Annotated in this window: 99 protein-coding genes, 4 pseudogenes and 1 riboswitch (2 of these 104 running past the window's edge); of the genes and pseudogenes, 20 read left to right on the top strand and 83 right to left on the bottom strand. The window is 43.7% G+C overall.

Annotated features, from left to right (window positions below; all coding sequences use genetic code 11):
• Both DYH48_RS05705 and DYH48_RS05700 read left to right on the top strand, forming a co-directional pair.
• Nucleotides 1-1,155, top strand: partial view of a multiheme c-type cytochrome gene (locus DYH48_RS05705; protein ID WP_115334262.1) — the 3' portion only. The gene continues 951 nt to the left of window position 1, outside the view; only the last 1,155 of its 2,106 coding nucleotides appear in the window; its start codon lies beyond the left edge, outside the window; its stop codon occupies nucleotides 1,153-1,155.
• 204 nt (nucleotides 1,156-1,359) lie between these two features.
• Nucleotides 1,360-3,510 (top strand): M3 family metallopeptidase, encoded by a 2,151-nt coding sequence (locus DYH48_RS05700; RefSeq protein WP_115334261.1) that lies wholly within the window; start codon nucleotides 1,360-1,362, stop codon nucleotides 3,508-3,510.
• Nucleotides 3,511-3,670: 160 nt separating this feature from the next.
• On the opposite strand, the gene DYH48_RS05695 is transcribed toward DYH48_RS05700, so the two are convergent.
• From DYH48_RS05695 to DYH48_RS05685, 3 genes are all read right to left on the bottom strand, one after another.
• Complete coding sequence (locus DYH48_RS05695; RefSeq protein WP_063884897.1) at nucleotides 3,671-5,239, bottom strand: Na+/H+ antiporter NhaC family protein; 1,569 nt, start codon at nucleotides 5,237-5,239, stop codon at nucleotides 3,671-3,673.
• A 79-nt stretch (nucleotides 5,240-5,318) separates the two neighbouring features.
• Nucleotides 5,319-5,515: riboswitch (Lysine riboswitch) on the bottom strand.
• Between the two features lie 95 nt (nucleotides 5,516-5,610).
• Nucleotides 5,611-6,537 (bottom strand): electron transfer flavoprotein subunit alpha/FixB family protein, encoded by a 927-nt coding sequence (locus DYH48_RS05690; protein WP_115334260.1) that lies wholly within the window; start codon nucleotides 6,535-6,537, stop codon nucleotides 5,611-5,613.
• The gene (locus DYH48_RS05685) at nucleotides 6,538-7,287 is read right to left on the bottom strand and encodes an electron transfer flavoprotein subunit beta/FixA family protein (RefSeq protein ID WP_115334259.1); all 750 of its coding nucleotides are present in this window, start codon (nucleotides 7,285-7,287) and stop codon (nucleotides 6,538-6,540) included.
• 310 nt (nucleotides 7,288-7,597) lie between these two features.
• Between DYH48_RS05685 and DYH48_RS05680 the strand changes: the two genes are divergently transcribed.
• The 7 genes from DYH48_RS05680 (at nucleotide 7,598) to DYH48_RS05650 (ending at nucleotide 16,531) form a co-directional block, all read left to right on the top strand.
• Entirely contained in the window at nucleotides 7,598-7,990 is a 393-nt protein-coding gene (locus tag DYH48_RS05680; RefSeq protein WP_006082339.1) for an H-NS histone family protein, read from the top strand.
• Between the two features lie 215 nt (nucleotides 7,991-8,205).
• Nucleotides 8,206-11,295, top strand: a complete 3,090-nt coding sequence (locus DYH48_RS05675) for an amidohydrolase family protein (protein ID WP_115334258.1) — start codon at nucleotides 8,206-8,208, stop codon at nucleotides 11,293-11,295.
• The gene (locus DYH48_RS05670; RefSeq protein WP_115334257.1) at nucleotides 11,295-12,641 is read left to right on the top strand and encodes an amidohydrolase family protein; all 1,347 of its coding nucleotides are present in this window, start codon (nucleotides 11,295-11,297) and stop codon (nucleotides 12,639-12,641) included. The genes DYH48_RS05675 and DYH48_RS05670 overlap by 1 nt, the downstream gene beginning before the upstream one ends.
• Nucleotides 12,642-12,719: 78 nt before the next feature.
• Nucleotides 12,720-13,100, top strand: coding sequence for an Rcs stress response system protein RcsF (gene rcsF / locus DYH48_RS05665; protein ID WP_006082342.1), 381 nt, complete (start codon nucleotides 12,720-12,722; stop codon nucleotides 13,098-13,100).
• Between the two features lie 169 nt (nucleotides 13,101-13,269).
• Nucleotides 13,270-14,004 (top strand): tRNA (N6-threonylcarbamoyladenosine(37)-N6)-methyltransferase TrmO, encoded by a 735-nt coding sequence (gene tsaA, locus DYH48_RS05660; protein ID WP_115334256.1) that lies wholly within the window; start codon nucleotides 13,270-13,272, stop codon nucleotides 14,002-14,004.
• On the top strand, nucleotides 14,005-14,649 hold the full coding sequence (locus DYH48_RS05655; protein WP_115334255.1) for an acyltransferase: 645 nt from the start codon (nucleotides 14,005-14,007) through the stop codon (nucleotides 14,647-14,649).
• A 166-nt stretch (nucleotides 14,650-14,815) separates the two neighbouring features.
• Nucleotides 14,816-16,531 (top strand): proline--tRNA ligase, encoded by a 1,716-nt coding sequence (locus tag DYH48_RS05650; RefSeq protein WP_115334254.1) that lies wholly within the window; start codon nucleotides 14,816-14,818, stop codon nucleotides 16,529-16,531.
• A gap of 148 nt (nucleotides 16,532-16,679) precedes the next feature.
• On the opposite strand, the gene DYH48_RS05645 is transcribed toward DYH48_RS05650, so the two are convergent.
• Nucleotides 16,680-17,567: an AraC family transcriptional regulator gene (locus DYH48_RS05645; protein WP_115334253.1), complete on the bottom strand. Its 888-nt coding sequence runs from the start codon at nucleotides 17,565-17,567 to the stop codon at nucleotides 16,680-16,682.
• Nucleotides 17,568-17,754: 187 nt separating this feature from the next.
• Between DYH48_RS05645 and panB the strand changes: the two genes are divergently transcribed.
• From panB to DYH48_RS05615, 6 genes are all read left to right on the top strand, one after another.
• A complete protein-coding gene (gene panB / locus DYH48_RS05640; RefSeq protein ID WP_115336101.1) occupies nucleotides 17,755-18,597 on the top strand; it encodes a 3-methyl-2-oxobutanoate hydroxymethyltransferase in 843 nt (280 codons plus the stop codon).
• 136 nt (nucleotides 18,598-18,733) lie between these two features.
• Nucleotides 18,734-19,858, top strand: a complete 1,125-nt coding sequence (locus DYH48_RS05635; protein WP_006082348.1) for a patatin-like phospholipase family protein — start codon at nucleotides 18,734-18,736, stop codon at nucleotides 19,856-19,858.
• Between the two features lie 128 nt (nucleotides 19,859-19,986).
• The gene (locus DYH48_RS05630; RefSeq protein ID WP_370452670.1) at nucleotides 19,987-20,325 is read left to right on the top strand and encodes a hypothetical protein; all 339 of its coding nucleotides are present in this window, start codon (nucleotides 19,987-19,989) and stop codon (nucleotides 20,323-20,325) included.
• 131 nt (nucleotides 20,326-20,456) lie between these two features.
• Entirely contained in the window at nucleotides 20,457-21,164 is a 708-nt protein-coding gene (locus DYH48_RS05625; RefSeq protein ID WP_012089663.1) for a YjbF family lipoprotein, read from the top strand.
• 10 nt (nucleotides 21,165-21,174) lie between these two features.
• The gene (locus tag DYH48_RS05620; protein WP_115334251.1) at nucleotides 21,175-21,960 is read left to right on the top strand and encodes a capsule biosynthesis GfcC family protein; all 786 of its coding nucleotides are present in this window, start codon (nucleotides 21,175-21,177) and stop codon (nucleotides 21,958-21,960) included.
• A complete protein-coding gene (locus DYH48_RS05615) occupies nucleotides 21,960-24,338 on the top strand; it encodes a YjbH domain-containing protein (protein WP_115334250.1) in 2,379 nt (792 codons plus the stop codon). Before DYH48_RS05620 ends, DYH48_RS05615 begins: the two co-directional genes overlap by 1 nt.
• Before the next feature lie 108 nt (nucleotides 24,339-24,446).
• Here DYH48_RS05615 and DYH48_RS05610 read toward each other — a convergent pair whose 3' ends face one another.
• The 5 genes from DYH48_RS05610 to DYH48_RS05590 all read right to left on the bottom strand — a co-directional run bounded on the left by DYH48_RS05610 (nucleotide 24,447) and on the right by DYH48_RS05590 (nucleotide 30,128).
• Nucleotides 24,447-25,541: an NADH:flavin oxidoreductase/NADH oxidase gene (locus DYH48_RS05610; RefSeq protein ID WP_115334249.1), complete on the bottom strand. Its 1,095-nt coding sequence runs from the start codon at nucleotides 25,539-25,541 to the stop codon at nucleotides 24,447-24,449.
• A gap of 33 nt (nucleotides 25,542-25,574) precedes the next feature.
• Nucleotides 25,575-26,114 carry a dTDP-4-dehydrorhamnose 3,5-epimerase gene (gene rfbC / locus DYH48_RS05605; RefSeq protein ID WP_115334248.1) on the bottom strand — a complete coding sequence of 180 codons (540 nt, stop codon included), beginning with the start codon at nucleotides 26,112-26,114 and terminating at the stop codon, nucleotides 25,575-25,577.
• Complete coding sequence (rfbA, locus tag DYH48_RS05600; protein WP_115334247.1) at nucleotides 26,104-26,991, bottom strand: glucose-1-phosphate thymidylyltransferase RfbA; 888 nt, start codon at nucleotides 26,989-26,991, stop codon at nucleotides 26,104-26,106. Before rfbA ends, rfbC begins: the two co-directional genes overlap by 11 nt.
• Nucleotides 26,992-27,228: 237 nt before the next feature.
• Nucleotides 27,229-28,590, bottom strand: coding sequence for a GAF domain-containing sensor histidine kinase (locus DYH48_RS05595; protein WP_115334246.1), 1,362 nt, complete (start codon nucleotides 28,588-28,590; stop codon nucleotides 27,229-27,231).
• A complete protein-coding gene (locus DYH48_RS05590) occupies nucleotides 28,587-30,128 on the bottom strand; it encodes a DUF3369 domain-containing protein (protein ID WP_006085562.1) in 1,542 nt (513 codons plus the stop codon). Before DYH48_RS05590 ends, DYH48_RS05595 begins: the two co-directional genes overlap by 4 nt.
• A 259-nt stretch (nucleotides 30,129-30,387) precedes the next feature.
• Here DYH48_RS05590 and DYH48_RS05585 point away from each other — a divergent pair, with 259 nt between their 5' ends.
• Both DYH48_RS05585 and DYH48_RS05580 read left to right on the top strand, forming a co-directional pair.
• Nucleotides 30,388-30,837: a copper resistance protein NlpE gene (locus tag DYH48_RS05585; RefSeq protein ID WP_115334245.1), complete on the top strand. Its 450-nt coding sequence runs from the start codon at nucleotides 30,388-30,390 to the stop codon at nucleotides 30,835-30,837.
• A gap of 164 nt (nucleotides 30,838-31,001) precedes the next feature.
• The gene (locus tag DYH48_RS05580) at nucleotides 31,002-31,706 is read left to right on the top strand and encodes a HutD/Ves family protein (RefSeq protein ID WP_115334244.1); all 705 of its coding nucleotides are present in this window, start codon (nucleotides 31,002-31,004) and stop codon (nucleotides 31,704-31,706) included.
• A gap of 102 nt (nucleotides 31,707-31,808) precedes the next feature.
• Here DYH48_RS05580 and rfbB read toward each other — a convergent pair whose 3' ends face one another.
• The 19 genes and pseudogenes from rfbB to rfaH form a co-directional block, all read right to left on the bottom strand.
• Nucleotides 31,809-32,831 carry a dTDP-glucose 4,6-dehydratase gene (rfbB, locus tag DYH48_RS05575; RefSeq protein ID WP_115334243.1) on the bottom strand — a complete coding sequence of 341 codons (1,023 nt, stop codon included), beginning with the start codon at nucleotides 32,829-32,831 and terminating at the stop codon, nucleotides 31,809-31,811.
• 130 nt (nucleotides 32,832-32,961) lie between these two features.
• Nucleotides 32,962-34,314, bottom strand: coding sequence for a phosphoglucosamine mutase (gene glmM, locus DYH48_RS05570; RefSeq protein WP_115334242.1), 1,353 nt, complete (start codon nucleotides 34,312-34,314; stop codon nucleotides 32,962-32,964).
• A gap of 73 nt (nucleotides 34,315-34,387) precedes the next feature.
• A pseudogene (locus DYH48_RS05565) lies at nucleotides 34,388-36,328 on the bottom strand (polysaccharide biosynthesis protein).
• Between the two features lie 599 nt (nucleotides 36,329-36,927).
• Complete coding sequence (locus DYH48_RS05560; RefSeq protein WP_115334241.1) at nucleotides 36,928-37,524, bottom strand: sugar transferase; 597 nt, start codon at nucleotides 37,522-37,524, stop codon at nucleotides 36,928-36,930.
• Nucleotides 37,517-38,680 carry a DegT/DnrJ/EryC1/StrS family aminotransferase gene (locus DYH48_RS05555; protein ID WP_115334240.1) on the bottom strand — a complete coding sequence of 388 codons (1,164 nt, stop codon included), beginning with the start codon at nucleotides 38,678-38,680 and terminating at the stop codon, nucleotides 37,517-37,519. The genes DYH48_RS05560 and DYH48_RS05555 overlap by 8 nt, the downstream gene beginning before the upstream one ends.
• Nucleotides 38,681-38,689: 9 nt before the next feature.
• The gene (locus tag DYH48_RS05550; RefSeq protein ID WP_172481155.1) at nucleotides 38,690-39,217 is read right to left on the bottom strand and encodes a GNAT family N-acetyltransferase; all 528 of its coding nucleotides are present in this window, start codon (nucleotides 39,215-39,217) and stop codon (nucleotides 38,690-38,692) included.
• Nucleotides 39,218-39,289: 72 nt separating this feature from the next.
• Nucleotides 39,290-40,504 carry a glycosyltransferase family 4 protein gene (locus DYH48_RS05545; RefSeq protein ID WP_115334238.1) on the bottom strand — a complete coding sequence of 405 codons (1,215 nt, stop codon included), beginning with the start codon at nucleotides 40,502-40,504 and terminating at the stop codon, nucleotides 39,290-39,292.
• The gene (gene wecB, locus DYH48_RS05540; RefSeq protein ID WP_115334237.1) at nucleotides 40,504-41,634 is read right to left on the bottom strand and encodes a non-hydrolyzing UDP-N-acetylglucosamine 2-epimerase; all 1,131 of its coding nucleotides are present in this window, start codon (nucleotides 41,632-41,634) and stop codon (nucleotides 40,504-40,506) included. The genes DYH48_RS05545 and wecB overlap by 1 nt, the downstream gene beginning before the upstream one ends.
• Before the next feature lie 19 nt (nucleotides 41,635-41,653).
• Nucleotides 41,654-42,757 carry a UDP-2-acetamido-2,6-beta-L-arabino-hexul-4-ose reductase gene (gene wbjC, locus DYH48_RS05535; RefSeq protein WP_115334236.1) on the bottom strand — a complete coding sequence of 368 codons (1,104 nt, stop codon included), beginning with the start codon at nucleotides 42,755-42,757 and terminating at the stop codon, nucleotides 41,654-41,656.
• Nucleotides 42,758-43,795 (bottom strand): polysaccharide biosynthesis protein, encoded by a 1,038-nt coding sequence (locus DYH48_RS05530; RefSeq protein ID WP_115334235.1) that lies wholly within the window; start codon nucleotides 43,793-43,795, stop codon nucleotides 42,758-42,760. It abuts the gene before it with no gap.
• An 11-nt stretch (nucleotides 43,796-43,806) separates the two neighbouring features.
• Nucleotides 43,807-44,973: a glycosyltransferase family 4 protein gene (locus DYH48_RS05525; RefSeq protein WP_115334234.1), complete on the bottom strand. Its 1,167-nt coding sequence runs from the start codon at nucleotides 44,971-44,973 to the stop codon at nucleotides 43,807-43,809.
• Complete coding sequence (locus DYH48_RS23590) at nucleotides 44,960-45,526, bottom strand: hypothetical protein (RefSeq protein WP_147287762.1); 567 nt, start codon at nucleotides 45,524-45,526, stop codon at nucleotides 44,960-44,962. Before DYH48_RS23590 ends, DYH48_RS05525 begins: the two co-directional genes overlap by 14 nt.
• Nucleotides 45,527-46,205: 679 nt before the next feature.
• Complete coding sequence (locus DYH48_RS05515) at nucleotides 46,206-47,333, bottom strand: polysaccharide pyruvyl transferase family protein (RefSeq protein ID WP_147287761.1); 1,128 nt, start codon at nucleotides 47,331-47,333, stop codon at nucleotides 46,206-46,208.
• A 7-nt stretch (nucleotides 47,334-47,340) separates the two neighbouring features.
• Nucleotides 47,341-48,282, bottom strand: a complete 942-nt coding sequence (locus tag DYH48_RS05510; RefSeq protein ID WP_115334231.1) for a nitroreductase family protein — start codon at nucleotides 48,280-48,282, stop codon at nucleotides 47,341-47,343.
• Nucleotides 48,279-49,580 (bottom strand): oligosaccharide flippase family protein, encoded by a 1,302-nt coding sequence (locus DYH48_RS05505; protein ID WP_115334230.1) that lies wholly within the window; start codon nucleotides 49,578-49,580, stop codon nucleotides 48,279-48,281. The genes DYH48_RS05510 and DYH48_RS05505 overlap by 4 nt, the downstream gene beginning before the upstream one ends.
• A 187-nt stretch (nucleotides 49,581-49,767) precedes the next feature.
• Complete coding sequence (locus DYH48_RS05500; protein WP_115334229.1) at nucleotides 49,768-50,733, bottom strand: Wzz/FepE/Etk N-terminal domain-containing protein; 966 nt, start codon at nucleotides 50,731-50,733, stop codon at nucleotides 49,768-49,770.
• A 276-nt stretch (nucleotides 50,734-51,009) separates the two neighbouring features.
• Nucleotides 51,010-51,369: a four helix bundle protein gene (locus tag DYH48_RS05495; protein WP_115334228.1), complete on the bottom strand. Its 360-nt coding sequence runs from the start codon at nucleotides 51,367-51,369 to the stop codon at nucleotides 51,010-51,012.
• Nucleotides 51,370-51,570: 201 nt separating this feature from the next.
• Complete coding sequence (locus DYH48_RS05490) at nucleotides 51,571-54,057, bottom strand: SLBB domain-containing protein (protein WP_115334227.1); 2,487 nt, start codon at nucleotides 54,055-54,057, stop codon at nucleotides 51,571-51,573.
• Nucleotides 54,058-54,818: 761 nt separating this feature from the next.
• Nucleotides 54,819-55,325 (bottom strand): transcription/translation regulatory transformer protein RfaH, encoded by a 507-nt coding sequence (gene rfaH / locus DYH48_RS05485; protein ID WP_115334226.1) that lies wholly within the window; start codon nucleotides 55,323-55,325, stop codon nucleotides 54,819-54,821.
• Between the two features lie 476 nt (nucleotides 55,326-55,801).
• Here rfaH and DYH48_RS05480 point away from each other — a divergent pair, with 476 nt between their 5' ends.
• Entirely contained in the window at nucleotides 55,802-57,307 is a 1,506-nt protein-coding gene (locus DYH48_RS05480) for a peptide MFS transporter (protein ID WP_071939665.1), read from the top strand.
• A gap of 109 nt (nucleotides 57,308-57,416) precedes the next feature.
• Here the strand turns inward: DYH48_RS05480 and DYH48_RS05475 are convergent, their stop codons facing one another.
• On the bottom strand, nucleotides 57,417-58,520 hold the full coding sequence (locus DYH48_RS05475) for a response regulator (RefSeq protein WP_115334225.1): 1,104 nt from the start codon (nucleotides 58,518-58,520) through the stop codon (nucleotides 57,417-57,419).
• Between the two features lie 121 nt (nucleotides 58,521-58,641).
• A complete protein-coding gene (locus tag DYH48_RS05470) occupies nucleotides 58,642-59,427 on the bottom strand; it encodes an MlaA family lipoprotein (protein ID WP_115334224.1) in 786 nt (261 codons plus the stop codon).
• A gap of 219 nt (nucleotides 59,428-59,646) precedes the next feature.
• Here DYH48_RS05470 and DYH48_RS23805 point away from each other — a divergent pair, with 219 nt between their 5' ends.
• Both DYH48_RS23805 and DYH48_RS05450 read left to right on the top strand, forming a co-directional pair.
• Nucleotides 59,647-62,154 (top strand): flagellar hook-length control protein FliK, encoded by a 2,508-nt coding sequence (locus DYH48_RS23805; RefSeq protein ID WP_177607842.1) that lies wholly within the window; start codon nucleotides 59,647-59,649, stop codon nucleotides 62,152-62,154.
• Between the two features lie 58 nt (nucleotides 62,155-62,212).
• On the top strand, nucleotides 62,213-62,521 hold the full coding sequence (locus tag DYH48_RS05450) for an EscU/YscU/HrcU family type III secretion system export apparatus switch protein (protein WP_006082378.1): 309 nt from the start codon (nucleotides 62,213-62,215) through the stop codon (nucleotides 62,519-62,521).
• Between the two features lie 69 nt (nucleotides 62,522-62,590).
• On the opposite strand, the gene DYH48_RS05445 is transcribed toward DYH48_RS05450, so the two are convergent.
• The 53 genes and pseudogenes from DYH48_RS05445 to flgB all read right to left on the bottom strand — a co-directional run.
• Nucleotides 62,591-62,989, bottom strand: a complete 399-nt coding sequence (locus tag DYH48_RS05445; RefSeq protein ID WP_006082379.1) for a DUF2802 domain-containing protein — start codon at nucleotides 62,987-62,989, stop codon at nucleotides 62,591-62,593.
• 228 nt (nucleotides 62,990-63,217) lie between these two features.
• Nucleotides 63,218-63,712 carry a chemotaxis protein CheW gene (locus DYH48_RS05440; protein WP_006082380.1) on the bottom strand — a complete coding sequence of 165 codons (495 nt, stop codon included), beginning with the start codon at nucleotides 63,710-63,712 and terminating at the stop codon, nucleotides 63,218-63,220.
• A gap of 7 nt (nucleotides 63,713-63,719) precedes the next feature.
• The gene (locus DYH48_RS05435) at nucleotides 63,720-64,730 is read right to left on the bottom strand and encodes a chemotaxis protein CheW (protein WP_115334223.1); all 1,011 of its coding nucleotides are present in this window, start codon (nucleotides 64,728-64,730) and stop codon (nucleotides 63,720-63,722) included.
• The gene (locus DYH48_RS05430) at nucleotides 64,714-65,505 is read right to left on the bottom strand and encodes a ParA family protein (protein WP_006082382.1); all 792 of its coding nucleotides are present in this window, start codon (nucleotides 65,503-65,505) and stop codon (nucleotides 64,714-64,716) included. Before DYH48_RS05430 ends, DYH48_RS05435 begins: the two co-directional genes overlap by 17 nt.
• A gap of 68 nt (nucleotides 65,506-65,573) precedes the next feature.
• Nucleotides 65,574-66,095 carry a membrane anchored protein in chemotaxis locus gene (locus DYH48_RS05425; RefSeq protein ID WP_115336100.1) on the bottom strand — a complete coding sequence of 174 codons (522 nt, stop codon included), beginning with the start codon at nucleotides 66,093-66,095 and terminating at the stop codon, nucleotides 65,574-65,576.
• 13 nt (nucleotides 66,096-66,108) lie between these two features.
• On the bottom strand, nucleotides 66,109-67,236 hold the full coding sequence (locus tag DYH48_RS05420; protein ID WP_115334222.1) for a protein-glutamate methylesterase/protein-glutamine glutaminase: 1,128 nt from the start codon (nucleotides 67,234-67,236) through the stop codon (nucleotides 66,109-66,111).
• Nucleotides 67,237-67,256: 20 nt separating this feature from the next.
• Complete coding sequence (locus DYH48_RS05415) at nucleotides 67,257-69,500, bottom strand: chemotaxis protein CheA (RefSeq protein ID WP_115334221.1); 2,244 nt, start codon at nucleotides 69,498-69,500, stop codon at nucleotides 67,257-67,259.
• A 15-nt stretch (nucleotides 69,501-69,515) separates the two neighbouring features.
• A complete protein-coding gene (locus tag DYH48_RS05410; RefSeq protein ID WP_012089697.1) occupies nucleotides 69,516-70,253 on the bottom strand; it encodes a protein phosphatase CheZ in 738 nt (245 codons plus the stop codon).
• A 13-nt stretch (nucleotides 70,254-70,266) separates the two neighbouring features.
• The gene (cheY, locus tag DYH48_RS05405) at nucleotides 70,267-70,650 is read right to left on the bottom strand and encodes a chemotaxis response regulator CheY (RefSeq protein WP_007649667.1); all 384 of its coding nucleotides are present in this window, start codon (nucleotides 70,648-70,650) and stop codon (nucleotides 70,267-70,269) included.
• A 47-nt stretch (nucleotides 70,651-70,697) separates the two neighbouring features.
• Complete coding sequence (locus DYH48_RS05400) at nucleotides 70,698-71,411, bottom strand: RNA polymerase sigma factor FliA (protein WP_006082388.1); 714 nt, start codon at nucleotides 71,409-71,411, stop codon at nucleotides 70,698-70,700.
• Nucleotides 71,404-72,285 carry a MinD/ParA family protein gene (locus tag DYH48_RS05395; RefSeq protein WP_006082389.1) on the bottom strand — a complete coding sequence of 294 codons (882 nt, stop codon included), beginning with the start codon at nucleotides 72,283-72,285 and terminating at the stop codon, nucleotides 71,404-71,406. The genes DYH48_RS05400 and DYH48_RS05395 overlap by 8 nt, the downstream gene beginning before the upstream one ends.
• A gap of 4 nt (nucleotides 72,286-72,289) precedes the next feature.
• Entirely contained in the window at nucleotides 72,290-73,672 is a 1,383-nt protein-coding gene (gene flhF, locus DYH48_RS05390; RefSeq protein ID WP_006085604.1) for a flagellar biosynthesis GTPase FlhF, read from the bottom strand.
• Nucleotides 73,673-73,683: 11 nt separating this feature from the next.
• Nucleotides 73,684-75,783, bottom strand: a complete 2,100-nt coding sequence (flhA, locus tag DYH48_RS05385) for a flagellar biosynthesis protein FlhA (protein ID WP_006085606.1) — start codon at nucleotides 75,781-75,783, stop codon at nucleotides 73,684-73,686.
• 183 nt (nucleotides 75,784-75,966) lie between these two features.
• Nucleotides 75,967-77,097, bottom strand: a complete 1,131-nt coding sequence (gene flhB, locus DYH48_RS05380; RefSeq protein ID WP_115334220.1) for a flagellar biosynthesis protein FlhB — start codon at nucleotides 77,095-77,097, stop codon at nucleotides 75,967-75,969.
• Between the two features lie 18 nt (nucleotides 77,098-77,115).
• A complete protein-coding gene (gene fliR / locus DYH48_RS05375) occupies nucleotides 77,116-77,913 on the bottom strand; it encodes a flagellar biosynthetic protein FliR (RefSeq protein WP_115334219.1) in 798 nt (265 codons plus the stop codon).
• 4 nt (nucleotides 77,914-77,917) lie between these two features.
• On the bottom strand, nucleotides 77,918-78,187 hold the full coding sequence (gene fliQ, locus DYH48_RS05370) for a flagellar biosynthesis protein FliQ (protein ID WP_012587225.1): 270 nt from the start codon (nucleotides 78,185-78,187) through the stop codon (nucleotides 77,918-77,920).
• An 18-nt stretch (nucleotides 78,188-78,205) separates the two neighbouring features.
• A complete protein-coding gene (gene fliP / locus DYH48_RS05365; protein WP_006085608.1) occupies nucleotides 78,206-78,952 on the bottom strand; it encodes a flagellar type III secretion system pore protein FliP in 747 nt (248 codons plus the stop codon).
• Nucleotides 78,949-79,377 (bottom strand): flagellar biosynthetic protein FliO, encoded by a 429-nt coding sequence (gene fliO, locus DYH48_RS05360; protein WP_071939675.1) that lies wholly within the window; start codon nucleotides 79,375-79,377, stop codon nucleotides 78,949-78,951. Before fliO ends, fliP begins: the two co-directional genes overlap by 4 nt.
• Nucleotides 79,378-79,406: 29 nt before the next feature.
• Nucleotides 79,407-79,787 carry a flagellar motor switch protein FliN gene (gene fliN / locus DYH48_RS05355; protein WP_006082397.1) on the bottom strand — a complete coding sequence of 127 codons (381 nt, stop codon included), beginning with the start codon at nucleotides 79,785-79,787 and terminating at the stop codon, nucleotides 79,407-79,409.
• A gap of 11 nt (nucleotides 79,788-79,798) precedes the next feature.
• On the bottom strand, nucleotides 79,799-80,827 hold the full coding sequence (gene fliM / locus DYH48_RS05350) for a flagellar motor switch protein FliM (protein ID WP_012587223.1): 1,029 nt from the start codon (nucleotides 80,825-80,827) through the stop codon (nucleotides 79,799-79,801).
• Between the two features lie 39 nt (nucleotides 80,828-80,866).
• A complete protein-coding gene (fliL, locus tag DYH48_RS05345) occupies nucleotides 80,867-81,391 on the bottom strand; it encodes a flagellar basal body-associated protein FliL (protein WP_006085611.1) in 525 nt (174 codons plus the stop codon).
• Nucleotides 81,392-81,479: 88 nt separating this feature from the next.
• Nucleotides 81,480-83,636 carry a flagellar hook-length control protein FliK gene (locus DYH48_RS05340; RefSeq protein WP_115334218.1) on the bottom strand — a complete coding sequence of 719 codons (2,157 nt, stop codon included), beginning with the start codon at nucleotides 83,634-83,636 and terminating at the stop codon, nucleotides 81,480-81,482.
• A 258-nt stretch (nucleotides 83,637-83,894) separates the two neighbouring features.
• Nucleotides 83,895-84,341 (bottom strand): flagellar export protein FliJ, encoded by a 447-nt coding sequence (fliJ, locus tag DYH48_RS05335; protein WP_006082402.1) that lies wholly within the window; start codon nucleotides 84,339-84,341, stop codon nucleotides 83,895-83,897.
• Nucleotides 84,342-84,370: 29 nt separating this feature from the next.
• Nucleotides 84,371-85,708, bottom strand: coding sequence for a flagellar protein export ATPase FliI (gene fliI, locus DYH48_RS05330; RefSeq protein WP_006082403.1), 1,338 nt, complete (start codon nucleotides 85,706-85,708; stop codon nucleotides 84,371-84,373).
• The gene (gene fliH / locus DYH48_RS05325; protein ID WP_115336099.1) at nucleotides 85,677-86,693 is read right to left on the bottom strand and encodes a flagellar assembly protein FliH; all 1,017 of its coding nucleotides are present in this window, start codon (nucleotides 86,691-86,693) and stop codon (nucleotides 85,677-85,679) included. Before fliH ends, fliI begins: the two co-directional genes overlap by 32 nt.
• Nucleotides 86,680-87,732 carry a flagellar motor switch protein FliG gene (gene fliG / locus DYH48_RS05320; RefSeq protein WP_006082405.1) on the bottom strand — a complete coding sequence of 351 codons (1,053 nt, stop codon included), beginning with the start codon at nucleotides 87,730-87,732 and terminating at the stop codon, nucleotides 86,680-86,682. The genes fliH and fliG overlap by 14 nt, the downstream gene beginning before the upstream one ends.
• Entirely contained in the window at nucleotides 87,725-89,407 is a 1,683-nt protein-coding gene (fliF, locus tag DYH48_RS05315) for a flagellar basal-body MS-ring/collar protein FliF (RefSeq protein WP_006085615.1), read from the bottom strand. Before fliF ends, fliG begins: the two co-directional genes overlap by 8 nt.
• A gap of 45 nt (nucleotides 89,408-89,452) precedes the next feature.
• On the bottom strand, nucleotides 89,453-89,788 hold the full coding sequence (gene fliE / locus DYH48_RS05310) for a flagellar hook-basal body complex protein FliE (RefSeq protein WP_006082407.1): 336 nt from the start codon (nucleotides 89,786-89,788) through the stop codon (nucleotides 89,453-89,455).
• Nucleotides 89,789-90,016: 228 nt separating this feature from the next.
• A complete protein-coding gene (locus DYH48_RS05305) occupies nucleotides 90,017-91,360 on the bottom strand; it encodes a sigma-54-dependent transcriptional regulator (protein WP_006085616.1) in 1,344 nt (447 codons plus the stop codon).
• The gene (locus DYH48_RS05300) at nucleotides 91,353-92,435 is read right to left on the bottom strand and encodes a sensor histidine kinase (protein ID WP_115334217.1); all 1,083 of its coding nucleotides are present in this window, start codon (nucleotides 92,433-92,435) and stop codon (nucleotides 91,353-91,355) included. The genes DYH48_RS05305 and DYH48_RS05300 overlap by 8 nt, the downstream gene beginning before the upstream one ends.
• A gap of 109 nt (nucleotides 92,436-92,544) precedes the next feature.
• Nucleotides 92,545-93,978 (bottom strand): sigma-54 dependent transcriptional regulator, encoded by a 1,434-nt coding sequence (locus DYH48_RS05295; protein ID WP_011847309.1) that lies wholly within the window; start codon nucleotides 93,976-93,978, stop codon nucleotides 92,545-92,547.
• Between the two features lie 286 nt (nucleotides 93,979-94,264).
• A complete protein-coding gene (fliS, locus tag DYH48_RS05290) occupies nucleotides 94,265-94,675 on the bottom strand; it encodes a flagellar export chaperone FliS (RefSeq protein WP_006085618.1) in 411 nt (136 codons plus the stop codon).
• A gap of 6 nt (nucleotides 94,676-94,681) precedes the next feature.
• Nucleotides 94,682-95,005, bottom strand: a complete 324-nt coding sequence (locus DYH48_RS05285) for a hypothetical protein (RefSeq protein WP_006085619.1) — start codon at nucleotides 95,003-95,005, stop codon at nucleotides 94,682-94,684.
• Between the two features lie 29 nt (nucleotides 95,006-95,034).
• A complete protein-coding gene (gene fliD / locus DYH48_RS05280; RefSeq protein WP_006085621.1) occupies nucleotides 95,035-96,399 on the bottom strand; it encodes a flagellar filament capping protein FliD in 1,365 nt (454 codons plus the stop codon).
• 42 nt (nucleotides 96,400-96,441) lie between these two features.
• On the bottom strand, nucleotides 96,442-96,828 hold the full coding sequence (locus DYH48_RS05275; protein ID WP_115334216.1) for a flagellar protein FlaG: 387 nt from the start codon (nucleotides 96,826-96,828) through the stop codon (nucleotides 96,442-96,444).
• Between the two features lie 134 nt (nucleotides 96,829-96,962).
• Nucleotides 96,963-97,778, bottom strand: coding sequence for a flagellin N-terminal helical domain-containing protein (locus DYH48_RS05270; RefSeq protein WP_006085624.1), 816 nt, complete (start codon nucleotides 97,776-97,778; stop codon nucleotides 96,963-96,965).
• A 263-nt stretch (nucleotides 97,779-98,041) separates the two neighbouring features.
• Nucleotides 98,042-99,162 (bottom strand): annotated as a pseudogene (locus tag DYH48_RS05265) (ISAs1 family transposase).
• A 180-nt stretch (nucleotides 99,163-99,342) separates the two neighbouring features.
• Nucleotides 99,343-100,391: pseudogene (locus DYH48_RS05260) on the bottom strand (IS3 family transposase); the annotation flags it as partial.
• A gap of 133 nt (nucleotides 100,392-100,524) precedes the next feature.
• Nucleotides 100,525-101,340: a flagellin N-terminal helical domain-containing protein gene (locus tag DYH48_RS05255; RefSeq protein WP_006085633.1), complete on the bottom strand. Its 816-nt coding sequence runs from the start codon at nucleotides 101,338-101,340 to the stop codon at nucleotides 100,525-100,527.
• Nucleotides 101,341-101,475: 135 nt separating this feature from the next.
• Nucleotides 101,476-102,365 (bottom strand): annotated as a pseudogene (locus DYH48_RS05250) (IS982 family transposase).
• A gap of 262 nt (nucleotides 102,366-102,627) precedes the next feature.
• Nucleotides 102,628-103,443 carry a flagellin N-terminal helical domain-containing protein gene (locus DYH48_RS05245; RefSeq protein ID WP_006085635.1) on the bottom strand — a complete coding sequence of 272 codons (816 nt, stop codon included), beginning with the start codon at nucleotides 103,441-103,443 and terminating at the stop codon, nucleotides 102,628-102,630.
• 476 nt (nucleotides 103,444-103,919) lie between these two features.
• The gene (locus DYH48_RS05240) at nucleotides 103,920-104,738 is read right to left on the bottom strand and encodes a flagellin N-terminal helical domain-containing protein (RefSeq protein ID WP_006085637.1); all 819 of its coding nucleotides are present in this window, start codon (nucleotides 104,736-104,738) and stop codon (nucleotides 103,920-103,922) included.
• A 94-nt stretch (nucleotides 104,739-104,832) separates the two neighbouring features.
• Nucleotides 104,833-106,044: a flagellar hook-associated protein FlgL gene (gene flgL / locus DYH48_RS05235; RefSeq protein WP_012089708.1), complete on the bottom strand. Its 1,212-nt coding sequence runs from the start codon at nucleotides 106,042-106,044 to the stop codon at nucleotides 104,833-104,835.
• An 11-nt stretch (nucleotides 106,045-106,055) separates the two neighbouring features.
• Nucleotides 106,056-107,981: a flagellar hook-associated protein FlgK gene (flgK, locus tag DYH48_RS05230; protein WP_115334215.1), complete on the bottom strand. Its 1,926-nt coding sequence runs from the start codon at nucleotides 107,979-107,981 to the stop codon at nucleotides 106,056-106,058.
• Nucleotides 107,982-108,021: 40 nt separating this feature from the next.
• A complete protein-coding gene (gene flgJ, locus DYH48_RS05225) occupies nucleotides 108,022-109,164 on the bottom strand; it encodes a flagellar assembly peptidoglycan hydrolase FlgJ (protein WP_115334214.1) in 1,143 nt (380 codons plus the stop codon).
• Between the two features lie 17 nt (nucleotides 109,165-109,181).
• Nucleotides 109,182-110,273, bottom strand: a complete 1,092-nt coding sequence (locus tag DYH48_RS05220; RefSeq protein WP_115334213.1) for a flagellar basal body P-ring protein FlgI — start codon at nucleotides 110,271-110,273, stop codon at nucleotides 109,182-109,184.
• Between the two features lie 11 nt (nucleotides 110,274-110,284).
• Nucleotides 110,285-110,959, bottom strand: coding sequence for a flagellar basal body L-ring protein FlgH (gene flgH, locus DYH48_RS05215; protein WP_106651088.1), 675 nt, complete (start codon nucleotides 110,957-110,959; stop codon nucleotides 110,285-110,287).
• Between the two features lie 11 nt (nucleotides 110,960-110,970).
• A complete protein-coding gene (gene flgG / locus DYH48_RS05210; protein WP_006085642.1) occupies nucleotides 110,971-111,759 on the bottom strand; it encodes a flagellar basal-body rod protein FlgG in 789 nt (262 codons plus the stop codon).
• A 10-nt stretch (nucleotides 111,760-111,769) separates the two neighbouring features.
• Complete coding sequence (flgF, locus tag DYH48_RS05205) at nucleotides 111,770-112,513, bottom strand: flagellar basal-body rod protein FlgF (RefSeq protein WP_115334212.1); 744 nt, start codon at nucleotides 112,511-112,513, stop codon at nucleotides 111,770-111,772.
• Nucleotides 112,514-112,685: 172 nt separating this feature from the next.
• The gene (gene flgE, locus DYH48_RS05200; protein WP_006085644.1) at nucleotides 112,686-114,047 is read right to left on the bottom strand and encodes a flagellar hook protein FlgE; all 1,362 of its coding nucleotides are present in this window, start codon (nucleotides 114,045-114,047) and stop codon (nucleotides 112,686-112,688) included.
• 81 nt (nucleotides 114,048-114,128) lie between these two features.
• The gene (gene flgD, locus DYH48_RS05195; protein WP_115334211.1) at nucleotides 114,129-114,899 is read right to left on the bottom strand and encodes a flagellar hook assembly protein FlgD; all 771 of its coding nucleotides are present in this window, start codon (nucleotides 114,897-114,899) and stop codon (nucleotides 114,129-114,131) included.
• 24 nt (nucleotides 114,900-114,923) lie between these two features.
• A complete protein-coding gene (flgC, locus tag DYH48_RS05190; protein WP_006085646.1) occupies nucleotides 114,924-115,340 on the bottom strand; it encodes a flagellar basal body rod protein FlgC in 417 nt (138 codons plus the stop codon).
• Nucleotides 115,341-115,342: 2 nt separating this feature from the next.
• Nucleotide 115,343, bottom strand: partial view of a flagellar basal body rod protein FlgB gene (flgB, locus tag DYH48_RS05185; protein ID WP_006082429.1) — a 1-nt sliver only. Its footprint extends 404 nt past the window's final position; only 1 of the gene's 405 nt is visible here; its start codon lies off the right edge, out of view — the gene reads right to left on this strand; only part of the stop codon is in view: it crosses the right edge, with 1 base visible at nucleotide 115,343.

The raw sequence follows: 115,343 nt of genomic DNA, 5'->3' as shown, positions 1-115,343 counted from the left end.
GCCGATGTCCGTACTATGCATGAAGGTAAGTCAGGTATTACTGAACGCCAAGCCATTCGCGCTAAGTACAAAGTGACATTAGCGGCCCCAGTTAAAGTCGATGATATATCAACGAAAACAGATCACTATGCGCCAACAGGTGCTGCAGCCGCAGTCGCCGCCCCAGGCTGGTGTACAACACTTACTGTAAAGGATGTTGATGGCAATATCTTTAGTATCAAAGATAACTTCAACTACTCAGATCCGCTGGTGTTTGATGCCAAGAAACCGCTGGTCTATGCCAGTGCCTATCTGCACGCCTATGACAATGGCAGTTTAGTGGGCCGCCCAGGTAACCGTACTAACTATTACTATGGTTACAACACCGACGGCACTAAGAATATCTGTCACTTACTGACGGATATCAGCGCAGTGAATGCTAACTATGTTTACTCTGCCCGCGTGACATTCAGTACCGCAGGTTGGATGGAATATGATGGCAATCAACGTTATCAAAGTAATGGCAGCCTAAGAGCGACAGGTTATGACGGCTCTATGGGCGTATCCTTTACCGCCTACTCAGACGTCGTTAACCCAGTCACGACTCAAAAAGTCTCTGGCTTCGAACGTCGTGAGATAGTGAGCGCTAACAGCTGTACTACTTGTCATAACGATGCCACCGCGTTCCACAAAAATGGGGCCTTCGATGACGGCGGTAATGGCTGTATTGCTTGCCATGACAACGGCATGGCACGGACATCAGCCGCCTTAGGCGCAGGTTTTGGTCCAATGGTTCACAGCTGGCACTGGGGTAATGGCGCTAAAGTCGGTGAAATGAAAGCGGATGGAACTCAAGCGAATGCGGCTAACGGTGCAGGGGCGATCAATCCTGTCACCAGTTGTGTTGCCTGCCATGATAAAGCGATTGATTTAGATAAAATTCCAAATCAATACATTTTAGAACCCGGCAGCAAGATGACTAGCCCTGTTTCTGCAAACTGCTATGCCTGCCATACGATTGATTCTGCGAAAGCGCACATGGTGAGCAACGGTGGTGAGATCAGCGTTCCTAGCGTGGTAGATTGGTTTAAACAACCAACGACTGAATCCTGTGCAGTATGTCATAACACAGGTAGAAGCTCTGGTATTGATAAATACCACAAGTTTACTCGCTAATTAATCATTTCATCATCGCATGATTAAATAGTCAGTAATAAAGCGGTACCGATTTTCCCTGCAAGGAAATCGCCAAAGGAGTCTCATCAACACGGGACTCCTTTTTATTTAGATACAGCCCCATAACAAGCCATTTTCAGTCCCATTTAAGTTACTAACGTTACAGTCCTAAAAAAACAACAATTCAAAGGAAGTCACTCAATTATGCGTAAACGTTTTATTGCCATCGCCATCGGCGCCACGCTCACCGCCGGATTTATGGCAAGTTGTAGCAACACAGAAAGCAAAGCTCCTAACGCCATGTCGGTACAAGTCCAAAACCCCTTGTTTCAAGTCAGTAGCCTGCAATATCAAGCGCCCGACTTTAGCCTCATCAAGAATGAGCATTTTACGCCTGCCCTAGAGCAAGGCATGGCCGAGCACTATCAAGAAATCCTCGCGATTGCGAATAATCCCGCAGCGGCCAGTTTTGATAACACCATTGTGGCTATGGAAAAAAGCGGTGCCCTGCTCAGCCGCGCATCGAGTGTGTTTTATAATCTAGCGGGTTCGAACAGCAATCCAGAGCTGCGAAAAATTCAAGGTGAAATGGCGCCAAAAATGGCGGCGCACTCGGACAACATCAACTTAAACCCAGCGCTATTTGCCCGTATCGAAGCCATTTATAACGACCGCGCTAATCTAGGTTTAACCCCAGAAGCCGTGCGTTTGGTTGAGGTCTATCACCAACGCTTTATCATGGCTGGCGCTAAGCTGACCGATGAGCAGAAAGTGAAGATCCGTGCTCTTAACGAAGAACAATCGACACTGACTAACGAATTTTCCCAGCGTTTACTGCGCCTAACTAAAGAAATCGCCGTTATCGTGGAATCAAAGAATGAGCTTGCGGGATTAACTGACAGCGAAATCACTTCAGCCGCAAACGATGCTAAAGCTGCAGGTCACGATGGCAAGTATCTGATCAATATCACCAACACCACTCGTCAGCCCGTATTGGCGTCACTGGAAAACCGTGAACTGCGCCAACGGATTTGGGAAGCCTCGGCTAACCGTGGCTTAAGTGGTGAAAACGAAACGGCGTCGCTGGTATCTCGTTTAGCACAACTGCGCGCTGAGCGCGCCACGCTATTAGGTTATGAAAACTGGGCGAGTTATCGCCTAGCGCCGCAAATGGCCAAAACGCCAGAAGCGGTTTACAGCATGTTTGGCTCTATGGTGCCAGCCGTAGTCGCAAATACAGAGAAAGAAGCGGCCGATATTCAAGCCATGATCGACAAGACTGGCGGCAAATTTGAACTGGCGCCATGGGACTGGGAATTCTACGCCGAGAAAGTCCGCCAAGAAAAATACGCCCTTGATGGTAATAGCATTCGCCCATACTTTGAGTTTAACCGCGTCCTCGAAGATGGCGTGTTCTACACACTCAAAGAACTCTATGGCGTCACCCTAAAACCTCGCCCAGATTTACCGGTTTATCATCCCGATGTGAAAGCCTACGAAATGTTTGATGCCGATGGCTCAAGCATGGCCATTTTCTACGCCGACTATTTTGCCCGTGAAGGTAAACGTGGCGGCGCTTGGATGAGTTCGTTTGTAGGCCAATCCTTCCTTGAAGGTACTAAACCTGTGGTCGTCAACGTAATGAACATTAAGAAGGCGCCAGAGGGACAACCGACCTTCGTCAGCTATAACGAAGTCACCACCATGTTCCATGAAATGGGCCACGGCACCCACGGCATGTTCTCCAAAGTGACATATCCAAGTCTGGCGGGCACTTCGGTTTCCCGCGACTTTGTCGAATTCCCATCAACCTTCGAAGAGGATTGGGCGGCCCATCCAAAAGTGTTGGCCAACTACGCGAAACACTATGAAACCGGCAAACCCATTCCCGACGAATTGCTGCAAAAACTGCTGAAATCTGGCAGCTTTAACCAAGGATTCGACACACTGGAATACATGGCCGCCGCATTAGTGGATATGGAGTGGCATTCATTAAGCCCAGATGCACCACTGCAAGATGTGGCCACCTTTGAAGCCAATGCCCTGAAAAAGCACGGCTTAAACATCAGCGCCGTGCCGCCACGCTATAAATCGACCTACTTTGCCCACGCCTTCCCCGGTGGTTACTCGGCAAGTTATTACGCTTATATGTGGAGTGAGATTTTAGCGGCGGATGCCTTTGCCTATGTGCAAACCCAAGGCGGCCTCAATCGTGAAATCGGCATGAAGTACCGCAAAACAATCAGAGAAGTGGGTAATAGCATAGCGCCAATGGAAGCCTACAAAAACTTCCGTGGACAAGAGCCAACGACACAAGGATTGCTTAAACGCCGCGGGCTAGACCAAACACTTTAAGCTACAAAAAACCTAAGCAACAGGCACTTTAAATTCAATGTTGATAGCCTTAATGCGATTAGGTTAAAGATAGAGATAGAGATAGAGCGTTAACCAAAAAAATCAGCCAGCATAATGCTGGCTGATTTATTTGTAGCAGTGGAAAGGCTTCAATTAAGGTTTAGCTAATTGCGCCTTTAGATTTGATTTTTAGCACTATGATGCTAACCACAAACACCACACTACAGGCCACTAAACCTGCGACGACTGACTCAGTAAATCCAAGTACGACATAACCCGTTAAGCTAATAAACGCCGCAATCAATGCATACGGTAGCTGAGTGACCACATGGTCGATATGGTGACAACTCGCGCCCGTAGACGACAAAATCGTGGTATCGGAAATCGGTGAACAGTGATCGCCAAATACCGCGCCCGCCAGCACAGAAGCAAGCATAGGTAACATCATGCCAGTGTGACTTCCCATCGCCATATCCGCAGCAATCGGCAACATGATACCGAACGTGCCCCAGCTAGTACCGGTTGAGAACGCAGTAATACCCGCTAAAACAAACATGAGCGCTGGCAAAAAGGCGAACGGAATATTGCCCGTCGCGAGACTCGCCATAAACTTGCCGGTTTCGAGCTGGCCAATCACGCCTGCGATAGTCCAAGCAAATAACAGGATATAAATCGCTGGCAGCATAGAGCGAGCGCCCTGCACTATGCCTTTGACTATCATTGATTTCTCAACGCCTTGGACTAAATTCAATATCAGCGAAATCGCTAAACCGATTAATGCACCAAAGAAAAGGGATGAACTGACATCGGTTTTCTCAAACGCTGAAATAATATTAAATTCAATCCCTTCAGCGGCAAGTACTTGAGCGCCACTATTGATCATAAAATACAGGGTCGCAAATACCAACACAGTAATCGGCAGGAATAAACCTAAGATCTTACCGGTTTCGGCTTCAGGTAAATCCGCATTGGCTCCAGGCGGTAATCCCTTTGACTCATCGTATAAATTACCACGTTGGGCATTGAGTTCATGCTCGCGCATTGGCCCAACATCTAATCCCATAAAGACAACGAAAAGTAATAATAACAAGGAGAAGATTGCGTAGAAGTTCATTGGGATCATTTGAATAAAAATACTCAAATGGCCCGTATCAGCAAAACCATGGGCCGTTAATATTCCACCAATAAGTGCAATAATATACGCGCCCCAACTTGATACTGGAGAAATAACGCACACAGGTGCCGCAGTCGAATCTAATAAATAAGCTAACTTAGCACGGGAAATATAATAACGGTCGGTAACAGGTCTAGCGACCGAACCTACGACTAAGCTATTGAAATAGTCGTCAATAAAAACCACACACCCTAAAAACATGGTTAATAATTTAGCGTCACGTTTATTACGTATATGTAAACGAGCCCAATCGGCAAAAGCCCGCGCGCTGCCACTGACAGTAATTAACGCTGTGATCATTCCCAGTACAATTAAGAAACCGAGAATATATAAGTTCCACGAATTAAGGCCTTCGCCCGTCCAAAAAAGTCCTTTAACACCATTAAATACAAATTCACCCGTCGCTACAGGTGAAAATTGATTGAGCAATAAAGCACCAATTAAAATACCTAACCCCAAAGAAAGCAGTACACGGCGAGTTAAGATCGCCAACACAATAGCCACCGCAGGCGGCAGCAAGGAAAGTGCCGAATCGGCATAATTCATAACAGTCATTGATTATTATCTTCGTTAAATACGAATGGAGGGCGACTGAACTGGTGGGGAAAGGCAATAGATACCCAAGGTCACCTGTCCTATCAGTAGCGCTCCATAGTAACTATTTCCGATATCCGTATCGGAAAATACTATGGCAGTGTTGCACCTATTAGGTACAACCCCAGCAGTTGATCGTGATAAATCGAACCACTTCGGCACCAAATCCTTTCGCAATCGATCAACGGAATCACCCTACTGATCACTACTAATATTTGGCGCGCCTCTACTTCTAAGAACGCCCGTACGCGGGCGTGAGGCACATAAAAACATAAGCGGCTTAGCAGATGCCACCGCAAAGCCACTTAATGTGACCTAGATCACAGTTTAAATCAATCGAGACTTGTGATCAGCTCAGGAACCGCCTCAAATAAGTCCGCAACTAAGCCATAATCGGCAACTTGGAAAATAGGCGCTTCAGGATCTTTGTTAATAGCAACGATTACTTTCGCGTCTTTCATGCCCGCTAAATGTTGAATCGCGCCAGAAATTCCCACAGCAATATATAAGTTAGGCGCAACGATTTTACCGGTTTGACCCACTTGTAAATCGTTAGGCACGAAGCCAGCATCAACTGCCGCGCGTGATGCGCCAACCGCAGCACCGAGCTTGTCAGCAAGCTGCTCTAACATGCCGAAGTTTTCACCACTGCCCATACCACGGCCGCCAGAAACAATAATGCCAGCATTACCTAACTCTGGACGGGCTGATACCGTCAAAGATTGAGAAACAAACTGAGTTCTCGCTTCAAACACTTTATCGAGTGTCGTCACAGCCGCGCTGTTACCTTCTGGCGCAGCATCAAACGCACTGGCGCGTACTGTCATCACTTTGATGGCATCATGGCTTTGCACTGTCGCTAAGGCGTTACCCGCATACACAGGGCGCACAAAAGTGTCCGCACTGACGACGGTAATGACTTCAGAGATTTGCGCAACATCTAATAATGCTGCCACACGCGGAAGCGTGTCCTTACCTAAGCTCGAAGCAGAAGCCAGAATGTGGCCATAGTTTGGCGCTAAGTCCACCAGCAATTTGGCAAAATTTTCCGCTAAATGCGCTTCATACACGCTGGCATCGGCAACGAGCACTTGGCTAACGCCTTGTAGTGCTTGCGCAGCTTGGACAACCGCGCCACATTGGTGACCCGCAACCAGTACATGCACTTCATCGCCAATGGCGCGGGCGGCAGTGACGATTTTTGCCGTATCGAGTTTCAGTGCGGCATTATCATGTTCAGCTAATACTAAAATGGCCATTTAGATCACCTTCGCTTCATTTTTTAACTTTTCAACTAGCTCAACAACCGACGCTACCATGATGCCTGCTTTACGCTCTGCTGGCGGAGTGACCTTCACAACCGTTTGGTGACTCTTTAACGTCACGCCCAAGTCAGCCACTGTAAAGACTTCTAATGGCTTACGCTTAGCTTTCATAATGTTAGGCAGTGAAGCATAACGAGGTTCGTTCAAACGTAGATCGGCAGTCACGACTGCAGGTAGCGCCATAAGTAAGGTTTGCATACCACCGTCAACTTCGCGAGCGACTTGCACAGATTGACCTTCCAATTTGATTTCAGAAGCAAAGGTCGCCTGTGGCATATCCATCAGCGCTGCGAACATTTGGCCGGTTTGATTGTTATCGCCATCGATAGATTGCTTACCAAAAATCACCAGTTCAGCTTGTTCTTTGTCTTGTACCGCTTTGAGCAATTTGGCGATAGATACTGGCACCAGTTCTTCTTCAGTATCGATATGAATCGCACGGTCTGCGCCTAATGCGAGCGCGGTACGTAATTGTTCTTGCACGGCTTTATTACCAATACTGACAACAACCACTTCAGTAGCGCTACCCGCTTCTTTTAAACGAACCGCTTCTTCTACTGCGATTTCACAAAAAGGGTTCAACGCCATTTTTAGGTTTGCAGTGTCAACACTTGTATTGTCAGCTTTGACCCTGACCTTCACATTGGCATCAACAACGCGCTTAACGGGCACCAATACTTTCATAGGGTTTCCTTCCTACACTTTCATGTACATGGACAAAACATTGGTTAATACCAATGCAGGATAGAGCAACTTTACGTCCTGTTAACGTTAACGTCAACCAAAGTCAAACGCCTGTTTGCATTTTTTAATCCGCGCAACGGCTACTTTTTTGGACACTTATTTGAGTAAATAAGAAAAGTTCAAAATATAAATAATATTTAATTTACTTAAAACGCATAATTTTATTTGATTCGAGCTATATTAGTTTCTATCATTTAGGTGTTGTTCACCATTATCCTGTATTAAAAATTAGAGTGGGACGAAAATAGATATGAGCGAATTTTTAGAGATATTAACTCACGGCCGTCGTTTTAAAGCAGCAGTTAAAGAACTTAGCGTTGAAGAGTTACGTGATTTAGCCGACAAATTAGATAAAATTTTAGTAGAACGCGAGTCTATGGCTGAGGAAGAAGAACAAGCCATGGCAGCTCGTAATGCTAAGATTGAAGAAATCCGTCAACAAATGGAAGCCGTTGGTTTATCAATTGATGACTTAGGTGGCGTAGCTGTTAAAGCAACCGCGAAAAAACGCGCTCCTCGTCCAGCTAAATACCAAATCGAAGTTGACGGTGAAATGGTTCAGTGGACTGGCCAAGGCCGTATGCCAACCGTATTTAAGAACGAGATCAACAAAGGTCGTTCTATGGAAGATTTCTTAATCTAATCCAATTCGGTGTGGCGGTTCGAGTAACCAACACCCATTTGCATAAAAGCTCGCATTCATTGCGGGCTTTTTTATATCCATTATTGGCTGCAATCTAAAACGACAAGCGTAAATCCCACACCTCATCCCTGCTCAAATTGCGTTACAATTCAACCTTAGTATTTACATCTGCTTTCAGTTACTCTTTATTCACCCTCACTCGATTGAATAAAATAATGCAGATAAACAATAAGATAATTATAAGCTGCAGCATAATCGCTAGCTTAGTCTCACAGACCACATATGCCCAAATCAATACAGGGACAACCTCCAATAAACTCACGGCTTTTACCCATGCTGAATTAATCATTGCGCCGGGTAAGCGTTTAAGTGATGCCACTTTATTGGTTGAAAATAATCGAATTAAAGCCATTATTGAGCACGGTGACATTCCCGCTGGCGCATTTAAAATCGATTTGAGTGGTTATACTATTTACCCTGGATTTATCGATCCTTTCACCGATTATGGGATTGAGTTCGAATATCCAAAACTTGGGCTCACTCGCCCTGTCTATGATATTAAACGTATCGGCGGCAATGCAGACAATGGCGCAATTCATTCTGAAAAAGAATGGTTTAATTACGTTTATCCCAATAAAGAACGCGCGAAAGAGTGGATCAATAATGGTTTTACGAGTGTGCAAAGTAGCAAACTCGACGGAATCTTCCGAGGGACGGGTGTTAGCCTGTCATTAGCAGACAAAACCGCCAACGAAGTGATTTATCGTGCCCGCAGTCAACCTTTTATGGCATTTGATAAAGGCTCATCTGAACAAGATTATCCGTCATCATTAATGGGCAGTATTGCGCTTATTAGACAAACCTTTGCCGACGCCAATTGGTATAACCAAAATAAAAACAAACAAGGCAATGGCGCAATAAACAATCAAGTCGAATTTAATATCGCATTTGAACGCTTAGATAATTTAGCCGATAAGCAAATTATCTTTGAAACCAGAAATCTCAACGATCAATTGCGCGCCGCCCATTTACTCAAAGAACATAAACTGTCAGCCAATCTACTCGGTAATGGTCAAGAATACTCGCGCATCAATGAGTTAAAGGCGCTGAACTACCCGTTAATCTTGCCTTTAAACTATCCGCAGGCGCCTGATGTCGGGACAGATGATGCCGATCGCGAAGTGTCACTGGCGGATTTAAGACAGTGGGAACGTGCGCCAACCAATCCAGCAGAAGTTGCCAAAGCGGGTATTCCCTTCGCGCTAACGCAGTTTGGTATTAAGACCGATGCTTTTTGGCCGCGCCTGCGCCAAGCCATTACTCAAGGTTTAACTGAAGAGCAAGCCTTAGCCGCACTGACCACCCAAGCCGCCGAGATGACGGGCACCGCCGATTTTACCGGCAAACTAGCACCCGGTTACATGGCAGACTTTGTAGTCACTAAGGGCAATATTTTTAAAGAGGGCCAGATCTACAGTGTTTGGTTGCAAGGTCAGCAGCAAAGTCTTCGCTCACTGCCCCAAGCAAGATTACTGGGCGATTATCAATTAAGCCTCAATAACCTCACGCTGGATTTATCGCTGCAAGATGTGAGTAAAGGGGATAAACCCAAAATCCAAGGCAGCTTAAGCAGTGGCGAACAAAGCATCGCGCTCACTCAACTTAAGTTAGATGACGACGGTCGATTAAGCTTTACTGCCGATTTGAGCGCCGCAGGTATTAATGGCCTTAGCCGCTTTACGCTGTGGATGGCCGATGACGGTATTCAGGGCCGCATGGTCGACGCTAAGAGTCGCACCACAAATGTTGCCGGTATTGCGATAGCGCAAACTGCAGCGGTTAATAGTGCTGACCAAGAAAGCAATCAAGCGACCAAGGAGGAAGCCAACACGAGTCTAGTGAGTCACCTCACCTTCCCTAACGTCGCTTATGGACTGAGCGAAGCGCCTAAGGTCGAGAAGCTGCACATCAAAAATGCCACCCTGTGGACCTCGGATAAGCAAGGCATTCTCGAACATGCAGATCTCTTGATGGCCAATGGCCGCATCGAAAAAATTGGCCAGCAACTCAGTACGCCTTCTGGTTATCAAGTCCTAGATGCAACAGGTAAACATCTTACTGCGGGCATTATTGATGAACACTCGCATATCGCCATTAATGGTGGCACCAACGAAGGCACGGATGCCGTAACCTCTGAGGTGCGGATTGGTGATGTGATTAATCCCGACGATATTTCACTGTATCGCGCCTTAGCGGGCGGCGTCACCAGCGCACAAATTCTGCACGGCAGCGCCAATCCTATTGGCGGCCAATCGCAACTGATCAAAATGAAATGGGGCGAAACGGCCGAGCAACTTAAATTTGCTAACGCGCCCGCCAGTATCAAGTTCGCGCTTGGTGAAAACGTTAAGCAGAGCAACTGGGGAGAGAAATTTGTACAACGCTTCCCGCAAACGCGTATGGGAGTCAAAGCGTTATTTGAAGAAACCTTCGATGCCGCCATCGCCTATGAGAATGCGTTAAAAGCCTATGATGACCTGCGCTCCAGCGATAAGAAAAAAACCGTCGCACCGCGCCCAAGTTATCGCCTGCAGGCGGTGGCCGAAGTATTAAATCAGCAACGTGATGTGCACATTCATTCTTACGTGCAGTCAGAAATTCTGATGTTTATCCGTCTTGCCGAGGCCTATCACTTTAAAGTGCAAACCTTTACCCATGTGCTCGAAGGTTACAAAGTGGCGAGTGAACTGGCCGCCCATGGCGCTGGCGCATCGACCTTTGCCGATTGGTGGGCCTATAAGTTTGAGGTGTACGACGCAATTCCACAAAACGCGTGTTTGATGCAAAACAAAGGCGTGACCACCAGCATAAACTCAGACGACTATGAAATGCAGCGCAGACTCAACCAAGAAGCGGCTAAATCTATGATGTATTGCAATATGTCGAAGGAAGATGCTTGGAACATGGTCACCATCAATCCAGCCAAGCAATTAAGAGTCGATGAATTTGTTGGTTCACTCACCCCAGGCAAAATGGCCGATATCGTGCTGTGGAACGCAGAGCCATTGTCGATTTACGCCAAAGTGACGCAGGCATGGGTTGAAGGAAAACGCTATTTTGACCGCGATCAAGACCAAGTCGCCCAGCAAGCAGTAGTCAACGAGCGCGCCGCACTTATCCAAAAAATTCTCAGCAGTGATGATCAAGCCAAAGCGGGTGAAAAAGTCACGCCACTTAACGAGCCACAGTGGCACTGCGACACCCACTATCAGGCATGGGGCCACACTCATGGGGGAGCCAAATAATGCAACATTCATCTAAACACGTTTTGTTTGCGGCGCTACTGGGCGCGATTTGCACCACGCTGACCCCAGCGATAGCAAGCGATATCGTGCCAACACCTAAACAAAGCCGCAGCGTACTGATAAAAAACGCCACAGTGCACACAGTCAGTCAAGGCGTGCTCAGCAACACTGATGTCTTGATTGAAAATGGCAAGATCACGGCCGTTGGGCCTCAACTGACCAGCCAAATCAACAGTGCAACCGCAAAAACCAATGACACTCAAGTCGTCGATGCCAGCGGTAAACATTTGTATCCGGGCTTAATCGCCCTAGACACCAGCTTAGGTTTGGTCGAAATTGAAATGAGCCGCCCCACGGTTGATAACGCCGAGGTGGGTTATATCAACCCGCAGATCAGCACAGCCACGGCTTACAATCCAGATTCTGAGCTCATCCCGACCATACGTTTCAACGGTATTACCCACGCGCAAATCGTCCCGAGCGGCGATGGTATTGCTGGGCAATCGGTACTGGTGAATCTTGATGCGTGGACGATTGAGGATGCGCTGACCCTCAGTGCTGGGCAGTTCCATGTCTATTGGCCGCAAATCAAACGCATGCCTGAAGATGAAAAAGAGAAAGCCAAGGCTATCGAGAAAAATCAGCAGGCGATCGACCAGCTCAATATCGCCTTTGAAGATGGCTATCGCTATTTCTTAAGTGATAAAGCCAAGGGCAAAGATAACAACAAGGATGAAGATCCACAGTCCGCGACCAACAACCTTCGCTGGCAGGCCATGTTGCCGCTATACCAAGGTAAAGCGACACTGTTTGCCCATGCCGACAGTGTTGGTCAAATTGAGCAAGTGATTGCCTTGACGAAAAAATACCAATTCAAATTGGTGATTGTCGGCGGATACGATGCATGGCGATTGGCCTCAAGCCTGAGGGAAGTTAAGGCGGGGGTCATTTACCCACATACTTTGAGTCTGCCCAAGCGTAAAGATGAACCGGTGGATTTGCCCTTTAAAATCCCCTCCTTGCTCGCTAATGCAGGAATTCCCTTTGCCCTTGGGTTCTCATCGGACTGGAACAGCCGTAACTTACCCTATGCAGCAGGTTATAGCGCCGCCTATGGTTTAACGCCTGAGCAAGCGCTTAAGTCCATCACCTTAGATGCAGCAAAACTGTTAGGTGTCGAGGATTTAGGGGCGATTGCCGTGGGATACCAAGGCAGTGTTGTACTGTCCGAGGGGGACATTCTCGACCCTATGACCAATAAGATAGAGGCTATCTGGATTGAAGGACGGCAGATAGATCTGAATAATCGCCATCAGCAGCTTTATCAAAAGTACCTTAAGCGGTAGAATTTACTCAGATAATAATATCGCATCGGCGCAGCCTACCAAGGCTGCGCAGTTTTCCCCTCAATCTCAGGTCAAACCATGAAAATTATCCTCTCAAGTGCATTAGTGCTACTGCTCAGTGCCTGTGCAAGCGACTACAGTTTTAACAGTAATTTGGACGGTGAGGCGATCAATGACTATTTCAAGGCATCCGATGTCACCCTCTATGAAGGCGATACCTTGCCAAAAGGTCATTACGAATTAAAAGGTTTGGTCCAAGGGGAATCCTGTCAGGCCGATGTCAACAGCGTACCTGCGTCATTAGCCGATGCAAGAACCGAAGCCCGCCGTAATGCTGCGGATAAAGGCGCTAACGGTATTATCATCAAACAATGTGTGATGTTAGATGAAGCCGCCCAAGGTTGTATCAGCCGCGCCCTGTGTGTCGGCCAAGCAGTTAAAACGGCTACCGCAGAGTAAATCCCACGCTGAGCAAACAAACTGCTCGCGATTCGATGATCTGAGATTGCCCGTATCAACCGCTTAATGGCTAACGCTGCATAATTAGCGCTCAAAGATGGGCCTTATGATGAGCTTAGAATGATGAGCTTAGGCGGTTGTTATATTTATCTTTTTAGGTAATTTTTGCATGACATTTACCAACCAAATTGTCGCAGTAGCGACATGCCGCACGCCGTATAAACAAAAGTTTGGTATTCCAAGACAACCCGGACTCGTTGAGGCACGCGGCTATGTCGAACTTGAACCCCATGTAAATCATATCGATGCGGTGCGTGGCATAGAGCAATATTCCCATCTCTGGTTGCTATTTTGCTTCCATGAAAATCTTGCCCAAGGTTGGAAAACCACAGTCAGGCCGCCGCGATTAGGCGGCAATGAAAAACTCGGCGTATTCGCCACTCGCTCCACTTTTCGCCCTAATGGCATAGGTCAGTCAGTGGTGAAACTGCACGGCGTTGTACAACGCAAAGGCAAAGTGTGTCTCGAGATTTCCGGTATGGATCTGGTCGATGGCACGCCGATTATTGATATTAAGCCTTACATTCCTTTCTCGGATTCGATTACCGATGCTGTGGGCGGCATTGCTCAAGACGCCCCTAAACTGATTTCAGTGGTGTATTCCGATAATGCCGAGGCACAAATTGAGCGTTATGCCCAGCAGGAAACCAACACAGATTTAGCCGTACTTATCCGCGGAGTCTTGGGGCAAGATCCGCGCCCCGCCTATAAAAAAGCCAAGGACGATCCTAAGCTTTATCAAGTCGCCCTCTATGATTTAGATGTGTTCTGGCAAATGGCGGTCGATAATAATGACCAAGAATACATCTTGGTACTGGAACTCAAACCGGGGAAATGTGGCTAAATGCCTACGCCAACGCCTAGATCAGAGCCGGCATCTTTGCCTGATTATCAAAGCCAGCATAAAAAGCGTCTCTCTTGGATGCCGTGGCTGTATTTTTCTTTAAAAGAGAAACATTTAGTCTGGGCAAAACCTTGGCAGGATGAGATCCAAGCAAAGCTTTGTGCCCTCGAAACAGTCAACATCGGCGAGCACTGTTTTATTGCACCCGAAGCGCAGTTATTCGCCGAACCCAATCGTGATATCCGCATGGGTAATCGCTGCATGATCGCCGCCGACTGTTTTTTACACGGGCCCATCACGCTAGGGGATGAAGTGGCGATTAATCATGGTTGCTCCTTCGATGGTGGCAGGGTCGGTATTCAGATTGGCAGCCAGACCCGCATCGCTAATAATGTCACTATTTATGCCTTCAACCATGGCATGGCGCCAGATACGCCCATCTATCAACAAGCTGCCAACTCCAAAGGCATTGTTATAGGTAAAGATGTGTGGATTGGCGCTCAGGCCGGCATAGTCGATGGTGTGACAATTGGCGATCACGCTGTGGTGGGTATGGGTAGCATAGTAACTAAAGATGTGCCCGACTGGGCGATAGTGGCTGGCAACCCTGCCAAAGTGATTGGCGATAGGCGGGATAAAAGCTAAATCGGCTGGTACAAATCGCCGATAAAATCGCTTTCCTTTGCCTCAGTAATCTTCTCAAAAATGCTATTTGTCTCCCAGCTAGTTGAATTTAACCTAAATACGTAGGTGACATCATCAAAGCAGGTGATAAAATGGCGACCATTCAACTCAAATTTGGACATCGGTAATGCGCGTCAGCAAGTACCTGCTATCAACACAGAAAGAAACTCCTGCCAACGCAGAAGTCATTAGTCATCAATTAATGTTACGTGCGGGCATGATCCGTCGTAATGCGTCGGGCCTTTATAGCTATCTCCCCACGGGCTTACGCGTACTGCGTAAAGTCGAAGCCATTGTTCGTGAAGAAATGAACAAAGCCGGTGCAATTGAAATTCTAATGCCTATGGTGCAACCGGCAGACTTGTGGGTAGAAACAGGTCGTTGGGAAAAGTTTGGTCCCGAGCTGCTGCGCTTTAAAGATCGCCACAATCGCGACTTCGTACTGGGCCCAACCCACGAAGAAGTGATCACCGACCTGATCCGTAAAGAAGTCAGCTCATACAAGCAATTACCGCTGAACCTTTACCAAATCCAAACCAAATTCCGTGACGAAGTTCGCCCACGTTTTGGCATGATGCGCTCACGCGAATTCTTGATGAAAGACGCCTACTCTTTCCACCTTGACGTCGATACCATGAATGAAACCTATGAGGCCATGTACAACGCCTATAGCAACATTCTAACGCGCATGGGCTTAGCCTTCCGTCCAGTATTAGCTGATACCGGTTCTATCGGTGGCAGCATGTCACACGAGTTCCACGTTCTGGCCCAAAGCGGTGAAGATTTAATTGCTTACTCAACGGGCAGCGATTACGCGGCTAACATTGAGAAAGCTGAATCACCAGTACCCACTGAGCCTCGCGGCGCAGCCACTGAAGAATTGCGTTTAGTCGATACCCCAAATGCAAAGACCATTGCTGAATTGGTTGAGCAGTTTGATCTGGATATCACTAAAACCGTCAAAACCTTGATCGTCGTCGGTGCATCAGAAGCGACGCCGTTAGTGGCACTGATTGTTCGCGGTGACCATGAACTCAACGAAGTCAAAGCTGACAAGTTAGACTTAGTGGCATCACCAGTAGAAATGGCGCCAGAAGCCCTGATCCGTGACGCCATCGGCGCAGGTCCTGGCTCACTTGGCCCTATCGGTCTTAACATCCCTATCGTTATCGATCACAGCGTGAGCGTCATGAGCGATTTTGCTGCTGGTGCGAATGTGGATGACAAACATTATTTTGGTATCAACTGGGAACGCGATCTGCCATTAGCGCAAGTTGCCGATATCCGTAACGTAGTCGAAGGCGAGCCAACACCAGATGGTTTAGGCACGTATGCGATGGCACGCGGTATCGAAGTGGGTCATATTTTCCAACTGGGTACTAACTACTCTAAATCGATGAACGCGACTGTACTTGACGAAAACGGCAAGTCACAGGTGCTATTGATGGGTTGTTACGGTGTCGGCGTAAGCCGTATTGTGGCCGCAGCCATCGAGCAAAACTTCGATGACCGTGGCATCATTTGGCCAGAAGCGATTGCACCATTTAGCGTGGGCATTCTGCCAATGAACATGCACAAGTCGCACCGCGTAACCGATATCGCCGAGCAGTTATACAAAGACTTAAACGAAGCGGGTATTGACGTATTACTGGACGATCGTAAAGAGCGTCCAGGCGTTATGTTTGCCGATATGGAACTGATTGGTATCCCACACACAGTGGTGATTGGCGATCGCAATATCGATGCTGGCGTATTTGAATACAAAAACCGCCGCACTGGTGAAAAGCAAGATATTCCATTTGATCAACTGCTCGACTTCCTAAAAAACGCAGTGAAAGGCTAAGCCTCCACGCGCAATATAGAAAAGCTTAACGATCAAAAACGAAACGCACTTAAGCCCAGCTTAAGTGCTTTTTTTATTGGCTTTTTATTGACCTTCTTCGATCACATTGACTCGCGACAATACTTTTTATCTGTGGCTGTTTATCTTTTTATTTTTGGCACTGTACTTTTGGCAAGGTACTTTGCGCTAACAGGTACTGACTCGGAGCGACGCCCATCAACTGTCTGAACATATATCCAAAGGCTGAACCCGAGGCATAACCTAAAGATAACGCTGTAGTGAGCACAGATTCACCTCGACTAAGCATTTGAATCGCCACCTGCAACCTAAGCCTTTGCAGCCATTGGCTATAACTCAGCCCTGTTTGCTGTTTAAATAATCTCGCTAACGTGCGGGCCGAGGCACCGACCTCCCGCTGCCAATCCACCAAAGTACGTTGCTCGCTCGGATCCGCAAGCAAAGCCTCGGTAATGCGCAGTAATTTTTTATCCTTAGGATAAGGTAAATCCAAGGCGACCTTAGGGGCGAGCACCATAAAGTCACGGATCACCATCAAGAGCCGCATGACGCTATCCTTAAAATCGGGATCAATCAGCCCAGCCTCACTCTTCATCAAGGCATTAGCCTCTTGCAGTAGCAACTGCAAAACAGGCTTCACACTCAAACAAGTGCAGTCGGATGGAAAACCGCCTATCTGGGTTTCATCCAAATACAGACTGCTCAATTGCACCTGACTTAGCGCGATAACCTCATGATCGACAAAGGGAGGCACCCATACCGCTTGTTCAGGCGGCACTATGTAACGCCCCGCAGGCGTGATCACACTCAACACACCTTGGCTGGCATAAATGACCTGTCCCCAAGAATGACGATGGCGCTGCACATGTTCAAACGGCTTGAGTGTTCGCTTAAGCAACATGATGGACGCGCTTAGCCCTGCGGCGGCTAAACGTGAAGGTGCGACCTGAGTGTGCTGAGTGATTTGCTGCTGAGATAAAGGAGTGTCAGTGACTTGATTCAAGGTGTTATCGCCCAAGGTGATTTTTATATCGAAGCTTCTTTTCGTATTATCGAGCCTCTTCCGTACTGAAGCGCCTCTTTGTATAAAAGCACTTTTATGTATAGAAGTGTCTTTTTATCTAGACATTAAGTCAACCTATCGAGCTAACGCCAAAGCGGCAAGCGCTAACATGCCCTCTCAGATTGAACAAATTGGAGATGACATGAGCATCCACATGAATAAAAACCGCGTAACACCCGTTACCTTACAGAAAATGAAAGGTAAAACGCCCATAGTTGCCCTCACCGCCTATGAAAAACCGATGGCGGAACTTATCGATCCCCATGTGGATATGATTATCGTCGGCGACTCCGTCGGTATGGTGGTTTATGGGCAAGACTCTACACTAGGGGTTACCTTAGAAATGATGATTAACCATGGTCTTGCTGTCACTCGCGGCGCAGCACATGCCTGCGTGATTATCGATATGCCCTTTGGGAGTTATCAAGAATCGCCTCAGCAAGCCTTTAGACATGCCAGCCTAGTATTAATACGTACAGGCGCGCAGGCGGTAAAACTTGAGGGTGGCGCAGAAATGCTCGACACCACTCGTTTTTTAACCCAGCGAGGGATCCCTGTGATGCCACACATAGGATTGATGCCGCAACACGTCAATCAATTGGGTGGATTTAAAACCCAAGCTAGGGATGCTGCCGCCATCGAAGCCCTCGTTCGTTTAGCGAAAGACTTTGAGCAAGCAGGCGCTTTTAGCATACTGATTGAAGGCACGTCCGAACTCGCGGCGCGCACAGTAACGGCAGAAGTCTCAATCCCCGTAATCGGCATTGGCGCCTCACCCGCCTGCGATGGTCAAGTGCTCGTGACTGAAGACATTTTAGGCTTATTTTCTGACTACACGCCTAAATTTGCCAAACGCTATATCGACTTAGGCCCCTTAATCACTCACGCCTGCGCCGAATACGCCAGAGAAGTGAGAACCGCTGAGTTTCCAACAACGGAGCACTGCTTTGGCCTCAGCCAAACAACCAAGATTACAGCGGATTAATTGTTTAAAGCGAAATATTGCAGCAATCGAATAGACTATAAATCGAAATTTGCAACTAATTGAGTCTATCGACTTGCTTTTTATAGGGGGGCGTTGCTTTAATAAAACTATTAAAACAATAAATTGAGTCTGAAGATTGCCTACATCAACTGCATTAGTATTAGGTGGCGGCGGCGCAAGAGCCGCCTATCAAGTCGGCGTGCTAAAAGCACTGGTTCAGCTTTATCCGCGTAATCATGGCATTCCCTTTAAAATCATTTGTGGCACCTCGGCAGGCGCCATCAATGGCACCTCCATAGCCACCCATGCTTCCTGTTTTCATCTTGGCGTCAAAAAGCTCGAATGGGTGTGGCGCCATTTTGAGACTCGCAAAGTGTATCGCGCATCCATCACTGGCGTGCTTGGCCACCTTGGTAAAATGGCTCTCAAAGGCATGCAGGACGATAAGGTTAATACCGACGCCGGCAGTCTGCTTGATAACGATCCTCTTCGAAAACTGCTCAATGAATTAATCGATTTTAAACGCATCGATCGTAATATTCGCAGCGGCGCCCTCACCGCCCTCAGCGTCGATGCCTCTTGCTACAACAACTCACGCTCAGTAAGTTTTTTCCAAGCTTCACGGGATATCGAAAACTGGACCCGCGCCAGGCGCAGTGGCGAACGTATGATGCTCAACACTGAGCACCTACTCGCCAGTTCGGCTATCCCTATGGTGTTCCCCTCGATTAAACTCAATCAAGCCTATTATGGCGATGGCTCGGTCCACCAGTTGGCACCGCTCTCAAGTCCTATCCATTTAGGCGCCGAAAAACTCTTAGTCATTAACTTAGAGAGTCCACACAAACACTTCCCAATGGAACTGGAATATCACCCGAAAACGGCATCCATAGCGGGCCACCTGCTCGATACGATCTTTTCCGACACTTTAAACAGCGACCTTGAGCGGCTCGAAAGGATCAATAACACCTTAAGCCTGATCCCCGAGTCAAGCCGCAACAAGCTGGCCTTGCATCCAATTAAAACCTTAGTCATCAAGCCCAGCGAAGACCTCAGCAAAATTGCCGCCCGCTTCTACGATGACATGCCATGGGCAGTAAAAACCTTACTCGGTTTTATTGGTATAGATAGACAATCAGATTCTAGTATCGTGTCCTACCTATTATTTGAAAAAACCTACACCAGCGCGTTGATCGACCTAGGCTACAAAGATGCCATGGAGCAAATCGACGAACTTAAAGCTTTCTTTTGCTTAAAATAAACTATCAACTTAATCAAGTTTCTTTACTAAAATTTCATGTAAAATAAGAAGATATAGCATGTATATTAGAGACAAAAATTTAATCTTTAGTATGGACAATATAATATATTTAACATTGATAATTTTGTTTGAATCACTTAATATGTTTTAATAGATTAGCTAAAGAATTACGTAACTTTTTCAACAAGGGAATCAAAATGAAAAAAACTTCACTAGCACTTATCATTGCAATGACAGCTTTTAGCTCTATGGCAGCAGACCCGACTACAACTGGTGGTGCTGGTACAACTGGTGGTGCTGCTGCTGGTGGTGTTGGTACTGCTGCTGGTGCTTCTGTTGGCGTTATGTCTGCAGTTGCAGTTGGCGTAGCCGCAGCAGTAGCTGGCGCAGTAGCCGTTTCTAACAGTTCTGATAGCAATCCAATTACTTCAACTGGTACTGGTACAACAACTGGTACTGGTAACTAATCAGTCCATGCTTGTTAAAACAACCGCCTTATGGCGGTTTTTTTTTGACTATAGTCTAGATATAGAAATGACTTAAAGTCGGAAATCACTTAAAATTCAATATTTACTACTATTGAGAATAAGCAACTCGGATGCATATACACAAAAAATTAGTATCACTAATCACCCTCTCGCTTGTGTTATTGAACACAACAGCTTGTAGCCAAAGAATCGGTGCGCTTAACGACACATTGAAACTCGCCTTTATTGGTGATAAAGACGTTAAGTTGTCTACGCAACAAGTCAACGATATTCCCTACGCCAGTATTTACGCTCAAATTGGCGATATGTCACAGGTGTTTATTGTACTTGTATTTGCAGAACCCAAAGTTAGTTTAACGCAAGTACCGACAACACTTAGTACAGAATTGAAATGGCTCTCTGCGGATAAGGGCATGATAGTTACGGTGAATGGCCGTTTAGTGCGGACTCATAATAATCCAACCGGGGATTTAGTTGCAGTAGAGAGCACAGAACCGGATCCGATTATGTTAGGTTTGCAATTAGCTTCTACCCCCAAAACTTGGACTCGAATAATTGACTGGCAACCCGGCTATCATTTTGGCTACAGAGCCACCTCCTATTTTAATTTGGTCGGTCAAGAAAAAATTCTTATCAATGATATTCCTACTCAAGCGCTGCATTACAGTGAAATTGTCTTAGTCGATGATCTTAATATTCAGTACCAAAATGAATTTTGGCTAACACCTGAGACAGGAAATGTAATTAAGAGTCGCCAGAAGATTGCACCGAATCTGCCTTTTATCGACATTTCATTACTCAAGCCGTTTGCGTCTTAGTGGAGGCATTATGAGATCTTATTTCACACCTTTAGCATTGCTATTCGGTTCTGTGCTGACAAACATTGCTCAGGCTGATACCCAGCTTTTAGTCACGACATCCGCAAACCAGGGTGCGCAGGTTCAACTCACTTATCCAACTGCTGTGCGCCTCGAACAAGCCGTACAAGACGGGTTAGTGCAACTTCCTAAATATAATAAAACCACTAGCAACGAAACTGTGCCGATTTATTGGTTAGGCGCGGCACTACTCGACATCCAAAATACTGCAGTTTTAGAAACCAAACGCAAAGAAGCCCTGTCCGAACTCGCTAAAGTGGGTGAAGCCTCAAATGACAGCATCTACATCGCTAAGCTTGCAAAATTGGCGCAGTTTTTACGGCAAATAAAACTTGGCAAACGCGTAATGCAGCCATTAGATCTTGATCTCATTCGAATAACTGACGCATACAACCCTCTCCTTGATGGTCGCTTTGAACTCGTTTTACCTCCTCGTCCTACCACAATAGTTGTAGCGGGCGCCGTCGCTCGAACGGGCAGTTACGAATGGAAACTCAATACCAGTAGTAAAGACTACCTAGCCAAAGCACAACCACTGGAGAATTCAGATGGTGACTTTGTATGGGTAATTCAACCCGATGGAAACGCCATAAAACAGCCAATAGCCTATTGGAACGCTCAAGCACAAGATATTGCTCCAGGTGCAGTGATTTACCTTGAGTTTTCAGACTTATTAGAAGACTACAACACATTAAACGCCAATATTATTGAATTACTAAGGAATCGGGCTCTGTAATGAATAACACTACCCATTCTAATCTGACCATATGCAAACTTTCCGCAATTGCGTTAGCTCTTTTGCCTTTATTTCATGTCCAAGCGGATGAATTTAGTTATCCAATACTAAAAGCCTCACAGACTGACTTCGGCGGTGTCGGCTTAATTCAAATGCCGACGGGCCGAATGGCACCAGAGGGAGAGTTTAATTTAGCAACAATGTACAACTCTGAATACCAACATTTTTCAGCGTCAGTGCAATTATTTTCGTGGTTAGAAACAACTGCACGATATACCGAAGTACAAGATTTACTCTACAGTGATGATCCAACTTTCAGTGGTAACACAAAATATACAGATAAAGGCCTTGATTTTAAAGCCCGTTTACTTGAAGAAAGTGCATGGCTTCCAGAAACCTCAGTTGGGATTAGAGACATAGGCGGTACAGGTTTATTTGATGGAGAATTTATTGCCGCAACTAAACGTGTAGGCCCACTTGATTTCACCTTAGGTATTGGCTGGGGCTATATCGGTAATAGCGGCAACCTGACATCGGATAAAAAAAACCTTAATTACAACTGTGATCGGGATACTTCATTTGGTGGCAAAGGTGGCAAAGGTGGCACAGTCGATTATAAACGCTGGTTTAAGGGCTGCGCCGCATTATTCGGTGGGGTGGAATATCAAACGCCTTGGGAGCCTTTAAGAGTAAAAGTAGAATATGACGGCAACGATTATCAAGCAGACTTCCCCGTAACTAGGGGAGCAATTAACATGCCTCAGGATAGTAAGTTTAACTACGGGTTACTCTATCGCGCAACAAGCTGGAGTGATTTTCACTTAAGCTATGAGCGCGGTAACACGTTAACCTTCGGTGTGAGTCTGCAAACCAATTTCAACGACTTACGACAAATAAAACGCGATACTCCAGCCGAAGAATATAAACCTTTAGCTGCTGCGCCTATGTCCAATAAAGACATAACGCGTGAAAATGCTAATCAAAAACTACCATCTCAAGCATCTGAGTTGGCCGTTACCTCTGTACAAAAACAACCTATCGCATCTATTGCAGAAAAAGAGTCGTTGAAACTGGCGACGAATACTATCAACGCACACATACTAGACCAAACTGATTGGAAAAAAGTGGCTAAAGAGCTAGGGAAAATTGCAGGCTACAATAATCCTAAAATCTATCTTGATAGCCACAGCGTGACTGTTGTTGCGGATCAAATAAAGTATATGGATCGTAAACAGGCTCACAAAAGAGCAGCGACTATACTGGCAAATAACACCAATAAAGATGTTATTACCGAGTATCGTCTGATAGAAACCCATTATAACCAGCCTATTACAGAAACCCGTATCGACGCTGGTAAATTTGCGCAAGTCGCTACCTACGGGTATATCAATGCAGATATAACTGATAGCACTGAAGTCAGTGTACCTATGTATCCAAGAGGAACATTAATCACTCGAACCGATGAAGATTGGTTAGATAAGTTAAGTTTCGATGTCTCGCCAACTATGGTGCAATCTTTTGGGGGTTCTGAAGGCTTCTATATGTTCAACGTTGGTGTCACAGGAAATTCTGCGTATCGATTTAGTGATAATTTAGAACTATCGGGCTCGCTATATCTTAATCTCTATGATAACTATGATAAATTCTTATATGACGTACCACCAGACGGTACCGACTTGAAACGAGTAAGAACGTTAATACGCCAATACGTTCATGATAACCCGGTGAGGGTTAATAACCTCCAATTGACATGGATGGATAATCTTAGTGATAACATTTCCTACCAAGCCTATGGTGGTTATTTGGAGATGATGTATGGCGGTGTGGGGACTGAGTTTCTCTATCGTCCACTCAATAGCCAATGGGCATTTGGTTTTGATATTAACTATGCGAAACAGCGAGATCCCGACAGTATGTTCGGTTTCTTTAGTGACGAAAACCAATTTGATCCTCTAACCAATCGGGCTTACCGAGTGCAAACCGGTGTAGTGACAGGCCATGCAACGGCTTATTACCAACCTGAGTGGTTTCCTAATACCTTACTCAGAGTGAGTGCAGGGCAGTATCTCACCGAAGATAAAGGCGTGACGGTTGACTTCTCTAAACAGTTTGATAGTGGTGTTATCGTCGGCGCATTTGCGACTAAAACTAATCTATCGGCAGATGAATACGGTGAGGGAAGCTTTACCAAGGGATTCTATATTTCCATCCCATTCGATCTAATGACGGTTAAGTCTACCCATAGTCGTGCTTTCCTATCGTGGATGCCGTTAACCCGTGACGGCGGTCAAATGCTTGGCCGTAAGTACAACTTGTTCGATGTGACTGATGCACGTGCGCCTTGGTATACCAAACCCAGTGTTGACCCCATTAAATAATTAGTACGCAGTAAAACCTCAAAACGGGCAAGATAATTCTTGCCCGTTTTGTTTTCTGCCATTAGGACTAACTTACAATAGTAAAATCTGCACTGCCAAATTAGCTCACTACTCTATTGGCGACTTAATCCCATGTGGCGATGAGCGTAAATACTGTGGCGGCGCTTTCACAGTTGCACCGAGTGTTGCGGCTGCATGCCAAGGCCAATGTGGGTCATAGAGCATAGTGCGAGCAAGCGCGATAGCATCGGCCTGCCCTTGCACCAAAATCGTTTCCGCTTTATTAGCATCTGTGATTAATCCCACGGCAATCACAGGTATGTTTACCTCAGCTTTAATGGCTTCGGCAAAAGGTACTTGAAAGTGCTCAGCGACAGGGATTTGTTGCAGCGGACTTAACCCACCAGTACTCACATGAATAAAATCGCAACCTCTGCTCTCTAATGCTTTTGCCAACACTAGGCTTTGGGCTAAATCCCAACCACCCTCGACCCAATCGGTTGCCGAAATCCGCACACCGAGTGCCATTTTAGGCGATATCACAGCCTTAATGGCATCAAACACACCCAACAACAAGCTCAGTCGATTCTCTAAACTGCCACCATATTTATCGGTACGTTGATTCGATAACGGGGATAAAAATTGGTGTAATAAATAACCGTGGGCAGCATGAATTTCAATCGCATCAAGCCCTAATCGTTCGGCTCTTTGCGCCGAACTAACAAATGCCAAGATAAGCTCATCAATTTCATCAAAGGTCATCGCACTCGGTAATGCAGTGCCTTCATTAAAGGCCTGCGCGGAAGGCGCTATCGTCTGCCAACCGTTATGTTCGTCGGGTGCAATAGCGCCGCCACCTTCCCAAGGTTTTCGAGTTGATGCTTTACGCCCCGCATGGGCAAGCTGTATCGCCATCGGCATATTTGAGTATTTACGGATAGATTTGAGGGTTTTATCTAGGGCGGCTTCCGTTTTGTCATCCCATAGGCCTAAATCTGCATAGGAAATTCGGCCATTGGGCAAAACGGCGGTGGCCTCAAGAATGAGCATTCCCGCCCCCGATAACGCCATGCTCCCTAAATGAATCGTATGCCAATCGGTTGCTTGGCCGTTTTCAGCCGAATACTGACACATGGGCGCGATAATAATGCGGTTCGCTAACTCAAGTTGACCTAAGGTTAAAGGCGAAAATAATAAACTCATTGTCATTCCTTTTAATACAAACCGTGATTGGCTTTATGATGATGCACTGGCGAGGCTATCTCGCGCGGATAAAATCGGTGCGGCAATTAATGGCCAATCAATGGCAAATTCTGCACTATTCCAAGCGACAACGCCTTCATCTTCAGGATCATAATATTGGGTACATTGATAAATAACCTCAGCATAATCGCTGAGAACATAAAAACCGTGAGCAAAGCCCGGTGGGGTCCACATTTGCAGATGATTCTCAGCTGATAGCACTCGCCCAACCCATTTTCCATAGGTGGCCGACTCGGACCGTATATCGACGGCCACATCAAAAATACTCCCTGCACAGACCCGCACTAACTTCCCCTGCGGTTTACGCCGTTGAAAATGTAAGCCTCGCAGGACATTACGTTGCGAGCGACTGTGATTCTCCTGCACGAATACAAATGACTCGAATCCCCGCTGTGCAAAGCAGGCATCAAAATAGGATTGCCTAAAAGTCTCCATAAAGAAACCGCGTTCATCCCCAAAGACTTGCGGTTCAAACACCAGCACTTCGGCTAACTCAGTTGCGCTACATTTCATCAAAAACCTGCTTATCGAGTAAGCCGAGCAAATACTCACCATAACCACTTTTGAGTAAAGGCTGAGCTAATTCAGTTAATTGCTGCGCATTGATCCAACCGCTGCGAAATGCAGTCTCTTCTGGGCAATTAATTTTTAAACCTTGTCGTTTCTCAATGGCAGCAACAAATTGTGTCGCCTCGGCCATCGCATCCGGCGTGCCAGTATCTAACCAAGCTGTCCCCCGCCCAAGAATATCGACTCGCAATTCTCCCAAAGCTAAGTAACGAGTGATAACATCGACAATCTCTAACTCGCCCCTTGCCGAAGGTAAAACCGTTTTTGCAAATGCGGCCGCGCGGCCGTCAAAAAAGTACAACCCAGGCATAGCGTAACGAGAGCGTGGATGTTGAGGTTTTTCTTCAATAGAAAGCACCTTACCTGCACCATCAAACTCAACGACACCGTAAGCATTAGGATTCGCCACATGGTAACCAAAAACGGTCGCCCCAGCTTGGGCTTGCCAAGCATGTTGCAAATTTGCCGCTAAATGCTGACCATAGAATAGATTATCCCCAAGAATAAGCGCACAGGCTTCACCCGCTAAAAATGGCTCAGCAATGATGAGCGCTTGCGCCAATCCCTTCGGAGAGGCTTGCTCGGCATATTGCAGCTTAAGTCCCCAATGACTGCCATCGCCGAGTAATGCATGGAATAGCGGCAAATCGTGGGAAGTGCAAATAATCAATATATCCCGAATATCAGCCTGCATTAGGGTGACAAGTGGATAATAAATCATAGGTTTATCGTAAATGGGCAGTAATTGCTTACAGACAACCTGCGTCATAGGATAAAGACGCGAGCCAGTACCGCCCGCCAGTAAAATGCCTTTTCTCATTGAAATATTTAAGATTGATAAGCTAGGTGAAGTGTCCAGATTGTAGCATATAAAAGACGACGAGCCGGAAGAACGGATGACAGCAGATGAGTCAGTCGATTAACGAAATTAATGGCGCAATAGCCGTTTGCATTCCAAGCACTAAAAGCCATTCAGCTTCAGTAAGATGAATCAATCCTCTATTCAATAAAGACAAGCGCATTTGCTGAACCTAGCGCTCACCAATCTTCGCCCTTGCTACTGCTCGGGGATCAGCATCTCAATACGTAAACCCTGATTCGGCGCTGAGAAGAGTGACACATTACCATTGAGCTTTTGGGTGACCAGATTATAAATAATCGACATCCCTAAACCTGTGCCACCACTTTGGCGCGCAGTGGTGAAAAATGGCTCGAATGCTTTGGCTTTCACCTCATCGGACATGCCGATGCCGTTGTCTTGATAAGTCATCTTGATCTGTGCCCCCTCCTTTTCAACCACAATGACAATCTGTTTATCTCCGACAAAATCATCAGGGAAAGCGTGGCGAAAACTGTTAGCAACTAAGTTGGTAAAAATCTGAGCGATGGCGCCGGGGTAAGAATCAATAAAAATATTGTCATCGAGTTCGACTTTTAAGGTGATGTTTTTCTTACGCATTAAGGGCTTTAACGAACTAAATATTTGGAAAATATAATTCTTTAAATTAAAGCGCTCACGTTCCAATATCGATTGATCTGCGGCAGTGCGTTTAAAGTTATGAACCAGTTCTGCGGCGCGGGAAAGATTACGCTCAATTAAACATAAACCGTCCTGCATTGTATTGATAAAACTGACAAACTTATCTTCATCGAGATCGTTTTTCTCGAATGACCCTTTTAGTAGCGATAACTCATCCAAACAATGGGTCACGGATGTTACCGCGATACCCAGTGGCGTATTCACCTCGTGAGCAACACCGGCGACTAAGCTACCTAAGGCGGCCATTTTTTCATTTTCAATTAAGTGCTTTTGGGTCGATTTTAAGGTCGATAGGGCCGTCTCAAGTTCGGTTGTTCGTAGTTCAACTTGATGCTCCAAATCGGTATTAATGAGTTTGAGCTGTTGTTGGTATTCGAGGATCTCTTTAGCACTCATGGCTCGGCCAAAGAGATCGGCCAGTGCCGAAGCAAACGCCTTTTCATCCCGCGTCCATTCCCTCGCCTCACCTTGATGCTCAGAACAAATAATCCCCACCATTTTGCCGTGGTGACGAATGGGGCTATCCAGCATAGAGGTGATCTGATTCGGTTTCAGGTAGCTGTCGACAAACTCTTTGGTGGCAGGATCCGTTTGCGCCTTATTAGCGACAATGGTGCGCTCATTGTCGAGTAAGCTGAAGTAATGAGGAAACTGCGCGCGAGTGAGCACTAACGCTTCTTGCGGCTGTTGGTGGTCGAGTAAATAATAACAAGCAATAGTCTGATTATCCTGACCAAACAACCAAATGCCCGCCCGCGTGATCTGTAATCCCTTACAGATTGAACTCACAATAAGTTGTGATGCTTGAATGAGATCGCCCTCATCAATAACCTGAGACTTACTGACATCAAATAGGATTCGATCAAGCATTCGGGTCATAGCGGTTCGTCCGGAATATGGATATGTAGGGAGGCAAACGCATCTAACAGTTTTAAACTCGCTTCACACAGTACGGGGTCAAACTGCTTACCCGATTGCGCCAAAATATACTCTCGCACCGCATCGACTGACCACGCCTCTTTATAACTGCGCTTGGAAAGCAACGCATCAATCACATCGACAATCGCCATGAGTCGGCCTTCAATGGGGATTTCTTCCTTAGCAATTCCACGGGGATACCCTTGCCCATCCCAACGCTCATGGTGGGTATAAGCAATTCGGGCACCCATTTTGGCAATAATACGATTTGATCCCGCGAGCAAGTTATAGCCTTTCTCCGCATGGGTTTGCATGATCGCCCATTCCTCGGCATCAAGTTTGCCTGGCTTATGTAAGATACTCTCAGGGATACCTATTTTACCGACATCGTGCAAAGGCGCAGCGTAACGAATCGTTTCGATAAAGTCCGCGTGCATGCCGATAGCAATCGCGAGCATTTCAGTCATGCGCGCAACCCGACGTACATGGGCTCCGGTCTCTTTACTCCGCTGCTCAATGGCGTCACCTATGATTAAAATCAGCTCCCTTTGCGTCTGCTGCACATTTTCACGGCCCGACAAATTCTCGAAAGTTAAGCTCACATTGGCCGCAAATAGCTCAAGAATACTGACTTGAAAATCCGTTAACTTAGTATTGTGCTGCAAATATAAAATACTGGTGACATGACCACTTAGCTCATAAAACCCAACGTAAATATTGTCACGAACGAGCGAGGTTTTTAGCGCGATAGCCTCGATAATATACTCACGTACATCCCCTGGTAGCGTCTCAACGCTGCCACCTTCGCAGTAACTGATCATCTCACCCGTGGCGGCCAGAAGATTCATTTGGGTATCGAGGTAAAGGTCTTGATGATAGCTTGTGAGATACAGGGCTGAGCTTTCAAGATTGAGTAACTGCAAAGTCTGTTCGAGCACAGCACTGCCAAAATTATGTAATGTATGACTTTTAAGTACCGAGGTGGAGGCAGCAATAACTTTCTCCATCCCCTTCTGGCTTTGCTCGATGATTTTAATATCGCGATAGGAACGCAGTGAAGTGTAGACACAAGACTTAAGCCGAGCCGCGGTAAGCTCTGTTTTGGCCTTGTAATCATTGATATCAAAGTCCCGAATCACTTGATCTTCAGGCGCCTGTCCCGGCTGGCCTGTGCGTAAAATGATGCGGGTGCTGTGATTATTTAATTCAGTACGGATTTTTTGAACGAGCTCTAATCCGGCATGGTCGGTTTCCATTACCACATCAATAAAAGCCAATGCAATATCCGTTTCGGTTTGAAGTAATGCTAAACCTTCAGCGGCGCTGTAACAGGAATAGAACTGTAATACCCGATTATCTAAGGTCAGATTTTTTAGAGCAAATCGAGTCACCTCATGGATCCCAGGCTCATCATCAATAATGGCAACTTTCCAAATGCCTTGTTTAGGCTTATGGGATTTATCCTCGATAACATCAGCACTTTTCTTAAATAACGCCACAGAACCACCGTCTACGATGAATAGTTAAGCTTTAGTATAGATTCAATCTCGAAAGTGACTAGTTTCAAAGGATAAATTATCATCTTATTGGTCACAGACTTTAGGCTAATAACTAACACTCACGCCACTTAGAACAAACACAAGTACAACTTAAGCTATTGTTATAAAATAGAAATAGCCAAAGTTAGGCTAAGCCAGCCTTGACGGGTATGATGAGTGCACTTAACCCGTAACACCCCGAAATTCTATTGGAGCCACTATGAACAAATCACTATGTTGCATCGCACTTCTGGCCTTATTTACCACGGCTTGCTCTGAAGCCCCAAAAGAAGAAACAGCAGTCGATACAACCCAAGTTCAAACAGAAGCCGCTAAAACCGTCCCTGTCGGCGATACCAGCCAAAATTCACTCGATTGGGCAGGCAGCTATGAAGGTGTGTTGCCATGCGCCAGTTGCGAAGGTATTCAAACCCTGATCACATTACAATCTGATAATAGCTTTGTTCAAGAAACGGTCTATTTGGGTAAAGATGAGAAGATTTTAAAACTGATGGGCAAAGCAGCGTGGGATGAGAAAGGCCAAAAAATCACTTTGGAAGATGGCACACAGTATCTGGTCGGTGAAAATCAGCTGATCATGTTAGATACTGAAGGCCAAAGAATTACCGGCGATCTGGCCGCTAATTATGTACTGAAAAAGAAACAATAGCAGAGTGTTTGTTTGAAGAGAGGCATCGCTATGCGATTATAAAATCGTGCAGTAACCCTCTAAAGATCAAATGTACTCAGCTCAATCACGGAAGCAATATAAGGCTCAAGGATGAGCAAACGACATTGTTATTAAGCCACTGCGGAAAATACAAAGACGAAGAAATGACTTTAGATAAACAAGCGCAACTGATCCGCTATCAAGATTGCCCATCAACGCCATGGAAAAATGGCGGTGGGAGCACAAAACAGCTACTTATTTCCCCCATCAATGCAGAACTTACTGAATTCGATTATCGGATCAGCATAGCAAGCATTAGCAGTAACGGACCCTTTTCATTATTTAATGGCATAGACAGACAACTGATCATCCTAGAAGGCGATGGTGTTGAACTCAGCATCGATAGCCATGAAGGGAAAAAACAGATAAATGACCTTGGGGGAGATGAAAGGATACAGGGAGACACAGATACAACTGAGTATAAACAACTCACGCCTATAGACAGTGCATTCTGCTTTGCAGGCGAAACCTCAATAACAAGCAAATTATTAGGCAGTAATGTTATTGATTTCAATGTTATGACCAAACGCGATGCATTTAAAGCACATACTCAAAGGCTTAGCTTTGATAGTATATTTATAGAAAAACATGCGGCCATATCGAACACCGCCATCGATGCACACCATAACAAGACAGAAGCGCCTATCGTTCAACTACTCTGCTGTTTAGATACAATGACATGGGCGCACAATGGGGAGAGCATCAAGATCATGCCATACGACATACTTATCATTAAACCAGAGCAAGATATAAAATTAGTCACGACAGCGCCAAGTCAATTACTTAGCGTCACCATTACGGCCTGTTAACCATAAAAAGCAGTTCTTGCTTCTACGACAACCCAAAATCAACCTCAAATTTACCTACGCTCGTTACGGTACTGACGCTTAAATTCAGCAATATTAATCAATTTACGCTTTATAATAGCGAGCCACTATCCACTCAATCGTTTTTCTCAGGCCTGAATCAAAGGATGCAAGTGGTTGCCAACCAAGCTCCCGCTGGATCTTACTCGCATCAATGGCATAACGCATATCATGCCCGGGTCTGTCAGTCACGTATTGTATTAAGCCACGAAAACCAACACCATTGACCCCATAAGCTTGCCCGTGAGTGGGCACTAACTCTTCGAGTAAATCGCAAATTTGGTACACAACAGCTAGATTGCTACGCTCATTAGCCCCACCAATGTTATAGGTCTCACCGACTCTGCCCTGTGTCACAACAAGAAACAAGGCACGCACATGATCATCTACATATAACCAATCGCGTACTTGTTGACCATTACCATAGACAGGTAACGGTTTTCCGGCCAATGCATTATTGACCATCAAAGGGATCAGTTTCTCAGGATATTGAAAAGGCCCATAATTGTTAGAGCAGTTAGTGATAACTATCGGTAAACCATAGGTGCGATGCCAAGCTCGAACTAAATGGTCCGCCGATGCCTTACTCGCCGAATAAGGTGAACTGGGATCATAAGCTGTCGTCTCAGAAAAGAGTCCAGTATCACCGAGTGAACCGTAGACCTCATCAGTGGAAATGTGATGGAATCGAAACACTTTTTGCTTATCGGCAGTCAAGCCTTGAAAGTAACTACGGCACGCCTCAAGCAATGTATAAGTACCCACTATATTGGTTTGGATAAATTCAGCCGGCCCATCAATTGAGCGATCAACATGACTTTCGGCCGCTAAATGCATCACCACATCTGGCCGATAATCATGAAATACGGCATCTAATTTCACTCTATCGCAAATATCAGCCTGAATAAAATGATAGCGCTCACTATTGGCAATAGAGGCTAAGGACTCAAGATCACTGGCATAGGTCAACTTATCAAAATTGATCACAACACACGTCGTTTGCTCAATCAGCATACGGACCAAAGCAGAACCGATAAAGCCTGCACCACCGGTAACGAGCACTCGCATATCGCCTACCCCAAAAAGAAAAAGGTTAAAAATAAAAAAGCCAGAAAGTATACAACTTTCTGGCTTAAAAATTCAGCATATAAATACCTGAATGAACACGTATAACCGTTAGCTTTAATAGCCCTAAGGTTTAAGCTGCTCGGACCGCATCCGCAATATATTCTGCTTGAGTCTGCGTCATAAGATTATCGGTAGATTCGACCATTACCCGAATAAGCGGCTCTGTACCCGATTTACGCAACAGCACTCGCCCTTGGTCGCCTAAGATTCCCTCAGCTTTAATCACAGCTTGCTGAACGCTACTTGTCACCAAAATGCTATCGGCGTCAGCCGTGGCTAAACGCACATTAATTAACACTTGAGGAAGTTTAGTCATGCCAGCTTTTATCTCAGACAAACTCTTCTGGGACTCTAAAACAGCTTTAAGTACCTGTAAGGACGCAACAATGCCGTCACCTGTTGAAGCATGTTGCAAGCTCAATATATGCCCAGAACCCTCACCGCCCAATTGCCAGCCAGTCGCTTTAAGCTGTTCAACTACGTAGCGGTCGCCTACTTTGGCACGAACAAAAGGAATTTCCATCTGGTTAAGCGCAAGCTCTAAGCCAAGATTTGACATTAAGGTACCAACCACGCCACCTGTCATTTCACCTTTGCTGTGGGCTGCCTGGGCAAGAATAAATAAAATCTCATCACCATCAACCACATGGCCATTATGATCGACAAACATAACACGGTCAGCATCACCATCGAGCGCAATCCCTAAATCAGCTTCATGCACCATAACCGCAGTTTGCAAACTATCTAAATGTGTCGCGCCGCAGTGATCATTAATATTCACGCCGTTAGGCTTATCATTGATGCTAATCACTTCAGCACCAAGTTCACGGAAAACATTAGGCGCGATATGGTATGCAGCACCATGGGCACTATCGACAACAATCTTCAATCCCGCTAGAGACAAATGATTTGGAAAAGTGCCTTTGCAGAACTCAATATAACGACCAGCAGCATCATCGATACGGCGCACTTTACCCAGCTTTTCCGAGGCAACACACTGCATAGCATTCTGGTTAAGCGCCTTTTCTAACAAGGCTTCGATTTCAAGTTCTTGGGTATCATTTAACTTAGTGCCGGAATTAGAAAAGAACTTAATGCCATTATCATAAAATGGATTGTGCGATGCGCTGATCACTACCCCTGCGTCAGCACGAAATGTAGAGGCTAAATAAGCCACCGCGGGTGTCGGCATAGGGCCAATGAGCGCAACATTCACGCCCGCAGCAGAAAACCCCGCTTCCATAGCCGACTCAAGCATATAACCACTACTACGGGTATCTTTACCAATAAGCACTTCTTTAGTGCCCGTGGACGCAAGCACAGTGCCAGCAGCCCAACCTAACTTCATCGCGAAATCCGGGGTAATAGGGAAAGTACCAACTTTGCCACGCACACCGTCAGTTCCAAAATACTTCCTAGACATACTTCATCCTTAAAAATAGCAATAAACGAAAAAAGCCAAATCAGAACTGATTTGGCTTTTTAAAAAACTTAAACTAAGAAACCAAAGTGACTACTTTAGCTTTAACATCAGTAATTTTTGATGATTTCTTTTGCTGCCACACTAGATCACAAATACCATCTGTTGGTGCAAACCCCGTAGGTGCAGTGAGCAAAATCTCACGAATTGCCTCGTGGTTAAACTCATGACAAGCTTTATCCAAGCGATTAAGAATTTGCTCTAATTGGACCCAAGGCAGGAATATCTCATTAGCAGTCATAATACGCTCATGATCTGTCCCTGTTACATCATCACCAATAAGTAATTCTTCGTAGAGTTTTTCACCAGGGCGCAGACCACTAAACTCGATTGCTATGTCACCATTTGGATGAACTTCATCTTTCACATCAAAACCACTGAGACGAATCATTTTTTCAGCTAAATCGACAATTTTGACAGACTTGCCCATATCCAGCACAAATACATCACCACCTTTACCCATAGCCCCCGCTTGAATAACCAGTTGGGATGCTTCTGGAATAGTCATAAAAAAACGGGTGATTTCTGGGTGAGTAACAGTAACCGGACCGCCATTGGCAATCTGTTTGCGAAATAATGGTACAACAGAGCCAGAAGAACCCAGTACATTACCAAAACGCACCATACAAAAACGCGTTTGGTGTTCTTCTTTGGATAATGCTTGCAAAGCCAGTTCAGCCATACGTTTAGTGGTACCCATCACATTTGTGGGCCGCACGGCTTTATCGGTAGATACCAACACAAAGGTTTCAACTTTTGCGGCAATTGCAGCTCTAGCAGTATACAAGGTTCCAAAAACGTTATTGCGGACACCTTCAACCACATTGTGCTCAACTAAAGGCACATGTTTGTATGCCGCAGCGTGATAAACAGTTTGCACATTAAAGGCTTGCATTACCGCTTGTACACGATTTTCACGCTGTACAGACCCCATAATAGGTAGAATTTCTACATTTAAATTAATTTCTTGGGCTGTAGCGATAAGTTCTCTTTCAATTGAGTAAAGTGCAAATTCTGATAACTCAAATAGCACTAGCTTTTTAGGTGACTGCTTTAAAATCTGCCGGCATAATTCAGAGCCAATTGACCCCCCTGCTCCAGTCACCATCACCACTTTATTTTTAATATTGGCAGTCAACAGATTTTGCCTCGGAGTTACCGAATCACGCCCCAGCAAATCTTCAATCTCAACTTCTTTTACGTCACTAAATAACTTATCCCCACTAACAAGATCTGCCATAGCGGGTAAGGTCATCACTTTTACCGTAAGTGGTTCAAGCAGATTGATAATCTCTTGTCTACGTGAACGCGAAGCACTAGGCATAGCTAGCAAAACACGTGCAGTGGCTTTTTGCTTAATTTACTTACGTAGTTCCTGCGGTGCATGTACATGCAAGCCTTGTATAGCAGTACCTTGTAAGGTTTCATCATCATCAACAAAGGCAATAGGATGATACTCATGGCTTTGCGCAAGGGCAATTGCCGTTTGGCGGCCGCTAACGCCTGCACCATAAATCACCACGGGCTCACCGCGACGATTCATTCCCGCCCCAACTAAAGACCGCATAAGCGAGCGCGCCCCGCCAACAAACACTAACGCAAAAGCAGCATAAATAAAGGGAACTGTACGAGGTAAATCAACACCGCCATAATAGGCAAGTAAAACAAGAGCTACAGTTGAAATACCAACACCCGCAACAATTGCAGTAAACGCTTGCGAGCCAATATAACGAAGTACAGCGCGATACAACCCTAACCATACAAACGCCGCAATACTCACTGGAATTGTTAAAGCAATAAGCCCCCAGTATTGGATATTGACTAGTACTGCCAAGTGATCAACACGAACCACCAAGGCAAACCAAAAGGCAAACAGCAGAAAAACAGAGTCAATTGCTACACTGACAACACGCTTTTGCGACCGTTTTAACGAAAATAAAAACTGCAAAAATTCCATCTTTTGCTCCAATGACATGTTATTCATAATTTAACCAACTACAATGTCGTTGACTCGACACTACCCGATATATCAGGACCCCATTATAGCACCCAGTATGGATTTAAAATGCAAAACAGCACGTAATCTAGAAGGGATACAACATTTCACGGCATTAACTTTAAAAAAATTCAAACTTAGCGTTAACAAGTGGGATAAAACATAGCTATCTAGAAGCACCGTTCCCCACCGGCAGAGTAAAACACGCGATTAGACCAAGCAAAATCAAACAATCCTGCGATAGCATTAACCTCATGCGCCCAATGCAATTCGATACTGCTGCGAGAACTCTGCAATCTACAAGACTAGTAAGTAGGCTCTTTCATCAACTGAGATCATCTGCGGGGGAAAATGTCTTTGAATACTCATGTTTCACTTGCCTAAATAAAATCCCCCTGAGGCAGTTATCCAAATCAGATAAAGGAGCGAGGAAACGGTAAATATCTAGCGTTAGTTTCAGAATAAAGAGGCCATATAGGCCTACTTTAATCTCCAAAAACATGCAAAATTACTATAACTTCTAGCTTGCATCAACTCAAATTGAGTTTGAGCGCTTGCACTCACTTCCGATGAACAATTTTGAAAATTGTTTTGAAGATAATCTTGATGTCTTTTAATACGCTATTATTTCTCACATAATTAACATAATACTGTTGTTTAATAGGAAGAATTTGTTCAATGTAAGCCTTTCTAGAATCACTATATTTCGCTAAAATTTCATTTTCATCAACCATTTCGATTGAAGCAAGATCTGTAATTCCAGGCCTCACCGATAGAACTTCACGTTTAAGCTCACTTGGGTAACAGTCAATAAACTCTTGTACTTCCGGTCTAGGGCCTACCAAACTCATATTCCCCACAAAGACATCAATAAGTTGTGGCAATTCATCTATTTTAGACTTACGTAAAAATTGACCCGAGCGGGTCACTCTTGGATCGCTACCGACGGTTAATCGCCCGACAGACTCTGAATTTAGCCCCATAGTACGAAACTTATGAATACGGAACGGGACGCCATTTAGGCCAACTCTAACTTGACGAAAAAAAACGGGCCCATTAGAGTCCAGTTTTATCCATACTGCAATAATCAAAAATAACGGGATAAGTACAAATATCCCAAGTGATGCACATACAACGTCAAACAATCTTTTAGCCATTTGAAAGCACCAATTTAACAGCAGAAACAACGCGTACTAGATCGTCATCAGTCATCTTTGTGTACAATGGTAAACTAACCTCAGATTCAAAAATACCTTGTGCTACAGGGAACATTTCAGGAGTTAAGTTATAAGTATCACGCCAATACGGATGTAAATGTAAGGGTATAAAATGTACTGAACAGCCTATTCCATTCTCAGACATTTTTTCAATAAAAAGATCCCGTGAAATATTCGCTTCAGCTTTCAATCTAATGGGATATAAATGCCATGCATGTGAACATCTTTCAGAAGGCAACGCCGGCAATTCAATTGGTAAATCTTTAAGTGCATCATTATAGAAATCAGCCATTTCTTGACGCTTAATTTGAAAAGCTGGCAATTTCTTAAGTTGATGAATGCCAATAGACGCTGCAATATCCGGCATATTATACTTATAACCAGGCGCAACAATTTCGTAAGACCATGCTGGCTTCGTTGAAGTATAGCGATCGAATGCATCACGACTAATACCATGTAATCGCATTATCTTGCATCGCTTAGCAATTGCTGGATCTGCAGTTACAACCATACCACCTTCACCAGTTGTCATGGTTTTATTAGCATAGAAGCTAAAGACTGTAACATCACTGCTTAAGGTGCCTATCAATTTACCGTTATAGAGTGTCGGTAATGCATGAGCAGCATCCTCAATAACCTTAATACCGTATTCTTTCGCGACGGATATAATTGGATCCATATCACAGGCTAAGCCAGCAAAATGCACAGGAATAACAGCTTTTGTGCGTTCAGTGATTGCTTGTTCAAAACTTTTACTTGTCATGTTAAAGGTCGTAGGGTCTACATCAACCATGATAGGTGTCGCCCCTAAATAACGCACAATTTCTGCAGTCGCAGTAAAAGTATAAGTAGGAACAATTACTTCATCACCAGTGCCAACACCGACAGCTTCGAGAGCAAGATGAAGTCCAGATGTAGCAGAGTTTACAGCTATTGATTCAAGCCCTTTTAACCCCAAAAAATCAGTAAACTCTTCTTCGAAACGCTTGGCCTTTGGACCAGTAGTCACCCAACCAGAACGAAGTGAATCAATAACTTCATTAATTTCTTCTTCACCTATTTCAGGCAGCGCAAAGGGTAAAAAATTTCTAGACATTACAGCCTCTTAAATTATTTTCTTAATAAAACGGAGCATAACTCTATTGCCTGACTGGCAGAATTCAGAGTCTTGGATATATTGTAACTTCTTATAAAAATTAACGACTCTCTCATTGCCAAACTTATCAGTTATTAAGTAAACATATTCAAGCTTACTTCTTTGGCTAACTTGGAGTTCGTAATCTTCTAGTAAAACTTTACCTATCGATTTTCCAGTACAACTCGGATCAACAGCAATACTGCTTAACAATGCAGCAGATTCCAGCGACTCGATAGGATCCCCTTTATAAAAAAGCGCATGATAAAGTTTCTTTATAACTACAGCAGGATTGAGCATAAGCCCAGGTATCGCAGCTCTCAAAAAACTGAGCCATTTATCACGCCGAAGCTCAGCAAAAAAAGTTTCTGGAGTTGTAGTACCAGCAGAAAAACCAATAACTTCTCCATCAGCAATTGCAACCCTCAATATCCCATCATTTTTAAATAGAAAACCTTCATATAGCCTTGTTAAAAATCCACGGCCTAGAGTTGTCAAGAAAAAACCTTGGAAGGCATATATGAACTTCCACTATTTTTGATATATCTTCTTGCGTTGCATCTCTTATGATCATTTTTTTTCTACAGCCATATTTAACACACTATCGAGCTTCGCGTAATTAATTGACATCGACATATTCTTTAAATAGAAATCACGCGCATTATTCCCCATATCACCCCACTGCTCACGTTTTAATAACAGCTTTTTGATCGCTAATATGATAGAGTTAACATCGCCTGGTTCAGCAGTCACCCCAGCATTTGCAGACTCTAATAATGCGTTAGTTTCACCACCAACTGCCATTAATATAGGTTTTCCCATCGCTAAGGATGATTGAGTTTTAGACGGTATCGTTATTTTGAATAATGGTGCATCACGTAAATGAACTACTAAAACATCTGCTTCTGACAGTACTGCAAAAATCTTGTTAGGAGGTACATAATCTTTAATATCAACATTGGCAATGTTAAGCTCAAGAATATATTTTTGAAGATCATGCTTTTCAACGCCACCACCAATCAAAGTCAACTGAACGTCATCTCGATTAAAAGTAGAAACAGCATCTATCAATGTCTTTAATGACTGAGCGGCTCCCATATTTCCGGCATACAATATATGGGCAGGCTTTGTCGTCAAGTGATTAATTTGGCATTGTTGCACTAATACTTTGTCAATTAACTTCTCTTCAGGGCACCAGTTATAAACGACAGTCACCTTATCAGGTCTAACGCCCCTATCTATTAAGGCAGCTTTATAACCTTGAGATAAAACAATCACCTGCGATGCACTCCGGTAAATAACATCGCACCACTTACCAATTAATTTTACAATAAAGCTTTTCTTATTCATCCCTGTTGCAATCAATGCATCAGGCCATAAGTCTTGCACATCAGTAATATAAGGTGTCCCACGTATTACCCGCATCGCAATACCAATTAAACCTGTCGTAGACTGTGGGTGATAGGTATAAACTAGATCTGCTTTTTTACCAAGCAAAGCAGCGAATAACGCCATAAAAGTAAAGCTTAAATAACTTGTCGCTCTGGACAGTTTTGATTTTGAGTGAGAAATATGCGACCAAAGACGAGTAATCTTAACGCCACCGGACAGTTCAGTACTTTTAAACTTAACACTATAACCATCAAATACTCTGCCAGTAGGGTAATTAGGGAAAGTTGTTAATACTTCGACTTCATGCCCCTGATTAACCCAATGTTTCATCAGTTCCAAACCTTTAATTGAGTACTCAGGGTCAAACAACTGGCTGATAAACAGAATCCGCATTAATACATCTTCCAAACAACACGGTTAATATAATCGGTATAAGAATGAATTATTCGCACAACTTTGTCTGAAACATTTGGCATGCTGTAATCTTGAACTCTTCTTAGCAATCTTTCATCACCACTAGGTTGAGACTCTAAAATATTCAAAGCTTGCATAACACGCTCAACCGCAAGACCGACCATCATAACCGATGCTTCTTCCATACCCTCTGGTCGCTCATGCGCCTCGCGTAAATTTAACGCAGGGAAATTCATGATTGAAGATTCTTCGTTAATAGTGCCGCTATCAGAAAGCACAGCTTTTGCATTTTTTTGCAGGTGATTGTAATCATGGAAACCAAGTGGTTTCAATAATTGAATGTTTGGGTGAAACTCTAACCCTTGTACCTCAATTCGATTACGAGTACGTGGGTGTGTTGAGACAATGACAGGCAGATTGTAATGCTCAGCAACCCGATTTAACGTTTCTGCTAACTTAATTAGTTGTTTAGGAGAATCGACGTTCTCTTCACGATGCGCGCTAACAACAAAGAATTGACCTTTCTGTAAACCTAAACGAGCAAGAACATCAGATCCATCTATTTGAGTCATATAGTGATTTAACACCTCAAACATAGGACTACCGGTTTTAATGACACGATCTGCAGGTAAACCTTCAGCTAACAAATAGTCACGGGCAATAGTGCTGTACGTAAGATTAATATCGGACGTGTGGTCGACAATACGACGATTGGTCTCTTCAGGTACTCGTTGGTCAAAGCATCGATTACCTGCTTCCATATGGAAAATCGGCACCTTACGACGTTTTGCAGGAATAGCAGAGAGACAAGAGTTAGTATCACCAAGCACAAGCATCGCTTCTGGTTGCACCTCTTCAAGAACTTGATCAACTTTAATTATCACTTGCCCGATGGTTTCTGCAGCATTCTTACCTGCCGCATTCAAGAAATAATCCGGTTTTCGTACGCCTAAATCGTCAAAAAACACTTGATTGAGCTCAAAATCGTAGTTTTGCCCCGTATGAACCAAAATGTGTTCACAGTGCTCATCCAATTTTGCTAATACACGGGACAAACGGATAATTTCAGGGCGCGTACCAACGACAGACATGACTTTTAATTTTTTCATTTTGCTTTCTCTAGAATAATTATAATGGCTTGGCAAACGTATCGGGAGCCTCACGATCAAAGATCTCATTAGCCCACAGCATTACGATCATTTCTTCATCACCAATATTAGTTATGTCATGTGACCAACCAGGAACCGTTTCAACTATTCGAGGAGAGCGACTCTCAGTTTGCAACTCATAACGCTCACCAGTCACAATATGTTCAAATTTGAATAGTGCTTTTCCCTTAACTACAAGAAACTTCTCGTTTTTTGTATGATGGTAATGACCGCCACGAGTAATACCTGGGTGAGCAGTAAAGAACGAAAATTGTCCAGCATCTTTAGTTTTTAGCATTTCACTAAAAACACCACGCTCATCACCATAGCTAGGAATGGCATAACTAAATTGTGCTGGTGACATATAGCTAAGGTAAGTGGAATAAAGTGCTCTACACAAACCAGAACCCACATTTTCAGTGATCAAACTATCACGACTATCTTTAAACGCACCTAATAGATCGGCAACCTCACCCACTGTGGTTAGATACTCCGGCAATACACGCTTAAAACCGCTACCTGAGGAACCGTCGAGAAGCGAAATTAAACTATGACAAACATCGTCAATGTAAACCAAAGTTACTGGAGCCGAGGGATCATCAATACTGATATCTAAATCATTAAGCGTGTTGTAACAAAAAGTGGCCACGAAAGAATTGTAGTTTGGACGACACCATTTACCAAAAACATTCGGAAATCGGTAAATATAATAAGAGGCGTCTGTATTTATACCATATTGTTCAACCGCTTGCTCTGCTAAACGCTTACTTTGCCCATAAGCGTTATCACGTTCGGCTTGTGTAGAAGAGCTAATAACCAAGGGCACTGGTTTAGCAAACTGTTTCAGTTGCTCCGTAATAAAGCATGTTAAGTCTGCATTCCCTTGTTGAAACTCTGTTTCGTCTTTTGGGCGATTGATACCAGCTAAATGATAAACAAAGTCAGCCTCACTGAGAAACTGTGCAAGCTCTTCTCGAGATGTTTCACGATCGACTTCCACAATGCCTTGATGGCCATGCTCACGCAGCATGACACAGAGGTTTTTACCAATAAAACCTTTTGCACCAGTGACAACAATTTTCATTTACACGCCCTCGGGAACGACTAGGCTACCGGCCTCAATATCTGCGATGAAATCTAGCTTATGAAGCAGCTTGACCATGCGATCCACATCTAAACGCTCAGTATTGTGTGAATTGTAATCTTCAATAACAGACAAATCTTTTTCGCCTTCCTCATTGTACTTAGAGTAATTTAGGTCACGATTGTCAGACGGAATACGGTAATAACCGCCTTGATCTTCAGCGACAAACATTTCTTCACGGCTACATAAAGCTTCATAGAGCTTCTCACCATGACGGGTACCAATGATATTAACTTGATGATTAGGTTTATCAGTGATTTTTAGCAATGCTTTTACAAGAACATCAATCGTAGCAGCGGGGGCTTTTTGCACAAAAATATCACCATTCGAACCATGTTCAAAGGCATGTAAAACGAGATCAACGGCATCATTCAACGTCATCATAAAGCGAGTCATATTGGGATCCGTGACTGTGATAGCTTGATCATTAATGATTTGACGTAAGAACAACGGAATAACAGAACCACGTGATGCCATGACGTTACCGTAACGCGTTGCACTGATCACTGTTTTTGCAGGATCAACATTACGCGATTTAGCCACTATCACCTTTTCCATCATAGCCTTAGAAATACCCATGGCATTAATTGGATAAACCGCTTTATCGGTACTTAAACACACCACTCGCTTAACTTGGTTAGCAATAGCGGCCTCTAAGACATTTTCGGTGCCAAGCACATTGGTTTTAACCGCTTCCATTGGGTAAAACTCACAACTCGGCACCTGCTTTAACGCCGCAGCATGATAAATAAAATCCACACCACGAGTAGCATTTAATATACTGTTATAATCGCGCACATCACCGATATAGAACTTAAGCTTAGGATGATTATATTTTTTGCGCATATCATCTTGCTTTTTTTCATCCCGACTGAAAATACGAATTTCAGCAATATCAGTATCGAGGAAACGATTTAGTACTGCGTTACCGAATGAACCGGTACCGCCAGTAATTAATAGTATTTTTTGCTTAAACATAATAAAATTACCTACCAAGAAAAAAGGTTCATATTTTGATTGACACTAGAATTACTATATATTTTATATGCATACTTTAATGCAGAATTTTTCATCTCATTACGAATGTTATGTTCAAGAACTGAATATGCATCGATATAATATGCAAACTTATCGGGTTGGCCTAAAGAAACATCCCATCCAATATTTAATTTTTCAAGATTGACCCAAGGAGTTTTATCACTGATCAAAACAGGGACTCCTAATGATAAGGCTTCGTAAATTACATGCCCAAAATTCTCCCCTTTTGATGGATGGAGCAGCAAATCAAAACTGGAAAGCCGAGTATATAAATCATCAGGAGAAAGAGCCCCCTCATAAATAACTGTAACGTTTTTAGGTAAGGTTTTTACAATTCGAAGGCATACTTCCCAGTATTCATAGTCCTCTATCGGGCCAAAAATACTCAAAGCCACTTCTGACTTCACTAATTTCAATATTTTCAGTGCAAAATCAATATTTTTTACAGCTGAAATGCGCCCTATAAGAGCTATAGTCAAAACATTATTAAGTTCATTTTTAGAAGAGTGAATCTTACTAATCGTTGTCAAGGGCATGGACACAGGATCTTGCACTAAATAAATATCTTTAAAAACTGTTGAGATATTGCTTATAAAGTCACTCCGCTCAGATTCTGACGTTGCTTGAAATATTATATTTTTATATAATCCAAATGCATTAATGAATTTTAAAAAAATATATTTTTTAAAATTTGATTTAGCCAGAGCAGAATCAGATGACTCACCACGAATAGCACAAACAATTTTTGTTGATGGCAAAAGAAATTTAAAAACCACCAAGGGGATGATAGAATATTTTAATGAAAAAAGACCATTCAAATAAATATAGTCATATTTACTTCTTTTAAATAAAATAATTTTACATATAAAATAAAAATACCAAAAAAAACCATTACTATAAGCCACGGAAAAAGCATCTTTACTTATCAACCGATTTACTTTCACCTCCTTAAAACTCGATGTATCACCAATATCTCTATCTGATGAAATAATAGTAAAAGATATGTCGTGCTTAAGCATATCGATAAATCTGATTAGTGTTTTAACCACTCCACCTGCCTTAAATGCTGGTGAAAAGTGAGGAGCGAAGACCAAAACTGATGTTTTATTTCCTTGCATAATTGATACAACCTATTGAAAAATTATTTGACTTTGAAAATGTAGATATCATAGCAAAAAGAAGTAAGAATACATTTGGTGAAAAATAACCATAGCCCCTGACAAACATTTCAACAAAAAAAGTAACAATGATAGAATTTGAAAAAACAACCTTAATGCAACTATCGAAATTTAGATCGAAATAAGTTTTATGCTTTGAATATTTAATCAAAGTTAATAGTGACCTGAAAAAAAAGAAGATATATATAATAACTAGTGACAAACCAAGTAAACCAAACTCTACGATCAATTTTGAAGCAAGAAATGCCCCATCTTTATTTACAAATCTCCCTGTGATTTCATAAATTCTTAATCCAATATCCCCAGATTCTACAAGTTTCGCATTCTGCAAACCTAATCCAAATGGATGATTAATAATAGTATTCCATGAATCCTCCCATCCTTGTAAAAAGACAAGAGCTGTCGAGTTTGTAGAATCAGATGAGAATGTCATGCGAGAGATAAAATAGTTTAAATTTGTACTTTCTATTGAAAAAATAAAAAGAATCATCACAAAAAAAATCAATATCACTACTAATGAATACCAGAACCTCAATCTCACCGTCAAAAAAAATAAAATGAAGGATAAATATATCAAGCCTAAACTACTTGGTTTGAACAAGCTAAATACTAACAAATAAATTAATATTACTATGGGTAATAAAGATTTTTTTGCTATAAGAAAGCAAAACACAAACAAGAAACCGAGTGTTGTTACATAATGGCTAGGCTCACTATATGGAAAAATAGATTTTGAATAAATAGAATATCCAAGAGAATTTAATCTAAATAAAAAAGATAATATCCCAAGAAATATTATAAATAATAATAACCTATATATATATTTCAGAAGCTGTTGTTCATTTACATAAAGAAACAAATTCGAATAAAATATAGATGTCAAGAACAAAAATAAAATCAAAAAAAGTGTGGTTAAATTTTTAAATTCGAAATCTAACCCAAGCAAAATTGACAATAAAAAATGAATATACAAAAATGAAAATAAAATAGAAATATAGAGAAGTTTTTTTACATAAAAAATATCTAATCTATGTAAAAAAACAATATAATATGGAAATATAATTGAAAAACAAAAAATTACACCGAGCGCCATTGATGAAGCATTCAATGCTACTTTAAGAAAAGAGGGTAAAAAAAGTAGCATTAAAAGACTTACTAAAAAAAATTTAGAGTTATTTAGTTGCATTTGAGTTCATCAACGCATTTTCTAAAAATTGAAGTGATTCAATTCTTTTTCCCTCTAATAACTTTACTGCCTCAAGTGAATAAACATCATAATCAAATGTATCAATATCATTTTGGGTTCCAACAGATCTGTTCTCTAAATTTGTCAATTTCAACAAACTATCAATTCTATTACTATAAATACCTGGACTAACTGCCATAAAATTTTTATTAAAATTAATTGAAAAACAAACGCCATGAAATGAATCAGTAATAACAAAACTTGCTCGTTCGAAGATACTAATAAATTCATTTGGAGTTGCATCTCGAATTTGCATATCTACACTCGATGAAGTATACAACCCTTGATCAATAGAAATGACTTTGTAGCCTAATTTCTTTTTAACACGAATAATAGCATCTTTTAATAAATTTGTTTTTGGAACCGTATACACTAATATATACTTTTCAGGAAGACATCTTGAAGTCATTGCAGCATTACATAAATGCTCCTTCCATTCAGCAGCGGTCAATAGTAATGTAGGGTCCAAAACATGAGCAACTTCTTTGTTTAACATTTCAGTCAATCTTATTGAAAGCTCACTTTCTCGAACACTTATATGTTCAAAACGTGACAATAATTTTTTAACCTGATGAGATTCTAATTTATTATATTTGTGTGCTCCTGCACTTGATGCATACGAAACAAGCTTATGCTTATCCTTTGAAAAAGATAAAAAATAAACTTCATCAATTTTCCCATCAGGAGATATGCATTGTGGGTTCCATATCTGATCACTCCCGCAAATAAAAATATCAAAGCGATCAAGATCAATTTCATCAATAGAACTAGAATCAACACTTACGGTTAAATTGAAATTATCATTAATGAATGAATTAACAGCATTAATGGCTCTTATTCTAGGAAAAACTCTTAGAATATCTTTAAAAAAAGACTTAACACCACTAAAGCTAGGTGAAAAACGTATATAACTCAAACTATCTTCAGTCAAACAATTTCTATAATCAATAATTTCCACATTTCCGAATTTTTTTAATGCATGCTGCGTTGCAAAGGCTTGCATTAGTGCACCATAATTATTTGTTCTATGTATCGTAATTAAACCAATGTTCATTATCACCTCAAATTATACTAAGCATTGACTCAATTGGTTTCCTAGGTGAAACACAAACTTTATTTGTATCATCAGGCCAACCATAACTAATCATCATCATAATCGAATGCTCATTTTTAATACCAAGCGTTTTTCTAAGCAACTTGTCTCGTCTTGGATCTTCACTCCAGTTCAAGCAACAACTAGCAACTCCAAGTGAATGAAGGGCATAAACAACTGACATTGAGTACATTCCACCATCAATCCAATGCTGATATCTTTCACTCGAAGAAATAAATGCTGTCTGATCGACGGTTATTATAAGCAAGCCTTTAATCTTATCTCCAAAACCACGATTACCAGACTGTATATCAATAGCTGCTTTTAATTTCTCTTGATTATTAATTAGATATGTATGCCATGGTTGCATATTACAAGATGAAGGTGTTTTATTGGCAAGTTTAAGTGCTCTTTCAATAATATCAAATTCGACAACATCATCAGAGTATTCTCTTAGGCTAGAGCGCCCAAAGAAAAATAATTCAGGTTCAGCTAGCCTAGATTTATTCCAACTTTCAAGACTAACAGTTTTCGCACCGCAGTCACCATAAAAATCTGGTAGCTCTGGTATTCTTACTAACAAATCTGTAAATTCTTGATTTTTATTCGAACAAAAGTCTTTAAGAACTTTGGCTGCAACAATGTCGTGGAATGTTGCATTATCTGTCGTTGCAAACGACAGATTCGATAACAGCAACTTGGAATTATCTAAACCTGAGTTTATTTTTTGTTCTTTATAACTCAAGCTTTTTTCCAGTGTATGGTATAATTTTGCATTGTAATAATCTCTAAAACTACTCGATTTTAATTTTTTCCGCCAACCATTATATTTTACAAACCTAATCCAATCGTATAGAAAACCATTAAAAGCAAGCAGCAATCTACCAAACATTTTAACAACGTTATTCATTTAATCTGACCTCGAAATTTGAACCATCCCAACCAAACTGCAACACCATAAATTTTTAATTGTGCAATAAACATAAAAGCCAAAAACATGGCAATCTCTGATATAACAAATAAATATGCAACACCTTTTGCACCAAAAAATTGAGCGACATAAATATTAAGGATGATACAAGCAACTACAATCAATGTCATAGCAAATATTTTGTATTTCACATTTTGCCCAGTAGATAATAGTGCTCCTAAATTCGAGATCATGAAACGAAAAGGTAAAGCAAAAGCTAATATATGTAGAATATGGATAGCTTCTAAATACTTATCACCAAAAAACAAGTCTACAAATACATTAGAAAAAAGGAGTGTTGCCAAGCAAAAAAATACTCCCAAGAGAAGCATTGCTCCATTACCTAATTGCAACATTTTTAAAAGTACTGGTTTATTATAATTTGACCACTGATGAAATTTTGGCAAAATTATTTTTTGATAAATAACACCAGGAACAACATAAATAGCAAAAATAAATGATAATGCGATCCCATATGCAGCACTCTCATGTGAACCGACATATTTATTAACTGAATAAAGCCCATTTTGAGCATAAATTGCAAACGAAACTGCTGCAATAGAGTAAGGTAAGGAATCTATAAAAACCGTTCGAAAATTAACATAATGAGAAATAATTTCCTCATTATCAAAAATACTTCCAGAAATTAAATTGTAAAAACTTTTAGCACAAAATAATATTAAAATTAATGCAGCAATGTTGTATGCCCAATATGAAGCAATCACATACCCAAAATCAAGATAATCATATGAATAAAATATTAAAGTTATTACTGAAAGTCGAAGCAAAGCTGGTAAAACTTGGTATACAGCAAGGACGGAATAACGGTGCTGAACCTGATACACGACATTTACAACACTCCAAATCGCAAAAGCAATTATACATGGTAATAACATCAGTTTATATTGTAAATTTGAACTCGACGTAAAGTAAAAAAAAATACTCATTAATAAACATGATATGCCTGATGTCATTAGAGTGTATTTTGCAACTGAAACACCATATTCACGACCTACTTTATTTGATATACCAAATTTTTTTAATAGTGAAAGATCTGAGCCTAAAGTACTGAATGTTGAGAAAATAGTCAAAATAGCGACACATGATATAAAATCCCCAAACTCCTGGGGTTCTAAAAATCTAGATAATACAACTTGAGTAGCAAAAATTAGTGCTACACTTAATAAAGATGCGAATGAAACAGATGAAGCCCCTTTGAAAAATCTTAAGAATGACATTAAAATCTTAAGTCCTTACATTACTATAAATTTAAAAACCGCTTTAATTAGGCACATTTAATTTAGAAAAATACAATCATCTATTATTTAAATTGATATTAAACATATTTAATATCAATTTAAAACGTGCACACCTTCATCTAACAACTAAGTATCGAGCTTATTTTGACATTACATATGTATTAAATTATTTTTCTGTAAAATATCTAAAAAAAACAATAAATATACTAAAAAGACTACCAAGCATTGTTCCTAAAAGAAAAATAAGAGCACGTTTTGGTTTATCCTTATTTTCAGCCACCAATGCAGGGTCAATAGTTTTAAATACATATTCATCTCGTACTTCGGCGAACATGATGGTTTTAGCTTGCTCTTCAACCAACTTATAAAGGATCGATTTAATATCGGCGACATTGGTGAGGGAAATTTGCTTATTTAAAAACTCACTGCTTCGATTGGCTTCTGCAACATCACGGTCCTTCATCACTTTGTTAATATCTTCAATTAACCAAGTAACCCATTGCTGAGCGACTGTGGGCGATAGATGCTCTACTGATATAGTGACCATTCCCGTTTCTTTATCCGAATTGACAAAAAATAACTTACTGAACACTTTATAGGCTTCTTGCATCGAAGGTTCTGGCTTAAAGGGCAGTTTGACATCACGTACCCAAGTATGGGTTGAAGCAATATAATCCTCTTCATCGTATATAATAATATCCGCATCACGATCCCATTTTTTAGCCGCCATTAAGTCAGGTAAAATATTGTGCTTCTGAATAAAATCACTGGCAAATTTACGAGATTTTAATACCTCTATCGCTAATTGAGTTTTATCAGTACCCGCCGCTTTACCACGGAGATTAACCCCAGCAAGGCTAGCTAAGCCACCGAACTGAGAAGCTAATGCACCTAGGCCTCCTGTTTGCTCTTCAGCTGCAGGCGCCAATAACGCCTCAGATTTATAGATATTGGGTAAATAAAGTGCGAGTGCCACTGAACCAATAGCAAATACTGCTGTAATCGCGATGATAAGCCATTTGCCTTGCCAGATGACGGAGAATAACTCGCGAAGATCAATTTCGTCGTCTGCGGGTCGCTGGATAGTTGAAAACTGTGCATCTTGCCTATACTTGTTTATTTCATTGGACATTTAAAACTTATCTCGTTGTGTGAGTTCTCGAATACGGTTGACGGGTTACCGTTGACGGTTGACAGAACGCTTCGCTTACAGATAACGGTAAAAGCAAAGCTAAGAACGTTGACGGAACGCTCCGCTCACAGATAACGGTAAAAGCAACAAATAATTTGTTTTCCGTAAAGGGCGAAGCCCGTTCCGTTATCCGTAAGTCACGTAGTGACTTTCCGTTATCTTAGTAACATCCGTGAGTCACGTAGTGACGTTCTGTAGCCGCAAAGCGGCGTGCGCTTATTTATGTTCTGAATTTCGATCTTTAATCGATTTGATTAGCCCAGCTAACATTGCAGATAATCTTTCAGTTTTTATTAGTAATTCATCAACATAATTTGGCTCTAAATAACCAATATCTTTACCAATCATTGCTTGGGTAATCAATTCAGCTAGCGAAGCTTTTGCAATATATAAAAAATGTATTTGCTCTTTTGCACCATACCGCTCCATCCCCTCCGCAATATTTGACGGAACTGAAAGTCCTGACCGAGTAATTTGATCTCTGAAGCCCCAATCTCGGAGGTCTTTTGTTGCTATATAAATAGAAGATGATAATTCGTAACTAAGTTGCCAGACTTCTAGCTTTTGAAACTTCATATCCAATCCTTGGAAAATAACTTAGAACCGCTCACTGTTGACGGAACCGGAAACGTTGACTGTTGACAGAACGCTTCGCTTACAGATAACGGTATAAGCAACAAGAAATTCGCTTACCGTAAGGGCGCAGCCCATTCCGTTATCCGTGAGTCACGTAGTGACGTTCTGTAGTCGCAACGCGGCGTTCCTAGTTCCTTAGTTCTACAGCCCTGAGATTACCGATACTGCAATTGCAGTATTATAAATAATGCCGGTTATCTGTGACCATAAGGTTAGGTTATCTTTATATTCAGTATCTAGTGGTACAACTATGGTATCCCCTGGTTCCATGGCACTACCACCACTAAACCACATCGAAGATTCAGGCATTTGAACTGAGCCATCAGCTTTCAGTACATAAGAGCGTGATTCATCGGCACGTTTACGCGCTCCGCCGGATAAAGCCAGATATTGATCGAAAGTCATACCTTGCTTGTATCTGTGTGTACTTGGGTGTTGCACTTGGCCCATGACAGAAATCGTTTGATTGGTCGGTGGAATGTACAAGGCATCGGCATCCTCAAGCATAAGGTTTGCGCTATCAATCCCTAATTCAATGGCATTAATATCAACAACTAATCGACCCACAGTTTTGACATTCTCGAGCTCATTGAGCATCTGCTGTGCATCGTTATAACCAATAGTTGGGGTATCTTTGGTTAGCGCTTTCGCAGCTATCTCTCGGCGCAATTCATCTGCGAGTTTTGATAACTCAAGTTGCTCTTTATCTTTTACTGATTTACGAAGAAATACCGCACTGCGAGGAGCTGCATCGCTCGTTAAGCCGCCAGCACGAGCAAGAACATCCTTTAAACTTTCACCGCGTTGAATGCTATAGGTACCGGGGAACTTGACTTCCCCTTTAATGGTTACCCAACGAGTATCTTGCCAATCTGGAAGGGTGCGTACGGTTAGAATATCGCGGCTTTGTAGCTTAATATTTGCAGATGGATCATTTTGCATTACGCGGTCTAAGCTCAGCTGCACATGCTCAACTGACACCCCATTTTGCTCTGATACTTGTTGCCGAGTTAATTCCGCTGCAAGGGTATAAGCGCCTTCCTCTAAACCACCGGCAGCGATAAGTAGCTCTTTAACATCAGCATTAATCGTGATGGGATATTGGCCAGGAAAACGTACATTTCCATTAATACTGACCAACTTAGCAGCGTCGCCAAAACGGCTTTGTTCTCTCAGCTTTTGAATTATTGGCTTTAGTAACGCTTCGCGGTCTGCATAATCAAACACTATGATTGAATCACGCGGATTCAATTGAGGATTATAGTGTGATTTAGGCTCACCTATTGCGCGTCCGAGGGCAATACGCTCAACTTGAATATCACCGCGCTGATTTATCTCACGTACTAGTAAGGCATAATCTAAATCAGCAGAAATGGTTAGATCACCCCAAATTGAAGGGAGTAAATCAGCAACCGTCAAACCTTTAGTCCACTGATATTTACCAGGACGAACGACAGCACCAGCGACAGTAATCGCATTATCGATACGACTTGAGGCCGATCTTACATTTAAAAGGTCACCATTTTTAACTAGGGTGTTTAAACCAGCATTTTCGGTTAAATCTACACTGATTACGGTTTTAACTGATTCGTTACTGAAACGTTCAACCGTACTTGCTTTAGGATAAGCGCCTGGGTTTAGACCACTCGCCATGCGAATAACATCGGCCATTGTTTCATTATTTTTGAGTTCATAAATAGCAGGACGACGAACCTCCCCCATCACACTCACTGAACCACCTGAAGATGGAATGAACACGACATCACCAGATTGTAAACGAATATCCCCAGAGGCATCCCCGCGAAGCAGAAGATCATATAAGTCTAAGTGGCCTACTGTTTTACCAGCACGCTTAATTTGAATGTTGCGTAAACTACCAATTTGATTAACGCCACCAGAGATAAATAGTGCTTGAGTAATAGTCGATAAACTTGAAACTGTGTAAGAGCCTGGTTGGAAAGCATCACCAGCAACGAAAATGCGGATTGAGCGTAATTCGCCCATAGTAATATTTGATTCAATGCCGATCATGCTTTGGCTAATCTTTTGCTGTAATAATTCGCGCACCTCAGCAAAACTCAAACCAACCAGCGATATAGGCCCTAAATTAGGGAACTGAATGGCACCATCACGGCCCACTGTTAATGTGTATTGGTTATTTTCTTTACCGAACAACTGAACATTCAGACTATCACCAGGACCGATCATATACTCAGCAGGTACGGGCACATCGCTAACTGGCGCAAATGTACTTGGTGAACCCGCAAAGAGGTCGTAGCCAAAACGTTTGAGTTGATTTTCTTTCTTGTCTTCAATTGCTTCAACTGTAGATTCTGACTTAGTCGCTTGATTTAACTGGTCGCTCTCCGATTGATCAACCACATTATTTTTCGCCGCGCGCGGAGTCACTACTGTAGGATTTTCAACAACTGTCGCTGTAGCACCAGCCCCAGTTATGATTGAAGGGTCAACACCATATTGGCGTGCTAATCTTTCTTGTTCAGACTTAGGTAATGCTTTGAACTGCTCGATCATCTGCGGAGATGGCGTAATGGCATTAGCCTGCGCGCCCATCAAAATCGCGGCACTTATGCCTAGTATGATGAATTTTTTGACTTGTCGTAGCACCAGATATCTCCGTTTATAAAAATGGGGGCAAAACTTATTTTTTAGAATTTAGATGTAGCACAATTTGTTCTACGTTTGAGCAGTAAACAGCTTGATGTCTTTACAAAACCTGAGCCTTTTCAGGCACGCTACCGATCCGCGTGGCGGCCAGAGGCCTTCGGCGTTAGCTTAACGAATGAAACTATTCATTCGATGCCCTTCAGGCACGCTACCGCCCATAGATTGCGGCTTCTATATTGCCCTTCGCGACGCGAAAATTCATATTTTTCAAGCAATAAAGCTATAACATTCTTTGATACAAAGAATGGCAAGGCTCTAATCCTTTAGTATTCCTAGCGAGTCACATCATCAAACTTGTGAGAAAACACGCCGAGCAATTTCTACTTTAGGTAAGCAAAAACAAATAGCTTAACTAGGCTAATTGTCGTCTTTGCATCAATATCCACTTTTAACACTTAGCTAGCCTCCACTATGGGCGACCAGATTATTAAAACATTATCACAACATTGAGTTTTACAAGTTTACTGTAAACTTTCAGTTTTAGCTGGTTAATTAACAAGCAAACACAAGGCGTTTGTTCGAATTTTAAACAACAGTTTATTGCCAAACCAACCAACTATTTCAGATAACCTGTAACTCATTGATTTATAGGTTATTCAATGATTTTTATTTATTGTAGGCAAAAAGCAATAATCACTAAAATAGCTAATATCCTACAAAAACTTCATCTTAAGTCTGACAATGAAGTGTGATCCAACTCGCTAAATACTCACCCGCTCAACAGTTTGTTCTGGCACTGTAACTGTCTTTATTTGTCCCATTATGTTGAATAGAACATGACAACGCTTATTCGGGCATTTTTCTTGGAAAATACCTTCTAAATCAACAAATGGTCCATCTGTAAAACGAATTTTTTCCCCAGTTTTTAGCTCTGGTACTTCGGCTAATACCGTTTGGGAAGGCGTTAATTCTTTCATGCGAATGGCATGGATAATTCTGTCGTCAATAGGCGTCATTTTTTCTTGACAATTAACGATTCGATTCACACCACGAGTAGAGTGGACCTGCCTAACACTTGTCTGGCTTGGGTCGAAATTGATGAATAAATAATTAGGGAATAATGGTACACGACAGACTTGTTTCCGCCCGCGTTGAGATTTCTCTTCAGAGACCATAGGTAAATAGGTCTCTAAATTTTGAAGTGCTAAGTTCTGTTGTGCTCTCGCTTCACTACGAGGCTTACAATACAAAAGGTACCATGCCTTCATACGCTAATCTCACTACCCTATTTTAAGTGACGTCCATTCACGGGCGGCAATCATAGCAAAGATGCTTAAGTCGATGGAAGCAGTTTTTCGCCGTTCTCCGACATCTCGCTCGGTATACATACAACGCGCACTTAGATTAGCGAATTCACATCTAAAAGCACGGCAACACTATATTGCTGATAATGTCACCACTTAGCTTAGCAAAATTGACTTTGGTTGCTTTTAAGGGGTATATAAGGTGGGATTTTAGCGAAAATACTCATTTTACAGCTAAATACATTACTTTTATTATAAGAACGCAACAATAACCCATACGTAACTAGCGGTTATTCAACAATTAATGAATGCATTTGTGTTAATTGATTGCTGATTAAACCAGCAGGCGATATTGGGACGAGCAACAACCATTTTTCTGTGGTGACATCATCCTGTTTCAGGGGCCCACAGGCAATCACGAGCTTAAGGTGGAAGACTTCATGAGCGTAGCAAAACCACAAGGAACGATGCTTGGGCATCCTAAAGGATTGTTCCTGCTGTTTACAACAGAACTTTGGGAACGTTTTAGTTATTATGCAATGCGCGCCATTTTGGTACTTTATCTAGTCGATAAAGTGCAGAGTGATGGCGGGCATGGTCTAGGTTGGACTCAAGCTGAAGCATTATCGCTTTATGGTACTTTCACAGGGTTAGTCTACTTAACGCCACTTATCGGTGGCTGGTTAGCTGATAACGTACTGGGTCAACGTAAAGCCATTTATTTTGGTGGCGCATTAATGGCTGCGGGTCAATTCTTACTTGCCGCGCCGCACAGTTGGATCCCAGGTTTAGAAACAACTGTGTTCTATATTGGTTTGGGTACTCTCATTCTGGGTAACGGTTTATTCAAGCCAAACATCTCCACTATGGTGGGTGATCTTTACGAAGAAGGCGATCACCGTCGTGATGGCGCATTTACCATTTTCTACATGGGCATCAACTTAGGTGCTGCCCTGTCAGGCTTTATAGTCGCCTGGGCTTATACTAGCTTCGGACACGCTACTATCGTTGACGGACAAGAAGTGTTTGTTAACAACTGGCAAGCAGGTTTCTTCTGTGCCGGTGTTGGTATGATTTTCTCTTTAATCATCCAATTTTTGTTCGCACAGAAGTATTTAGGCGATATCGGCAGAGTGCCAGCCGCTAAGCTTGAAAAGCAAAAAGCGGAAGAGAAAGGTGAAGTACGTAAAGAACCGCTGACCAAAGTTGAACGTGACCGTATTAAAGTCATCATGGTAATGGGTTTGTTCACAATTATATTCTGGGCTGGTTTCGAACAAGCGGGCGGTTTAATGAACTTGTTCACTAACGAGTTCACCGATCGCATGGTCGGTAGCTTTGAAGTCCCAACAACATGGTTCCAATCATTAAACGCTATCTTTATCGTATTATTTGCACCTGTGATTGCTTCTATCTGGATCCGTTTAGGTAAGAATGAACCTAACTCTCCAGTTAAATTTGCGCTTGGCCTGTTCTTACTCGCGATCGGTTTCCTATTCATGATAGGTGCTGTAATGCAAATGGGCGGTGATGCATCGGTTAAATCGAGCATGTGGTGGTTAGTGGGCGCTTATTTCTTCCACACTATGGGTGAACTTTGCTTATCGCCTATCGGTTTATCTATGGTAACTAAGTTAGCACCTCTGCGCATCGCATCTTTGATGATGGGCGCTTGGTTCCTATTCGTTGCTGCCGCCAACAAGATTGGCGGTGTGGTTGGCTCATTCATCGGCCATGGCGGTGAAAAGGAAGAGCAACTGGCAAATGCAATGGCGATCTTCTCTGGCATTGCCATCACAGCAGCACTTTCTGGCATTATCCTGTATTTTATGGCTGATAAATTAGTGGACTGGATGCATGGCGCTGAGAGCAAGCATCAGACTGAAGCTGAAGTATTAGAAAGTGAAATTGCTGTAACTGCTGAACATGAAGCAATAAAACGCTAATTAGCTATTCGACCGTAAAAACAAAAACGCCTTACTTGCAATAGTAAGGCGTTTTTCGTTGTGTCGTGTTTAAACTTAATACTGACTTCATAATTATGTTAGCGACGAGCTAAAGACTTAACTGTAGGAAACCGCCTTCCGGCATTGCGGCATCGTAAACCAATCCTTTAAATTTATTCTCAAGCAAAGCTTGTTTATGTTCGGGTTCACTGGTCGCAATACATAACTGCTCTTGCGGTAAAATACTGCGGAACTGAATACTCGGTTTACCCCAATCTAATACACCCAACTGAAGACTCTCTGAGAGTGCTAGCGGGCTTAATCCCTCATCATTACGCAAATAGCAACGCAGCCCCTTCCCGGCCTGCGCAATAGCAGCACGGTACTTTGTCAGCTCAATAGAGACATAAATCATATCCGCTTTGATATCGAGACCCGACTTGACTAAACGTTCATTCAAGTAGCTCATCATATTGAATGGTTCAATAATACTTTGACTCTGGCCATTTCGAAAATCTTTAAGTTTCTGATTAACAAAACTTCTCAGCAGAACACAGGCAAAAGCCGCACGATTGTCTTCGGGATATAAATGCGCCATATACATGATCAAGTGATCACTACCGACCATAGTTGAATCAATAAAGTAACTGCTAATGTCACTATTTTTATACAGACTGTAGTCAACCTTAGCCGCCGGATAGCTTATGTTTGATGCAGGGAACAATTGTTGCTGCACTTGCTTTGCGGCAGCAACACTCTGTTCGAGCAAGGCGAGGTTGTCGCTTAACTCTTGATGGGATAGGGCTTCAAAATCTGCAGCTTGAGTATCATCAATGTAGGAACTATGGAGGCTTTGTTTAATCGCTTGTTCAATGATGAATAAATCGGATACTGGTTTAACGAGATAATCACTGGCGCCAATGCGTAAAGCCTCAACAACGTCAGCCATGACATTATTACCTGAGATCACAACAGAAGGGACTAGCGGCGCTAACCTTGTCATTTCCTTAAGCATGTCGAGCCCGCCAAGCTTAGGCATGCTTAAGTCTGCAAGAACAACATCAAAGTGCTGCGATTTAAAAAGTGATAATCCTTCTTCACCGTCACAGGCTTGCGTGACTTGCGCGCCTCTACTATCAAGAAAGCTAGCAACAATCTGCCGGAACACCGGATCATCTTCAACTAAAAGAACCGCAACACCATTTAACGCCATAAAGGTTCCCGAATAGAGTTCATCGTTTAGCCATTACTCAAGTGAACATGCCGATAACGTTTTTCGATAAGGCTAACACTTGAATACTAACGACAAATGCTGTCAAGTACGGCCTAGAGGGTTACTCAAGCTCCTGCATATACTGATCGAGTAACTCATCATCATCTTGTTTTTGAGGAACATTTCCATCATAGACTTTATAGTCCATGTGTTGTAAATACGCATCTTTGACAAAGGCATAAGGATCGAGTGCATTATCAACGAGTCGTTCTTGATCGATCGCAGACGCTCTGGAATGAAGATTTTTAAGTCCCCATTTAACAACGGTTTGCCACATTGTCAGCTCAGACAAGGGAAAGTATAGACCATCAACCCAATCAGACGCGAGTTCTCGCACGACATAAGGACCCGCAAATGGCGCCATGAAGTAAGGTCCATTAGGCACGCCATAATAACCAAGTACTTCGTTAAACTCATCTTGCTTACGGCTCATACCCATCATATCTGCGACGTCAATAACACCTAATAGACCGACAGTTGAGTTGATAGTAAAGCGTCCACCGGCATTCGCCGCCCAGCCCCACTTCCCCTGCAGCACGTTGTTTACCAAACTGCTAGGTTCTTCTAAATTCTGTACAAAATTATTTATGCCTGTTTTAGCAGGCATAGGAATGTAATCGTTATAACCATGTGCTACGGGACGATATAAATATCTATCTAAATAAAGATAGTTAAAATCCCACATCGCACGGTTAAAGCCTTCAAACGGGTCGCGGGGATCATCATAGGTGATTTGTACCTTAGCAGGTGCTTCCTGCGGAATGGTATCTGATGTGGGCACATCAGCCGCTTGCACTTTAGGCAACAGCATTAACCCCAAAGATAATCCCATCCATTTTAACTTCATATCGCTCTCTTAATATAAATGTGCAGCTTAGGTAGCAAGTTTTCGCTAAAGTGACAACACAAAAATGACGATATAAAGATAATTCGTCTTAGTGGCATACTATCCAGTATGACAGTTCCATTGTCACAAGGCGCATAAGCATACTTGGCAAAAAAAATTGGTCAATTGTTAATTTTACTAAACGAATGTATCGCCAGATAAACTATATAAGGTCACTAAATGGAGTCGATTCCACTTGTTAGCAGTCAAAACCCGCCGTTACACACTGCGACAGCTCAAGCTGATGCTCTCAATGCTACTCCGCGTGCCATTTCTGCTCAGGCGCAAACCTCCCCTGAGGGCGATAGTATTATTCTAAACGGTACAGAATATAATTTAAAGCTTGTTAACGCTCAGCAGCGGCAAATATTATTGACGGCTAATACTTTTCTCGTCACGCCCAATACGCAGAACTCTCCTCCGACAGCCGCAGTGACACAAGATACCATCAGCCAACTGCTTGCCTTAGCCACGCCTATTACGCTGAAAGTCCCTGAGGCTGTTATTAATTTGGCGCAACAAAATGGCATATCTCAGGCACAGCTTTCTGCTCTGGCGGCTCGTACTCAAGGCTATCCATTACCAAACGTCACCATTATTAACAAAGCGTTTCAATTTGCTAATGGCACTGTTGTAGCACAAGATCCTGGACCTCAGCTGAATCAAGGAGAATTCTTAGCAAAAATAACCTTTCAGCAAGGGCGGCCTATTTTATTACTCACCCCAATACAGAGCAAACTCGAAATCGTTATTGGGGCGCCAGTAAATGAAACTCAGGTTCCCACAAATAAATCGTCTTCTGACATTGTGATCGCTAAAGTCGAACCGGTTCAGATCATCGCCTCCTTTTTAAAAAAACTTGAAACTATCGTTTCTTTACCTGAGCCAACAAAACAAACTGCCACGACAAAGGTAGATACACCGGCAACTATGCTAAGCGGTAGCACAACTCAACCTGAAAAGTTAAATACGAGTACAGAAGGCGTCAAAAACAAAATAGCAAACGATGCTGGCATACCGCTTTCGAATACCAGTAAAGGGCCTGTCACGAACCTTAACAGCTCATCGCGCTCTTCAAGTTCGCTAAATTCACAGACGCAGGCAACGCAGGCAACGCAGGCAACGCAGGCAACGCAGGCAACGCAGGCAACGCAGGCAACGCAGGCAACGCAGGCAACGCAGGCAACGCAGGCAACGCAGGCAACGCAGGCAACGCAGGCAACGCAGGCAACGCAGGCAACGCAGGCAACGCAGGCAACGCAGGCAACGCAGGCAACGCAGGCAACGCAGGCAACGCAGGCAACGCAGGCAACGCAGGCAACGCAGGCAACGCAGGCAACGCAGGCAACGCAGGCAACGCAGGCAACGCAGGCAACGCAGGCAACGCAGGCAACGCAGGCAACGCAGGCAACGCAGGCAACGCAGGCAACTAAAACAAATGATGCTATGCCTGTCAAAGTAACAATGCCAACTATGTTGAGTACTCGCGGCTCAAATCAGGTACTCGCTACACCATCTGTTCTGAGTCATTCAACACCATCACAAATAACTCAACCTAGCTCTGCCACCGCGACTATCGAGCAAACAACAAGGAACTCATCCCCATTGGGATTTAGCCTTGCAACGGCATCGTTAAATGTCCCGTCTCAAGACCCTAAAGTTAATAATGCGTTGGTAATGCAAAATCCCAAGAGTTTGGCTCCAACACCTCCGCTTACAAATGTAGCCACTAATATTGGTGCTCAAAATGAAGAAGCTGTGGAGGAAATTGCTGCGGTGAGTCCAAAAAATATTTTAGGGCTCAATACGCAAAAAAATGAACAGCATGGGAATGATACCAAAACTGACAGCACTATGAAGGTTGCTGATGTTTTGCAAAAAGCATTCAATAAAGCGGGAGCACTTCCTGTTGAACTATCTCGTTCTAACAACAGCTCAAATTTAGCATCAGAGTTGTTAAAGCACTTACCGTATATAGGATTACCACCACTGAGCCAGCTAAATGATTTAGATGAGCTTAAAGCCAATATTCTGGGACTAGCAAGTCTTAACCTTGCCGCACATCAGTCAAATCAAGCCTCAATGTTTATGAATGCGAGTGCGATTACCTCACTATTTCAACTGCTACTAGGCTTTAAAGCTAATAATAGTTCGAATTCAATGAGTAAGAGGCTCGCAGATTATCTTGAGCAACTACAAGCCAAAGTTGGCTTTTCCGCTAAACAACTTGGCCAACTGAGCAAAGCAGGCGGTCTTGATAGCATGGGACAACTAGCCTCTAACTTGCATTTATACCAACAGGCAAGCAATGAGAGCGCGGGCAATTTAGTGTGGTTCTTTGCCCTACCCTATGGCATTAACCAACGTCATGAGCAACTGGAAGGGAAATTTGAGCAAGAAGCGGATCCTGATGATCCAGAGAAAAAAGCCGGATGGCGTTTACAACTCAAATTTAATTTAGCACAAGGTCCGCTACTGATTGCAGCTCAACAGCACAATCAACAATTGGATATCCAGTTTAAAGGCAATAGCCAAATGCTACTTAATAAGGTCAATAACTTTTTAACGCCCTTAAGCCAAAAACTGTCACAGCTAGGGTTTACGCCAGGTGAACTCTCGACGCAAATAGCGCAAGTGCCAGCAACCTTATTACCTGGTGATCATTTCCTCGTAAAGACAAAAGCTTAGCTAGAAAAAAACACCTAAGCGGACATTGAATCCATCATCTAATTTTAGGAAGAACCAAATGAGCGAAGAGAGTGAACCGAAACAAGCTGTCGCGCTGAGCTACGATGGTCGTAATGCGCCTAAAATTGTGGCGACTGGTGAAGGGCTTATCGCAGAAGAGATTATTGCGCTAGCCAAGGCTAACGGTGTGTATATCCATCAAGATCCCCATCTAAGCCATTTTCTACAGTTGTTAGAGCTAGGAGAGGAAATTCCTAAGGAGCTTTATCTGCTTATCGCCGAACTGATCGCATTTGTGTATATGCTCGACGGTAAGTTTCCCGAGCAATGGAATAATATGCATCAAAAAATTGTTGAGAAGGCATAAAATAAAAAAGCCAATTTAAAGAAATTAGCTTTTAGTGTTCAATAGGCAATAACTATCAATCTTTTGCGATCACTTGCGATGAAGTCGGATCAATAACTCGGCTTCCGCTTTGGGTAGTTCGCACTCTTTAATCAACTCATCCACACCAGCGCCAAGCGCCACCATTTTCATGGCTCGAGTATAAAGCTTTGCCTGTGGGTCCTGTTGAGTTGTCTCTTCTATCCGTTCCGACTGCTGAAGTAGGCGTTTTTCTAACTCAATCACACGCCGACCGACTCCGATAGTGCCACTGCGCAACTCTTGCAACTCACGCTTAAATGACTCTCGCTGACGATCACCTTCTTTGACTAAGACGGTTAACGCTTCGACCTTGCTTCTTAGTTTGCTCAATTGTTTTTGTAAAAAGAGTACTAATCCTAAGCATGCGATGACATAGACTAACGCTGCGATCAAAAATTCATCGCCCATTAAAAATCCTTATACTCACTCATAGCCATAAATTAGCAGGCATTCCAACTGAGTTATCTATTCCAAAGTCTGTACATAAATGACTCAATATCATTAGCCATTTTTCAAGCTGTGATAAAAATACTTTGTCTATCAATAAATCGTAAAGACGTAGAATCATCGATTTATTCGCAAATACACAAAATAGCTGAATGAATTAATATCATTCAGCCTTATCTCGCTAACTGATTAAATCTGAGTCAATTCGGCCCATTCTTCATCGGATAATAACTTGTCGAGATCGACTAAGATGAGTAATTCATTGTCGCGATTACTCACACCTTGAATGAACTTAGCACTCTCTTCCGTTCCGACATTTGGTGCATTGTCGATTTCTGAGCGGCGTAAATAAACCACTTCGGCAACACTATCAACTAAGATGCCAATGACTTGCTTTTCAGCTTCGATGATAACGATTCGAGTTGAGTCATCAACTTCGGCAGACTGCAATCCAAAACGTGAGCGGGTATCAATAACTGTAACAACGTTACCACGTAAGTTAATGATGCCTAATACGTAATAAGGCGCACCGGGCACGGGAGCGATTTCAGTGTAACGCAATACTTCCTGCACTTGCATTACGTTGATGCCGTAAGTTTCATGGTCTAACTTAAAGGTAACCCATTGTAATACTGCATCATCTTTACTTGCAGCGACTGCTGCTACATTTCTTGTATCTTTCATGTTTACCTCAACCAATTGAGTCCTGACAACCTAAACCCGCATTAAGCATTTCAACTAAGGCTTGTACGTGCAAAATGCCACACATCTGCTCTTTCACTACACCCGCTAACCAAGGGCGCTTGCCTGCTTGACTACGCCAGTTGACTTGCGATTTATTAATTTTTACCGCATTGACCAAGGACTCACAAGTTAATCCCCAGTTACTACCTTCTAATAATACAAGATATTGATAATTTACCGATTGCGCCAGTTTATCTGAGTATTTTTCTGGCATAACCCACGCACAAGTGTCAACAATGTTCAATTGCTCCTCCCTATGCGTCTGTACACCGAGAAACCATGCGGGTCGGCCAAAGATGTGGTTTATCCGCTCAATTTTAACTATTCCGCCTAAACTGACCAAAGGCACCGCCAATGTCAGGCCTGCTACTTTAAAGAATAGTACCTGAAACTCATCATCGAGCACTTCTTGCAAATCTTTTGTCACGCTAGGAGGCGTAATGCCGACTTGTGTTTCGGGCACAACTACTGGCTCAACGACTTTTTCAGCAATTATTTCATCAACAACCGCTTCATCAATAACAGGCTTGGCTTGCGGTACTTCCACCACTACGGGTTGGACATCAACTGCAGGCGTAACTTCAACAAGAGGTGGCGTCGGTGCTAATGTTTGAGTCTTAAGTACAGGCGCCAACAATTTTTCTAGCGCTTGCTTGTTCACTTGAGAAGCAATCTTACTCACTGGAGCAACAAACTCATGTTGTCTTGGCGTTGCTTTTGGCTGCAACTGTACCGCCGGCGTTATCGTCTTCTCTAAAGCTTGTGATGCAGTCGTACGACCATTTTCAGCCAAGATTGCGGCATCAAGTAATGCAGCCTCCGTTTGATTAACGGCAACATTTTGATTTGAGTCTGCTGTTACAATGCTTTGAGAGGAAACAACCTGACTTGGAGTGTCGTCTTCCTGCAGCAATAATGCGAAAAAATCAAAAACAGTTTCATCAACCGATTTTGACATGGCCAAACTCCCCAACTAATAAGAAATCTAATAATCTTTCATAGGCTTTGACGCCACGACAACCACTCGCATAATGCGATGCTGGTAAATGTGCCAAACTGGCATCTCTAAACTTAGTGTCGACAGGAATAACGTCCTTCCACAGGGTCTCACTGTATTCTGCGCCAAGCACTTGCAAAGCGGCGGGTGATGCCTTGGTACGTTTATCGTACATAGTGGGCACGACGGTGTAGCTGTAACGCGTCTTCTTCGATCGCCCCATCAACTCCATCGTTTTAATCATCCGCTCTAGCCCTTTAATGGCAAGAAACTCAGTCTGCACGGGAATAATAATATGCTGACTTGCCGCAAGGGCATTTACCATTAAAACGCCAAGTACGGGGGGGCAATCAACGATAGCCACATCATAATCATCAGCAACTAGCGCTAATAAATTACGCAGTACTAATCCCATTCCCTCTTGATGACCTAAAGCTCTGTCCAAAGTTGCAAGTGCCATAGTGGCAGGCAATAAATCGAGACCATCGACTAAGGTTGGTACTACATGGGATAAAACGAGTTCTTTGGAAAGGCTTTTATGGGCCAGAAACACATCAAATAAAGAGCCTGGAACCTCTTCAGAATCAATGCCTAAGTAATAACCTAGCGAAGCGTGTGGATCGGTGTCTATCATAAGCACACGCTTGCCGCGCTTAGCCAATGTTCCCGCTAAACTCGCTACCGTTGTGGTTTTACCTACGCCACCTTTTTGATTCGCTATGGTCCAGACTTTCAAGAAGTGACCCCCATATTAATTGATTAAATGCTAATGAATGAGAATATTGAGCCCACACATTCCAAAGGTTACTGCTCTTTTCTCGTCGTTACTCGAATACCACCATTCGGTAAACTAATCACTTTAACACCATCGGCATTTTCAGAAATCACCACAGGTAGCATCTGTGCATTTTTCGGTTCAATTGGCGAAATAGCAGCCTTAACTTCTGCTTCTGGCGTCTGCAGCAGTGTCGGAACTAAAGGTTGCTGATTAGCGTTATCCTTCGCAGTATCCATCGCTGCACTTTGCTTACCCAGCAAAGGCGGAATGCCAATCTGCGTAGATTCTGGACCTATCGCAACAGCCTTTTGCTCACCAGGAGCAGCCAATTGCAGCATAGCTTTAGTCTGATCAGGGTGAGACGCTAACCAGGTTGCAATAGCCTCAGCTTGTTCATCAGGGACCATTAACAGCACCTGAGTCGATTCCAAACGTTTTATATCTTCTCGCAACAAACTATTTTTGTGCCGATAATCGAGACTCAAGGCGCCAAGACACAAAATGGCAATAGCCATCAGCAAGATGATGAGCACACTATTTGTGCTCATCGGATTTTGACTCTTAGACACGAACAGACTCTTTTAAAATGCATTCAGCCATGTTGTCTAAGGCAATCGACTGAGTTGCTATACCCGCGCTGGCAACAGCCTGTGGCATACCATAAACCACACAACTTGCTTCATCCTGTGCCCAAATGGTCGCACCGACCGCTTTCAACATGCGGGCACCTTCTCTGCCATCCGCGCCCATACCAGTTAATACAACAGCAAGCACATCACCACTAAAGGCTTTAGAGGCAGAAGCAAAGGTGATATCAACACAAGGCTTATAGTTCATGTCCGCACTGCCAGCGATGACCTTTAATCGACCACTACCTCCAGTACGTTCAACCATCATTTGCATACCGCCAGGCGCTAAATACGCACAACCTGGTTTAAGAAGATCGCCATTAGCGGCCTCTTTTACATCAATCTTACATAAGCCATTCAAACGACTTGCAAATGCTGGCGTAAAAGCTGCGGGCATATGCTGAATTAATAAAATTGGATGCGGATAGTTTGCTGGGAATTGGGTAAGAATTTTTTGCAAGGCAACTGGACCACCAGTAGATGTGCCGATCAGCAGTATTTTATACTGCTTACCACTTGCACGAATCGACGCTGCTGTTGAGGTCCTCACAGGAGCAGTGGCTGGAGTATGCGACGCTATACTCGTTGTCCCTAAAACGCTACTTGTTGGGCGCACGCTAGGTGTTGAAGTGACGACAGGACGTGCAATAGGACGAAACATTCTGCGGCGTCCCAATGCCTTAACTCTCTGCTGCAACAATAAAATAGCATCATCTTTATTGGTAGCAATGTCTTCAAAACGTTTAGGTAGAAAATCTAACGCACCAGCATCTAAAGCGTCTAACGTTGCTTTAGCGCCATCATGGGTTAAAGAAGAAAACATCAAGATCGGAGTCGGACATTTAGCCATGATTTCACGGACGGCAGTAATACCATCCATCACGGGCATCTCAATATCCATAGTGATAACTTGAGGATTAAGCTCAGCAGCCATCTTCACCGCTTCGGCCCCATTTGAGGCCGTCGCGATAACTTCCAGTTCAGGATCTTGATTGACTATTTCACTAACACGTCGTCTGAAAAAACTTGAGTCATCAACGACTAATACTTTAATGGCCATTCCATTCCTTAGCTTGGAAACTAATTCTTACTTTTCGCATAATGCTTTAATAATCCAGGGACATCTAAGATCAGTGCGATACCACCATCCGATGTAATCGTCGCACCAGCCATCCCAGGAGTGCCGTGTAACATAGCGCCAAGAGGTTTTATCACCACCTCTTCTTGGCCTATTAGGGCATCGACCACAAAACCAATTTGCATCATACCTAATTGTACAATCACCACATGACCATGCTTTTTATCGCCATGTTTAAAGGTGGTTTTGTTTCTATGTAGCCAGTGCTCCAAATAGAACAAAGGCACTGCCTTGTTACGCACTATGACGGTGAGTTGTCCATCGACGATATTGGTCTTAGTGAGATCGAGATGGAATATCTCGTTCACGCTAGACAGAGGTAATGCAAACACTTGTTTAGCGACATCAACCATTAAGGTTGGCATAATCGCCAGCGTTAACGGTACTTTAATCTCAAGTATCGTGCCCTTACCTTTCATAGAATCAATATGCACTGTGCCGTTAAGCTGAGTGATACGGGTTTTTACCACGTCCATCCCAACGCCACGACCAGAAATATCTGAAATCTCGACCTTAGTCGAAAAACCGGGCGCAAAAATCAAATTATATGCTTCACTGTCAGTCATTCGCGAAGCTGAATCTTCATCAAGCACACCACGCGTTATCGCGATTTTTTTCAGTTTTTCTGGGTCCATCCCTGCGCCATCGTCTTCGATTTTCAGCAGTATATGGTCACCTTCCTGACTTGCAGATAAAGTAATCGTACCCGTTCTCGGCTTGCCATTGGCTTCACGCTCGTTTGGCATTTCAATACCGTGATCCACAGAGTTACGCACTAAGTGGACGAGTGGATCGGCAAGCGCTTCAACTAAGTTTTTATCTAGGTCGGTTTCTTCACCAACCATGATCAAATCAATTTCTTTATTGAGTGTACGCGCAAGATCACGTACTACCCGAGGGAAACGACCAAACACTTTCTTGATCGGTTGCATACGGGTTTTCATCACCGCGCCTTGCAAATCGGCAGTCACGAGATCTAAGTTCGCAAGGGCCTTAGACATTTCCTCATCATCACGACTGATACCTAAGCTCACTAATCGATTACGCACTAAGACTAACTCGCCCACCATATTCATGATTTGGTCGAGCCGTGCAGTATCAACACGTACTGTAGTTTCACCTTGAGGCACATTTGCTGAACTTGCTTTAGCTGGCGCTTTATCTACAACTGCAATGTCCACTTTCGGCTTTGCGGCAACAACGGGAGCTGGAGCAGGCGCAGCAGCTTTTACTGGTGTGGGAGTCGGAGCAGCTTTAGGTGCAACAGTCGAAGCAGGCGTTACTGGTGCAGTAGGCGCTTTTACTTCTGCTTTTGCAGGGGCCGCACCTTTACCATGGAGTTCATCGAGTAATCTTTCAAACTCGTCATCGGTAATTTCATCGGCATCCACTATCGGTTGAGGCGTGGGAGCCGAAGCGACCTTTGGTTTAGCTGGCACTTCTGCCTCAGCTTTAAACTTGCCTGAACCATGTAGTTCATCAAGCAATGCCTCAAACTCATCATCAGTGATGTCATCACCCGATGCTGAAGACGCTTTAACTGGCGCAGCTGGCTTAGCGACCACAGGTTCAGACGCCACAGCGGTAGCAGCCGCAGGGCCTTTTCCTGAGCCATGAAGCGCATCTAACAAGGCTTCAAATTCAGCATCGTTGATATCATCAATACTTGAAGATGAGCTATTACTTATCTCTGCGGGAATGTCTTGTGGGACGGGAGTTTCAACAATGGCTTCAACGACAGGCTCTGGTTCGACAACGTCTACCACCTCTGCAGACGCAACTTCAGATGGCAATGGCGCACCTGAACTCAGCATTTTAAGCCTAGCCAACAGGCCCGACTCAGCAGGATCTTGTTGTTCGCCCTGCTGCGTTTGAGCAAACATGGTATTAATAGCATCAACAGCCTGCAAAATAATATCCATCAGCTCTGCGTTTACGCTGCGTTTGCCTGTGCGCAATAGATCGAAGGTATTTTCAGCCTCATGACACACATCGACCATGGGAGTTAAGCTAAGAAAGCCTGCGCCACCTTTAACGGTATGAAACCCTCGGAAAATGGCGTTTAGCAAGTTTGTGTCATCAGGATTATTTTCAAGCGCAACGAGTTGCTCTTGCAGAAGCTCTAAAATTTCACCGGCTTCGATTAAAAAGTCCTGGAGTATCTCTTCATCTACATCAAAGGCCATCAAATTGACTCCCAGTTAGAAACCCAGACTCGATAGAAGATCATCCACTTCGTCTTGACCCGTTACTACATCTTGACGAAGCTCGGCATTCATTATCGGCCCTTCCGCTTCAATATTATTTTTCTGAGCAATCTGACTTTCAATCATAGGCTGCTCACCAAATACCGTCAGCATAGAAACCAGATTACTTTCAACTTCCATTACCAGATCAATAACACGGCGTATCATTTGCCCTGTTAAGTCTTGAAAATCTTGTGCCATCAATATTTGATTCAGCAATTCACGTAATCGAATCGAGTCTTCTGAACTACGGGACATAAGATCTTGGACATCGTGACAAAGAACCTTAAAGTCACTTAAGACTATCTCGCGTCGCATTAATCTGTCCCAAGATGGCATGACTTTTTGAATATTAACCGTTACGGCATTGGCCAAAGGTAAACATTCTTCAACCGCATCCATGGTTTTATTTGCCGCTTGTTCAGTCATGTCAATAACGTAATTTAAACGTTGCTTGGCATCGGGAATTTCTGTATTGGCTAATTCAGAAAGACGATTATCAACTTGAAAATCCATCAGCGCACTATGAAGTTGCCGAGTTAATTTCCCTACTTCTTCGAATAATTCTCGTTGCAATGGAGCTGCAAGCTCCCGAAATAAATCATCTGCCTGACTTTGCTCACCTGCACTTAATAATTCAACAAAGTGCTGAGCTTGCTCGAGCGTGATGAGCCCTGATGTTTGTGACTTCATAGCTCATCCTTGCTCAAGCGAGTCGTTCGAATATTTTATCTAACTTCTCTTTCAGCGTTGCAGCGGTAAAAGGCTTAACCACATATCCATTCACTCCCGCTTGAGCGGCAGCAATAATCTGTTCACGTTTTGCTTCAGCAGTTACCATTAATACGGGTAAATGCTTTAGCGAATCATCTGCGCGAATTGCTTTTAACAGATCGATCCCTTGCATGCCGGGCATATTCCAATCTGTAACAACAAAATCAAAATCCCCCTTTTGCAACATCGGCAGGGCTGTAGAGCCATCGTCTGCTTCTTGGGTGTTGTTAAACCCCAAGTCTCGCAACAAGTTCTTGATGATACGCCTCATTGTCGAAAAATCGTCAACAATGAGAATCTTCATATTCTTGTCCAAGGTTTCCTCCGGTGAGCTGACATTCTGTGCTCGATTAATAATTATACTTATGTCCAGTGCTTGAGTTTAGCTTTCAATCGCAACATCGCCTGACTTAATATCTGGCTAACCCGCGATTCACTGACTTCAAGAATGGCGCCAATCTCTTTTAAATTCAATGCTTCATCGTAGTACAGGGATAACACTAATGCATCTCTTTCAGGCAATAATTTAATTGCCTCAACCAGCGCAGAATGAAATTGGTTCTCAGCTAATGCTTCAAATGAATCATCATCGGACCGATCACTCACTGTAAGTATATCCTGAGATACGCCTAAGTCTTCTATCCCTATGATTTTTCCGACAGAAACATCGTTAAGAATATGATGGTACTCATCGAGCGTCATATCAAGTTTTTCTGCAATTTCTGTGTCGCGTGCATCACGACCCAGCGCTTGCTCTAACTCATCTATAGCGTGTGCAACCTTGCGGTTGTTACGATGAACGGAACGAGGCACCCAATCGCCGCGGCGAATTTCATCTAACATGGCCCCACGTATGCGTATGCCGGCGAAGGTTTCAAATTTCGCACCCTTGCCACCATCAAACTTGGATGATGCTTCTAATAACCCCATCATCCCAGCTTGGAGTAAATCATCTAACTGCACGGAGGCAGGTAGTCTGGCGAGTAAATGATGCGCAATTCTTTTAACCAACGGAGCATACTGTTCAACGATCGACGATTTATTGTCTAAACAAGTATACGCAGCGGCTTTATTCACTCGTTTTTTCCTCTTGAAAATCTGGTCGTTGTACTAAACGCTCAACGAAAAACTCCAAATGCCCACCAGGTTGCTGCGGTACAGGCCAGCTTAGAATTTTATTTGCCAACCCTTGATACGCAATCGCCGCTGGTGATTTAGGATACGCTTCAACCACCAATTTTTGTTTACGAACTGATTTACGTAAGTTTTCGTCAAATGGGATTGTTGCAACCAATTCAAGGGCGACATCCAAAAATCTGTCGGTCACTTTACTGAGTTTAGCAAATAATTCCATACCTTCGCGTAAACTACGCACCATATTGGCAACTATTTTAAAACGGAACACGCCATGCTCACGGCTGAGGATTTTTATCAGGGCATAGGCATCGGTAATTGATGTGGGTTCATCACAAACAACGACCAGCACATCCTGCGATGCACGTGAGAAACTGAGCACCATATCTGAAATCCCAGCAGCAGTATCTACGACTAGAATATCAAACTGAGTCCGCATCTCACTGAAAGCGCGAATTAACCCTGCATGCTGCGCTGGACTTAATTCCACCATCCCTTGTGTTCCTGAAGTGGCTGGCACTATGCCAATCCCTTTAGGGCCACGAACGATAATATCGTCAAGCTCTGCATCACCAGAGAGGACATGGGAGAGGTTACGCTCGGCACGAATACCCAGCATGACATCGACGTTTGCTAAGCCAAGGTCAGCATCAAGTACCAAGACACGCTTGCCTTTTTCGGCTAATGCCACAGCTGTATTAATGGAAACGCTGGTTTTACCAACGCCACCTTTACCACCTGTGACCGCGATTACTTTCACTTTTTCGTTATAGGGTTGATTCATCATACGTAAACCACTTGCTTGATCCAGGGTCATAAATCTACTCAAATGCACAGGCCATATTATCTGACCACGCTGTGTCTTGTAATGATTGTTGTTCTGTACTATCTAACGCTGCGAGTGCCTGCTGGGCTAAATCTAAGGTATCCGCAACTTTCATATCTTCAGGAACTCTTTGTCCATCAGTAACATAACTTAATGGTAATCCGTTTTGGATCAACACACTTAATGCCCCTGCTAACGACACAGATTCATCGAGTTTTGTGAGAACGACACCAGATAGGGGAATGCGTTTAAAATGATTGACTGCATCTTGCAGCACACGGCGCTGTCCTGTCGCAGACAGTACCAGATAACTGCGGATAGGTATCCTGCTATTTGCAGTTAAATTATCAAGTTGCTGGTAAAGACGCATATCTCGTTGTCCCATGCCAGCCGTATCTATCAATACTAGCTTGCGATTCCTAAACTGATAGAGAATTTGCTCTAATTCATTCAGATCATGAGCTTGCTTTACTGGGCAGCCCATTATTTTGCCATAAGTTGCTAATTGCTCATAGGCTCCGATACGATAATGATCTGTCGTTATCAAAGCCACATGCTCAGCACCATGATGGGCAGCAAAACGGGCAGCAAGTTTCGCTAATGACGTGGTTTTACCCACACCGGTTGGACCCACTAATGCAACCACTCCGCCCTGTTTAACAATATCATCACCTTGATTATCAAGCATGTTAGCGAGACTTTGAGGTAAAGCTCGAACTAATTCTGCAGGCGTATAGTGTTGGCTCAGCGCCGCTAATTTATTCGCAACAGCTGGGGAAAATTCAGCCTCAAGTAACTTGGCCTCGAGCATAGCACCGACGGGGTCGATGCGTTTTTTATGTTCTGTCATCAAAGAGGACACTTGGTGTGTCAATAAATTACGCAATGAGGCTAACTCATCACGCATTGCCTCAATATCTGCGCTTTGTTTCTGTGATGTCTGTGGCTTCTTATCAAACGTAGCAGGCGCTTCGCGACGCTCCACTTTTGCCGCAACCGGAGCTTGTAACCCCTTTGCCCATGCGGGTAACGCTGCATCAACTTGCTGATGCGACATCTGTTGATTCAAACGACTTTGCTGCTTCTCTAACAAGGCTTGTAATGAGTCAGCAGGTGCCGCAGGCTTTGCACGGGTTTCTACTCGTACTGGCTGTTTAGCACCCAAGGACACAAGGTCGTCACTCACGTCCATAAAGGTTGGCGCTGGCGCAGTAGCTGCGGTTTTCGCTTTAGGTTCGTCATAGTCAACGGCGGCGACAATTTCGATGCCCCCATTCACTTTCTTATTTGACATAATGACGGCATCTGAGCCGAGTGTTTCTTTCACTTGGGCCAGTGCGGCGCGCATGTCTTTGGCAAAAAATCGTTTAATCTTCACTTATGCGTCCTCTACTGGCCGACTGCAGATACGATACGTATTTGCTTCTCATCAGGTATTTCTTGATATGAAATGACTCTGAGATTAGGAATAGTATGTTTAACAAAGCGTGACAGCGTCGCGCGTAACATACCTGACGTCAACAATATGGCGGGTTGTCCGACCATTTCTTGCTTCTGAGCCGCATCGGCAAGAGACTGCTGCATGCGTTCTGCAAGACCGGGTTCAATGTTAGGACCATCACCACCGGTTGCTTGCATTGACTGATGCAACATCTGTTCCAACTCTGGCGCCAAAGTTATGACGGGGATTTCGAGCTCTGGGCCTGAAATTTCCTGAACGATCATACGTTTCAACGCGATACGAACTGCAGCGGTCAAGACTTCAGTGTCATTACTCTTAGTGCCGTATTCTAACAAAGTTTGCACTATAGTACGCAAGTCTCTGACTGAAACCCCTTCATTTAACAGGTTCTGCATCACTTTTACGACATGTCCTAACGGCATGACATCAGGAATAAAGCCATCCACCAGCTTAGGCGAGTGTTTCGCAAGCATATCCATCAGTTGTTGCACTTCTTCGTATCCTAACAACTTAGCAGCATTATTGGTCAGCAATTGACTAATATGGGTTGCCACAACCGTAGCTGCATCAACAACGGTATAACCTAATGTTTGTGCATGCTCACGTAATTCAGGGGCAATCCATACTGCTTCCAGACCGAAAGCCGGATCGCGCGTTTCAATACCGTCAAGCTTGCCATAGACTTGGCCGGGATTAATCGCCAATTCACAATCGTGACGAATATCCGCCTCACCAACAACTACGCCCATTAGAGAAATGCGGTAGGCATTAGGTGACAAATCTAAGTTATCGCGAATATGCACCGCAGGCACTAAGAAGCCCAACTCTTGCGATAACTTCTTACGGACTCCTTTGATACGGCTTAATAACTCGCCACCTTGGCCCTTATCGACCAGTGGGATCAAGCGATATCCAACCTCAAGCCCAATAGTATCAACATGATGCACATCGTCCCAACCCAGTTCTTTAGGCTCTTTATCTTGTCTCTCTACAGGGCCTGATTTAACAAGTTCTAAGGCTTTAATGCGTTTTGATTCATTACGCTTATAGACAAAATAGGCAGCACCTGCAGTAATAAAGGCGAAGCTTAAGAACGCCATATGTGGCATGCCAGGAACAATACCCATGACAAATAACACTCCGGCGGCGATACCCAATGATTTATGACTGTCAAACATCTGACTCATCATCATTTGGCCCATATCGCCCGATTCATTTTGACGGGTTACCATCAAGGCGGCAGCGATTGACAGTAATAAGCCTGGGATCTGCGCCACCAGACCATCACCGATAGTCAGCAAGGTATAAATTTCAACCGCTTCAGAGAAACTTAAGCCATGCTGAACAATCCCTATGATGAAACCACCTAAGATGTTTATCACTAAAATCATGATACCCGCAACGGCATCACCTTTTACGAATTTTGAAGCACCATCCATCGCGCCATAAAAATCAGCTTCACGAGTCACTTCGGCGCGACGTATTCTTGCTTGGTCTTGGTTTAAGGTTCCAGCATTTAAATCGGCATCAATTGCCATTTGCTTACCTGGCATAGCGTCCAAGGTAAAGCGGGCGCTCACTTCTGCGATACGACCAGCACCTTTAGTCACCACCGCAAAGTTGATAATAATCAAAATGATAAAAACAACTAAACCAACGGCATAGTTACCGCCAATCACCACAGAACCGAAGGCTTCAATCACCTTACCTGCCGCATCACCACCATTATGGCCTTCGAGTAATACCACACGAGTTGAAGCGACGTTGAGTGCAAGTCGTAGTAATGTCGCCACCAGCAATACAGTTGGAAAAGCGGCGAAATCTAATGGTCTATCGGTATAAATAGCGACTAACAATACGATGAGCGCTAAGGCAATGTTGAATGAGAAAAGTATGTCTAATAGAAATGGAGGGATAGGTAAAACAATCATGGCCAATGCAGCAAGCACAACCATAGGCGTACCAATGCCTTTGAATGAGCTCAGCCGCATTTGTTTTACTTGACCAAGAGTCGCTTTAACATCCATTCGCTATAACCTAAATTTTGACGTGTAATAAGCGAAAAGCAAAAAACGCGCCAACAAAATAAATCAGACTAATTAAGAAAAATTATACCAGTGACTTATTGATATAAAGAAGAAATAACAGTGGAATATCCATACAAAGTGACATTGTCTGACTTTCGCTCACGATTGTCAGATGCTGCTAACTTAATATTTTAACTCATCAGGGATGGGCTGATTAAGCGGGACAGGAATAGGTTTGCGACCACGTCCTTTCTGATATTGACGTAACTGGAAAACATAAGCCAAAATCTGTGCCACGGCAGTAAATAGTCCTTCGGGGATTTGTTGATCTAACTTAGTCGTATGGTATATCGCCCTCGCAAGAGGTGGTGCAGAGACAATGGCAATATTGTGTTCGCGAGCAATCTCACGAATTTTAAATGCAACGTCATCAACGCCTTTGGCAATCACAAAGGGAGCGGCGGAGCGCTGTACATCGTATTTAATCGCTACTGCAAAATGCTCGGGGTTAACAACGATGACATCGGCATTGGGTACTTCAGCCATCATTCGACGCTGGGCTAACTCGCGTTGCATCTGTCGTACCCGCCCTTTTACTTCTGGTTTCCCTTCAGTGTCCTTATATTCATCTTTTACTTCTTGTTTGGTCATCTTAAGTTGCTTGTTATGATTCCAAATTTGGAACGGCACATCGATGACGACAATTAATAAAATAGAGGAGCATAACAGGATAAACATCCACACGAGTAAATCTAATGCGTGGTAGACATTACCGGGAAGATGGTCGCTAGACAGCAACATAATATCGTTAAAATAAAAGCTCAGTAATAAATATGCCGAAAATGCCACCACAGAAAACTTGGCAATACCCTTTGTCAGCTCGACTAACGCCTGCACGCCGAACATGCGCTTAAAACCCGCTGCGGGGCTCATTTTACTGGCCTTTGGCATCATAGCTTGGGTCGAGAAATTCATCCCACCTAAGGCAACGTTACCAATAAAAGCAACGACTACGATCAACAGCATAATTTTTGCCATGGGCCAGGCGATTTCGCTCGCAACAACGCCCCAGACATTGAACATTTCTTCAGTATCAAAGATTTGCGCCCTGTCCATGGTAAAAACCGTCTCAAACACCCGAGTTAAACTCGTGGCAAGACTCGGACCGAGCATATAAAAACCACATGCTGCCGAAATTAATACTGCTGCTGTACCAAGTTCTTTCGAACGCGCAATCTGCCCTTTTTCCCGCGCCTGTTCAAGACGCCTCCCAGTGGGCTCCTCACTGCGTTCACCGCTTGATTCTTCAGCCATGGGCTGCTCCTAATACCGTCATATCAAGCCATCTGCGTTACATTGAAGCGCTAACATATCGCAAAGCAGCACTTGAGCCGCGGCCCATACTTCATCAAAATGCTCCATGACTGGTGTTAAGGTTAACCAAAGAATAAACAGCCCGCCAATCATAGTGATCGGAAAACCAATAGAGAAAATGTTTAACTGCGGCGCGGCGCGGGTCATCACCCCGAAGGACAAATTGACTAACAACAAGGCGATAATCGCGGATATCGACATAGTTAATGCAGCACCAAACATATACGAGCCCCAATCTGCTAAAGCACGGTAGCTAGTGAGTGTTAATCCTTGATTAGAAATGGGTAGGGTCTCAAAGCTCGCCACCAACATACGGATCATCAACAGATGGCCATCTACGGCTAAGAAGATCAATGTCGCCAATAATAGAAAAAAGTTACCAATAACCGGCGTTTGCTGACCTGAACCTGGATCAACCATAGAGGCAAAACCGAGGCTGGTTTGCATACCAATAATCTGCCCAGTTAATACAAAAACTTGCATCACCATTTGAGTCACAAACCCCATGGCAACACCAATAATAATTTGCTGCGCGGTGATAAATACTGCGCTGAGTGAAAATAAATCGGCATTTTGAACGGGAGGAAGAACTGGCGCTATCGCAAAGGTAATCGCCATCGCCAATAATAAGCGTACGCGGCTTGAGGTAGTTGCCGCCCCAAATACCACCATGACCATTAACATACTCGCGACCCGAAATAGCGGCCATATATAAGCGGTAATGGTCTGCATTAAGGTATCGAGCAGCAGCTCCATTGGGTTAGCCTATAACTTGCGGAATGCGATTAACCATCTCGATAAAAAAGTCCATCAGGGTTTCAACTAACCAATGCCCCATGAACATCAAACCGAAAAGTGTCACTAATAATCGCGGAAGAAAACTTAAAGTCTGTTCGTTAATCGAAGTCGCGGCTTGAAACACGGCGACAATCAAACCAATACCCAGCCCAGGTAATACAATAGCAGACACCATCATGACAATAACAGCGAGAGCCTCACGAAAAATATCAATTAGCGCCTCTGGACTCATGTGCGTACTCTCCCTTGGCTACCCGAAACTATTCGCTAATGTCCCTAGGACTAAGCTCCAACCATCGACGAGCACAAACAGCATGATCTTAAACGGTAGCGACACTATCATAGGGGATAACATCATCATACCCATGGCCATTAAGATACTGGCCACAACAAGATCTAACACTAAAAATGGCACGAACAACATAAAGCCAATTTGAAAAGCTGTTTTCAACTCGCTGGTAATAAAGGCGGGGATCAGCACACTCATCGGAGCTTCTTCGGGCGACTTAATATTCTTATAGCCTGAAATTTCGATAAAAGTTTTTAAGTCTGTGGTTCTGACTTGCCCTAACATAAAACCTTTGAGTGGCTCTTTGCCTTTTTCAAACGCTTGCTGCAAGGTTAACTGCTCTTCTATGTAAGGCTTAACCCCTTCGTCATAAATCCGGTCAAACACCGGCGCCATAATAAAGAAGGTCATGAATAAACTCATACCAATTAAGACTTGATTAGACGGCGTCTGTTGTAACCCAATGGCTTGACGTAATATTGACAGAACGATGATGATCCGCGTGAAAGAGGTCAACATAATGAGCATCGCAGGTAAAAAACTCAGCGATGTCATCAACAGTAAAATCTGCATTGTGACCGAGTATTCTGTGGAACCGTCAGGTCCTGTTGTTACAGTAACCGCAGGCAAAACACCATCGGCAGCCCATGCCGACGGCATACATAACAGAATAACTAAGCCAACTAACGCGAGCATACGTGTTGTCATTGTTTTAATTTCGCCTGACGTAGCCGACTCGCAAAGGAATCAGACTCTATATGGATAGGTTCAGCTAACTTATCAATCAAACTCACCTGCTGCGAGCTAACTCCAAGTAAATATTGCTGTTCCCCCACCTGTACCAAGACTAAACGCTCTTTTTGACCGAGGGAAGTCACGGCTATCGTTTTTAGAACACCGTTGGTAGTGGGTACTAAATTGAACCGTCTCAGTAGATAAGCTAACGCAAAAATTAAGAGTAAAACCAGAATTAAGCCACCTAACATACTCGCTAGGGTTGCGACTTGAGAAGGTTCAGCCATTTTTGCGGCCGAAGATGTCACAGCTGTTACGCCTTGAGCACTATCGCCGACAAGACTCTCAGTTTTTGCTTGGGATACTGCAGCTAAACTGAGTATTACCGATATGGTCATTCTGGTTCCAACTTCCGTTGATGAGACAATTATTTAAGCTTCTTAATTCGCTCGGTTTGACTGATCACATCGGTTAAACGAATACCGAATTTATCGTTTACTACCACAACCTCACCATGTGCAATCAGCGTACCGTTAACCATCACATCTAAGGGCTCACCCGCAACTCTGTCTAGCTCAACCACAGAACCTTGGTTTAACTGCAACAGGTTACGAATACTAATGTAGCTACGGCCCACTTCCATAGAGATAGTGACGGGGATATCTAAAATAGTATCTAATTTTGCCGCTTCTGCCTTAGTGATAGGTCTTGAATCATCAACTAATTCATCGAGTTCAATCGCGTTAGCTTCTTCTAAGGCTTGTTCTGCCATTGCTGCAGCCCAATCATCCGTATCGTCTGTGCTCATCTTACTTCACCTTATAATTCTGATATATCGCGAGATTTACCCTTGCGCGTCACTAATTGTAGCTCGGATTTAACCGTCTCTGGCCGAGGGATCTTTTCATGTATTTTAAGCGCTAGGTTATCTCTAGAACGGCCCATTTTACAACGATATGTCGGTAAATCCTCGATTTTCATCATAATATATTCCGGCAGCTCAATTGGAATAATATCGCCCGCTTTAAAATTCATCACATCTTTGAGCGTTAATTCATGTTCCACAATGTTGGCATCGAACCCGACCTTCACATCCATGATTTCATCATGCAATGCCTGCGACCACCGCATGTCAGTATCTTGCTTGTCACTTTGAACACCAGCATCAAGCAACTCGCGAATAGGCTCAATCATGGAATAAGGCATAGTGATATGGAAATCACCGCCACCACCATCGACTTCAATATGGAATGAGTTAATCACGACAACTTCGGTAGGGCTGACAATGTTGGCCATGGCCGGATTGACTTCTGAGTCCAAATAATCGAACTCCACATCCATTACAGGTGCCCAAGCATCTTTATAATCTTCAAAAATTATTTTGAGCAACAGTTGTACAATACGTCTTTCTGTTGGCGTAAATTCACGCCCTTCAATCTTGGCATGGAAACGCCCATCACCACCAAAGAAGTTATCCACTAGGATGAACACCAATCGAGCTTCCATGGTGATCAATGCAGTGCCCTTGAGCGGACTAAAACGCACCATATTCAAGCTAGTAGGAACGAATAGCGTATGTACATACTCACCAAACTTGAGCATCTGTACACCGTTAATCGACACTTCGGCAGCGCGGCGCATCATATTGAACATGCTGATACGCAAATGGCGTGCAAAACGCTCATTCACGATTTCCAACGTCGGCATACGCCCACGAACTATTCGATCTTGGGACGAGAAGTCGTAAGAGCGAGCATCTTCTCCGACAGCGTCAATTTCATCATCATCGACGTCATCAACCCCGTGCAGTAGCGCATCAATTTCGTCTTGGCTTAATAAATCACTCACTATATTGCCTTCGCCTCTTTTGGTGCTGAAATTAAAGGGTTATTGCATCACAAAACCAGTAAACAGCACTTTCTCGACAACTTTACGGCCAGTAACCGACTGCAAAGTATTTTGCACACTTAAGAGTGCTAACTGACGTAACTCATCTTTCCCCGCCTGCGTACTGAGTTTTTGCACATCAGCGCCACTAAAGGTCGTTAACAGCGCATCTTCAATCAGGGGGATGTGTTTTTGTGTCAGCACATCATCGTCTGTACCACGCACCATAAGTTGTACTTTTATCTCAACTAAACGAGCACGATCTGGGCCTGGGAGGTTAAACAAAAAAGGCCGGGGCATAGGCACATAAGATGCTGTAGTGAGCGCACCACTTTCAGCAGGGGTTATTGTTTGGACAGCTCCATCAGTCGGCGTAGCGGCGTCCTCAGAACTACCAAGGAAAAACCACAGGGCACCTGCAATAAGCAGAGCTACTAAAACCCCCACTCCAATAAAAATAAAGAGCTTTTTTTTACTTTTGGGAGCTTCGGTGTTCTCAAGTTCTAACGATTCTTCCTTAGCCATTCACTATTCTCTTTAATTTAAGCAGAAACACTTACGTTTAATTAATATGGAAACGTAACTATGTTAGTCATTGCTATAGGTTACCTACTTAAGCGTAATAATCTATACCTGAATTTACACTAGTGGCTTGATTTAAACCTAAATGTAGCTCTTCTGCCGAGATTTCATCCACATCAGTCCCATTTGAACCGCCACCATCGCCAAAACCACCCTCTCGACGTTCACCTTGGCCACCTTGAGACACATGACTATCAGCCAATTGCATCCCTTGCTCTTGCAGTAACTCGCGCAATCTCGGCATAGCTTGTTCAACCAGATCACGCGTTTGTGTCTGAGTGACATGGAACTGTACTTGGGTTTGATCGCCATGCACTTGGATTTTTACCAGCATATGCCCAAGCTCTGGGGGATCAAGCCTAATCTCAGCATGTTGAATACCTTGACTCACCATAGTGATCAACTGTTGCTTCATTACAGGTGAAAACCGTTGGATCATCTCTTGCATTTGATTCTGCTGATCGACACCTTGACGTAATGACAGCTGAACTTGCATTGTTTCCTGACGATTAACTTGTAGTGGTGTCGATGACTGAGTTAAAGAAGAAAATGACTTGATGTCAGTTGTTGATCCCTTGTCGTCATCACCCATAACGAATGGCTTAGCATCTCTTTGAGCATCAAGCGTCACACTGTATTTAGCATCCTTTAGCAAAGTCCCCGCATCCATTGCCGCTTTTGAGATATCAGCATTGACCTCAGTATCACTCACCATGCTGTCCTTAGGACCAACAGCGTTACCTAAGATGTTCTGTGCATCCAGTGTTGTAACTATAGGCTGAACTTCTACTTTACTAACCACGACATCAACATTGGCATTTCTGCTCACTTGCTGAGGTTTTGCAATCTCAGCATTGCGTACTGTTAAGTTATTGCTGGCAATAGTAACGTCATTCGCATCGTTCTCACCCAAGTTAGAGGTATCTGCCATCTTGGGACTTACCAAGTCCAATGTATCCACTATTTCATCAGCGATTATAGATGTTGCAGCCATTTCATTCTTAGTAGTCGATGGCGCTAGCGTTTCTGACTTTAAGGTTTGGCTTGCTGTATTAGGCTTCAACGCTGATTCGTCTACGTCGTCTGAGGTTGCAAGTGCCTCAGAATTAAGATCCAACCTTGCACCACGCTGTTCAGAGTTTAGACTCGCAACTTGATGCGCATATTTGTCCGTTGAAAATGATTTATCACCTTTAAGTTCAGTCACATCTGCTTCTTTCAATAACACGCTTTCTAGATTTTTTGATGATGCCTTTGCCGCGGTCTCTGCTGTATCTACAAATTCAGATAAATCCAAATTTTCAGATGTTTTACTGTTCGGCGGAATGACTTGTCCCTTTAAAAATGCAGAATGAGATTCAACGCTTTTATCCGTAGATAACTGTGACTTCAATGCATCTAAAGTGTCATCAAGTAATACTTTCTTACCCTGGATTGCTTCAACGGGTAATATCTCTGCTGATGTTCCACTGGAGGCTACTAGAGTATTTTTTTGCATTATCTCTACCGATTCTTTATCAGCAGATACTTTATTAGTGGCATCAGTCTCATTTAAAGCCCCTGTATCTAGTTGAAGTTGGCCAGTTAGCTTTTTGAGTTCAGAGGAAAAAGAAGTATCAGTGTCCAATACCTTTTGGATACTTAATAGATCGCCGTTTGAGGACTTGCTATTACTTTTCTCAGTTGCCAGGTTAACTTCACTTGACGTTAAAATATCAGCCTTACCTTGCGCTGAGCCTGAGATGTCGACAATAGGAAGCTCAGTGTTTATCGCTTTCATTGAAGCTTGTACACCCGACAGCTCAACGGTACTGAATGCATCACTTTTCAATAAAGGGGCACCAGACTCATTATTTTCCCCTTGGGAAAAGTCAGACGGCAAACTCTCTCCCTCTGATGCCATTTTCTTCATGTCATTTGCCATGCTTATTTGGGCGAAGATGAGATTTACGTCAGCGTCATCCGTTGATATGTCTTTATCTTTTACTTTATCAGTAGAGGCGATTTGCACTTTATCGTCAGTATTCGCTGCAGCCTTTTTAGGCGCGGAAATAGAAAATGAGCTAGCGGAGACTGACGCAAGTGTAGATGAAAAGTCTTCATTATTAGACTCTTGGGAAGATGTCTTAGCGGAATTGGCCGCAGAGTTGCCTGTTTTACTCAACAGGATATTGGTCATTTGTTGCATAAGTGCTCCCAAACATCACCCAGCAGAAAAGAAAATGGCTAGGTAGAAACGTCAATTAAACACTGCGGTTGCAGGGTCATGGACTAAATCAAAGCAAATAAGATGCCAAAACTTCAGTTTTTACTGCAGCATATTGAAAAGAATAAAACTCAGGGAAAGAAGTCGAACAAATGTTCTGCACCATAAGCGGCAACAGAAAACTGAACTCATACGAGTTAGTAAATGGCAAAGATACCGATCATTTAACGCACCATTACACTAACGCTGATGACGGCGATAAAACTGCTGAGAAGCAAATTCATCGGTCATTTTCTGCTCTCGTTTTTGTTCAACAACTTGGCGCTTCTTCTCTTTACTCGCTAACAGTAATTCCACTGCCTTACGTTTTTTCTGTTTTTCCAACCAATGCTGTTGTCGATATTCTTTTTGTTTTTCACCGTCGGCCACAACGCGATTTTGCTGAGTAATAGCGTCATCAATCTGACGAATAAAGCGATGAAACTGGTGATAGTGACTGGCACTAATGGCTTGGCCTTGCTGGGATTGCATTTGCTTCATGTATTCTAAGCGATAGTTATTCAGTGCACTGAGTTGATTCAGCCGCTTTTGACACTCTAACTGCGCCGACTTTAACAATAACGCCGCTTGTTCTTCGGCATCATTGGCGAGCTTTAACACTAACAACAAGGGATCGGCGTTAGCCATACTAGACCTCGATTAATTCGATGACGCCATTATTTGCACTGTGCGGCAAGTTGCCCGAGCATGACTTGGCTATCGGTAAAACTGAATGCATCACGCATGGTTTGGCGTAAAAAAGCATTCATCGCCGGCTGTAATCGTATCGCATTGTCGATTCGAGGATCGCTGCCTTGGGCATAGGCACCAATGGAAATCAAATCACGATTTTGCTGATACAAGGAATAGGTTTGTTTCACGCGGCGCATCGCTTCCAAGTGTTCATTGGAGATCACCATAGGTGCTACCCGGCTAATAGAGGCTTCGATATCAATCGCAGGATAATGCCCAGAGTCCGCAAGCGAACGTGACAAGACTATGTGACCATCAAGAATCGCCCGTGATGCATCGGCAATGGGATCCTGTTGATCATCCCCTTCCGTCAGCACAGTATAAAATGCCGTAATTGAACCTTGGCCTGGGCCACCGTTGCCGGCGCGCTCAACTAAACGCGGCAGCTTGGCAAACACTGAAGGCGGATAGCCTTTGGTGGCAGGCGGCTCACCCACAGCCAAAGCAATTTCACGCTGCGCTTGGGCGTAGCGCGTTAAACTATCCATTAATAACAATACGTTATAACCTAAATCGCGAAAGTATTCGGCAATACGAGTCGAGGTTTCACAGGCGCGCAAGCGCATCAGCGGCGAGGTATCTGCAGGGGCGGCAACAACAACAGAACGCGCTCGACCTTTGTCCCCAAGAATTTCTTCAATGAACTCTTTTACTTCACGGCCACGCTCGCCCACCAGCCCAACCACAATAATGTCGGCAGTGGTACCGCGGGTCATCATGCCTAAGAGCACACTCTTACCCACACCAGAACCGGCAAACAAGCCCATACGTTGGCCTTTACCCACAGTCAGCATGGCATTAATGGCGCGCACGCCGACGTCCAGCGGCTCGGTAATAGCACGGCGGGATAAGGGATTAATGGCAGCGCTATGTCTTGGCGCTTGTTGATCTGTCTGCAACGCACCTAAACCATCTAAAGGCACGCCGTTACCATCGAGCACGCGTCCTAACAACGACAAGCCGACATTGAGTCCAGTTTGTTCCCCTAAAGGAACCACCCGGGCACCGGGTAATACCCCACGTAATTCTTCGATAGGCATTAAATAAAGGAGTTCGCCATCAAAGCCGACAACTTCGGCAATTAACTCGCCCGCCATGGTTTCGATGGAACATAAGCTGCCCACAGGCGCGCGGCAACCGCTCGCCTCTAAGGTTAAGCCAACAACACGAACCAGCTGACCACTTGCCACAGCACGAAATGGCGGCACTTTATCCTGATGATGATTCAGCCTATTCAGCAGTTGGTGTTGGCGATTTTGCATCTGTTCCGGCATCCGATTGGGTATCTAAGTGCTCACCTGTGTTTGAGGTAGATTGCATGTCCTCAGTGTCTTGGTTAACCGTATCGACAGCTTGGTCATCCGCCGTTTGATTATCAAGCTCAGACTCAAGCGCCACAGCCACTTGTTTGGCAGTATCTTCAGCTTCAATCGTCTCTTGCAGTTGATGCTGTTTATCACTCAAATGCGCATGTTGATTTCGTAATGACTCAAACACGGTATCAATACGCGATGAAAGCGTTAAATCCACTAAAGAGCGATGACTGCTCAGAATACAATCGCCTGCACTTAACGTCGGATCGACTTCAAGCTCCCATTTACTGCGGGTCAGTTGGGCGGTGGAATAAAGTTGTTCGACAAGGATCACATCGTCAGGATGCAGCCGAATAGTCACCGCTTGCTCCTTAATGGGTAGCGACTCTATGCCTAAGCGTAATGCCGAAAGCACTTGTTCTGGATGGGTTTTTAATTCGTGACCTATGACAGATTTAGCTAATGTCATACTCAAGTTCAGTAGGGAGAGCTCAATATCACCATCGAGTAATTGCAATGGCTTTTCAAATTGAGTTAATAAGGCTTCAAACCGCGAAAGTAAAACTTTGGCTTGAGCTAAACCGGTTTCTAATCCTTGCTCATGCCCTTGGGCGAGCCCTTCAGTATGGCCTTGCTCTAAGCCTTCTAAGCGACCTTTTTCTAGCCCTTGCTCGTAACCTTGTTGTTTACCTTCGGCAAACCCTTCTTCTTCAGCTTGGGCGCGAATGTCTTCAATCTCGGCCATCGTCGGCGGAGAAACACTCTCAACTGTCGTCGGCTTAGCGGCTTGATGATTCGAATGACCGAACAAATTCGAGATAGAATCGTCATCGGCTTCAGTCACATCTGGCAGTGCCCAGTGACTAAACTCAATATCTCCGTCGCTCAAGACCTTATTTGACGGTTTATTGTCGCTCGGATTAGAGGAACTCATCGCCACCACCGCCGCCTAACATGATTTCGCCACTGTCGCTTAAGCGACGGGCAATAGACAGGATTTCTTTTTGGGCGACTTCCACTTCACTGATACGGATTGGGCCCATGGCCTCAAGATCGTCACGTAGTAATTCTGCGGCACGTTTTGACATGTTGCCCAAGATTTTTTCTTTCAGCTGATCATCTGTGCCTTTGAGCGCCTTCATCAGTACATCTTGCTGTACTTCACGCAACAAGGCTTGAATACCACGGTCATCAACATCGATTAAGTTTTCAAATACGAACATCAAGTCTTGGATTTGCTGCGCCATTTCTTCGTCAGACTCACGCATGGTTTCCATCAACTGACTTTCGATACCCGTATCTAAATAGTTCATGATGTTGGCAGCCGCTTTTAGGCCGCCCATTTTCGCGGCCTGTGCGCCACCTTGACCGGCAAACTGTTTCTCCATGATGTCGTTCAGCTCTTGCAGTGCAGCGGGCTGTACTTCTTCAAGATTCGCAATCCGCATCATCAAGTCTAAGCGAGTATTTTCAGGGAATTGACCAAAAATTTCCGCCGCCTGATCGGGTTCTAAATAGGACAACACAATCGTTTGGATCTGAGGATGTTCGTTTTGAATAATGGTCGCTACTTGGCGTGCATCCATCCATTTCAACGAATCCAAACCTTTAGCACCGCTGCCCATGATAATCTGTTCAATCAGATTACCCGCTTTATCTTCACCCAGCGCGGCGGTTAAGGCTTTACGAACGAACTCTTCGCTGTTGAAACCAATAGAAGAATACTTTTGAATGTCATCGAGAAACAGCTTATGTACCCCGATGACTTTTTCTTGACCAAACTCATCCATTGCCGCCATCGCCATACCCACTTTTTGCACTTGCTTCGGCTCTAAGTGTTTTAAAATGGATGCAGCATCGGCCTCACTCAAACTGAGGAGTAAGATCGCGGTCTTTTCGACACCGCTAATATCCTTAATGTTAAAGGCAGGTGGGGCCGCTGGAGCCACTTCTTTCGTTTTATTCTCAGCCATTGTCTTGTAACCAGTTTTTCACGACTTGAGTAGAGAGCTCAGGCTCATTCGCCACGAGCGCACGGATAGCTTTAATCATATCATCATCTTTGTGCAAATTAGGGATATGAATTGAACCGTCATCGGCATAACTGTATTCCGCCTCTTGGGTATTGAGCATCCCTAGCGTATCTGCCGCGTACTGGTCCTCAATTTCGGCCAATTCGTTACCTAATCTGCCATCCTCAGGCATATTCACACTGTCAGGATAGATTAAGCGTTTCAGCATAGGACGTACCACAGCTAAAATCAGTACCAGGATCACTAGCGCACCAATACCGAGCTTAATCGCACGCCAGAACCAAGGTTGTTCCCACAGTTCTAGTGCAGGCAAGTCTTCAACCAATTGATCCATAAAGGGAACAGTGACCACTTCTAACACATCACCCCGTTGCGAGCTAAAACCGACTGCCCCTTCGAGTAAACGACGAATGTTGGTCAGCTCTTGCTCAGTACGGGCAACACGCGCCACTTGACCATTTTCTCCGGCAGCACCGGGTTTAAAGTCCACAGCAACCGACACACTAATGCGGCGAACGGCGCCAACTTGCTGACGGGTATGGCTAATGGTGGTATCTAACTCAAAATTACGGGTCGCCTCACGGTGTGAATTACCCGCAGTGACAGACTCGGTCGCTTTAGTCGCATCTTGCGGAATGTTCGATTCCATTGGCGGTTGATTCGATAGCGCGCCAGGGATCCCACCCGAAGATCCGCCAGTGGTATTATTTTCAACGGTCATTTCGCTGCGTAAAGACGGTAAATCAGGGTTATAACGCTTAGAAGTTTGCTCGACCGCAGTAAAGTCCATGCTGACATCGACTTGAGAGGTGAAATTATCAGGACCTAAGATAGGTACCAAAATCGATTCAATCTTAGTGCGATACTCGGCTTCTTTTTGCTGTACTAATTCAAGCTCGCGACGGGCTGTCGCAGACGCGCCATCTTGGCTGCCGGAGTTTAATAAACGGCCGTTAGAGTCGGTCACAGTCACCCGTGATGGCTCTAAACCTTGCACAGCAGAGGCAACGATATCGACGATAGCGTCGACTTCACCTTGGCCTAAACCGCCACGACGGGTATTGATAACCACAGTCGCACTTGGTTTTGAGGCATTGCGAGCAAAGACGTTTTCTTTAGGTAACGCGAGGATCACTTTGGCGCGGCTAACACTTTGTAGTTGCTCAATTGCACGGGCTAGGTTTTCTTCTTGGCTGTGCTTAAGACGGGCTTGCTCCATACGTTGGCTGACACCAAAGCCGCTGTCTTGATTCAAGAAATCTTGACTGGCCGCAGGGCTGTCAACGCCTGCGCGGCTGAGCATCATTTTCACTTCTTGATATTTATCTTCGGGGACTTTAATCACGTCCACGTCTATTTGATACTTAACTTTATTTTTATCAAGCACATCTAATACTTGAACCATTTCCTGAGTTTCCATTTTACCCAATGGACGATACTCAGGCTCCTGTGCCCACAGCATGACAAATACGGCTAAGGCCAAACAAATCGCCAAGGCTAAAATCATAGTTACTTGACGCATCATATCGACACCGCCAAGGTTTCCCATCATTCCTGACTTATGTTCTTGCTGGACACCTTGGTCAGCTAAGTCGGAATTGGATCCGACAATCATTTCTGTGCTCACGATTCGTACCTGCTAATTGGGTTATTCACTGGCCTAGACAGGCATGCTCATTATTTCTTTATAGGCTTCGACAAGCTTATTACGTACTTGTACCGTTGCCTCGAAGGCGACGCTGGCTTTCTCACGGGCAATAACAGTATCCGACAAAGTGACGGTAGTATCTCCCATTTCTAAGCGCGTCGCGAGGTTTGATGATGTCGACTGTAAGCCGCTGACATTGCCGACGGCTTGCGAGAGTAACTGACCGAAGTCCGCACCACTGGTGTTATTAACTTGCTGCATGATATTTGGCTGAACGCCAAAAGACGGCGTAATTTCGCCTTGGAGTTTCTGCATTTCTTGCAGGAATGAATTTGCGCCTATTTGCATGCTGAGCTCCCAGTCGTCGAGTTCTTGACGATCAAAATACCTATAACGGGACAATGCAAAATAACGGCCAAGTTTTCAAATGGTCGTGATTGATAATAAATTGACGGGATAAGAAGAAGTTTAAACTAAGGATTCTGGATAAAATATGTCACTTTTCGGTGGTATATTTTAATAAATGCAGCCTCACACTCATGTGGAGGCTGCAAGATTATCACTTGAATTTAAAGGCTAATTTGGCAGTTGAATGCCCATATCACGCATTCTTGCCATCTTGTATCTTAAGGTTCGGGCACTTATCCCCAGTTTTTCAGCGACCAGCTTGCGACTTCCTTGGCATTGATTAAGGGTTTCTAAAATAATCACATGCTCCTGCGCTTTAAGCTCTTCGCCTAAACCGTCTGGCTCGGCAACAAATTGATCTAGGTCTTCAGCGCCTAAAATCACATCCTGCGCATCAATAATAATGTCATTGGCGGTGATCACTTGACCGGCTCTTAATATCAAAGCCCGCTGGATCACATTATCGAGTTCACGTACGTTCCCCGGCCAGCGATGACTCAATAAACGTCGACGTGCATTTTCATCCAACTCAGGCACATCGGCGACATTCAATGCCTTGGCATGCTTAACCAGTAAATGGCGCGCAAGGGGCAGAATATCCGCTGGACGTTGACTTAATGCGGGCCAAGCTAAGGGGAACACGTTGATTCGATAATAGAGATCTTCCCTAAATCCACCAGCGGCTACCACGGCTTTTAAGTCGCGATTGGATGTGGCAAGCACGCGCACATCGAGCTTAATGGTTTTACGGCCGCCTAAACGCTCAACTTCACGCTCTTGCAATACCCGCAATAACTTAGCTTGTAGGCCTAAATCCATCTCAGAGATTTCATCTAGCAGCAAAGTGCCACCTTGAGCCTGCTCAAATTTCCCCGGACACGCTTGATAGGCACCAGTAAATGCGCCTTTTTCATAACCAAAAAGAGTGGCTTCGAGCATATTCTCAGGAATCGCTGCACAGTTAATGGCCACAAAAGCTTGATCGGCACGGCTACTGTGTTGATGAATATAACGGGCTAAGACTTCTTTACCCGAGCCGCTAGGACCTAAGATCATAACAGAGGCATCGGAAGCGGCAACCCGCTGAGCCAGTGCCAATAAAGCTAAACTCTTCTCATCGGCAACAACTGGCTGATCCACATTTTGTTTTAACGGCAAATAGCGGGAAACTTGATTGAGCAAGACTTCTGGCGCAAAAGGTTTCGCTAAGTAATCGACAGCGCCCAATTTAATAGCATCCACCGCACTACCAATCGTGGCATAAGCTGTCATCAACAACACTGGCAACTTAGGATGATGTTGCTGTAGGAAGTTTAATAATCCTAAACCACCAATACCTTGCATCTGCACATCGCTAATGACTAAATCAAATTGATGTTGTTTCAAAGCTAAGATAGCGTCTTCACCGGAGGCAACATCAATGCACTCATATTGAGCCAACATTAAGGTATCCAACAAGGCTTCACGCAATGAGGCATCATCTTCAACGAGCAATAACTTTGCTTCAGACATGGGTAATCTCCAAAGGTAATATCACCGCAGATTTAGCCCTTGGGAAGACTAAAGACACAGTGCAACCTTTATTCGGTAAGCAACTTAATTGCAGTTGTCCTCCATGATTACGCACCACGGATTGCACAACCGCTAATCCAAGCCCAGTTCCCTGCGATTTTGTCGTAAAGAAAGGTTCAAGTACCTTCTGCTGCATATTGGCATCTAAGCCTTTGCCATTGTCGATGACATTCAGTAGTAACTGATCGCCCTCTTCTTTCGCCTGAATACGAATCTCAGTGGCGCCAGCCTCGATACTGTTCATCACTAAATTGTTGATTGCCGAGCTTAAAGCATTTGAATTGGCTAACATCGAACTGCTTGATGCATCATCAAATGACAAATCACAACCTTGCTTCGCCACTATCGGCTCACAATTTGCCAATACATTGTCGATAACCTCAGCAAGCGTAATCAAATCTCCCAGTTCATCCTGACGGCCTTTCGCCATCAATAGCATGTCGTTAACCTGACGCTCCAGTTCATTGAGTCTATCAACAAGTTTTTGCTGGAATTTCGCTTTAGCGGCATCGGATAACTTAGGACTCGCAAGATTAGAGGCATATAGCAAAGCGGCAGATAAAGGCGTGCGCACTTGGTGCGCCAAGGTCGCGACCATTTTACCCAGTGCAGATAAGCGTTGTAGATGGGATAGATTTTTCTGTAATAATCGAGTTTCAGTCAGATCAGTTAACACAATTAATTGACCAGGCTCTGGCGTCAGTGGCGTAATCGCTAACTTAACGCGGCGGCCATTACGCAGTGACACTTCGTGACCATCATCGTCCTGTGGCGCAAAGGCACTGTGGATCACATCAATCCAGCGAACGCCACACAAGGAGCGCTCTAGTAATTCAACTGCAACCGGATTGGCATCCGTGACTATACCGTCGCCATTGATAATCACCACGCCGGATGGCATAGCCTGTAAAATATGCTCCATTCGATTGGACATATTAGCGGCCTCACGCAGTTGGTTCCATTGTTTGCTAGTGTGCTTGAATGACTCAATTTGCGCTAGTGGGTTGGCTGACATAGTCACTCCGTCAAAAAATTGCTTATGACGGAGTGACTGCAGTATCTATGCCAAATTAGAAATTGAACTTTAGAGGTTAAAACTACTTATATAACAATAAAATAGAAAACTAATCTTTGGTCATTCCGTACTTACGCATTTTTTCTACTAGCGTTGTACGACGAATTCCTAACATCTCAGCCGCGCGAGCAACAACGTTATCTTGCAGCTCTAGTGCTTGACGTATCATGTCGATTTCCAGTTCTGCTAATAAATCCTTAAGGTTCACGCCTTCAGGCGGTAGCTCACTTGGGAAACGCGTCTCAGGGATTTCAACCGGCTCTTCATCACTAAAGATAGAAGCCAAAGCATCACGTTCCTGTTGCTCTTCGCTCATTTCTACACAATACTCGGGCACATCAATATGGCGATACTTAACGGGTAAATCGTTAACATCAACCAATCCACCCGGATATAAAATGGTGAGGCGTTCGACTAAATTAGACAGCTCACGCACGTTACCCGACCAAGCATGTTCTTTTAACGACTCTATCGCACGCTGCGTAAAACGCACCTTGCCACGGCCTTCGTTATAGACTCGGCTCACCAACTCTTGTAATAGCAAAGGCACATCGTCCTTGCGATCACACAACGCGGGCATTTCAATCGGGAATACGTTTAGGCGGTAATAGAGATCCTCGCGGAACTCATTCACGCTGATCATGGTTTCTAAATCTCTATGTGTCGCTGCGACAACGCGCACATCGGCATTGATGGTCTTAGTGCCGCCAACACGCTCAAATACTCGTTCTTGCAGTACACGAAGCAATTTAACTTGCATCTGCAATGGCATATCACCAATTTCATCGAGAAATAGTGTGCCACCTTCTGCCAATTCGAAACGGCCCTTACGAGAACAGATAGCCCCAGTAAATGATCCCTTCTCATGACCAAAAAGTTCACTCTCTAACAACTCTGGCGGTATAGCACCACAGTTAACAGGAATAAAAGGGCCATCACGGCGCTCAGACAAATAATGGATATTACGGGCAACCACTTCTTTACCGGTACCGGATTGACCCAATACTAGTACAGTCGCCTCAGATGTCGCCACTTGATTAATCAAGTGTCTTACATTGGCAATACCATCACTGCGCCCAACCAAGCTTCGGAATAACTTAGTTTGATTTGCACTTGTGGGGACCTGAGGGCGCTTAACTTGGCCAAATACTTGGCAGAAGTGTAATAATTCGGTGAGTTGAGGATAGGTTAAAGGTTCCTCAATATTTCCAAGAATGTTAGACACTTGCAGATCGTCAACGTTGCCAAGCAACAGCATAGGTTGCCATGGATGTTGACCCGCGATGTTTTTAAGCGCATCAGCATCCATAACATCAGTTAGGATAACTAAAGCTCGAAAACGAGTATCTTGGAGGCTAGCACTTAATTTTTCGGCGTCAATTTGTGCAATTTGCTCACCTAAAAAATCAAAAATGCAACACAGGCGATTTAATCGCTCTGATGGGGGGCCGATAAGTAAAATTCGTTGATCTGTTTGCATCATTCAGTAGGCCGTAAAGCTCTAATATGTATTAATTCGCATTAATTATTTATGATTAGTTGCTGTAAAAGCTTAACAAATTCAATGTAACAATCTGTGCCACCATCACTACTGTGATGAATATTGTATTATCAGCAGACGAGAAGCAAGCCTCAGATGAGGTTTATGCCAAACTGAATTGATTTTAGTTCATTTATGCCATGATTCTAGTTAAAAACGTCAAAAACTTGACTTCAAGCCAAAAAAAAGACGCAACCAGTGCGTCTTTTTTTAATCATAAATCACGATATTAACCAGCTTCAGAATGTGCAGATATATTATGTTTATCTGCAGGAATTGCATCCCAGCCTTCTTTGATAGTACGTAAAATATCGCATACATCATCGATTGCTTTCACATCATTATTTAAATTTGCCTCTGTAATTTTACGAAGCATAAAATCATAAAGGTCACTCAAATTTCTTGCGATCTGTCCACCAGCATCCATATTCAAGCTATTATTCAAACCATTAATAATTCCAATTGCTTTACCAATATAGATGCCTTTACTCGCTAAATCATTCTGCTCAATAGCATAACGAGTCTGCGCTAGACGTTGCAGTGCTCCATTAAACATTAACTGGATAATGCGATGCGGCGAAGCAACAGAAATCTCACTGTCTAATGAAACTTTACGATAAGACTGAAGTGAACCCCTCATAAACACCTACCTATTTGAATCAATTGCTTTATAAACATTTATTTGACGCTTATTTTTACTCGCTGCGTGTAATAAAGCCCGTCTCTCCGCCAGTATAACAACTGATTTACTGACAAAATCTTGAGTTAAATCAAACTGCCTTTGTAAGTACGACCTGCAATCTTCAGTATGCTCAACAACTAACTCATTAATCAATATTTGACGCCGCGCTACTTGTTTAAGCAAGTTTGATACCAATGTGTCAGTAATTTCATCTTCCGCAGGAGTGATAGTAAGTTTATGAAGTATTTCATAGAGAGATTTGTTAAGTTCATCTAATTCTTTGCACATTCAACGCCCCAACTTCCGTAATAAAGCGACTATTTAGATACAACCCCTGGAAGTGAGTTTAAGCGATCTGCTAAACCAGAACTTTGCTGATTAAGTTGCCCAACAACCAAATCCATTGCATTGAACTGTTTAGTTAAGCGTGCAGTTAATTGTTCCATTTTTAAAGAAAAAGCCTCTCTTTGTTCATCAAGGCGTTTCTGTTGGCTCGTGTAAGAATTTTGACGGCCAGCGATTAAACCATCGCTCTTAACATAATTATTCGATAAGTTATCTAATCTATTTGCTAAACCCGTATCTTTGGTAGCAAATAACTGTTCAACACTTGACATATCTTCATTTATAACTTTATCAAGCTTAGTTTCATCGATTGATAATTTACCATATTTATCTGTTTTGATACCTATATCGTAAAGTGCTACATTACCAGAATCTGTAGTAACTCTCTCACTGATCATATTCCGTAACTGTGATTCAATTGAACGAATCATTGAATCACCCTGCAAAGCCGATGCAGTTTTTTTATCTTTATCATATGCTGACATTTTATCGATCGAGGCATTTAAGCTATTGAAAGCTTCAACAAAAGCCTTCACATTATCTTTAACAGCATCATTGTCCTGTTCAATTTTTAGAGTTGTTGTTTTGGATACATCAGCAGAGGTTAGGTTCATGGTAACACCAGTTATAGCACCTTTAATCTCATTGCTCTGGGACGTTACTTTCTGATCATCAATATAAATAATAGCATTCTTTGCATCTTGAAGAGTTGAAAGATTACCTGCACCAAACATATCTGACAAACCAGTGCCAGAAGTATCATTTGCGGTAATTGTGATTTGATTATCTTCGCCCGATTTATCTGAGCTAAAAACAATCCGACTACCTGCATCACTCGTGATAACGGTTGCAGTAACGGACTCATTACCAGAGGCTGAATTTACTTTTTTAGCAATCTCATCAAGTGAGTCAGTTGCTAAAACGGGAACTGAAAAAGAGCTACCATTAATACCAAAATCTAGTGTTCCCTCTCCTACTCCGAGAGTACGATCCGCAACATTTGTTCCAGCCACTTTATGACTAACAGCTAATTGTTCTACTTTTATGCTGTAACTACCAGCTTTTGCACTTTTATCCGCGGTTACAGTAACATACTGACTATCGCCAGTAGAAACCTTCCGTTGATTCAGTGCATCTCCAGACTGAAGTTTTTTAAGTGCATCTTGAAACTTAGCTAACTCGCTTTTTAAAGAGCCAATTGCCGAGACTTTAGCTTTAATAGCATCCTCGGTCTTATTAAACATTGCTTCTTTGGGTGTCTTCTCAGCATCAACTAATACCTTAACGATATTACCAATATCAAGGCCTGAACCTATGCCTGTTGCTGTTAATGCCATAATATTCCCCTTTAACTACTCTCTCGCTGAAGAACTAGCAATTTATGCTTCTGTCTTCATCAGAAGACCCGTTACTTCTGACAACTTTTCAGCTAATGCTAATGCCTCTTCACTCGGCATTTGCCTTATTATATCACCAGTGTCTCTATCTAAAACGGTTACAACTGCCTGACCAGAACTCTCATCAACTTTAAATGCTAAACCTTTTCGCATCATTGACATCATATCAGAGAGCTCGGTTGCCACTTGCACAAGTTTACTGGGTTCTTGATCATTTTCTGCTTGTTTCTGCTCAATTGTTTGATCTATTCCAGAGACTACTGAACCCTCCTTCTTTTCTACACTATTTACAGATGCTTTAAGAGGAGTTTGAGCCATATCCCCTTTATTTTGAACCATTGTAGATGAACTTGCTATACTAATGTCCATAGCTATACCTCACCAAATTAAGCACCCTTTTTAGTCTATAAAAATAAGTACTCTAAACCACTCAATTAACTCTTAAAAGTAGCAAAGGGAGATCAATTGACGCTCCCTTATCACTTTCAAAAATATTCAAAGTCTTACAATAAGGACAGAGCAACCTGAGGTAATTGGTTGGCTTGAGCCAACATTGCAGATCCTGTCTGTTGTAGCACTTGGTTTTTCGTCATTTGTGAGGTTTCCTTCGCAAAGTCAACATCCACAATACGGCTCTTTGCATCGGCAACGTTTGCTTGAGTATTAGCACTGTTACTGATGTTATGACTCAAGCGGTTTTGAGTCGCACCAAGTTTAGCACGTTGTGTATCAATCGCTTTAATTGCGTCATCAATAGCACCTGTAGCAGTTGAAGCCAAAATATCCGTAGATACTGCTAATGCATTTACACCTAATGCTGTTGCGTTAGTACCAGAGATACTAATTGAAATATTTTCTCCCTCTTGATGTCCAACTTGGAAACTCTTACCAGCAAAAGAACTGTCTAATAATTTAGTATCACCAAACGCCGTGGTACTAGAAATTGCAGTTATCTCTAACGCAAGCTGATCAATCTCAGCCTGAAGTGCATCTCTATCGCTGGTAGAGTTTGCACCGTTAACCGCCTGAACACTCAAATCACGCATTCGTTGCAACATGTTTGTTTGCTCTTGCATCGCTCCTTCTGCGATTTGCGCTACTGAAATACCGTCGTTGGCATTACGCATACCCACATCTAAGCCACGAACCTGAGAGTTCAAACGGTTAGAAATTGCAAGCCCTGCAGCATCATCTTTTGCGCTGTTAATGCGCAAACCACTAGAAAGACGTTCCATAGACGTTGCCAATGCATTGCCTGAAGCGTTTAAGTTCTTTTGCGCCTTCATCGAAGTCACGTTAGTATTAACTGTAATTGCCATGATTTATTTCCTCTATCAGCCTGACGGTCTGCTAAATGTCGCCTGAACAATCAGGCCAATTTTCTATCTACATATCTTTAACGACCGCAAAACAGTTTCCTTTAGAAATTTTTTTATTATTTTTATCTTTTTTCCTTGCTAATTATTTTAAATATCTAGTGACTCAGTAAATATGGAAGTGGACTAGCTGTTGAGAGATATAAGGCTTATTCATGTTAGGCATTACTCACCACCTCAGTTCAGGGCATCCGCATGAGTGTGCATTATTTGGCCATAGAGGCAAAACCGGCTAATAACGCGCGTTCCTGGAAGTCGATTTTCATCATGCAGCGTTCCAGCTTCATCGGCACGCTGATCTTGGTTGTTTCGGCGCGCAGCATGTTAAGTGCCATGTGACGAAGACCCGCCAAATTTTCCGCTGCGTTTTCCCTATAGATTTTTGCAGGCATCCTCCTGCTGGCTTACATTCAGGATCCAGTGCATTGACTCGATACCCCAATGGGCTCTGATGGCCTGACCAGCTTGTTCGGCTTGTTTGGCTTATTCGGCACTCCGATTTTTGGAACTGATGTAATAGCGGTATTCAATGTTCGCGACCTTGCCCTTTTCGGCGCGGAAGTTTTCCACCATGACCAAAGTGTTGAGCCCTTTCCAGGTAGAGAAATTCCTCTCCAGTTGCTTGGCGCCAAGGACGACTCGTCCGTGGCGCTTCTCGGTCTGCCATTTCTGGTGATCTATTGGCGCCTGACTATACGACTCGAACACCGTCCTGATGGCTTTCGCCGTTTGCCTTGATTGCCCTTGACAACCAGTAATCACCACCTTGGCCGATGATGGCTTTTGCAATTTTGGTCTGACAGGCCATGGCATCAACGGTGACCAAGGCGCCACGGAGAGCGAGCATCTGAATAAGTGCCGGGATAGCGGTGATTTCATTGCTCTTGCTGTCGGTTTTCAATTGTCCCAACACCAGCTGGTTGGCCGAAGCATAGGCACTGACCATATGACTGGTGCTATATCGGTCGTCATGGTTATAGGAACCCCGTAGCGTTTTGCCGTCAATCGCCACAACCTTCCCCTCGGTCAGACGATGCACTGCTTTCATTCAAGCGAGAAAACTCTCGCGAAAAGCTTTTGGATCGATAGCGGCGACCAGGTGGGCAAAGGTGTCATCAACAGGCAAGCTATTCTCAAACAATTTTTGCTTGAGAAACCAATGATGATGGCCGAGGACATACTCACGGATCTCAGTCCAACCGCGGCCTCCCGCAATGACAGCACAGATGGCACCAAATAGAATATCGAACAAAAGATAGTCAACTTTTGCGGTTTGTCGCTCATTCTGGATGATGTTGAAATGCTGCTTAATAATGTCAACATTCATGCTTATGCCTCAGAAAAGGAAACATAAGAACACAAGGGAACAATATTGTTTGAGGGTAGACAAAAAACGTTAATGATCTTGTCCTGCACCTCAGATACACTTTGATTTGATCAATCAGTCGTAACGTTGATACTCGGTAAGCTTTAAACCTCGCGGAATAGCGACCAAGTAGTGTAGCGGTCAACTAAAACTGGCCACGCTTTTAGAATCTAACCAAAATCTTCGCTCTGATTCATTTGAGCTCAATCCTGCATTGTAATGATGTGGCCTGACTTCACTGTAATAACCAATGATACAATCGGTCACATCTTGTTTAGCTTCAGTAAAACTTTTGTAGCCTTGTATTGGGATCCATTCCGTTTTTAAACTCCTGAAAAATCGCTCCATCGGTGCATTATCCCAGCAGTTACCGCGACGACTCATGCTCTGGATTATTTGATATTTCCACAGCCGCTGACGGTATTTCAGGCTGGTATAATGGCTACCTTGATCTGAATGAAATATCAGGTTTTTTGGCTCTCCTCGTGATTCAAATGCCATTACTAACGCCTTCACCGTTAACTCAGTATCCGGTGAAAGTGACATCGCCCAACCGATCGCTTTTCTCGAAAATACATCCAGCACAACCGCTAAATAACACCAACGATTACCCGCCAAAATATACGTCACATCACCACACCAAACGGTGTTAGGTTCGACAACTTCAAATTGTCGTTTGAGTGCATTAGGGATAGTCACATGCTCATTTTCAGCCTTTTTATAGCGGTGTTTGAGGTGTTGGCAACTCACTAGTCCAAGCTTTTTCATTAACCGAGTAGCCCTATAACGACTTAACGCACAGCCACGTTCAGAAGCGATAGTCGCAACCCTCCTAGCTCCCGCAGACTCCCGGCTTTCAGCATGTATTGCTTTGATTTCACATTCTAAAAGCCGCTGCTCAGGTGTCGCCACAAGTTCACGGCTCACCCAATAGCGATAGCTACTCCGGTTCACATTAAATACATGGCATAACACTGAAATAGGATGTTTTTTGCTCTGATTGAGTTTCTCGATTATCGAGAAGTGTTCAGCGAGTCCGACATCAATAGAGCCGTAGCCTTTTTTAAGATTTCTTTCTCGAGATTTATCCGCTCAATTTCGCGTTTAAGTGCACTGATTTCAATCTGTTCAGGTGTCATTGGTGAGGCTTTAGGAGCATGCCTTTGGCGCTCAACCTGAAGCTGTGTTACTGCTTAATCAAGCTTTGCCGCTAATAGTATATTTCAACTAATAGAGAATTAAGTTTTTTGCAATAAAAAAGCACTCTAAACATGAGTCGAGTGCTTCTGTAGACAGATTGAATTTATGACCTAACTATCTCAATTAAAGTAATGACAACGCCACTTGTGGCAATTGATTCGCTTGAGCCAACATAGCTGAACCAGTTTGTTGCAGTACTTGGTTCTTCGTCATTGCAGAGGTTTCCTTTGCAAAATCCACATCAACAATACGGCTCTTAGCATCTGCAACGTTCGATTGCGTATTAGCACTGTTGCTAATGTTATGACTTAAACGATTTTGTGTTGCCCCTAGCTTCGCACGTTGCGTATCAATAGTTTTGATTGCTGTATCGATTAAACCTATTGACGTTGACGCGGCTCCATCAGAGGACACAAGCAGCCCCTCAACCCCTAAAGTAGAAGCATCGGTACCAGAAATAGAGATGGAAATATTTTCACCTTCTTGATGACCTACTTGGAAATTTTTTGCAGTAAAACCTCCACTCAACAACTTAGTATCACCAAATGCTGTAGTGTTGGAAATCGCTGTAATTTCAAGAGCCAACTGATCTATCTCGGCTTGAATGGCATCTTTATCACTGGTAGAGTTTGCACCGTTAACCGCCTGAACACTCAAATCACGCATACGTTGCAGCATGTTTGTTTGCTCTTGCATCGCACCTTCTGCGATTTGCGCCACTGAAATACCGTCGTTGGCATTACGCATGCCAACATCTAAGCCACGAACCTGAGAGTTCAAACGGTTAGAAATTGCTAACCCTGCTGCATCATCTTTTGCGCTGTTAATACGCAAACCACTGGAAAGACGTTCCATAGACGTTGCCAATGCATTGCCTGAAGCGTTTAAGTTCTTTTGCGCCTTCATCGAAGTCACGTTGGTATTAACTGTAATTGCCATGATTTATTTCCTCTATCAGCCTGACGGTCTGCTAAATGTCGCCTGAACAATCAGGCCAATTTTCTATCTACAGTATCTATAACGACCGTGGTACATTTTCCTTTAGCTCTTTTTTTTAACTAATCTGAAATCGGTTTAACGAGCCATAACTGCAATAGCATTGAACTCCGCGTTAGTGAGGTTCAGTTGTGGCTTATTGTCTTTCAATTGATAGGCGATGAGTCCAGCAATCATATTCAGCATAAAACCATGAATGCAGCGGTGTCTTAAGTGCTCTATTTGAGAGATGTTTTTTTAAATGGTCGTTAATGGTTTCTATGATGAAACGTCTCAACAGCATCGCTCTACCCCACAACGATATCGCTTTTGCTTTCATATTGTTACGCACATTCGTCACCAGTGTGAGGCCTTTCTCCAGCAATTCACTGGACAGCGCTTTACTGATATACCCTTTATCTGCATAGAGTTTATTCATATCACTGTGCACCATTTCATTTACAGGTTTTGTGTCATGTACATTCGCAGGGGTCACTTTGGCCGCCACTATTCCGCCTTAATGATTAACAATCAAATGCAGCTTAAAGCCATAGAACCACCCCATAGTGCCTTTACCTCTGCACGCCAGTCCCGCTAAGGTTTTATGGCGATGAATACGTAGGTTATGACACACTTTGATGCTGGTTGAATCAACAAATCCGATGCCAGTGGGATCACTCTTGAGGCTGGAAAAGTAGCTGCAAAGCGGCACTAAAGCAGTGGGCATCACCTCAAGAAAGCGGGTATGCTGAGTAAATTGGGAAAAGCAGATTTGTAGAAATGAGCCAGGTAGCTTATGTAGAAGTTCTTGAAATCACGGTGTTGGGACATCTGAAAAAGTATGATGATGGTCATCACTTCGCTCATCGTCATATGGCCAGCGCGTTGACACTTGCGTGTGCCATCGGTTAACAGCGTTTTTTCCCATTCAGGAATGAAAACAGCGCAAAAATCATCGGCATCGAAAACACTTCCACTAATTTATGCATAGGCCCTCCGGTGTGATGGGGTTTCTCTTGGTCGAAAGATCCGATCACTTGGAGGGCTATTAGTTCAAATTTTCTTATCCCGAGTTCAGGTTAGCTAGCTCGTATGAATATTAAGATTAAGGGAGCACGCAATTAGTACTCAATTTTATTAAAAAAAATTACCAATGCTTGATATCTAGTCAATTTTTTTAATAAAAAAGCACTCAAAGTGTAAACTGAGTGCTTTTGTAGACTGACTAATTTTTTAACCTTGCTGTCTCAATTAGAGCAATGACAATGCCACTTGTGGCAACTGATTAGCTTGAGCTAGCATGGCTGAACCTGTTTGTTGTAAAACTTGGTTCTTCGTCATTTGTGAGGTTTCCTTTGCAAAGTCAACATCTACAATACGACTCTTGGCATCGGCAACGTTCGCTTGCGTATTAGCACTGTTACTGATATTATGAGCAAGGCGATTTTGAGTTGCCCCAAGCTTCGCGCGTTGAGTATCAATAGTCTTAATAGCCGCATCAATTAATCCTATTGATGTTGATGCAGCGCTATCTGAAGAAACCAGTAAGGCATCGACACTTAATGTTCCAGCATCTGTTCCTGAAATTGAAATAGAAATATTTTCGCCTTCTTGATGACCTACTTGAAAGCTCTTAGCAGAAAAACCGCCACTAAGTAGTTTAGTATCGCCAAAAGCTGTAGTGTTAGAAATAGCTGTAATTTCAAGAGCCAACTGATCTATCTCGGCTTGAATGGCATCTTTATCACTGGTAGAGTTTGCACCGTTAACCGCCTGAACACTCAAATCACGCATACGTTGCAGCATGTTTGTTTGCTCTTGCATCGCACCTTCTGCAATTTGCGCCACTGAAATACCGTCGTTGGCATTACGCATGCCCACATCTAAGCCACGAACCTGAGAGTTTAAGCGGTTAGAAATTGCTAACCCTGCTGCATCATCTTTTGCGCTGTTAATACGCAAACCACTGGAAAGACGTTCCATAGACGTTGCCAATGCATTGCCTGAAGCGTTTAAGTTCTTTTGCGCCTTCATCGAAGTCACGTTGGTATTAACTGTTATCGCCATGATGGTACCCTCAATTTGCCTGGTAGAAATTTTCGCCTGCTTTCCAGGCTAATCCAATATGCTCACTCACTTTAACGGCAGCTACATTAAAAGCTTTAGCCCGTAAATGATATTTATAAAACACAAAGGGGAATTGGCGTAAGGGACTTGGCTTAATAGATAAAAAAAAACAACAATTTATGATATTTCCAGTTAAAGGAAAAATTTTATCACTTACTCACGAAAATTATAATCAAGCATCTGGATAATTTGATTCTCTCACGGTAATAATATTCACTTCACTCAATAAATCACTCGACAACTTAAGAATAAAATGAGTGAAAGGTTATATATTCCAAGTCGACACTGGTGTTCTGAAGTGTCAGTAATGGCTTATATTTCAATACCTTAATTTAAATAAAATGACGAAGGCCCATCTTTAATTTAATGAAGATTGGGCATCGTTTCATGACAAATAAATACAAGATTATAAAAAATTAACCTAATAGTGATAACGCTACTTGTGGTAATTGATTTGCCTGTGCCAGCATAGAACTACCAGTTTGCTGCAGAACTTGATTCTTTGTCATTTGCGCAGTTTCTTTCGCAAAGTCTACATCAACAATACGGCTCTTTGCATCTGCAACGTTTGATTGGGTATTTGCACTATTACTAATGTTATGAGCTAAGCGGTTTTGAACAGCACCTAACGTCGCACGTTGAGTATCAATCAATTTCAATGCACTATCAATAGCACCGATAGCAGTTGAAGCTGCAGTATCACTAGAAACTACCAATGCATTAACACCTAAAGTCGTCGCATCTGTACCAGAAATTGAGATAGAAATGTTCTCACCTTCTTGATGGCCTACTTGGAAACTTTTGCCAGTGAATCCACCACTAAGCAATTTAGTATCACCGAATGCTGTTGAATTAGAAATTGCCGTAATTTCTGAAGTTAACTGATCTATTTCAGCTTGTAGTGCTTCTTTGTCACTAGTGGAGTTTGCACCATTGACAGATTGTACAGCGAGGTCTCGCATACGCTGTAGCATATTGGTCTGCTCTTGCATTGCGCCTTCAGCAACTTGAGCAACAGAAATTCCATCATTTGCATTTCGCATTCCAACTTCTAGGCCGCGGACCTGTGAATTCAGCCGATTAGAAATAGCTAAACCAGCAGCATCATCTTTCGCACTATTAATCCGCAAACCACTAGATAATCTTTCCATTGATGTCGCGAGTGCATTTCCAGATGTATTTAAATTCTTTTGTGCCTTCATTGAAGTCACGTTGGTATTAACTGTAATAGCCATGTTGAGTTCCTCTTCCTAGTTATACCGCCAAGGCTTGGAGCTTGGCTAAATTTTTAACAATTTATCTTACAGATGGATAGGTACTTGCTTTCTGTTAAATAAAGTCGAACAGGGAAACAGAACCCACCTTACTAAAAACGTTAGAGACTGCGTTCAATGCAAGCTGTTGCTTTTCAAATTCCGTAATCGCTGATGCATAATCGAGATCTTCCAAGAGTGATAGCGCTGATGTGTTAACCACTTTCTCCTCGGTATGTGTCTCTGTGTAACTTTCGACAACTTTCAGATTATTCCCCGCCACACTTCTGGCAGAACTAATTTGATTGACGCCACTATCAACGTTATTCAATATCTGTGCCAACTGAGCTCGCCCTTGAGGCGTGTTGGCAGAATTAGGGTCTTCGATTAATGCAATCGCACTGCTGATCGTATCGAAAATACTGACCTCGGCCTGGGGTTCCATGGTGAAACTATCGCCAGCGCCGGGTTTTCCATCAATTTTAACGTCTATACCATTAAAACTAACGGGATTGGTCGCATCAAAATTAGCGACGTTTGCGACAGGATTATTGGCAGAATCGAGCACTTGTAAATTCGTGCCACCAGCGCCATTATCAGTAAAGTTAAACGTATATGTATCAGCCACATAAGTTGCAGCGTCAGCAATTTTCGCCGTTTTAACGCTAAACTCACCCTGCTGGCTGGCCAAATAATTGACGCTATAATCACCAAGTCCATTGGGTGCTTTCATAAACGCGCTATCGCCAGGGATGTTTGTCCCCATGGCAACACCCGTTTGCACTAAACTATTTCTGACGCCAGAATCACCGCTATACACAATTTTAGGCGGCGTCGAATTATCAAAAGCAAAAGGTTCTTTATCGGTACTGAAACCGGAGAACATATAATTGCCAGATTCATCCTTACTATTCGCAATAGAAAGCAACTCTTCCAAGCTGCCTTTCATCTCATCGGCAATCATTTGCCGCTCAGTTCCAGATAGTGTGCCGTTTATCGCGCGCATAACTTGCTCACGCATCGAACCGGTCAAATCTTCAGCACTACCGAGTTTACTTTCAGTCACGGCAAGACGATTCGTTGCATAATCAATGTTCTTCATAAACTGATCGACGAGTGCATTTTTTTGATTCAGATTATCGATACCCTGTGACGCCACAGGATCGTCACCCGCAGTATTGACTTTCTTACCACTGCTCAATTGGTCAAGAATTTTGCTGGTCGCTGTTTGCTTTTGCAGCACACTGGTAATGCTTTGATTAAAGAGCTGCGCGGATGATAATCGCATAGTTAAATCTCCTAACGCACTGAGGATAATAAGGTGTCAAAAATCTGCTGTGCGGTCGTCATGATCCGCGCAGAGGCTTGATAGGCTTGCTGAAAACGCATTAAATTTGCGGCTTCTTCATCTAAGTTCACGCCCGACTCACTCTCTACGCGCGCATAAGCTTGCTGATATACAGCCTCAGCCGAACCTGTACGCACTTCGGCCGCTTTCGTTTTGCTGCCAATATCGAGCTTAGTATTCTCGAACACATCCGCTAAGGCCGACTTGCCACTATTCATCACCTTGCTTTCGCTCAACTTAGCCATAGCGACAGCATTGGAGTTATCACCCTCGGCGAAGGATAAATCGAAGGTAAATCTGTCATTAGCCGCTGCAGCTGTGCTGTCCACTTCAAAGGTAAAACCAAAGGCGCTGATACTCGGTGGGGTATAAGTTGTAGCAGCCCCAAGTGATGTTCCTGCGGCATCGAATGCTTCATAGGTGGGTGGCAACACTGTGGTATCGAGCTTTATTGTCAATTCACTGCCCGTCACAGGGAAATTTGCGGCATTGCGATTGCCAATTTGAGTCAACTTAACTTGGGTATTACCCGAGTTAGCGGCATCTGCGGTAATCTTTGGGGATGCGGCGGCAATGCCTTTAGGGTCTTTCATGACAACTTCAATGCCATTTGAGGCGCCCGCTGTCGGGCGAATGGCAAAGCGATCCCCCGACGCCATAGCGCCTGCTTTTATGTCAATTGAAAATCCAGAACCACCCGATAATATCGAGCCCGTTAACGTCAGCGGTGTTATCGTCCCCGTTTCTGTATCTCTCAACTCATAAGTGGCAGGCGAGGTAAATGACAGCTCGTAGGCACCACCAGTTAATAGACTGGTGTCATCGATGGTGACGCCTAATGTTGCATTGCCAGTGTTACCAGAAAAACCGGCTGCACGGCCTAAGGACATCATAGGATCATTGATATCTTTGAAGATATTGGCGCCGAGTTGCCCATTGAGGTCAATGCCTTGCGCTTGCATTTTGTTGAAGTTATCCGCCACGCCCAAAGCTAATTGGTCAAGCTCATGACCTGCGGGAATTAACGTCTGGTCACGATAATCAAACATAGCTCCTAGCTGACCGCCAAGTTTACTTGGGTCAACAGTGACGCTTTGCGAGCCAATACTTGAGTTAAGCTGTAACTCTTTGGGAAATGGGTTACCCGCTTGAGTCCCCATACTCATGGCAATCTCACCGGAAACCAGCATCACAGAGCCACCGAGCATGATACTCTTGGCGCCATTTTCTTGCGGGATGACATTCACTTGGGCGTACTGACTCAACTCTTGAACGAGTGCATCTTGCTTATCGAGCAGCTGCGCATCTTGATTCGGCGACTTCATCAACTCTAGATTTAACTTTGCCAGCTCAGTACCTATCTCATTGATACGCTTGGTCATGCCGGTTATCTGGTCATTCGTCTGATCGAGCTGACCATTCAAATAAGACTGCATCTGATTCAGGCTACTCGCGACTTGCTGCGCATTCGTTAAGGTCGAGCTGCGGATACCCAAATCTGCAGGTAAGTCCGCTACGCTATTTAGCCCTGAAAACAGATCATTCAAGCTTTGTGGCACAACTTTGCCTATTTGTGAAAATAGCTGATCGAGTTCACTCAATTTACCGTAGCTGGCTTCGGCGGCACTGAGCGTTGTTTGGCCAATGCGCAACTCTCTTGCGGCATAGTCATTGTAGATACGCTTAACGTCATTAACGTAAGTTCCAGTGCCATAAAAGCTATTGCCTAAACGCTGTGATTCTAGAGTCGACTGGGTTGCCACTTGTCTGTGGTAACCCGCGGTATTGGCGTTAGCAATGTTATTACTGGTGACACCCAGTTGCGACTGGGAGGCAAGCACCCCAGTTCGCGCAATATTCAGCAGATCAACGGCCATTAGTTGACACTCCTATGAACAAACAGGGTTGTAAGGTTCATCATTTGTCTTCTCCTGGCAGAATTGATTTCAGCTCTTCACTGATGGACTGCATCACTTTAATGACTTTTTCAGCATATCGAGGATCTGTGGCATAACCCGCATCCTGCAAAGCTCGAATAAACTGAGTTGGCGAAGCCGCCACTTTCTTCGCATCTTGATAACGATCGCCTTCGGCAATGAAGGACACAAAATCGTTGAAGCTATGCTCAAAGTCACTGTAAACACGGAAGTCGGCTTTTTGCTGCACAGCCACACCGTGTTCGAATTCTAAGGTGCTGACGTTCGCTTTATCACCCTGCCAACGGCGATCAGCTTTAATATTGAATAGGTTATGACTTGGCGCGCCGTTATTGCCGCGAACAATTTTTTGTCCCCAGCCGGTTTCAAGTGCCGATTGCGCCAACAATACTTCTGGTTGGGTGCCTAATGCTTTTGCCGCTTTTTCAGCGTGTGGGTATAAGGTCGCCAAAAACTCTTCTCGGCTACCGAAACGGACTATCTTCTGGGTTTCCCTAAAGGCTGCCGTAGGCAAAACTTGGCCGCTAATCACAGGGTCGACGACAGAAAGTGACTGTTCGCTCCAGCTTGGCTTAGGTGTATCAATTGCCAGTAAACGATGAGGCGTATCAATGTCCATTGATGAATTTGCATCCATGGCGCGATCGGGCTCAAATGCTGGTCGAGCAATGGCAGTGGGGACACCATGATTAACAACTGTGGGTTCAACCACTGGAGCGGCTGCACTCTGCATTGGCACGTTAAGGGCTTTAGCATCATGGAGCATTTTCATACCGCCATCGTCGCGTAATACCGATGCTGGCGTGAAATGACTGGTTTCAGGGGAGAGTTGCTGCACCATCATATCGGCAAGGCCCAATACCCCTTTGTCAGATAAATCGACCGATAACTGCTGATCGCGCATCTGTTCGTAAAACTGAGTGTATTGGCTATTGAGAGGACTATCAGACTTAAAAACCGCATTGGCATCGCGCATACTTTTCATCAGCATTTGCACGAAAATACCTTCAAATTGTTGGGCGACCTTTTTCAAGGCGCCCTTCTCATCCTTCTGTGCCTGGGCGCGGAGTGAATCTAAGCCGCCCAGGTCAAGAAAATGTGATGAACTTGAAAGCTTTTCCATGATTTTCCCGACAGAAATTAGATGATGATAAGTTCACCATGCAAAGCTCCTGCCACTTTTAACGCTTCCAGTATTGCTAACACATCTGAAGGGGCTGCACCGACCAAGTTAACCGCTCTAACCAGCTCATCCAGCGTAGTGCCTGGATTAAACATAAACATACGGCGATCACTTTCTGTCGCTGTAATCGTACTATTGCTGGTGACGGTTGTTTGACCATTAGCCAAGGCATTTGGCTGTGAAACCTGGGTTGCCTCAGCAATCGTGACTGTCATGCCGCCATGGGTAATCGCCGCTGGGAGTAAACGCACGTTTTGCCCAACCACTATGGTTCCGGTACGTGAGTTAACAATCACTTTGGCAGATTCTTCTGCAGGAATAACATCAAGGTTTTCAAGCGTTGCTAAAAAAGACACCCGTTGTGATACATCACGCGGAGCATTGACCTGCACAGATGTTGCGTCTAAAGGACGCGCCATATCAGGGCCTAATAGCTCATTAATCGCATCGGCCATCCGTTGTGCGGTAGAGAAATCAGAACGACGTAGGTTAAACGTCAAATAATCGCCAGTTGAAAATGGGGTCGCCACACTGCGCTCAACAATCGCGCCATTGGGTATACGGCCAACTGTTGGGGTATTTTGAATGACCTTTGAACCATCTAAACCATCTGCACTAAAACCACTCACCACTAAGCTGCCTTGGGCTATGGCATACACATTACCGTCAACACCTTTCAAAAAGGTTTGTAGCAAGGTGCCACCGCGTAAACTTTTGGCTTCGCCTAAGCTAGATACGGTGACGTCAAGATCTTGACCCGGTTTGATAAAGGCTGGCATATCGGCGTGTACGGCAACCACAGCAACGTTTTTAATCTTTGGTTTGACGTTGTCAGGAAGATTAATGCCGAAATTTTTCAGCATAGTCATAAAGGTCTGCTCGGTATAACTGGTTTTCTCACCCGTTCCCGGCAAACCAACCACTAAGCCATAACCGATCAACTGGTTACTGCGTACGCCCTGCACATTGGCAATATCTTTAATTCGTTCAGCCTGACTAGGTAGAGAAAACACTAGCACGGCAACGGCTAACACCAGTTTATATTTCATGATACGACTCCTTAGAAGGGCCACCAGTCGCTCATAAAGAACTGGCTTAACCAGCCCACTTTTTGAGCATCTGCGAAAGTGCCAGTGCCACTGTATTGAATACGAGCATTGGCCATTCGCGTTGAATCGATAGTGTTATCGGGTTTAATGTCCTGCGAGCGAACGAGACCAGTGACGCGAATAAACTCATCACCGTTATTGATTGAGATCCATTTTTCGCCGCGGATCACTAAGCTGCCGTTATTCAACACTTGCATCACGTTTGCCGAGATGCTGCCATCTAAACTATTACTCTGATCCGCATCCGATTCACGTTTAGTGTTCATGCTATCTTTATAACGTAAATCAATTGGCACTCCGCCAATAGACACGTTACTGCCACCGGCAAAAATGGGATCTAAAGTCATGTCGGAGCCTTTTTTAATCTGATTGCCTGCACTCTTCTTAGCTTGAGTCGACTCTTTCAAAACGATAGTGATAATGTCACCCACTTTGTGAGCACGAATATCCGAATACAAGCTAGATGCTTGACTGTCTTGATAAATAGAACCTGTCGCGGCAATTTTTGTTGGCGGAGCCTCTGGGTATACCGGCGCGTAAAAGGGATCATCCGCAAGGGGTTTCTTTTGCGTCGAGCTACAGGCTGCAAGCAATAACGCGACGGCCACCACAAGATATCTAGCCATGATGTTTGCCTCTATAAATTCTGAGTCACATAAGACAGCATCTGATCTACCGCTGAAATCACTTTGGAGTTCATCTCGTAAATGCGCTGACTTTCGATAAGGTTCACCAGTTCTTCGGTCACGTTAACGTTAGAGGTTTCTAAGGCGCCTTGACGAATCGCTCCCATACCATCTAACGAAGCGGTACCTTGAATTGGCGTGCCGCTCGCACCAGTTTCCGTGTATAAGTTTTGCCCCATGGGATCTAGACCCGATGGATTAATAAAATCCGTCATAGTCAACTGACCCACAACTTGGTTCTCAGCAGTACCAGGGGTTTTCACTGAAACTTCACCCTCCGCGGAAACGGTAATACTGGTCGCATTGTCAGGAATAGTGATCGCGGGTTGCAGCAAGTAGCCAGAACCGGGTGTCACAATCTGGCCCGTATCGTCTAAGGTAAACTGACCATTTCGGGTATAGGCCGCAGTACCATCAGGTAGCTGGATTTCAAAAAAGCCTGGGCCTTCAATCATAAGATCCAATGAGTTATCCGTAGTCAGCATGTTGCCTTGGGTAAACATTTTCTGCGTGGCGACGACTTTGGTACCCGCACCTATGTTTAACCCATTAGGTAACTTAGTGTTAGAAGCGCTGACACCGCCCGCTTGGTTAACTGTTTGGTAAAGCAAATCTTCAAATACTGCGCGACTTTTCTTGTAGCCCACAGTGCTGGCGTTCGCCACGTTGTTTGAGATCACCGCAATGTCAGTTTGCTGTGCGTCTAAGCCAGTTTTACTAATCCATAACGCCGGATGCATAATCTATCTCCTAACTAATACGCATTAATGAGGATGAAGCGCGATCATTTTCTTCCGCGGTTTTCATCATCTTGACTTGCAATTCAAACTGACGCTGAAGGTCAATCAAAGACACCATTTCATCGACAGGGTTTACGTTACTGCCTTCCACTGCGCCACTTTCAACTGCGACGAAAGGATCAGCTGGTGCTGGTTCTCCTGACATTTGTCGAAATAATCCATCTTCACCACGCATCATCTGCGCATTGCCGGGATTAACGAGTTTCAAGCGACCAACTTCTTCCACCACTTCAGCGGTAGCGCCCTGAGGTCGAACAGAAATAATGCCATCCTGAGAAATTGAAACCTTCTCAATAGGGAGCGGCAACACTATGGGGCCCGCATCTCCCATAACAGGATTTCCCCTGTCATTGTGTAGTAAACCCGTAGAGTCGAAACTTAAACTGCCTGAGCGGGTATAAGCTTCACTGCCATCTTTCGCCTGAACGGCAAACCAGCCGTCGCCTTTAATGGCAACATCGAGATCTCGTCCAGTGGTTTTTATGGGGCCAGAGCGAAAATTTGCTGACGGAGATTCTGTCATCGCAAACACCCTTGTCGGCAATCCTTCACCGAAGGCCTGCATCGAGCGAGCTTGCGCCATATCGGATTTAAAACCGTCGGTATTCGCGTTGGCTAAGTTGTTCGCACGGAGCGCCAGCTCATTCATATTTTGCTTGGCACCACTCATGGCGACATAAAGGAATTTGTCCACAGACTGCTCCGTCAAATTTTCTACATGACAATAGCAAAGCAAGCATCATGCCAACAAAATTGACTTTTAATTTACTGATAGAATTGAAGAATAGGAAAATGAAGTGAATTGACAGCTAGATAAAGGCTAAGTGTTGCCACTGGCGGCAACACTTAGTCATACAATGTAATGATTAGCGGATTTGTAATACGGTTTGTTGCAGCGTGTTGTTTACTTCAAGGGTACGAGAGTTCGCTTGGAAGTTACGCTGCGCCGAAATCAAATCGACCAGTTCAGTGGTCAAATCGATATTCGATTGTTCTAACGCCGATGAACTGATGCTACCAAAAGTACCGCTATTTGCCTCACCAGCAAGAGCAGGACCAGAATTCAAGCTAGCTTTCCACGAAGTGTTACCCACTTGTGTTAAACCTTGTTCGTTAGCAAATCGAACCAAGGCAACCCGTGCTAAAGGCACACTTGAACCGTTCGAGTAACTTGCAGTAATTAAACCATCAGCACCAATTTCAACGTTAGTTAAACGACCAACAGTAGTACCGTCTTGTGTTAACTCTGTTGCCGCAAAAGGAGCAGCATATTGAGTTGGCGCATTAAACTTAATTGTTAAGTCTTGAGTGCCATCAGCTCCAGCACCTAAAACGCCTGCACCACCCACACCTAAAGTCTCAGTCTTAACGACCGCTGGATCACTACCGGTATAGACACCAACAGAATTGAACTTGAGTACAGAGCCCTTCCAACCGCCGGTTGTCTGCGCTGTACTGGTTGAGTCAGGATTACCATCGCCCGTAGTATCCGTTTGATAAGTACCTGCAGCACCATCTAGATCGACTTGTTTACCATCAATAGCGTAATAGGCCACCCAATTGCTCTCTCCATTATAAGAGGCATCATTAGGCTTAACAAAATAGGTTGTCATGATGTGTGGCTCACCGAGTGAGTCATACATAGTCATTGAGGTAACGTTATTGTATGTCTTAGGGTCTAGAGGATCGAATGCAGCAGGGTCAAGGGTACTTTCCTTAGCATTTAGATTCATTTGTAAACTGACATTTTCAGTTTTTATTGGGCTACCTGCAGTATCAGGGATTTGCACTGGTTTAGCTGTAGTCAAACTTACCGATGTCGAGTTACCATCTTTATCCACAGGGAACGTCTGCAAAAAATTACCGGCAGAATCAACCATGTAGTTATTTGAATCGACTTTAAATGCCCCTGCACGAGTAAACGAATGGTCAAGACTGCCAATCTCAGAGGCAGTGACAAAGAAGCCACCGCCTTTAATTGCCATATCAAGGGAGTTACTTGTCAGCTGTAAGCTGCCTTGATGAAATTGCTGGGCGACCTGACTCGTTGCGACACCACCACCGACAGCTGTTTTGGAATTTGAAAAAATAGAATTAGCGTAAACATCCGCAAATTCAGCACGCGATTCTTTAAAGCCAATGGTATTCGCATTCGCAATGTTGTTCGCCGTGGTGTTTAAATCTTTCTGTGCGGCAGAAATGCCACTCAATGCAATGTTAAACGACATAATTCACCTCTACTTTTGACTCAATTCAATTGCGGACAACTAACGCCCAATTCGGATTCTACAAAATTATTTTGTATAAACTTAAGTTTCAGACACTGCTAACACGTCGGTTAACTTAATACCCATACCACCTCTCAAGTTGAGAATGGCGCCAGTACTGGCCGTCCCTAAAGAAACACTGCTCACATGGGCATAGGTTGAAACGGGCAGCTCTTGGGATTTTCCATCCACTAACCCACTCGCCTTAATCGTATAATTACCTGCAACCACTGGCTGGCCATTCTTATCTAAACCATCCCAGTTCACATCGACGTTACCACCATCGCTACCATCGACTTTAAAGGTGGTCACAACTTGTCCCTTCTCATCTTCGATACGCACAGTAATCTCTGGAATTTTATCAGGGGTACTGACCACACCTTTCATCGTTGGGCTTTCAGCTGAAATATTGCCTGTATCGGTTGGGATCAACACCTTACGACCAACGAGTCCCGATGCCTGCAGTGCTTGGCTAGAAGTCATAACACTGTTTAAGTTAACTATTTGATCATTTAACTTACCGATACCGTCAACGGTCGAAAATGATGCCATCTGCGCAATCATTTGATCGTTGTCGACAGGCTTAAAAGGGTCCTGCATCGATAACTGTTGGCTTAATAACGAGAAAAAGTCATCTTGAGTTAACTGTTGGCTTTTCGCTTCCGGTACTATCGAATCTTTTGGCAGTCTTATGCCATCAAGAAACGGATTACCCGTTGAACTGGTTGATGAGTTGGTCGTCACAGCATTTGACTGACTCTTATTTTGAGCCGTCTGCGTCGATGCTTGGTTAATTTGATTAATGAGGCTCACAGCTTACCTCCTAAGTAACACATGTTATTTACCCATCCCAAGTGTTTGTTGCAGCATAGACTTAGCTGCTTCAGCGACCTGAACATTCATTTGATATGAGCGCGAAGCAGAAATCATATCTGCCATTTCTTCCATGACATTAACATTCGGTTTATAAATAAAGCCGTCCGCATCCGCCATGGGATGATCGGGCGAGTATTCTTTTAGTAGTGGTTTATCACTTTCAACAATGCCTTTTACCGCAACACCTTGAGAGGCTTGTTGCTGGCTTTGAGCTTTAGCCATTTCAGCTTCAAAAATAGGATGACGGGAACGATAGGTCTTATCTACGCTACTCGAGACGGAATCAGCGTTAGCTATGTTACTCGCAGTGGTGTTCAACCTGACCGATTGAGCCGACATTCCCGAGCCAGCAACATCAAATATGCTAAATAAACTCATGAT

The organism is Shewanella baltica (assembly GCF_900456975.1).
Taxonomy (GTDB): domain Bacteria; phylum Pseudomonadota; class Gammaproteobacteria; order Enterobacterales; family Shewanellaceae; genus Shewanella; species Shewanella baltica.
Note: the sequence above shows the minus strand (reverse complement) of the source record. Positions and strands in the feature narration are given on the sequence as shown.

Coding starts and splice junctions, on each gene's coding strand:
- fliL (WP_006085611.1), bottom strand. CDS start 81,391: ATGGCTAAGGAAGAATCGTTAGAACTTGAGAACACCGAAGCTCCCAAA.
- flgG (WP_006085642.1), bottom strand. CDS start 111,759: ATGCATCCGGCGTTATGGATTAGTAAAACTGGCTTAGACGCACAGCAA.
- fliR (WP_115334219.1), bottom strand. CDS start 77,913: ATGGAGCTGCTGCTCGATACCTTAATGCAGACCATTACCGCTTATATA.
- DYH48_RS05255 (WP_006085633.1), bottom strand. CDS start 101,340: ATGGCAATTACAGTTAATACCAACGTGACTTCGATGAAGGCGCAAAAG.
- DYH48_RS05505 (WP_115334230.1), bottom strand. CDS start 49,580: ATGTCATTCTTAAGATTTTTCAAAGGGGCTTCATCTGTTTCATTCGCA.
- DYH48_RS05245 (WP_006085635.1), bottom strand. CDS start 103,443: ATGGCGATAACAGTTAATACCAACGTGACTTCGATGAAGGCGCAAAAG.
- flhA (WP_006085606.1), bottom strand. CDS start 75,783: ATGGATGTTAAAGCGACTCTTGGTCAAGTAAAACAAATGCGGCTGAGC.
- panB (WP_115336101.1), top strand. CDS start 17,755: ATGAGCATCCACATGAATAAAAACCGCGTAACACCCGTTACCTTACAG.
- fliN (WP_006082397.1), bottom strand. CDS start 79,787: ATGAGCACAGACGATACGGATGATTGGGCTGCAGCAATGGCAGAACAA.
- flgK (WP_115334215.1), bottom strand. CDS start 107,981: ATGGCCGTTGATCTGCTGAATATTGCGCGAACTGGGGTGCTTGCCTCC.
- fliD (WP_006085621.1), bottom strand. CDS start 96,399: ATGGCATTAACAGCAACAGGCATAGGTTCAGGCCTTGATATTGGTAAT.
- DYH48_RS05305 (WP_006085616.1), bottom strand. CDS start 91,360: ATGTCTGAAGCAAAGTTATTGCTCGTTGAAGATGATGCCTCATTGCGT.
- DYH48_RS23805 (WP_177607842.1), top strand. CDS start 59,647: ATGGAGTCGATTCCACTTGTTAGCAGTCAAAACCCGCCGTTACACACT.
- fliJ (WP_006082402.1), bottom strand. CDS start 84,341: ATGGCTAACGCCGATCCCTTGTTGTTAGTGTTAAAGCTCGCCAATGAT.
- DYH48_RS05340 (WP_115334218.1), bottom strand. CDS start 83,636: ATGCAACAAATGACCAATATCCTGTTGAGTAAAACAGGCAACTCTGCG.
- DYH48_RS05515 (WP_147287761.1), bottom strand. CDS start 47,333: ATGAACATTGGTTTAATTACGATACATAGAACAAATAATTATGGTGCA.
- DYH48_RS05615 (WP_115334250.1), top strand. CDS start 21,960: ATGAATAACACTACCCATTCTAATCTGACCATATGCAAACTTTCCGCA.
- DYH48_RS05510 (WP_115334231.1), bottom strand. CDS start 48,282: ATGAATAACGTTGTTAAAATGTTTGGTAGATTGCTGCTTGCTTTTAAT.
- DYH48_RS05285 (WP_006085619.1), bottom strand. CDS start 95,005: ATGTGCAAAGAATTAGATGAACTTAACAAATCTCTCTATGAAATACTT.
- rcsF (WP_006082342.1), top strand. CDS start 12,720: ATGAAAATTATCCTCTCAAGTGCATTAGTGCTACTGCTCAGTGCCTGT.
- DYH48_RS05220 (WP_115334213.1), bottom strand. CDS start 110,273: ATGAAATATAAACTGGTGTTAGCCGTTGCCGTGCTAGTGTTTTCTCTA.
- DYH48_RS05275 (WP_115334216.1), bottom strand. CDS start 96,828: ATGGACATTAGTATAGCAAGTTCATCTACAATGGTTCAAAATAAAGGG.
- rfbC (WP_115334248.1), bottom strand. CDS start 26,114: ATGAAATGTAGCGCAACTGAGTTAGCCGAAGTGCTGGTGTTTGAACCG.
- DYH48_RS05425 (WP_115336100.1), bottom strand. CDS start 66,095: ATGAGCACAAATAGTGTGCTCATCATCTTGCTGATGGCTATTGCCATT.
- fliF (WP_006085615.1), bottom strand. CDS start 89,407: ATGATTGTCGGATCCAATTCCGACTTAGCTGACCAAGGTGTCCAGCAA.
- rfaH (WP_115334226.1), bottom strand. CDS start 55,325: ATGAAGGCATGGTACCTTTTGTATTGTAAGCCTCGTAGTGAAGCGAGA.
- DYH48_RS05655 (WP_115334255.1), top strand. CDS start 14,005: ATGCCTACGCCAACGCCTAGATCAGAGCCGGCATCTTTGCCTGATTAT.
- DYH48_RS05580 (WP_115334244.1), top strand. CDS start 31,002: ATGACTTTAGATAAACAAGCGCAACTGATCCGCTATCAAGATTGCCCA.
- DYH48_RS05525 (WP_115334234.1), bottom strand. CDS start 44,973: ATGCAAGGAAATAAAACATCAGTTTTGGTCTTCGCTCCTCACTTTTCA.
- DYH48_RS05410 (WP_012089697.1), bottom strand. CDS start 70,253: ATGAAGTCACAAACATCAGGGCTCATCACGCTCGAGCAAGCTCAGCAC.
- DYH48_RS05240 (WP_006085637.1), bottom strand. CDS start 104,738: ATGGCTATTACAGTTAATACCAACGTGACTTCAATGAAGGCACAAAAG.
- DYH48_RS05470 (WP_115334224.1), bottom strand. CDS start 59,427: ATGAAGTTAAAATGGATGGGATTATCTTTGGGGTTAATGCTGTTGCCT.
- flgJ (WP_115334214.1), bottom strand. CDS start 109,164: ATGGAAAAGCTTTCAAGTTCATCACATTTTCTTGACCTGGGCGGCTTA.
- DYH48_RS05595 (WP_115334246.1), bottom strand. CDS start 28,590: ATGACCCGAATGCTTGATCGAATCCTATTTGATGTCAGTAAGTCTCAG.
- DYH48_RS05585 (WP_115334245.1), top strand. CDS start 30,388: ATGAACAAATCACTATGTTGCATCGCACTTCTGGCCTTATTTACCACG.
- DYH48_RS05685 (WP_115334259.1), bottom strand. CDS start 7,287: ATGAAAGTATTGGTGCCCGTTAAGCGCGTTGTTGATGCCAATGTGAAG.
- DYH48_RS05620 (WP_115334251.1), top strand. CDS start 21,175: ATGAGATCTTATTTCACACCTTTAGCATTGCTATTCGGTTCTGTGCTG.
- DYH48_RS05690 (WP_115334260.1), bottom strand. CDS start 6,537: ATGGCCATTTTAGTATTAGCTGAACATGATAATGCCGCACTGAAACTC.
- flgC (WP_006085646.1), bottom strand. CDS start 115,340: ATGAGTTTATTTAGCATATTTGATGTTGCTGGCTCGGGAATGTCGGCT.
- fliG (WP_006082405.1), bottom strand. CDS start 87,732: ATGGCTGAGAATAAAACGAAAGAAGTGGCTCCAGCGGCCCCACCTGCC.
- fliS (WP_006085618.1), bottom strand. CDS start 94,675: ATGAGGGGTTCACTTCAGTCTTATCGTAAAGTTTCATTAGACAGTGAG.
- DYH48_RS05415 (WP_115334221.1), bottom strand. CDS start 69,500: ATGGCCTTTGATGTAGATGAAGAGATACTCCAGGACTTTTTAATCGAA.
- DYH48_RS05435 (WP_115334223.1), bottom strand. CDS start 64,730: ATGTCAAAATCGGTTGATGAAACTGTTTTTGATTTTTTCGCATTATTG.
- flgL (WP_012089708.1), bottom strand. CDS start 106,044: ATGCGATTATCATCCGCGCAGCTCTTTAATCAAAGCATTACCAGTGTG.
- DYH48_RS05300 (WP_115334217.1), bottom strand. CDS start 92,435: ATGTCAGCCAACCCACTAGCGCAAATTGAGTCATTCAAGCACACTAGC.
- fliH (WP_115336099.1), bottom strand. CDS start 86,693: ATGAGTTCCTCTAATCCGAGCGACAATAAACCGTCAAATAAGGTCTTG.
- flgH (WP_106651088.1), bottom strand. CDS start 110,959: ATGGCTAGATATCTTGTGGTGGCCGTCGCGTTATTGCTTGCAGCCTGT.
- DYH48_RS05555 (WP_115334240.1), bottom strand. CDS start 38,680: ATGTCTAGAAATTTTTTACCCTTTGCGCTGCCTGAAATAGGTGAAGAA.
- DYH48_RS05450 (WP_006082378.1), top strand. CDS start 62,213: ATGAGCGAAGAGAGTGAACCGAAACAAGCTGTCGCGCTGAGCTACGAT.
- DYH48_RS05440 (WP_006082380.1), bottom strand. CDS start 63,712: ATGAAAGATACAAGAAATGTAGCAGCAGTCGCTGCAAGTAAAGATGAT.
- fliP (WP_006085608.1), bottom strand. CDS start 78,952: ATGACAACACGTATGCTCGCGTTAGTTGGCTTAGTTATTCTGTTATGT.
- DYH48_RS05675 (WP_115334258.1), top strand. CDS start 8,206: ATGCAGATAAACAATAAGATAATTATAAGCTGCAGCATAATCGCTAGC.
- fliQ (WP_012587225.1), bottom strand. CDS start 78,187: ATGAGTCCAGAGGCGCTAATTGATATTTTTCGTGAGGCTCTCGCTGTT.
- DYH48_RS05530 (WP_115334235.1), bottom strand. CDS start 43,795: ATGTTTAAGCAAAAAATACTATTAATTACTGGCGGTACCGGTTCATTC.
- DYH48_RS05480 (WP_071939665.1), top strand. CDS start 55,802: ATGAGCGTAGCAAAACCACAAGGAACGATGCTTGGGCATCCTAAAGGA.
- flhB (WP_115334220.1), bottom strand. CDS start 77,097: ATGGCTGAAGAATCAAGCGGTGAACGCAGTGAGGAGCCCACTGGGAGG.
- DYH48_RS05395 (WP_006082389.1), bottom strand. CDS start 72,285: ATGACCCTGGATCAAGCAAGTGGTTTACGTATGATGAATCAACCCTAT.
- DYH48_RS05625 (WP_012089663.1), top strand. CDS start 20,457: ATGCATATACACAAAAAATTAGTATCACTAATCACCCTCTCGCTTGTG.
- DYH48_RS05295 (WP_011847309.1), bottom strand. CDS start 93,978: ATGATGCAAACAGATCAACGAATTTTACTTATCGGCCCCCCATCAGAG.
- flgE (WP_006085644.1), bottom strand. CDS start 114,047: ATGTCGTTTAACATTGCATTGAGTGGCATTTCTGCCGCACAGAAAGAT.
- fliE (WP_006082407.1), bottom strand. CDS start 89,788: ATGCAAATAGGCGCAAATTCATTCCTGCAAGAAATGCAGAAACTCCAA.
- DYH48_RS05610 (WP_115334249.1), bottom strand. CDS start 25,541: ATGAGTTTATTATTTTCGCCTTTAACCTTAGGTCAACTTGAGTTAGCG.
- DYH48_RS05445 (WP_006082379.1), bottom strand. CDS start 62,989: ATGGGCGATGAATTTTTGATCGCAGCGTTAGTCTATGTCATCGCATGC.
- wecB (WP_115334237.1), bottom strand. CDS start 41,634: ATGAAAAAATTAAAAGTCATGTCTGTCGTTGGTACGCGCCCTGAAATT.
- DYH48_RS05650 (WP_115334254.1), top strand. CDS start 14,816: ATGCGCGTCAGCAAGTACCTGCTATCAACACAGAAAGAAACTCCTGCC.
- tsaA (WP_115334256.1), top strand. CDS start 13,270: ATGACATTTACCAACCAAATTGTCGCAGTAGCGACATGCCGCACGCCG.
- DYH48_RS05680 (WP_006082339.1), top strand. CDS start 7,598: ATGAGCGAATTTTTAGAGATATTAACTCACGGCCGTCGTTTTAAAGCA.
- fliO (WP_071939675.1), bottom strand. CDS start 79,377: ATGACCATATCGGTAATACTCAGTTTAGCTGCAGTATCCCAAGCAAAA.
- DYH48_RS05700 (WP_115334261.1), top strand. CDS start 1,360: ATGCGTAAACGTTTTATTGCCATCGCCATCGGCGCCACGCTCACCGCC.
- rfbA (WP_115334247.1), bottom strand. CDS start 26,991: ATGAGAAAAGGCATTTTACTGGCGGGCGGTACTGGCTCGCGTCTTTAT.
- DYH48_RS05420 (WP_115334222.1), bottom strand. CDS start 67,236: ATGGCCATTAAAGTATTAGTCGTTGATGACTCAAGTTTTTTCAGACGA.
- rfbB (WP_115334243.1), bottom strand. CDS start 32,831: ATGCGAGTGCTCGTTACCGGTGGTGCAGGCTTTATCGGTTCTGCTTTG.
- wbjC (WP_115334236.1), bottom strand. CDS start 42,757: ATGAAAATTGTTGTCACTGGTGCAAAAGGTTTTATTGGTAAAAACCTC.
- DYH48_RS05475 (WP_115334225.1), bottom strand. CDS start 58,520: ATGGCGTTAAATGGTGTTGCGGTTCTTTTAGTTGAAGATGATCCGGTG.
- DYH48_RS05560 (WP_115334241.1), bottom strand. CDS start 37,524: ATGGCTAAAAGATTGTTTGACGTTGTATGTGCATCACTTGGGATATTT.
- DYH48_RS05670 (WP_115334257.1), top strand. CDS start 11,295: ATGCAACATTCATCTAAACACGTTTTGTTTGCGGCGCTACTGGGCGCG.
- DYH48_RS05545 (WP_115334238.1), bottom strand. CDS start 40,504: ATGCGGATTCTGTTTATCAGCCAGTTGTTTGACCCTGAGTACTCAATT.
- fliI (WP_006082403.1), bottom strand. CDS start 85,708: ATGCAAAATCGCCAACACCAACTGCTGAATAGGCTGAATCATCATCAG.
- DYH48_RS05270 (WP_006085624.1), bottom strand. CDS start 97,778: ATGGCAATTACAGTTAATACTAACGTGACTTCGATGAAGGCGCAAAAG.
- glmM (WP_115334242.1), bottom strand. CDS start 34,314: ATGTCTAGGAAGTATTTTGGAACTGACGGTGTGCGTGGCAAAGTTGGT.
- DYH48_RS05495 (WP_115334228.1), bottom strand. CDS start 51,369: ATGAAGTTTCAAAAGCTAGAAGTCTGGCAACTTAGTTACGAATTATCA.
- DYH48_RS05695 (WP_063884897.1), bottom strand. CDS start 5,239: ATGACTGTTATGAATTATGCCGATTCGGCACTTTCCTTGCTGCCGCCT.
- DYH48_RS05500 (WP_115334229.1), bottom strand. CDS start 50,733: ATGTCCAATGAAATAAACAAGTATAGGCAAGATGCACAGTTTTCAACT.